Below are 114,225 nucleotides of genomic sequence, written 5' to 3' on the forward strand. Positions count from 1 at the left end.
GACTCGCTCTACGTCGTCATCAGCGGGAAGGTCAAGCTGTCGCGGACCTCGGGCGACGGTCGGGAGAACCTCCTGCAGGTCCTCGGCCCGGGTGAGATGTTCGGCGAGCTGAGCCTGTTCGACCCCGGCCCGCGGCTGTCGACCGCCTACGTGGTCTCCACCGCCGAGTTCATCTCGCTGGGCAACGACGCCCTGCGGCTGTTCCTGGCCGACCACCCCGAGGTCGCCATGCAGATGCTCGCGGGCCTGGCCCACCGGCTGCGCCGGACCAACGAGGGCATCTCCGACCTGGTCTTCACCGACGTGCCGGGCCGGGTGGCCAAGGCGCTCCTCGACCTGGCGGAGCGGTTCGGGCGCCGGACCGAGCACGGCGTCCTGGTGGCCCACGAGCTGACCCAGGAGGAGCTGGCCCAGCTGGTGGGCGCGAGCCGGGAGACGGTCAACAAGGCTCTCGCCGACTTCGCGCACCGGGGGTGGGTCAGCCTCGGCGCCAAGTCGGTCACGCTGCTCGACGTCGACCGGCTGCGTCGCCGCGCCCGCTGAGGCACGGCGACCCGCCGTCGGCTCACAGCATCCCGAGGTAGTCCAGCTGGGCCAGGACCGAGAGCCGGGCCGCCGGCCAGACCGCCCGGGGCACGTCGGCGTAGACCTCGGCCACGACCCGGTCGGCCAGGTCCCGACCGTCCGCCGGCGGCGCCTCCGGCCCACGCAGCCGCTCCACCGCCGCCCGCACCTGCTCCAGCCGTTCGCGCCGGTGCCGCACGTAGAACTCGACGGTCCCGCCCGCGTCGGGCACGACCGGGCCGTGCCCGGGCGCGATGCTGGTCGCGGCCCCGGATCCGGTGAGCCGGGAGAGCCGGTCCAGCGACTCCAGGTATGACGTGAGGTCGCCGTCGGGGTGGGCCACCACCGTGGTGCCCCGGCCCAGCACGGTGTCACCGGTGAGCAGGACCTGCTCCGCCGGCAGGAGGAAGGACAGCGAGTCCGCCGTGTGCCCGGGTGTGGGGACCACGAGCAGCTCCAGCCCACCGACGAGGAGCCGCTCCCCCGCCGCGAGGTCGTCGTGCCCACGGCCCGTGGCGCGCACCGGGGCCCCGGTCAGCTCGGCCCACCGGGGGGCGGACTCGGCGTGGTCCGCGTGCCCGTGGGTCAGCAGGGTCAGGGCCACCCGTCGACCACTCCCGGCGACGTGGTCCAGCACCGCCCGCAGATGGCCCTCGTCCGCCGGGCCCGGGTCGACGACGACCACCTCCGAGGCACCGGGTTCGCCCAGCACCCAGGTGTTGGTCCCCTCCAGCGTCATCGGCGAGGGGTTGGGGCACAGCACGCAGTGGGCCCGCCGCCCCCACGCCCCGCCCGTCCAGCCGGGGTCGGCCGGCGCCCCCGGTCTCACGGGGCCGTCCCGGCCGGTAGCCCGTGGCCGTCGGCGTCGACCGGGCACCGCATCCACAGGCGGCCGTCGCGCTCGACCGGCCAGGGCTGCACGGGCCGGACCGTGGCGGGCCGGTCGAGCCAGGCGTCCAGGTCGGTCACCTCGCGCAGGTGCTCCAGCATGACCTGGGTCGGGGGCAGCAGCAGCTCCCGCCCCTGCTCGTGGGCGCGGATCACCTCGGCCGGGCGGACCCAGGCGGCGTGCTCGGCCTCCGAGCTGTCGCCGTCGGCGTGCTGCCCCCGGGGCATCCGGGCGGCGAAGAACCGGGTGTCGTAGCGGCGCGGCTCGCACGCCGGGGTGACCCAGTGGGCGCGCAGGGCCATCAGGTCCGTGCGCAGGACCAGCCCCCGCCGGGAGAGCAGCTCGCCGAAGCTCTGGGTCCGGTCGAGCAGCGCTCGCCGTTCCGCCTGCCAGGAGGGCCCGGCCACGTCCGCCACGACCTCCGCCGCCGACCGGCCGGCCAGCAGCACCCCGCACTCCTCGAAGACCTCCCGCGCGGCCGCGGTCACCAGCTCGCGGGCCAGCGGCTCCTCGACCCCGAGCAGCTCGGCCCAGCGACGGGGCGAGGGACCGGCCCAGGGGACACCGGGGTCGGCGTCCCTCGGGTCGACGCCACCCCCGGGGAACGCGACCATCCCGGGCGCGAAGGCCATCGTCCCCACGCGCCCCAGCACGAAGACCTCCACGCCCGTCGCCGCCGGGGACTCCCGGAGCAGCATGACGGTGGCGGACGGCCGGGCGGGGGCCACCACGCGCGAGTCCGGCCCGGCCCTGAGCCAGTCGCGCGCGTGGCCCTCGACCAGGGACGGCACGGGCAGGTCGCGGTGGGGCCCCGGCCCGGCCCCGTCCGTCACGGGCAGGGGGCCCTGGTCAACGTCCGGCACCCGCGGCTCACTCGCGGACGGCGACCGTGATCTCGACCTCGACCGGGGTGTCCATGGGGAGGGTGGCCACGCCGACCGCCGACCGGGCGTGCACCCCGGCGTCGCCGAAGGCGGCACCGATGAGCTCGGAGGCCCCGTTGACGACCTTGGGCTGACCGGTGAACGAGGGGTCGCTGGCCACGAAGCCGACGACCTTGACGACGCGGACGACGCGGTCCAGGTCACCCACCACGGACTTCACCGCGGCGATGGCGTTGAGGGCGCACAGGCCTGCGAGCCGGGCGGCCTCCTGCGGGTCGACCAGGCCCTCCCCCTCGCCGACCTTGCCGGTCGTGGGCAGGGCACCGTCCACGAACGGCAGCTGGCCCGAGGTGTAGACGAGGTCCCCGTGCTGGACCGCGGGGACGTAGGCGGCGACCGGTGCGGCCACCTCAGGGACGGCGTGGCCCAGGTCGGCCAGGCGCTGCTCGACGGTGCTCATGGTGTGTCCTCTCAGCCCTTGGGGCGCTTCAGGTAGGCGACCAGGTTGGCGCCGTCCGGTCCGGGCACGACCTGGACCAGTTCCCAGCCGTCCTCGCCCCACTGGTCGAGGATCTGCTTGGTCGCGTGGATGAGGAGGGGGACGGTGGCGTACTCCCACTGCTGGATGCTCATGGCCTCGACACTACAAGCCGCACCGCCCACCGGCACCCCACCGGTCCGCGTGGTAGGACTGGCCGATGGCTCGAGCTGGGTGGCGACGGTGAGCGGGCGCGACGTGCTCCACCGGTGGGCGCCGCCGGGCCAGGAACGTCGCTACGGCCCCGCGGAGCACCAGGTCTACGAGGTCTTCGGCGGGTCGGCGGGCCGCCTGGCGCCGCCGCGGGCCCTGGTGGTGCTCCTGCACGGAGGGTTCTGGCGGGCGGCGTGGGACCGGGCGCACCTGCGGCCCCTCGCGCACGCCCTCGCCGACCGGGGGTATGCCGTCGCGCTCCCCGAGTACGTGCGCACCGGGATGCCCGGCGGCGGCTGGCCGGGGACGTTCGACGACGTCGCCGCCGGGCTCGCCGCCGTCCGGTCGGGGGCCTCCCCGGACGTGCCGGTCGTCCTCGTCGGCCACTCGGCCGGAGGGCACCTGGCCGTGTGGCTGCTCCACCAGGACGTCGCCGCGGGCACGGCGGGCGCCGTCAGCCTGGCCGGCGTGCTCGACCTGGGGCTGGCCGCCCGGCTGGAGCTGGACGGCGGGGCCGTGCAGGACCTTCTCGGCGGGGGTCCTGGCGACGTCCCCGACCGCTTCGCGGCGACCGACCCCACGAGGCTGGGGCGCACCCCATACCCTGTGGTGGTGGTGCACGGCGGGGCCGACGCCCAGGTGCCCCCCGAGCTGTCCCGGAGGTGGTGGGCCGCCGCCGGGACACCGGGGAGGGACGAGCTCGCCGAGCTGCCCGGGGTGGACCACTTCGCCCTCGTCGACCCCCGGGCCTCCACGTTCGGGGTGACGACCGAGGCGCTGGACCGGCTCGTCGGCACCGTTTCCTGAGTGCGGCTCCTCGGGGATTTCCAGGATCCTCCCGTACCGTGGTGGGATGCGCTCAGCTCTGTCCGCCGCGAAGGTGACCTCGCTGCTGGGGATCTTCCTGGCCGTGTCCGTCCTCATGGGGGTCATCGCCGCCGGTCTGGCGGCCCCCGTCGTCGGCGCGGCCGGCCTGGCGGCCCGCGAGGCGTCGGCATGTTCGACCGGCTGCCCGGCGACCTCGAGCAGAACCCCCTCGCCCAGCAGTCCCGCATCCTGGCAGCCGACGGCTCGGTGCTGGCGACGCCGGCGAAGCAGAACCGGATCATCGTCGAGAGCGACGAGATCTCCCAGCACATGAAGGACGCCCAGGTCGCCATCGAGGACGAGCGCTTCTACGACCACGGAGGCATGGACGTCGAGGCGCTGGCCCGGGCGGTCGTGTCGAACGCGACGACCGACAACACCCAGGGCGGGTCGACGCTGACCCAGCAGTACATCAAGATGGCGCTGCAGGCGGAGGCCATCAAGGAGCAGGACGCCGAGGCCCTGCAGCAGCTGAACTCCCGGTCCGGGATGGACGGGTACATCCGCAAGCTGCGCGAGCTGAAGTACGCCGTGACCCTCGAGGAGCGCCTGACCAAGGACGAGATCCTCGTCGGCTACCTCAACCTGGCCTTCTACGGCGACAACGTGTACGGCGTGGAGGCCGCGGCCCGGCACTACTTCGACGTCCAGGCCAAGGACCTGTCCATCGCCCAGGCGGCCACCCTGGCCGGCATCGTGCGCGCCCCCACGTCGACCAACCCGGTGGCCAACCCCGAGCTGGCGACGGCCCGCCGCAACACCGTCCTGGACAAGATGCTCGACCAGGAGATGATCACCGAGGAGGAGTGGGAGGCCGCGCGCGAGAGCGAGATCGAGCTCACGCTGACCGACAGCCAGCGTTCCTGCATCAACTCGCCCAACCCCTACTTCTGCGACTACGTCACCGCCTGGCTGCTGCAGCAGCCCGCGCTGGGCGCCACCCAGGACGAGCGCTTCGAGCGCCTCACGACCGGTGGGCTGACCATCACCACGACCCTGGACCGGGACCTGTCGGACAACCTTGGGGAGATCCTGCGCGAGGCCACCCCGTCGAACGACTACAACGTCGCCTCCGCCGCCAGCATCATCGAGCCGGGCACGGGGCACGTCCTCGCGTTCGACCAGTCCAGCGAGTACTCCTTCGACGAGTCCGGCGACAAGGTCACCAGCACCTCGGTGAACTGGAACGTCGACACCGAGTACGGCGGTCCCGGCGGGATGGAGATCGGGTCGGTCGCCAAGACCTACACCGTCGTGGAAGCGCTGGAGAAGGGCATCCCGGTCGAGACCACCCTGGAGATCGAGGAACCGGGCCTGGCCGATGAGAACGGCGTCTGGCTGGACAACCCGGACGACCCCCAGACCCCCGAGGGTCAGACCCACCCGGTGGGCGTCTTCGAGAAGGAGGACTTCCAGGAGGGGTGCACGATCGGCGAGGACTACTGGACCGTGCGCAACGCCCTCGACGAGAACCACGACGAGGAGATGGAGCTGCGCAAGGCGGTCGGCCTGTCGATCAACACCGCCTTCGCCACCCTCGCCTCCCAGGTCGGCACCTGCGACATCGTGGACACGATGTCCGAGCTGGGGATGCACGCGGCCACCGGCGAGGAGTGGAGCCCCTTCCCCCCGGCGATCGTGCTGGGGTCCGACTACGCCTCCCCCATGACCGTGGCCACCTCCTACGCGGCCCTGGCCGCCGGCGGCGTCTACTGCGAGCCGCTGCCCGTCACCAAGATCGTGGACACCAACGGCGAGGAGATCCCGCTGGAGACCCCGGAGTGCGAACGGGTCGTGGACGAGGAGGTCGCCCTCGGCACCGTCGAGCTGCTCAAGGAGGTCGTGCAGATGACCGGTTCCGGCTGGACCGCCATCCTCGACGGGGAACGTCCGGCTGCAGGCAAGACGGGCACGAACAACAACTCCAGCCACACCTTCTTCGCCGGGTTCACCCCGCAGCTGTCGACCGCGGTCTTCGTCGGGGTCCCCACGGGCGCGGCCCTCGGCGACGAGCGCGTCGACCTGCAGATCGGCGACCGCTTCATCGAGGGGCCGCTGTTCGGGTCCTCCTTGGCGGGCCCGACCTGGAAGCGGATCATGGACATGGCTCACGCCGACCTGCCGGTCGAGGACTGGGAGGAGCCCTCCGACGAGATCCTCAACGGCAAGCGGGTGACCATCCCGGACGTCATCGGCATGGACGAGGAGGAGGCCCGCGAGGCGCTCCGCGAGGAGGGCCTGACCGCCTCGGTCCAGGACGTGGGGTCCAGCCGGCCCGAGGGCACGGTCGTCTACACCACGCCCGGGGTGGGGTCCTCGATCCGGACCACGACCTCGGTGGTGCTGCACGTCTCGAGCGGTTTCGCCCCCCAGCCGCAGCCGCAGCCGCAGCCGGCCCAGCCGGCCCAGCCGGCCCAGCCGGCCCCCGCCCAGCAGCCGGCCGCACCGCCCCCGCCGAGCCAGCCGGCGCCGCCGGACGAGCCCGAGCCCGAGCCCGAGCCGGAGCCCACCGAGGAGGCCGAGCCCCCGCCTCCGGAGGAGGAGACCGAGCCGGCCCCGGCACCGGCGCCCGCTCCGCCGCCCGAGGACGAGGAGGAGCCGCCCGGCGAGGGTCCGGGCGGGGACGGCCCACCCGGGCAGGACGACGGCTGACGCCTGGCCGGACGGACGACGAAGGCCCCCGGATCTCCGGGGGCCTTCGTCACGCCACGGCCGGGACGGCCGGGACGGTCAGCCGGCGAGCGCTGACCTGACCGCCGCCGCCACCCGGCCCCCTCCGCCCGCCCCGCGACCCGCGGCTGGACGACCTTCATCACCTGACCCATCGCCGCCGCCCCGCTGACCCCGAGCTCGGCGACCGCCCGCTGTGCGATCTCGGCCAGCTCCGCGTCGTCGAGCTGCTCTGGGAGGTACCACTCGAGCACCGCCAGCTCGGCCTCCTCGCGGTCGGCGAGCTCGGGCCGACCGGCCTCGGCGAACGCCTGGGCCGCCTCCCGACGCTTCTTGGCCTCCTTGGCCACGACGCGCAGCAGCTCCTCCTCCGAGAGCTCGCGGTGCGAGGTCCCCGCGACCTCCTCGGTGGTCACGGCGGTCAGCACCATCCGCAGCGTGCCCGCCCGCACCTTGTCCTGGGCCCGCATCGCCTCCGTGAGGTCGTGGTGGAGGGTGGCCTTGAGTCCGCGCTCGGTCATGACGGCAGTCTCTCACCCACGCCCGTCGGCCCGCCGTCCTCCGCCGCCCCGGGACGCACCTGCGAGGATCGACCCATGGACCGACGGGTATGGGGTGCGCTGGGCACGGGTGCAGGTCTGGCCGCCGCTGGGGCCGCCTACGCGACCTGGGTGGAGCCGCGCTGGTTCGCCCTGCGCCGGGTGGAGGTGCCGTGCCTGCCGTCCAGGGCGACCTCCGTGCGCGTGCTCCACCTCTCCGACCTGCACCTCGTGCCCCGCCAGCGCATCAAGCGCGCCTGGGTGCGGCGTCTGGCCGACCTGCGGCCAGACCTGGTCGTCGACACCGGTGACAACCTGGCGGCACGGGACGCCGTGCCCGCGCTGGTCGACACCCTCGACGGGTTGCTGGACGTCCCGGGCGCCTTCGTGCTGGGCAGCAACGACTACTTCGCCCCCGGTCTGAAGAACCCGTTGCGCTACCTCGACGACAGCCACGACCGGCCGGTGCGCACCGGAGCGGCGACCCCGGGGCAGCACGGCCCCGGACCGGCGGATCCCACCGACCGGGGCCGGTTGCCCACCGAGGAGCTCCTGGAGGCGCTGACAGGCCGGGGCTGGGTCGACCTGACCAACGCCCGTGCCCGCCTGGAGGTCGCCGGGCTGAGGCTGGAGCTGGTGGGGGTCGACGACCCGCACCTGGAGTACGACGACTACGGCGTCGTGGCCGGGCCGGCCGCGGACGACGTCGACCTGACGATCGGGGTGACGCACGCCCCCTACCGACGGGTCCTCGATGCGATGAGCAGGGACGGTGCCGGGCTGCTGATCGCCGGACACACCCACGGCGGGCAGCTGCAGGTGCCCGGGTACGGGGCCCTGGTGACCAACTGCGAACTGGACACCGCACGGGCCTCGGGACTCTCGCGGTGGTGGCCGGGGGCCGGGTCCACGCCGTCCACCGAGGCACCCGACGACGCGGCGTGGCTGCACGTCTCCGCCGGGCTCGGCGGCAACCCCTACACCCCATTCCGGTTCTCCTGCCGTCCGGAGGCCACCCTCCTGACGCTCGTCCCGGCACGGTGAGAGAGCCTGGATCCCGCACCTGGGTCCGCGGGTTGGGAGCACACCCGACGGTGGGTTAGCATTGTCGACGCTGTCCGACGACCCTCGCGTCGCCGGCCACGGGGTGTGGCGCAGCTTGGTAGCGCGCTTCGTTCGGGACGAAGAGGTCGCAGGTTCAAATCCTGTCACCCCGACCATGACACAAAAGGGCCGTTGACCTGCGGAAACGCGGGGTCAACGGCCCTTCTGATTTCGCGGTCGTGCCTTGAACGTGCCTGGAGATTTGGTCCCGCCAGGCAGCTCTGGGGCCCCCGGACCCCGGTGGCGGGCCGCGCCAGAAGCACGTCGACCCTCGCCGGCCGACAGACGCTGAGGCGCATGACCGCCGGCCCACGCCGTGAGAGCCCCTCGACCCACGCAGACCCGCTGAGCGTCAGCACGCTCATCGGTAAGGACCTTGTCGATGCGGCCTGCCTGGCAGATCTGGCGAAGTCTGATGCGATGACCGTCCCGGACATCTTGCACGAGGAGCGAGCCGGGCTCAGCGCCGGGGGAACGGTCCGGCTTTCGGTGGATGAAGAAGGCGATTCCCGATACGCATCTATTGGGGATGATTTGGCCCGGTCAGATGGCGCCTCCTGCTATTTCATCCACGAACTGTCCTCCGCATCGCCCAGCCGCCGGCGAGGTCGACGCCGCCACTCTGTAAATGCCGCTGGTCGCTCGGCTGTCGAGGTTTGGGACCCGAGTCTTCGGGCGCTGGGACGTAGCCTCCTTCCGCTGCACCTTCGTTACATGTAACGTGGTTGGCATGACGGTGAAGCATCGAGTCAGCGAGTACCGGCGCAGGATGCGCGCACGCGGCCTTCGACCCGTGCAGATCTGGGTGCCGGACGTGCGTAGCGAGCGCTTTGCGCAGGAGGCCGAACGCCAGGCGGACCTGGTCGCGAGGGCGGACGAGCAGTCCGATGACCAGGAGTTCGTCGAAACCGTCACCGCCCGCTGGGACGAGGAGTGAGGCGCGGCGAGCTGTGGACCGTCGCCGGGGGTGTCTACGCCTCCAAGCCGAGACCCGCATTGATCGTGCAGGACGACCTCTTCAAGGGCACTGCCTCGGTGACCGTGGCGCCCCTGACGACGACGCTGGTCGATGCCCCTCTGCTTCGCGTACGCGTCGCCGCCGATGATCTCACCGGTCTTCAGCACGACAGCCAGGTCATGATCGACAAGGTCACCACAGTCCGCCGCGAGAACGTCGGTACGCGCGTTGGCCGCCTGGCGCCCGAAAGTCTCGTGGAGGTCGAACGCGCCCTCATGGCTTTCCTCGGCCTGGCTAGGTAGTGGATGAGCGACCACTGCGGACATCCGCATTTGCCGCTGCGGTGTCGCTCCTGTACACGGCCTGCTAACGCTGCAGCCGGGCTCAGCCGCGATTCTGCATCCCAACTGCGCCACCGTGGCCGACGCCGAGATGTGTGCAGCCGTCAGAAGCGGGCCCGGATCAGACCTCAGGGGTGGCCCGGCGTTACCGAAGCGCGGGCCGAGCCTGCGGCTGCCGTCCGGGTCAAGCCGGGGGCCTGCGGTCTGGAGCCGATACCGACCGCTGCACGAACCGGAGTGCACGCGCGATGGCGACCTTGTGCGTCTCTGTCGACAGCATCGCTAACCGCTCCTCGATGATCCTCGGCTGGACCATCGCCGCGGAGATGAGCGCACCGACGAACTCATAGTCCTTCTCCCGGCCGGCCATGAGCTTGGCGACACAGAGGTCATGGGGCTCAAGGAACAGAGGGCGAGCGGGAGCAGATGAGGCCAGGCCCCAGGTGCGCAGGCGGGCCTGCCAACCGTCGGGAAGTATCGACGTGCTCACCGAGATGCCCTCGGCATAGATCCCCTCGGCCGCGTGCATCTGCGAGAGCTCACCAATAGCACCCTCGACCATGTCGGCCTTCTTGCGGTCCGGGCCGTCGTCCAGGAAGGCGATGCCGACCTCCATGGACGCCGTGGCCTCGGGCGGAAGCTCGTCCTCGTCCCACGTGCCGAGGACTGCCTGCGAGCCCATGACCAGGACCTCCGGGTCCTTGGTGACGTCGCAGGCAGCCATGAGCAGGCGTGCCAGCTGCTGGCGGTTCATGCCGCCGGCGCGCGCTTCTCGCGGAAGGTACGCAGCGCCTGGGTCCGTTCGGTCTGGCTCAGGACGCCGGCGAACGGGGAGTTCTGGCGCAGCTCGCGCGCGGGGGCTGGTGCTGAGGATCGTGCCGACCGTCTGTTCAGGTCCCCGGGCGAGGATGCTGTCCCACTCACGGAGGTGCTCGACCGTTCGGCCGTCCGCCCGATGCATGGAGCTCCAGCGCCGGATGTTCTCTCGTGCCAGCCCCATGACTTCCTCCGGCCTGGTGAGCAGGTGGGTGAGCATCGCCTGGTGCATCCACAGCTGCTTGCGCTGCTCCTCCGTCATCGACTGGGCGTCGAGCAGGGCCTCGACGTCAGAGCGTCTGACTCTGCGGTGCGCCCCCACCCTGATGCCAGGCAGGTCGCCCCGCTCGCACAGGTCGACGACGTGCTGACGCGAGACGCCGAGCGCCTCGGCGACCGCCCCCGTCTTCATCAGCTTGTCGTTCTCCATGTCTCTACTCTAGGGCAAACACCAAAAACACAACAGACCCCGGCAGGGGCGCGTTCGGCCAGGCATTGGGGGCAAGGCGACGTTCACAGTCCGTCGCGACGCGGCGAACCCGCCTCGACCATCGCCGAGAGCGCCTCCGCGATCCTGGCGTCCCTGTCCGCCGCGGCGTGCTGGTAGCGCAGGGCCGCCTTGTGCGTCGAGTGGCCGAGCCGAGCCATGAGCTCAGCCAGCGTCGCTCCCGCCTGCGCCGCGAACACCGCTCCCGTATGTCGCAGGTCGTGCCAGCGCAGGTCCGGACGCCCGGCCGCTGCCCACGCGGGGTGCCATGCCTTGTTGAGGGTCGACACGGCCAGGTGCTGGGCCCGGGTTGCTCCTGGCGTGGAACAGCAGCGCGTCCCGTCGCTTGTCCTCCATCGCGTCCAGGTGCGCCTGATCGCGGGCATGATCGCGGACGGCAGCGTGGCGGCGCGGGTCACATGGACGACGTTGCCGGACAGGTCCTTGCGTCGCAGCTCCGCCACCTCACTCCAGCGGAGCCCCACCCCAGGCGGACAGGAGCACGGCGGCCCGCAGCTGGGGCGGCGAACGGTCGAGCTGGCCGGCGTAGAGCACCCTGGTCCGCAGCTTGAGGTCCTGCCGTTCCTCCAGCCACCCCTGCGCGTACTCGCTGAGGGCCACCGACCGGCGTCGCCTCTCCCCAGTCAGGATCCACCCGGGTCCCAGCTCCGTGCACTTGGTCCGCAGCCAGGCCTCCGCCGCGTCCCTGCTCGCGAACGTGCGCGGCGCCTTGTGCTCCAGCGCCTCCCACGTGTAGCGGGCCTGCCACTTCCCCGACGGCAGACGGCGCACCGAGCCGAACCGTCGATCGCGTGCCATGCCGCCGCCTTTCGTGCCATGAACGTGCCGTGAGATGTCACCCCGGCTGCACGATGACCGGCCCTGACTCGCCAGAACGCAGTCCCGGCCGGTCCTTGTCGGTCCGCCGGGCCGTCTGTACCGCAGGATCGCCCGGCGCGACCGACCTGCGCCGCTCACGCGAACCCTTGAGGTTAGGGCCCGGGCGCACGCTTCTTAGGGCAGCACCGTTCCGGCCAGGACGACGTCCCTGCCGGAGAGGTCCGCGCGGAACCCGTCGTCCTGGACGGTGACGTCCTGCAGCACGAGGTTCTCCGGCAGGCCCTCGATCGGGTGCTCGATGGTGACGAAGCGGCGCACCACCGCCGCCACCGTCCGGGAGAGCAGGTCGGGGCCGCCCAGGTCGATGGACGTCGGCTCCACCACCAGCAGCCCTCCGACGACGTCCACCGTGCCGGTGGCGACGACGGTCGCGTCCCGGCCCAGCACCTCCACGGTGCGCACGACCGCCGCCTGCCCGTCCTCCGCCGGGCGGACCACGGAGTCCCCGCCGAGGTCGGCCGCCACGTCCGCGAAGGGCACCGTCGCCTGCACCTCCAGGCTGTCCGCGACCAGCCCCTCCTCCCCGGAGCGGACCCCGTGGGCGACCGCCTCGACGTCGCGCAGGGTCGAGTCGGGGAGAACGACCGTCCCGGCCACGACGTCCACCCCGCCCAGCCAGATCTCGTCGTCGGCGAGGTCCGCGGGAGGGCCGTCCGTCGACGCGGCCTGACGGTCGTCGGCGCTGGTCGGTCCGGTCCGGTCGACGCTGTCGGCGGCAGGCGTCGACACGGCCCACCACAGCACGACGAGCGCCAGCACGAACAGCAGCAGCATCCCGAGGGCACCGATGGCCAGGTCCGTGGCGCGCGAGCGGTTCATGGCCCCAGTGTGCTGGAGAGCACCCGCGTGCGCCCGGTCCGCCCTCGCCGTGGGGCAGCGCAGGCCGGTCAGCAGGCAGCGGGTCCGGTCAGATCACCCGCCGTCCGGCCTGCCGGGCGCGACGGACGTCGCGGGCGAACGCGCCCACGACGACCAGCAGGACGGCCAGGACGACGACTGGCCAGATGAGCACGTAGGTGGTCAGGAGTGCAGTCATGGTGGTTCTCCTCGGGAGTCAGGAACGGGGGCCGGGCCGGTCGGAGGCGAGGACGAGGTCGTCGGGGTCCTCGTCCGGGTCCTCCTGCTCGGCGGTGGAGGTGTCGTCGAAGTTGCCGGTCACGTGCTGGATGCGCTCGAAGTCGAAGTCCTGACCGGAACGGACCGACATGAGGTAGCAGACCAGGAAGGACACCGCATACGCGACCAGAGACCCGGACAGCACCTCGTAGTCGCGCAGGAAGAAGAACGTGAACGGGGCCGACACCGCGACCGCGAGCGTGCCGGTCATCACGGCCGGTCGGAGCCCGAAGAAGCCGAACGCCATGATGCCGAGCACCACGCCGATGCCGATCGTGGCCAGCAGCTCGACGGCCAGGCCCCAGGCCCCGACGGCGGGCAGCCACCCGAACCGGACCGGCAGGAAGAACGCCAGCGCCGCCAGGACGGACACCGTGAAGGCGGCGTTGGTGACCTTGGGCCAGTAGAAGCTGGCGATGACCGGGAAGACGAGACAGCCCCACAGGGCACCCACGAAGACGAGCAGGTCGAGGATGTTGAACTGGCTGGTCGCGAAGTACAGCGCCGCCGCGGTGGCCACGATCATCGTCAGCCGCCCGATGAGCAGCATGGTGCGGGGGTCCGCCGCACTTCGACCGACGGACTGGCCGTAGATGTCGGCCATGACGATCGAGGACAGCGCGGACAGGTCGGAGTCCGCGGTCGAGGAGAGCGACCCGATGATCATGAGGAAGGCCACGGCCAGCAGCACCGGACCCAGGTAGGTGCTCACCATCTGCGGCATGAGGTTGTTGACGTCCCCGCCCATCGGGTCGATGCCGAGGTAGAGCGCCATGACGCCCAGCATCCCGATCCCGATCACGGTGGCTCCGTAGCCCACCGTGGCCGTGACGAACGTGGGACGGATGAGGTCCTCCCGGACCGCGAACAGCCGCTGGGCGATGGTCTGGTTGCCGATCGCGTAGGCCAGCACGGCGGCGATGTAGGGCGCCCCCTGGTTCATGAACGCCTCCGAGGAGAAGAAGCTCTCCTGCTGGGGCGTCACGTGGCCGGCGGCCACGCCCGCCTCGAACATCCCCGGACCGCCCGCGGCGAAGAACACGACCGGGATCACCACGACCGCTGCCCCCAGCATCGCCACCACCTGCGCGAAGTCGGTGAGCACCGAGGCCCGGAAGCCGGACCAGAGCGTGTAGAGCAGCACGCCGCCGGCGACGACGAGGATGCCTGCCCCGAAGTTGAGCGGGGAGAGCACGGCGATGAGCGCACCGCCGGCGATGAAGTTCGAGGTGAGCGAGATCAACGAGCCGAGCACGTTGGACCCGGCCAGCATGAGCTGCGACGAGCGGCCGTGACGGGCATACATCACCTCGGCCAACGTGTGCGCCCGCGGTGCCACCGTGCGGATCCGGCGGCCGAAGGGATAGATGAACAGGATCATCAACGCACCCCACAGGCCGTAGTGGATCGGCCCGGAGACGCCGTAGGTGTAGCCCGCCGTCACCGAGGCGTACATCGACGACGCCCAGATCCAGGTGGCGGTCATCGACGCGGCGGAGATGCCGAAGCCGATGTTGTTGCCCGCCGTCATGTACCTGTCGGCGTTCTCCTTCCGGCGCCGGATGCTGAGGGACATCAGCAGCGTCCCCCCGTAGAAGAGGGCCAGGAGCAGGGCGACGGCCCCGATGCCCAGCGGGGTCGCCTCGGTGTCGAGCGGCATGCGTCACGTCCTTCGGTCGGCCAGCACGGTCACGCCGCGGCGACGGACGCGCGGCGGGCGCAGCACAGGGGGCTGCACACGGAACTTCTTCCTGCGACGGCGGGGCCCCACGACGGTCCAGCACCCGGGGACGACGGTCGGCCCCGGCGCGCCCAGCCGGGCCCACACACCTCGGCCGACGTCCCGTCCCCAGGGGGACGCCCGTCGACCGGCGGACCACCATGCCACACAACTCGCAGCAGGTCACATCCGCCTCCGGCCCCCGCCGCCGACCGGCCCTCCTCGGGCGGGCGGCCGGACCCGCGGCTATAGTCGAGCAGGTCCGCTATCCGGCCAGATCAGGAGAGATTGCCGTGAGCACGTACACCCTTCCCGACCTTCCCTACGACTACGCAGCCCTCGAGCCGCACATCAGCGCCGAGATCATGGAGCTGCACCACTCCAAGCACCACAAGGCCTACGTGGACGGGGCCAACACCGCGCTCGAGAAGCTCGCCGCGGCCCGCGACTCGGGCGACTTCGGCACCGTGCCGATGCTGGAGAAGAACCTCGCGTTCAACCTGGGCGGGCACACCAACCACTCGGTCTTCTGGCAGAACATGTCCCCCGAGGGCGGCGACCGTCCCGACGGCGAGGTCGCCGCGATGATCGACCAGCACTTCGGCTCCTTCGAGGGGTTCAAGGGCCAGTTCGAGGCCGCCGGCACCACGATCCAGGGGTCCGGCTGGGCCGTGCTGTCCTGGGACTCCATCGCCCAGAAGCCGCTGGTCTTCCAGCTCTGGGACCAGCAGGGCAACGTGCCGATCGGCCAGACGCCCCTGCTCATGCTGGACATGTGGGAGCACGCCTTCTACCTGCAGTACAAGAACGTCAAGGCCGACTACGTCTCGGCCTGGTGGAACGTCGTCAACTGGAGCGACGTGAGCCAGCGCCTGGAGCGTGCCCGCAGCGCGACCTCCGGGTTGATCGTGGCCTCCTGAGCCACCCCGCCGCAGCGACCCACGGGGCGTCGGACCACCGGTCCGGCGCCCCGTCGGCGTGCCCGGGGAGGCGCTGACCCCCGCGTCCGGAGCGGCTCCCGGGAGGGAACGGGCCGATTGTTAGACTCCCCGCCATGCGTCGTCGCCGTCGAACCTGTCCGACGGTCGTCGGCAGCGCCCACGGACCGGCGTCATGAGCATGGTGTGGACCCTCGCCGTGTGCGCGCTCGCCGTGCTGGCGAGCTTCCCACTCACCCGCACCCTCGGCCGGCACGCCGGGTGGCCGCTGGCCGCGATCTACCTCGTCGCCGCCGCCGTGTTCTGGCCCGTCGCCAGCCGGGTGATGGCCGGGGAGACCGTGGCCTGGAGCACCCCCTGGGTGCCCGACCTGGGGCTGGAGCTCTCCCTGCGGGCCGACGGGATCGGCGTCGTCTTCACGGCGATCGCCCTGCTCATCGGCGCGGTCGTGCTGTCCTACTCGACCGCCTACCTCTCGCCGGGCCGCAACCTGACGTTCTACCTCTACCTCGTCGGCTTCACCTTCGCCATGGTCGGCCTGGTCCTGGCCGACGACCTCATCCTGCTGTTCCTGTGCTGGGAGCTGACCTCCCTGGCCAGCTTCCTGCTCATCGCCCGCTCCGGCTACTCCGGCGAGGCGGCCTCGATGCGCACCCTCCTCATCACCTTCATTGGGGGGCTCACGCTGCTCGCCGCGGTGGGCATCATGGTGGCAGCGACCGGCACCACCGGCCTGCAGGAGGCGCTGGCGCACCCGGTCTGGGCGCAGCGTCCGGGCCTGACGACCGGCGTGGCCGTCCTGGTGCTGCTCTCGGCGTTCACCAAGTCGGCCCAGTTCCCCTTCCACGTCTGGCTTCCCGACGCGATGGCCGCAGCCACGCCGGTCAGCGCCTACCTGCACGCCGCGGCCGTGGTCAAGGCCGGGATCTTCCTGCTCATGCGGTTCTCGCCGCTGTTCCACGACGTGCCCGTCTGGAACGCCACCCTCGTCACGGTGGGCCTGCTCACCTGCGCGCTCGGCGGCTTCTTCGCCCTGCAGAAGACCGACCTGAAGAAGCTCATGGCCTACTCCACGGTCAGCCAGCTCGGGCTGATCGTCGCCGCCATCGGGGTGGGCACCGAGTACGCCCTGGCGGCCGCCGTGCTGCACACGATCGCCCACGCCCTGTTCAAGTCCGGACTGTTCATGATGGTCGGCGTCATCGACCACTCCACCGGGACCCGTGACGTCCGCCGCCTGCCCGAGCTGCGCAGGGCGATGCCGCTGGCCTTCTGGACCACCGTGCTCGGCGCGGCCTCCATGGCCGGCATCCCGCCCATGCTGGGCTTCGTCTCCAAGGAGAAGATCTTCACCGCCCTGCTGGAGGCCCCCGGCCCCGCCTGGACGGGGTGGGCGGCACTGGTCGGCGGCGCCCTGGCCTCGGTCCTCACCTTCGCCTACAGCGCCAAGATCGTCTTCCACGGCTTCGTCGACGGCCGCGGGCAGGACCGCTGGCCCGAGGACGCACCCCTGCACGCCACCCCTCCGGCGCTGGGCATCTTCGCCGCGCTGCCGATCCTGGCCGGCCTGCCGCTGGCCCTCGTGGTCGGGGTGCTCGACACCCCGGTCGACCGGGCGGTCTCCGCCGCGCTGCCGCACGTGGAGCCCGAGACCCACCTGGCCCTGTGGCACGGCGTCAACGCCGAGCTGGTGGCGACCCTGCTCATCATCGCCGTCGGCCTCGTCGTGATCGCCCGGCGCCGGACGGTCATGCCGGCCCTGGAGAAGGAGACGTTCCGCCTCGACGGCGCCGGGGTCATCGCGACCCTCGTGGCGCCCGTGGCGCGGGCGGGTATGCAGCTCGCGCTCCTCGTGCGCGCGGACAACCCCACCCGCCACGTCTCCCCCGTGCTCGTCGCCCTCGCCCTCGTCCTGGGCGGCGGTTCCGCCGGGCTGCTCCTCACCGGCAGCCTGGCCGAGCAGCACCCCGACCTGGACCGGTGGACCGACGTCGTCGCACTGGTCGTGATCGTCCTCGGCGTGGCCGGGACCACCATCTCCCAGTCGCGGCTGGCGGCCACCGTGAGCCTCTCGGCGGTGGGCGTCGGCATCACCGTCCAGATCTTCTCCCTCGGCGGGCCCGACGTCGGCCTGACCCAGCTCCTCGTCGAGGCGCTGACCATCCTCATGATCATGCTCGTCCTGCAGAAGCTCCCCCTGCGTTTCGGGCGGTCCCCCAGGCTGGGCCAGAAGGCGGCGATGGGCCTTGCCCTCGCCACGGGTCTGGCCTTCGGCCTGGGCGCCTTCGCGCTCACCGGCCGACGTGAGCGGTCGGAGATCGCGGACTACTACCTGACCGAGGGCCCCGAGATCACCCACGGATACAACGTCGTCAACACGATCCTCGTGGAGTTCCGCGCCCTGGACACCCTCGGCGAGCTGACCGTCCTGGGAATGGCCGGCGCCGCCATGGTCGCCATCCTGTCCACGGTGCGCGACCGCTACCTCGACCCTCCCCGCGAGACGGACCGCAGCTGGGTGCCCGACCCGGACATCGCCCTGCGGCCCCGCGGGAGCGCCGCGGACCGGGCGATCCACCAGGCCTGGGGCAACGCCGTCCCCATGCAGCTGCTCGTCCGTCTGACCGCCCCCCTGCTCGTCATCATCTCGGTCATCCTCTTCTGGCGGGGCCACAACGCCCCCGGGGGCGGGTTCATCGCCGCCCTGCTCGGCTCGGCCGTCGTGGCCCTGGTCTATCTGTCCTCCGCCCGCGACCAGGCCGTCGGCCCGGCCCGGCTGCCCATGGTGCTCATCGGCGGCGGGGTGGCCCTCGCCATCCTCACGGGGCTCTGGGGGACCGTGGCCAAGGGCTCCTTCCTCGCCCCGATCAGCGGATACGTCGGGGACCTGTACCTCACCTCGGCCCTGCTCTTCGACCTGGGCGTCTACGCCGCCGTCCTGGGCCTGGTGATGGAGGCCTTCAACCTGCTCGGCGCCGCCGGCGGGCGTGAGCGGACCCGCGAGCGGGCCGACGAGTCGGTCGAGGGCGAGCTCGCCGGTCCCATGGACACCACCCGGGGCGAGACCCCCGAGGAGCTGGCCGAGCGGGAGCTCGCCGACCGGGAGAAGGCCCTGGCGGCCACCCGCGCGGCGGGCGCCCCGGACGGTCCCGACCCCAAGGGGCGGGGCCGGGTCGGGCGCCGCACCACCTACCTCACCCACGGGGTTCCCCCGCGCAACCTCGGCGACAGGAGCGAACCGTGATCATCCCGGTGTCCATCGCCGTCCTCGTCACCGGCGGGGTCTACCTCCTGCTGCAGCGCAGCATGGTCCGCATCATCTTCGGGCTGGCGCTGCTGAGCCATGCCGCCAACCTGACCCTGATGCTCGCGGGGGTGAGCGCCTGGCGGGGCGAGCCTCTTCCCGACCGCGTCGACACCGCCGCCGCCGCCGACCCGCTGCCGCACGCCTTCGTGCTCACCGCGATCGTCATCGCCTTCGCCGTCACCGTGCTCATGCTGGCCCTGGCCGTGATCGGGCACAACGACGACACCAAGCGGATGCCCCCGACCGGTGAGGAGCGTGCGACGTGAACCCCGCGGTCCTCCCGCTCCTGCTCGCCGTGCCGCTGCTGGCGGCCGGCCTGCTCCTCATCGTCCGGCACCGGGTGGTCCAGCGCGTGCTTCTCCTCGCCGTGCCCGCGGCGACCCTCGTCACGGCCGTGCTGCTGGTGCTGGAGCACCGGACCGTCCCGGTGATCGCCCACCAGGTCGGGGCGTTCGCGCCGGGCGTGGCGATCCCGTTCGTGTCCGACACCCTCTCGGCCCTCATGCTCGCGGTGACCTCCCTGGCCACCCTGGTCACCCTGTGGTTCCTCACGGCGACCGGCGAGGACCGCTACCGGTTCGTCCCGCCGCTGGCGCTCATGCTGCACGGCGGGGTCAACGGCGCCTTCCTCACCGGCGACCTGTTCAACCTCTTCGTCATGGTCGAGGTGATGCTGCTGCCGTCCTACGCCCTCATCGCGGTGACGGGCACCTGGCGACGCCTCGGGATCGGCCGCACGTTCGTGGTCGTCAACCTGCTCACCAGCGCGACCCTGCTGACCGGCGTCGGACTGGTGTATGCCGTCGCCGGCTCGGTCAACCTCGCCGTGCTGGCGGACGCGGCGTCCGGCGACCGTGCCCTGACGCTGGCCGGGGCCGTGGTGCTCCTGGCCCTGGCCGTCAAGGGTGCCGTCGTGCCCGTCCACGGCTGGCTGCCGCAGACCTACCCGGCCACCTCCGCCGGCATCATGGCGCTCTTCTCGGCCCTGCACACCAAGGTGGCGCTCTACGCGATCTACCGCGTCTACACGACGCTCTACGAGGGACCCGCCCCCTGGGCGCTCGTGCTCGTGGTGCTCGTGGCCGTCACCATCGCGGTAGGGGCCTGGAGCACCTTCGGGGAGCACATCATCCGGCGGGCGCTGGCCTGGCAGATGGTCGCCGGGGTCGGGCACATCCTCGTCGGGGTCGCCCTGTCGACGACCGCGTCGCTGGCCGCCGGGCTCTTCTACATGCTCCACCACATCGTGACGATGGGCGGCCTGCTGCTGCTCGCCGGCGCCATCGAGCAGGTCTACGGCAGCGGCCGCTACGAGCGGCTCTCCGGCCTGATCCACCGGGACCGGGCCGTGGCCATCCTCACGGCCTTCGGGCTGCTCTCCCTCGTCGGCATCCCCGCCTCGTCCGGCTTCTTCGGCAAGGTGGCCCTCATCGGGGCCGCGGCCGGGGCGGCCCGCTGGGAGGGATGGCTCCTGCTGACCACCGTCCTCGTCGCCGCCGTCGTCAGCCTCGTGGCCATGCAGCGGCTGTGGGCCGGAGTGTTCTGGGGCCAGCCGATGGAGGACTACCGGCCGGACAGCCCCGAGACCGGGCGGGCCGGACTGACCCGGCTGACCGACGACGTGGTCGTTCCGCTGCGCCTGTGGGCCCCCGGTGCCACGTTGATCGGCACCCAGCTGGCCATGTTCTTCGGGGCGGGCGTCCTGATGCCCCTGGTCACCCGGGCGGCCCAGGGCCTGACCGACACCGCCCCCTACGTCGAGGCGGTGCTGGGCCGATGATGAACCCCCTGCGCGTGCTCGGCTACGCCGTCTGGCTGACAGGTGAGATCGTCAAGGGCGCGCTCGACGTGGCCAAGGACGCGGTGCTGCCCGGCGTCGACATGCAGCCGGCGATCCTGGAGCTGCCGCTGCGCTGCTCGACCGACCTGGAGATCAGCGTGATGGCCTCCTCGATCACGATCACCCCGGGCACCATCACCGTCGGGATCGCCAGCGCGGCCGGGACCACGCCACCCACGCTCTTCGTCCACGCCATCTACGCCTCCGACCCGGAGGAGATCCGCACCGGTCTCCGCCACATGGAGGACCGGGTGCTGCGGACGACCCGGGGACCCGGCTGGGAGGGGAGGCTCTCATGATGGTCGTCGTCGTCGCCACCGTCGTCGTGCTGGTCGTCGCCGCCGTGCTGGGCCTGGTGCGGCTCTACACCGCCACGGACGACGCCTCGGTGGCCGCGGTCAGCGACCTGCTCTACTTCTGCGCCGTCGGCATCATCGTCATGGGTGCCCTGGCCGTGGGGTCCTCGATCGTCTTCGACGTGGCCGCCATCGCCTCGCTGGTCGGCATCCTGGCCACGGTGGCGCTGTCCCGGATCCTCACGAGGGGGAGGCGCTGATGCTGGTCACCGTCGTCGTCGGTCTGCTCTGCCTGACCGGGGCTGGCTTCGTCCTGGTCAGCGCCGTCGCGATGCTCAAGGCCCGGGACGGCCTGTCCCGGATCAACGTGCTGTCGGCCGCGACCGGGCTGGGTCTGCCGCTCATCGTGCTGGGCGCCTTCGTGGAGGACGTGCGGACCAACGGCTTCACCTGGCTCGACCTGCTGAAGGTCGTCATCGCCGTCCTCGGCTTCATCATCATGAGCTCGGTCGCCTCCAACAACCTGGGCCGGGCCGCCTACCGCTCCGGGGCACCCGTCGACCCGGCGACCCGCCCGAACGAGCTGGCCGAGGAGCCGCACCAGGCGCCTGACCCGTCCTCCGGGCAGCCCCGCGAGGGCACCCTGGGGGATCGTGCCTCGTGGGTGCGGGGTCAGACCTGGTGCAGGGCGGCCATCTCGGCCTCCATGACCTCTTCGTCGTCGGCGTCCAGCCGGACGTGCGCCATCAGGGTCAGCAGCACCCGCAGCGCGGCCGCGGCCCGTTCGCCCCAGGACGACAGGTAGCTGAACTGCCACCACCACATCGCCTCGGTGGGCCGGCCCGCGTCGTGGTGCTGCAACCCGTGCGAGAGGTCCGCGGCCACGCTGACCAGGTCGGCCGCCAGCGAGCCGCTCACCACCTCCACGGACACGACGGGGTCCGCCAGGTCGCAGTAGGCGTCCAACCCGCCGAGCAGCTGGTGCAGGGCGACCCGGATCCGCTCCAGGTCCTCCTCGGGTCCGCTGTCCGGCTCGAACCGCTCCACCGGCACCACGTCGACGAGGGCGCCCAGCCGGGCGCCGGTCGCGCTCAGCTGGCCGAGAGCCAGCAGCAGGACCGGGAGCGCCGACTCCGGCGTCTCCCCCGCCGCGACCCCCTCCAGCGCGGCGAAGTAGGCCCGGACCTCCTCGGCGGTCTCCGCCGCCAGGGGCGCCCAGTCGTTCCGGCCGTCGGTGCTCATGGGCCCCACCCTAGGCCCGTCGGCGTCCGTGGCGCAGGTCCGCCGGCGGCGTGCTCGTCACATCGCTCCGGCAGGGCCCACAGAACGTCCGGCCCTGGGCGTCCGGCTAGCCGGACAGCAGCCGGCGACCCTCGAACGCCCTGCCCAGGGTGACCTCGTCGGCATACTCCAGGTCTCCCCCCACCGGCAGACCGGAGGCGAGCCGGCTGACCCGGACGCCCTCGTAGGGGACGAGCAGACGGGCGAGGTACGTCGCGGTCGCCTCCCCCTCGAGGTTGGGATCGGTGGCCAGGATGACCTCCTGCACCTGCCCGTCGGCCAGCCGGGCGACCAGCTCCCGGACCCGCAGGTCGTCCGGCCCGACCCCACCGATCGGGTTGATGGCCCCTCCCAGCACGTGGTAGCGGCCCCGGAACTCCCGGGTCCGTTCGATGGCGGCGACGTCCTGCGACTGCTCCACCACGCAGATGAGCCCCGGGTCCCGGCGGGGGTCGAGGCAGATGCGGCACCGCTCCCCCTCCGCCACGTTCCCGCACTCCTGGCAGAAGCTGACCTTCTCCCGCACCTGCACCAGGCGTCGGCCAGCCGGGTCACCTCGTCCGGGTCCGCGGACAGCAGGTGGAAGGCGATCCGCTGGGCACCCTTGGGCCCGACGCCGGGCAGCCGGCCGAGCTCGTCGATCAGGTCCTGGACCACTCCTTCGTACACAAGGGTCCACTCTAGGCGGACGCACCGACACCGACCGACGCCGCGCGGACGCGTGCACCGCCGGCGGCGGTCCGGCGGTCAGGCCTCGGTGCGCCGGTCGCGCAGCAGCACGGCCCGCAACGTCGCGACGTCGTCCACGACGTGGTCGGCCTCCGCCAGGGCGGCGGCCTCGCCGGCGCCCCACGTCACGGCGATGCTGGCCATCCCCGCCGCCCGCGCGGCGTGGACGTCCACCCACGCGTCACCGACGTAGACGCACTCCTGGGGACGGGCGCCGAGCCGCCGCGCGCCCTCCAGGAGGGGCGCCGGGTGCGGCTTGTGCACCGGGGTGGACTCCATGCCCACGACGTGGTCCAGCGGGGGCAGACCGGTCACCCGCATGCCCTGGCGCACCGTCTCCTCGCGCTTGGACGAGACCACCGCGGTGGGGACCCCGGCCCGGTCCAGGTCCGCGAGGAGGCCCGCCGCCCCCGGTACGGGGCGGATGAGGGCGTCGTGGTGGGCGAGGTTGTGCTCCCGGTAGCGCCGGACGAGCTCCTCCCCGCGCCCCGGGTGACGCTCCTCGAGCACCTCGAGGAGCACCCGGCCGATCCAGCCGCGGGTCTCGTCGTCGCCGGCGGGGTCGCCGACCGAGTCGAGGGTGTGGCGGTAGGAGGCGAGGATCAGCGGGATGGTGTCGGCCAGCGTGCCGTCGAAGTCGAAGAGCACGACCGGCCACCGAGGTGCCGCTGGCCTCATGCCGGCAGCTCCGGCTGCCGCTCGTTGTACTCCCCGGCCCACTCCTGGCCCGACATGGCCAGGATCGCGGCCATCACCTCGTCCGTCAGCCGGCGCCGGGCCCGGCCCAGCGGCACGCCGTCGAACCGCCCCTCCACCGGGATCGGTGCGCCGAACTCCACCCGGACCTTGGCCCGCCGGGGGAACCTCGCCCCCACCGGCTGGATCCGGTCGGTGCCGGTGAGCGCCACCGGGACCACGGGGCAGCCTGCCTGCAGGGCCAGCCAGGCCACGCCGGTCCGGCCGCGGTAGAGCCGGCCGTCACGGCTGCGCGTGCCCTCCGGGTAGATCCCGAACGCCCCGCCCGACCGCAGGTGGGCCAGGGCCAGGTCCAACGACCGCTGGGCCGCCCGCGGGTCGTCGCGGTCGACCGGGATCGCGCCGACGCCGGTGAACCACTCACGGCTGATCCAGCCCTTGAGCCCGGACCCGGTGAAGTAGTCGGACTTGGCCAGGAAGGCGACCTGCCGGGGGGCGGTGAGCGGGATGACCACCGAGTCGGCGAAGGAGAGGTGGTTGCTGGCCAGGACGACCGGTCCGGTCGCCGGCACGTGCTCGGTACCGACCACCTCGGGTCTGAAGATCGCGGTCGCGAGGGGGGTGACCACCGGGTGCAGGACCTCGTAGATCATGGCGTCCTCCTCAGGCCACGGGGTCGTCGTTGATGGCGATGACCCTGCCGCCCAGGACGGACTCGATGACAGGCTGGCCGACGGCACCCGAACCGTCCAGGTCCTCGTCGTCGACGCTGGGGGCGTCACCACCTCCGGCGTCCGCGCCGCCCGGACGGGCGCCCTGCCCGACCGGCTCCGCCGGCGCGACGTCCTCGGGCGCAGGGGCGGTCGCCCAGGCCGGTGCGCCGCCCGGTCCCGGTGCCCCGGCCCACCCGGAGGCCCCTCCGGCGCCGGGGACGCGCCCCACCGCGCCGAGCTGCTCCGCCATCGACGGCGCGCCCGCGGGCACCGGTCCTGGTGCCGCGACCGGCCCGGACCCCGGTCCTGCCCCAGGCGCGGCCTGCTGGTGCTGACGACCCTGGGCACCGGGTCGGCCGTCCTGCCCGCCGGCCGGTGGGCGCGTCCTGATCCGTCCCCGCATCGGCGCGTCCGTCAGGCCCGGGACGCCATCGGGCGCGGCGGCCGCCGTCGGGGCCGGCTGCGGCGACCCGTCCGGCGAGTCCTGGACCGGCGGAGGCCCGCCCTGACCCGGCGGGGGTCCGCCCTGACCCGGCGGGGGTCCGCCCTGGCCCGGCGTCGGCGGCGACGACGGGCCCCCGGGCTCGGGGGCAGGTCCAGGTCCACCTCCAGGGCCTGGCCCGGGGTCAGGCCCTGGAGGCTCGCCCGCCACGGTGGCCTCGATCCGGGTGTCCAGGGCGACCGACTCGATCAGCGCCTGGCGCAGCGTCTCCTCGTGGGCGGTGCCCATGAAGTGCCGGATCCAGTTCTGGTCCGGCATCCCCAGGAGGACCCGGTCGCCGTCGTAGTCGATGAGCACGGCCTTCTGCAGGCCGCTCCACGTCCGTCGGCTGATGGTGCGGACCCGCTCCAGGACGTCGGGCCACTGCCGCCGCAGCGCCGCCGTGTCGAGCCGGGCGGTCGCCGGGGCCGCAGGTCGGCCGTCGTCCCCATCCGTCCCCGTGCGGGCCGGCCCATCCCCTGCCTGCGGACGCCCGGCCGCGGGCGCGGGGTCCGCGGTGACCGGGGGCGCGGGCTGGTCGTCGGCCGGCGTCGGGTCCGGCCGCTGCCGCTCGGGGCTGACCGGTCGCGCCTGCGGGGGCGCCGTCCTCGTCGTGCCCTCCGCCGCACCCAGCCTCCGCTCCAACCGGTCGAGGCGTTCGCCGTACCCCTCCTCCCCGGAGGCGGCAGGCAGCAGCAGGCGGGCCACCAGCAGCTCCAGGAGCAGCCGGGAGGAGACCGCCCCGCTCATCTCGGACAGACCGTGGCTGACCACGTCCGCGGCGCGGGAGAGCGCCTCGGGCCCCTGCACGGCGGCCTGGTGGCGCATCCGGTCGATCTGGTCGGCGGGCAGCCCCGGCAGCAGGCCGGCGGCCGGGGCGTCGTCGCCGACGGCGGAGAGCACGATGAGGTCCCGGTAGCGCTCGAGCAGGTCCTCGACGAAGCGGCGTGGGTCGTGCCCGGACTCCATCACCCGCCCGACCTGGGCGAAGGCCGTCGCGGCGTCCCGGGCCGCGACGGCGTCGACGATCCCGTCGAGCAGCTCCACGTCGGTGAAGCCGAGCAGGGCCGCGGTCCGCTCGTAGGTCAGCCCCTCCTCGCCGGCCCCGGACATGAGCTGGTCGAGCACCGAGAGGGAGTCCCGCACCGACCCGCCGCCGGCCCGGGTGACGAACGAGAGCACCCCCGGTTCGAGGGCGACCCCCTCCTGCCCGCACACCTGCTCCAGGTATGCCGTCAGCCGCTGCGGGGGGACCAGGTGGAAGGGGTAGTGGTGCGTCCGGGACCGGATGGTGGCCAGCACCTTCTCGGGCTCCGTCGTGGCGAAGATGAACTTCACGTGGGGCGGCGGCTCCTCGACGACCTTGAGCAGGGCGTTGAAGCCGTTGGGCGTCACCATGTGCGCCTCGTCGATGATGTAGACCTTGTAGCGCGCCTGGGCCGGCCCGAAGGCCGCGCGTTCCCGCAGGTCGCGCGCGTCGTCGACGCCCCCGTGGCTGGCGGCGTCGATCTCGATGACGTCGACCGACCCGGGACCGCCCCGGGCCAGCGCCACGCACGACTCGCACGTGCCGCAGGGCTCGGGCGTGGGTCCCTGCTCGCAGTTGAGGCACCGCGCCAGGATCCGGGCGCTCGTCGTCTTGCCGCACCCGCGGGGGCCGGAGAACAGGTAGGCGTGGTTGACCCGGCCCGACCGCAGCGCCTGCACGAGCGGCTCGGTCACGTGCTCCTGGCCGATGACGTCGGCGAAGGACTCGGGCCGGTAGCGGCGGTAGAGGGCGGTAGTCACGTCCCCGAGACTAGTCGGAGCCCCCGTCGGACCCGGCACCGTCCACAGGGCGCAGGATGCTCGTGCGGTGCGCCGCCCGGGTGAGCACGACGTAGAGGACGCGCACTCCTCCGGGCGACTCCGCCACGATCTCGTCGGGGTCCACGACGAGCGTCGCGTCGTACTCCAGACCCTTCGTCGACAGGGGGTCGACGAGCACGACCCGGTCCGCGGCGTCGAGGACCGGGGTCAGCCGGTCGCGCCACCGGTCGGGCGCGATCACCGCGACCTGGCCCTCCACCTGGGACACCAGGTCGCGCACGGCCGACGACGCCGTCGCCACGACCTCCTCCGCGGGGGCGTCCAGCTCGGCCGGGTGGTGCCCGGTCTCGCGCACCGCCCGGGGGATGTCGGCGTCGGGCACGTGCTCGCGCACCATGCGTGCGGCGTGGTCGAAGATCTCCCGGGCGTTGCGGTAGTTGGTGTCCATGTGGAAGGCGCGCCGGACGGAGGACCCGAACGCCTCCTCCCTCGCCCGGGCGGCCTCCTCGAGGTCGTCCCAGGACGCCTGGGCGAGGTCGCCCACGACGGTCCACGAGGCCCACCGGCCCCGGCGGCCGAGCATGCGCCACTGCATCGGGGAGATGTCCTGCGCCTCGTCGACGAGGACGTGGGCGTACTCCTCCACGCCTCCCAGCCGGCCGGCGGTCAGCCGGTCGACGGGGTCGCGGGAGACGCGGGCGTGGCCGTCGCCGGCGTTCCCGTCGGTGGCCCCGGGGCCGCCGGACGCGGCGCCCCCGTCCGGTCGGCCGTCGCCGTCCCGTCCCACCCGCAGCGCGGCGAGGCCGTACTGGCTGGCGTCGTCGAGCTCCTCGATCTCGTAGAAGCCCCGCTCCTCGCTCGGCAGGTCCACCACCGGCCCCAGCCGGGCGTGCAGGTCGTCGACCAGCGCGACGTCGGCCACCGACCACCGCCCGTCGTCCAGCGCCCGGCGGTAGGAGTCGGCCAGCAGCCGGGCCTCGTCCACGGATGCCCCGAGCCGTCGGGCCAGGTTCTCGTCGACGAGCCACAGGAGCAGCTCCCGCGGGTCCACCGGCCGCCACCAGGCCCGCGCGAACGTCTCGACGTCCCCGGCGTCGGTGAACCGGTCGACGAACTCGGCGCGGTCGCCCTGCTGCACCTGCTCCCAGGCCAGCCCGGCCAGGGCCTCGACCGCCGCGTCGTAGGAGGTGTTGCGGTGGTGGTGGCGCAGCACCTGCCGGCGTGCCCTCTCCAGGTCCGCCGGCCGCAGCCGGACGGGGTGCCCGGCGACGAAGACGCGCAGCTCGGTCGGGGCGTCGGGGACCGGCTCGCGGGTGAGCCGCGAGAGCAGGGTACGGATGCGCAGGGAGCCCTTGAGCGCGGCCGTGGCCGGGTCGTCGAGCACGGTCGCGGTCATCCCCCCGACCACGTCCCCCACCGAGCGCAGGGACACGGTGTCCTCCCCCAGCGAGGGCAGGACCCGCTCGATGTATGCCGTGTACGCCGCCGAGGGTCCGACCACCAGGACGCCACCCGCCTCGTACCGCCGGCGGTCGGAGTAGAGCAGGTAGGCCGCGCGGTGCAGGGCAACCACGGTCTTGCCGGTGCCCGGTCCACCCGTGATCTCGGTCACCCCGCGCGCGGGGGCGCGGATGGCCTCGTCCTGGTGCTGCTGGATCGTGGCGACGATGTCCCGCATGCGCTCGCCCCGGCTGCGCGTCAGCGCAGCCATGAGGGCCCCGTCGCCGACGACGACGAGGTCCTCGGGGGCGGCGGCGACCATGAGGTCGTCCTCCACCCCGACGACCTGCTCCCCGCGGCAGCGCAGGACCCGCCGGCGCAGCACCCCCTGGGGGTCCACGGGCGTGGCCCGGTAGAAGGGTGCCGCCGCCGCGCCCGCCAGTCCACGACGAGCGGCTCGTAGTCGTCGTCGCGCACGCCCAGCCGACCGACGTAGCGCACCTCCCGCTCGCCGGTGCCCGGCTCGCCCGCGCCGTGGTCGAGGTCGAGCCGCCCGAACACCAGGCCCTCGTGCTGGTGCTCGAGGCTGGCCCGGCGACGGTTGGCGGCGAAGACCAGCGCATCCCGTTCGAACAGCCCGGCCAGCTCCTCCTCCCGCGGGTCGCCCGTGCCGGCCCGCTCGGTCCGGCCGCGGGCCATGCCCTCGGCGTGCACGAGACCGACCCGGTCGGCGGCCTTGGCCAGCTCGTCGTAGACCCGGTCGACGTGGGCCTGCTCGGCCGCGATCTCGACGGCGACGACGTCGTTCGTCGTGGCGCTCACTCCACCCTCGCTCTCCTGACGTCCGACGGACGTGGACTCCCCTGGCAAAGGTCCAAGCCTACCGGCCGACCGGACGTGCCCCGCCCTCAGACCCGGCCCCGGCGCACGGCCTGCACCCCGGCCTGGAAGCGCGTCGCGGCCCCGAGGTGCTCCATGAGGTAACGCACCCGGCGCTCGACGGTGCGCACGGACACGCCGAGCTGGCGGGCGATGATCTTGTCGCTGGCCCCCGTGGCCAGCAGGGCCAGGACCCTGGCGTCCTTGTCCCCCAGCGGCAGCCGTCCGGGCACGACCGGGGGGCCCTCGCCGACCTGCCCGGCCGTCAGCACGGTCCCGTAGGGGGTGGCCAGGTCCCAGATCGCGACGAGCAGCTGGCTCAGCGCCTGCACCCAGGTGACGCGGTGGGCCCCGAAGGACCCGTCCCCGTCCTCGGCGTACCGGCTCAGGTCCACCAGGACGTCCTTGTCGTCGGTCATCAGCACCGAGAACGGCACCCCGTTGGCGACCCGCACCTCGTGGCCCAGCTCGCGCGCCCGGTCGGCGAAGGCCAGGGCGTACCGGTCCCCCAGGAGCGAGGAGTCGAGCACGAGACGGACCTGCACCTCCTCCCGGACCGACAGGCGGGTGGAGCCGGCGGCGAGGTCCGCGAACAGCCCGGTGGCCGCGACCGAGGCGTCGACGGCCCACCACACCCTGGTGGTGGCGGACCGGTGCAGCTCGGCGATCCGGTGGGCGATCTCGACGGTCCCCGCCAGCCCGTCCACCTGGGCCGGCCCCCTGGCCTGCCCGACGTCGCCCATCGCGCGTCGCCACAGGCTCTCCACCTCCGAGGCGGTGGCCCTGGTCAGGGCGACGCGTCGTTCGACCTGGTCCATCCGGCGGGTCAACGCCTCGCGGGGCGGGACGACGAACCAGCGGTCGGGGTCCTCGCTGCTGGACAGCATGCCGCGTTCGACGAGCTCGGCGACGGCGTCGTCGACGTCCGCGTCGCTGAGCCCCGACTGTCGCAGCGCGCTGCGCGAGGGGACGCCCAGGCGGACCGCCGCCATGTAGACCCGGGAGAGGAACTCCTCGTAGGTCTCGCCGCGGGAGTGCCGGGACGGGGTCGGCGCGCGACGGGAGGACGGTCCGGGGAGGCGATCACCCCACCATCGTGTCGGATACCCGTCACTGTCACCAACCCGACACCTCTGGGGATGACATTCGGGTCCGGTCGTGTCTAGTGTTGATCCGTCGGCTTCGGTCGGCAGCAGGGATCGTGCGAGTCACCGGGCAGCCCCCCATCAGCCCGGTAGACCCTGCCCTGCTCGTGGCCCTCCTGGGAGATACCCCCCTGCCTTCCAGGAGGGCCACACCCGTGCCCGCGCCGGCACGGATACGCTGGCTGCCCGTGAGAGTTCTCCTCCTCGGCTCCGGCGCCCGCGAGCACGCCCTGGCCCGTTCCCTCTCGGCCGACGCCGAGGTCCAGGCCCTGCTGGCTCTGCCGGGCAACCCGGGGATCGCGCAGGTGGCCCGGTGCGTGGCCGGCGACCCCACGGACCCCGCCGCCGTCGTCCGCCTGGCGCGCGAGGAGCAGGTCGACCTCGTCGTCGTGGGCCCGGAGGGTCCCCTCGTCGCCGGGGTCGCCGACGCGCTGACGGCCGCAGGTATCGCCTGCTTCGGCCCCACGGCCCCGGCCGCCCGGCTGGAGGGGAGCAAGGCCTTCGCCAAGGAGGTGATGGCCGCGGCCGGCGTCCCGACCGCGGCCGCCCACGTCTGCACGACGCTCGAGCAGGCGCGGGCCGCGCTCTCGGCCACCGGCGCCCCCTACGTCGTCAAGGAGGACGGACTCGCGGCCGGCAAGGGAGTGGTCGTCACCGGCGACCTGGACGTCGCGCTCGCGCACGCCGCGGGCTGCCTGTCACGGCCCGGCGGGCGCGTCGTCGTCGAGGACTTCCTCGACGGCCCCGAGGTGTCCCTCTTCTGCCTCGCCGACGGGAGGACCGTCGTCCCGCTCGCCCCGGCGCAGGACTTCAAGCGCGCCGGTGACGGGGACACCGGCCCCAACACCGGCGGGATGGGCGCCTACTCCCCGCTGGCCTGGATCGACGAGCAGAACCCCGGTCTCGTCGACGAGGTCGTCGCCGCGGTGGCCCTGCCGACCGTCCGGGAGATGGCCCGCCGGGGGACGCCGTTCACCGGCGTGCTCTACGTGGGCCTGGCCCTCACCGCCGCGGGTCCGCGGGTGGTGGAGTTCACGCCCGGTTCGGCGACCCGGAGACCCAGTCCGTCCTGGCCCGCCTCCGGACGCCGCTGGCCGGGGTCCTCCTGGCCGCGGCCCAGGGCCGCCTGGCCGAGCTGCCCCCGCTGGACTGGTCGCCCGACAGCAGCGTCACCGTCGTGGTGGCCGCGGACGGCTACCCCGTCGCCCCGCGCACCGGGGACGAGGTGACCGGGCTGGCCGCTGCCGAGGAGGTCGACGGGGTGCACGTCCTCCAGGCGGGGACGGCCCTGCGCGACGGGCGGCTCGTCTCGGCGGGCGGCCGGGTCCTCAGCGTGGTGTCCCTGGGGGCGGACCTGGCCGAGGCCCGGTCCCGCGCCTACGCCGCCGCCCACCGCATCCACCTGCCGGGGTCCCGGTTCAGGGGCGACATCGCCCGGGCCGCGGAGCAGGGCGACGTCCACGTCCCGACCAGGAAGGCCTGACATGGCGATGCAGATCCCCGGGCACGAGCTGATCTACTCCGGCAAGGTCCGGGAGCTCTACGCCCCGCTGGACCCCGCCACCGGGGCCCGGGACGAGGGCCGGCTGCTGCTCGTGGCCTCGGACCGCGTCAGCGCCTACGACCACATCCTGTCCACCCCGGTCCCCGACAAGGCGCGGTGCTCACCCAGCTGTCGCTGTGGTGGTTCGACCAGCTCGCCGACGTCGTCGACGCCCACCACGTCGTCTCCACCGACGTGCCCGCCGAGGTGGCCGGCCGGGCCGTCTACGTGCGGCGGCTGCGGATGCTGCCGGTGGAGTGCGTGGCCCGGGCCTTCCTGACCGGCGGTGGCCTGGCGGAGTACCGTGCCGACGGCACCGTCTCCGGCGTCCGCCTCCCGCCCGGCCTCGTCGACGGCTCGCGGCTGCCCGGCCCGGTCTTCACCCCCAGCACCAAGGCCCCCGTCGGCGAGCACGACCAGCCCCTGCCGTTCGCCGGGGTCGAGGACCTCGTCGGGACCCGCCTGGCCGCCCGCCTGCGCGACCTGACGGTGTCGATCCTGGAGCGGGGCAACGAGATCGCCGCCGACCGCGGGATCCTCATCGCCGACACGAAGGTCGAGTTCGGCCTCGACCCGGCCCAGCTCGGGCTCGGGACGGGCGACGAGATCGACTGGGCGGCAGTCGATCCGGACGCCGTCGACGTGGTCCTGGCGGACGAGGTGCTCACGCCCGACTCGTCCCGCTTCTGGCGTGCGGACGCCTGGCAGCCCGGACGGCACCAGGTCTCCTACGACAAGCAGGTCCTCCGGGACTGGCTCACCTCCCCCGCCAGCGGCTGGGACCGCGCCTCCGACGCCCCGCCCCCACCCCTGCCGGACGAGGTGGTCGAGCTCACCCGGGCCCGCTACGTCGAGGCCTACGAGGCGCTCACCGGGCGCCCCTTCACCACCCCGGCACCGCCCCTCCACGCCGGCTGAGACGGCATACCCCGCCTTTGTATGGTGGAACCTCCCTCCCGCAGCTCCCCCAGGAGACCCCGCCCATGGCCCCGTCCCAGCACGTGCTGACCACCTTCGCCGGCGGGTCCGCCCTCTCCGACTTCCGCGCCAGGGCGCTGCTGCGCCGGCTCCGGTCGGTCTGCGACCGGGTCACCGACGTCTCCGCGCGCCACGTCCACTGGGTGGCCTCGGACGAGGAGCTCGACGAGGCGACGACCGCCCGGCTGCGGGCGATCCTGACCTACGGCGAGCCGTGGACGGGGACGGACCGGCTCGGGGACGGCGCCGGCCGCCCGGTCGAGGAGGAGGTACTGGTCGTGGCCCCCCGGCTGGGCACCGTCTCGCCGTGGGCGAGCAAGGCGACCGACATCGTGCACGGCTGCGGGGTCCCCGTGCACCGGGTGGAGCGCGTGGTCGAGCACCACCTGCGGCTCGAGGGGGGCGTGGGCCTGTCCGAGCAGGAGCGGGAGGCCTGCGCCGCGCTGCTGCACGACCGGATGACCGAGAGCGTCCTGCGCACCCCGCAGGACGCGGCCGCGCTGTTCGACGCCCGGACGGCGCCGCCGATGCAGCACGTGGACGTACTGGGACGCGGCCGCGCGGCGCTGCTCGAGGCCGACCGGGCCTACGGGCTGGCGCTGGCCGAGGACGAGGTCGACTACCTCGTCGAGTCGTTCACGGCGTTGCGGCGCAACCCCACCGACGTCGAGCTGACGATGTTCGCCCAGGCCAACTCCGAGCACTGCCGGCACAAGATCTTCAACGCCGACTTCGTCCTCGACGGGCAGCCGCAGGAGCGCAGCCTCTTCCGGATGATCCGGCACACCGAGGCGGTGGCCGGGGAGGGCACGGTCGTGGCCTACAAGGACAACGCCTCGGTCATGCGCGGCGGCCGCGTCACCCGCTGGCTCCCGGAGGACCCCGGGCCCAGCCGCTACGTCGCCCGCGAGGACGAGGTGCACGTCCTCATGAAGGTCGAGACGCACAACCACCCCACCGCCATCTCCCCCTTCCCCGGTGCCGCGACGGGCGCGGGCGGGGAGATCCGGGACGAGGGGGCCACCGGGCGGGGCAGCGCCCCGAAGGCGGGGCTGACCGGCTTCGCCGTCTCCTCCCTGCACCTGCCCGGCACCGACGAGCCGTGGGAGGAGCAGGGGTATGACGCTCCCGCCCACCTGGCGAGCCCCCTCGAGATCATGCTCGACGGCCCGGTCGGGGCGGCGGCCTTCAACAACGAGTTCGGCCGACCGGGCCTCGGCGGGTTCTTCCGGGTCTACGAGCAGACCGTCGACGGGGTGCACCGCGGCTACCACAAGCCGGTCATGAGCGCGGGCGGACTGGGCTCGATCAGCGCCTCCCAGACCGAGAAGGTCCGCTTCGGCCCCGGCACGCTGCTCGTGCAGATCGGTGGGCCGGGCATGCGCATCGGGCTGGGCGGCGGGGCCGCCAGCTCGATGGCCTCCGGCGCCAACGCCGCCGAGCTCGACTTCGACTCGGTGCAGCGGGGCAACCCCGAGATGCAGCGGCGGGCCCAGGAGGTCGTCAACCACTGCTGGGCCCTCGGGGAGGACAACCCGGTGCTGGCGATCCACGACGTGGGCGCCGGCGGGCTGAGCAACGCCTTCCCCGAGCTGGTCGACGACGCCGGCCTCGGCGCGCGCTTCGACCTGACGGCGGTGCCGCTGGAGGAGTCCGGCCTCTCCCCCCGCGAGATCTGGTCCAACGAGAGCCAGGAGCGCTACGTCCTGGCGATCGACCCGAGGTCGCTGGCGGCCTTCGCCGCCCTCTGCGAGCGGGAGCGCTGCCCCTACGCGGTCGTGGGGACGGCCACCGACGACGGGCAGCTGGTCCTCACCGCCGGCGACGGCGAGGACCTCCCGGTCGACATGCCCATGGAGGTGCTCCTCGGCAAGCCCCCGCGGATGACGCGGGACGCGCCACGGGTGGACCGGTCGGCACCCGAGCTGTCGGTCGCCGGGCTCGACGCCGCCGGGGTGCGGGACACCGCCTACGCGGTGCTGCGCCACCCCACGGTGGCGTCCAAGCGGTTCCTCGTGACGATCGCGGACCGCACCGTCGGCGGCCTGACCCACCGGGACCAGATGGTCGGGCCCTGGCAGGTGCCCGTGGCCGACGTCGCCGTCACCCTCTCCGACCACGTCGGGTCCGCCGGCCAGGCGATGGCCACCGGCGAGCGGATGCCGCTGGCGGCGGTCGACTCGCCCGCCTCCGGCCGGATGGCGGTCGGGGAGGCCCTGACGAACCTCCTGGCCGCCCCGGTCACGCTGTCCGGGGTCAAGCTGTCCTGCAACTGGATGGCGGCCGCGGGCGAGCCGGGCGAGGACGCCGCCCTCTACGACACCGTCCACGCCGTGGCGATGGAGCTGTGCCCCGCGCTGGGGATCTCCGTGCCGGTCGGCAAGGACTCCCTGTCGATGCGGACCCGGTGGACCGGCGCGGACGGGCAGGCCCGGCAGGTCGTCTCCCCCGTCTCGCTCGTCGTCTCCGCGTTCGCCACCCTGCCGGACGTGCGCGGCACGCTCACCCCCCAGCTGACCGCCGGCGCACCGCTCCTGCTCGTCGACCTCGGGGCCGGGCGCGGCCGCCTGGGCGGCTCGGTGCTGGCGCAGGCGCTCGGCCAGTTCGGCGGGGCGGTCCCCGACCTCGACGACCCCGACCGGCTCGTCGCCCTGGGCCGGGCGCTCACCGAGCTGCGGGAGCTGGGGCTGGTGACCGCCTACCACGACCGGTCCGACGGTGGCCTGTGGGCCACCCTGTGCGAGATGGCCTTCGCCGGCGGGGACGGTCTGGACGTGACCCTGCCGGTCGGCGACGACGGTCTGCGCGAGCAGCTGGGCGCCCTGTTCGCCGAGGAGCTGGGCGTGGTGCTCCAGGTCGTCGACGGCGGGACGCAGCAGGCCCGCTCCGTCCTGGCCCGGCACGGCCTCGACGCCCTGACCCACGAGCTGGGCCGGGCCACGACCGGACGGCGGGTGCGCGTGCGGGCCGGCGACCTGGTGCTCGACGAGCCGGTCAGGGAGCTGGCCCAGGCCTGGGACGAGGTCTCCTGGCGGATCGCGGCGCTGCGGGACAACCCGGCGTGCGCGGACGAGGAGCACGCCCTCGTCGGCGCCGACGACGATCCGGGCCTGCACCTGTCGACGACCTTCGACCCCGGCGAGGACGTCGCGGCGCCGTACGTGTCCCGGGGCGCCCGGCCCGTCGTGGCGGTCCTGCGCGAGCAGGGCGTCAACTCCCACGTCGAGACGGCCTTCGCCTTCGACCGGGCGGGCTTCGACACCTACGACGTGCACATGACCGACCTGCAGTCGGGACGGTTCGACCTGGCCGACGCCGTGGGGCTGGTCGCCGCGGGCGGCTTCTCCTACGGGGACACCCTCGGCGCCGGCGAGGGCTGGGCCCGGTCGGTGCTCTTCGACGAGCGGCTCACCGGGTCCTTCGCGGACTTCTTCGCACGGACCGACACCTTCGGGCTCGGCATCTGCAACGGGGCCCAGATGTTCGCCGCGCTCGCCGAGCTCGTCCCCGGTGCGGAGGCCTGGCCCCGCTTCACCCGCAACCGCAGCGAGCAGTACGAGGCGCGGCTGAGCCTGGTCGAGGTGCTCGACTCCCCCTCGGTCCTCCTCACCGGGATGGCCGGGTCCCGCATCCCCATCGCCGTCGCCCACGGCGAGGGTCGGGCCGACTTCTCGGCCCGTGGCGACGAGTCAGCCGTGCTGGGGGCCCTGCGCTACGTCGACCACCACGGCCGGGCGGCGACGGCATACCCCCTCAACCCCAACGGCTCCCCCGGCGGGCTCACCGCGGTGACCACCCCCGACGGACGGTTCACCGCGATGATGCCGCACCCCGAACGGGTCCAGCGCAACCTCCAGATGTCCTGGACGCCCGGGGAGCCCACCGGGCCGAGCCCCTGGCTGCGGATGTTCCGCAACGCGCGCGTCTGGGTGGGCTGAGGATCTCCGTAGGGCGACCGGGTGCCGTCAGGACGGCGCCCGGTCCGGGTCGGTCGCGGGCCGGTCACCGTGGGCGGCGCCCACCGCAGGGGCCGGCCCGGCGCCGGTCCGTGCCTGCTCGCTGAGCAGCGCACGCTCGTCACCGGAGGGGCGGGCGGCCAGCAGGGCCCACAGGATGCAGGCCAGGTCGACGACCTCCTGCATCCAGGCACCGACGAAGGCAGGCATCCGCCCGGTGGCCCCGACGAGCATGAGGACCACCGACAGGCCCACGCCGATCGCGATCGCCTGCCAGGCCACCCGCATGGTGTGCCGACCGAGCAGGACCAGCCGCGGGACGCGGGAGAGGTCGTCGAGCATGACGACGACGTCGGCCGACTCGACCGCGGCCGCCGACCCGCGGGCCCCCATGGCCACCCCCACGTCGGCCGCCGCCAGCACCGGCGCGTCGTTGACCCCGTCCCCGACCATGAGCACCGGCCGCTCGAGGCCGGTCACCGCGGCCACCTTGTCCTCGGGCAGCAGCCCGGCCCGGACGTCGTCCAGGCCGATCTCGTGCGCGACGCGCCGCGCGGTCCCTTCGGCGTCCCCGGTGAGCATGACCGTCCGCCGCACCCCCATCCGGTGGAGCTGGTCCAGCGTCCGGGGCGTCTCGGCACGCACCACGTCGGCCAGCACCACCGTCCCGACGAGACGGCCGTCCCGCGACACGTGGACCTGGGTGTGCCCGGTCAACGTCCCGCCCGCCCCGGGAGCCGGCCGCGGCAGATCCGCGTCCGACCCGCCGTCGCCGGCGACGGCCTCGGGGGCCACGAAGTCCGCCTTGCCCACGCGGACGACCACCCCGTCCACGACGGCCTCGACGCCGTGGGCCGGCACCTCGCGAGCCTCGACGGCCGTCGGCACCCCGCCGCGCCGCCGCGCCGCGCCGACCACGGCCTGGGCCAGCGGGTGGGCCGACCAGGACTCGACCGCCGCGGCCTCCGCCAGCACGCGGTCCTCGTCCTCCCCCGCCACCGGGTGCACGGCGACGACCTCAGGACGGCCGTGGGTGAGCGTGCCGGTCTTGTCGAAGGCCACCGACCGGACCTTGGCCAGCTGCTCCAGGGTCCCCGCGTCCTTGACGATCATCCCGCCCCTCGCGCCGCGGGACATGCCGGCCATGAAGGCCACCGGGGCTGCGATGATCAGCGGGCAGGGCGTCGCCACGACGAGGACCTGGGCGAACCGCATCGGGTCCCCGGACAGTCCCCAGGCCAGGCCGGCGATGAGGAACGCGGTCGCGGTGAACGGGACCGCCACCCGGTCGGCGAGCCGGACGAAGGGGGCGCGCGACTCCTGGGCCTCCTGCACGAGGGTCACGATGCGCTGGTACTGCGAGTCCGCGGCGGTCGCCGTGGCCACCAGGCGCACGGCGCTCGCCCCGTTGAGCGCTCCGGAGAGCACCCGGTCGCCCCTCCCCCGCTCCACGGGCAGCGACTCCCCGGTCAGCGAGCTCTCGTCGAAGACGCCGTCGGCGGAGTCGAGGACGGCGTCGACCGGCACCACCTCGTGCGGCCGGACGAGCAGCCGGTCGCCGGGGCCGACCTGGGCGACGGCCACCTCCTCCAGGTCCCCGTCGTCGTCCTCCCGCCACGCGACGCTGGGCGCCCGGGCCAGCAGGCTGGTCAGCTCCCGGCCCGCACGCGCGGAGGCGTAGTCCTCGAGAGCCTCGCCCCCGGTGAGCATGAGGCCCACGACGAGCGCGGCCCAGTACTCCCCCACCGCCACCGTCGAGACGATCGCGGTCACGGCCAGCACGTCGACGCCGTAGCTGCCCGCCCGCAGCGCCTCGACCATCCCCCGCAGCTGCAGCGCCGCGACGACCAGGGCCACGGCGCCGACCACCCACCGGGCGGAGCCGGGCGGACCGGCGATCTCCAGGACGACCCCGACGACGGCCGTGAGCAGGACGACCCCCACGAGGGGGTAGTCACGGATGCCACGACGCACCTGCATACCCCCTGCCTACCCGCTGGCGGCCGTTCCCGCCAGCATGGGCAGCCTCCCCTCAGGCGGTCGGGGCCCGGCCCTCCACGGCGGCCAGCGCCGAGACCCGGGCGTCGCGGTCCGTCGGCCGGACGACCGGGATGCCCATCGTCGCCAGCATGCGCGCCATCCCGGCGCCCATGTGGTCGGCCACCACGTGGGTGACCCCCTCGTCGCGGAGGAAGCGCACGACGCGCGCGTGGTGCTGCCCCTCGCCACCCTCGTCGTGCAGGACGTCCCACCGGACCTCGTGGACCGTCCAGGACAGCTCGGTCCCCTCGCCCGTCGACACCACCGCGATGCGCTCGGCACGCCCCCAGCGGTGCCCCACCTCCCCGGCCTCGGTGACAGGGACGGCGACGGTCGGGGACTCGGTGCGGGACATGCCCCCACGATACCCCTGCGGGTATGCCGTCGGCCCCGTCGGCCTTCCCGGTCCCGTCCGGGACGGGGTCGGGTCAGTCCCGCCCGAGCAGGTCGTGGAGCACGATCGACTGGTCGCGCCCCGGACCGACGCCGACGACCGAGACGCGGGCGCCGGTGAGCTCCTCGAGCCGTCGCACGTAGGCCTGCGCGTTGGCGGGCAGCTCCTCGAAGGTGCGGCAGCCGGTGATGTCCTCCTGCCAGCCGGGCAGCTCCTCGTAGACCGGCCGGGCGTGGTGGAAGTCGGACTGGTTGACCGGCATCTCGTCGAAGCGTTCGCCCTGCACGTCGTAGGCCACGCAGACCGGGATCGTGTCCAGACCGGTCAGCACGTCCAGCTTGGTGACCACCAGGTCGGTGATGCCGTTGATCCGTCGGGCGAAGCGGCCGATGACGGCGTCGGCCCACCCGCAGCGGCGCGGCCTCCCGGTGGTGGTGCCGTACTCGTGGCCGGCGTCGCGCAGGAACTGGCCGTGCTCGTCCTCGAGCTCGGTGGGGAAGGGCCCCTCGCCCACCCGGGTGGTGTAGGCCTTGAAGATGCCCACGACCCGGTCGACCCGGGTGGGGGCCACGCCCGCGCCGGTGCAGGCGCCGCCGGCGGTGGCGTTCGAGGAGGTGACGAACGGGTACGTGCCGTGGTCGACGTCCAGCAGGGTGGCCTGGCCCGCCTCGAAGAGCACGGTCTCCCCGCGGTCGAGCGCGTCGTTGAGGACCAGGGCCGTGTCGGCCACCATGGGGCGGAGCCGCTCGGCGTGCCGCAGCAGCTCGGCCATGGTCTCCTCGACCTCGACCGCGCGCCGGTTGTAGATCTTGACCAGCAGCTGGTTCTTGGTCGCCAGCGACGCCTCGATCTTCTGGCGGAGGATCGACTCGTCGTAGAGGTCCTGGACGCGGATGCCGACGCGGTTCATCTTGTCGGCGTAGGTGGGACCGATGCCGCGGCCGGTCGTGCCGATCTTGCGGCTGCCCAGGAAGCGCTCGGTCACCCGGTCCAGGACCCGGTTGTACGGCGGGATGACGTGCGCGTTCGCCGACAGCAGCAGCTTGCCGGTGTCCACCCCCCGCTCCTCGAGCGCGTCGATCTCCTCGACGAGGACGCCCAGGTCCACGACGACGCCGTTGGCGATGACCGGGGTGCACCCCGGCGAGAGGATGCCGCTGGGCAGCAGGTGCAGGGCGTAGGTCTGGTCGCCGATGACGACCGTGTGACCGGCGTTGTTGCCGCCGTTGAACTTGACCACGTAGTCGACGCTGCCACCCAGCAGGTCGGTGGCCTTGCCCTTGCCCTCGTCGCCCCACTGGGCTCCGATCAGGACGATCGCTGGCATCGCGGACCTCTCCTCAGCTGGCGTGCGGTCGCCCCACTCTATCGGCGCCCGTCGTCGGCGGGACCGCGCCTGGCGGCGACGCTCAGGCCCAGCTGGAAACGCGTGTGGACGCCGTGCTCGTCCATGAGGGCGGCGATCCGGCGACGGACCGTGCGCAGGCCGAGGCCCAGCTGCCGGGCGACGGCCTCGTCCTTGTACCCGAGGGAGAGCAGCTCCAGCAGGCGGGCGTCCTGCGCGGCGTCCTCCGGACCGAGCGGCCGCGCCCGGCGCCAGAGTCCCTCGAAGAGCGTCACGAAGGCCTCGACGAGGGCGGCCGGACGGAGCAGCAGGTGGTCCGACTCCGGCCCGTCGCCCTCGTCGAGCAGGACGGCCGTGCGGCCGAAGACGAGGAACTCCACGGGTGCGCCGGCCGTCGGCAGGAAGCGCTGCAGCTCCCCCGCGGCGGCCCGCTCCTGGACGACGTCCCGGGTGGCGGAGGCCTCCTGCACCGAGGCGGGGTAGATCGTGCGCAGCACCCGGCCCGAGGACGCGGCCTCGGCGCGACGACGGCGGATCTCGTCGGCCCGGCCGGGCCCGGACCGCTCGGCGCCGGCGACCTGGAGCAGGGGCCCATCCGTGGTGCGCATCAGGTGCTCCACGACCGGCACCACCTCCCCCGGGGTGAGGCGTTCCCACGGCGGGACCTGGGGGCGGGTGCGCCGGACCCCGCGCCGGTAGTCGCCGACGAAGGTCTCCAGCGACCCGCGGAGCCCGGCGAGCTCGCGCCGCCGCCGGTCGAGGTCCGCCTCGGCGTCGTCGAGCAGCCGGGTCACGCTCGTCCGGGGGTCCTCGGCCCGGACCACCCCGTCGGCCCCCCGCCGGGCCAGGCGCAGCGACTCCAGCACGTCGATGGCCGCCTCGGCCCGGGCGGGGGGCCAGCCCAACGACTCGGCGTGGGCGCCCAGCCGGGCGGGTCTGGAGCGCAGCACGTGGCGGTAGAGCGTCTCGGTGTCCGAGGAGAGCGGGAGCACGTCGGGGCGGGGCTGGTCGGTCACCCTTGGCAGGTTACGGCCAGGGGCAGCATCTGGACAGGAGGAGGCGGCGAACGTCTGGTTTGATGGGTGCTGGCCGGGTGAGGGCGTCAGGGGACGCGCACCGCCCGCCACTCAGGGGGCGCGGTCGCGCCGGGTCGGTCAAGGGGTCCCGGCGCCGACCGCGGGGGGTCTACAGGCCCAGTTCGCGGGCGGCCTCCGTGGAGGAGGCGCGCAGCAGCTCGGTGCACCGCACCCGCTCCTCCTCCTCGCCGATCGCGGCCGCGGCGCGGGCCAGCGCCGCCAGGGCCCGGAGGAACCCCTGGTTGGGTCCGTGCTCCCACGGCACCGGGCCCTGGCCGCGCCACCCGGCGCGGCGCAGGGAGTCCAGCCCGCGGTGGTAGCCGGTCCGCGCGAAGGCGTAGGACGTCACCGGGTCCTCCGTGGCCAGGGCCTGCTCCGCGAGCACCGCCCAGACGAGGCTGGAGGCGGGGTATGCCGTCGCCACCGTCCGGGGGTCCTGCTCGGCCAGCGCGGCCGCGGCGGGGTCCTCGGGCAGCCGGGTGGGCGGGATGCCGAGCAGGTCGCTGCCCGGTCCCGCGCTCACCGGTGCGTCCCGGCCGAGCGCAGGTTCTCGCACGCCTCGACGACGCGGGCGGACAGGGCGGCCTCCGCCTCCTTGCCCCAGGCCCGGGGGTCGTACTGCTTCTTGTTGCCGACCTCCCCGTCGACCTTGAGCACACCCTCGTAGTTGCGCAGCATGTAGCCGGCCACCGACCGCGTGAAGGCGTACTGGGTGTCGGTGTCGATGTTCATCTTCACCACGCCGTAGTCGACGGCGTCGGAGATCTCCTGGGCGCTGGAGCCGGACCCGCCGTGGAACACCAGGTCGAAGGGCCGGGCGTCGGCGCCGAGCCCGAGCTCGGCCGCGGCGGCCTCCTGCGCCGTGCGCAGGATCTCGGGGCGCAGCTTGACGTTGCCCGGCTTGTAGACGCCGTGGACGTTGCCGAACGTCAGCGCGGTCAGGTAGCGGGCCTTGTCCGCCCCGCCGAGCGCCCGGATCGTGGCGACCGCGTCCTCGGGGGTGGTGTAGAGCTGCTCGTTTATCTCGTTGGCGACCCCGTCCTCCTCGCCGCCGACGACCCCGATCTCGACCTCGAGGATCGTCCTGGCCTGCGCGGACAGCTGCAGGAGCTCCTCGGCGATCTGCAGGTTCTCCTCCAGCGGGGTGGCCGAGCCGTCCCACATGTGCGACTGGAAGTAGGGCAGCCCGCCCTGCCCGACCCGCTCGATCGAGGCGGCCAGCAGGGGACGGACGAAGCCGTCGAGCTTGTCCTTGGGGCAGTGGTCGGTGTGCAGCGCGATGTTGACGTCGTACTTCCTGGCGACCTCGTGCGCGAAGGCGCTGAACGCCAGCGCCCCGGTCACCATGTCCTTGACCCCCTGCCCGGAGAAGTACTCCGCCCCTCCGGTGGAGACCTGGATGATGCCGTCGCTGCCGGCGTCGGCGAAGCCCTTGATGGCGGCGTTCAGCGTCTGGCTGGAGCTGACGTTGATGGCCGGGTAGGCGTAGCTGCCCGCCTTGGCCCGGTCGATCATGTCGGCGTAGACCTCTGGGGTGGCGATGGGCATGGGTCCTCCTCGTGGACGGCGTCGGCACAGGCTGGTTCCCACTCTTCCACAGGAGCGGCCGGGGACGCCCGCGGGGTGAACGTCCCCGACAGGCCTGGCACCGACCACTAGGGTGTGCCCATGCCAGGCCCCTTCACCGACTACCCGACCAGGGCCGAGGTGTTCGACGAGACGGTGGGCCCCGAGGGGTCCGTGCGTCAGACCTACGAGCAGGTCGCCGAGCAGTTCGCCGCCCTGGGCGAGGACGACGTGCGCGCCCGCGCCGACTACGTGAGCACCAGCTACCACGACCAGGGCGTCACCTTCGACTACGAGGGCGAGGAACGGCCCTTCCCGCTGGACATCGTGCCGCGGATCATCGACGCCGCCACCTGGGCGCACGTCGAGGCCGGCGTCGCGCAGCGGGTCCGGGCGCTGGAGGCCTTCCTCGCCGACGTCTACGGGGCGATGCAGATCGTCACCGACCGGGTGCTGCCCCGCCACGTGGTGACCACCAGCTCGCACTACCACCGGGTCGCCTTCGGCATCCAGCCCGGCAACGGCGTGCGGGTGCACGTCTCGGGCATCGACCTCATCCGCGACGGGGAGGGCACCTTCCGGGTGCTCGAGGACAACGTGCGCATCCCCAGCGGGGTGTCCTACGTGCTGACCAACCGGGCCGCGATGACCTCGACCCTGCCCGAGATGGTCGGGACGCACCGGATCCGCCCGGTGGCCTCATACCCCTCGCGGCTGCTGCGCGCCCTGCGGGCCGCGGCCCCCAGCGGCGTCCAGGACCCCGAGGTGGTGGTGCTCACGCCCGGGCCCTACAACTCGGCCTACTTCGAGCACACCCTCCTGGCCCGGCTCATGGGCTGCCGGCTGGTCGAGGGCCGCGACCTGGTCGTGCAGGGCGGCCGGGTGATGATGCGCGACACCCAGGGCCTGCAGCCGGTGCACGTGATCTACCGACGGGTCGACGACGACTTCCTCGACCCGGTCGCCTTCCGCAACGACTCCGTGCTCGGCTGCCCCGGGCTGCTCAACGCCTCCCGCGCCGGCAACGTGACGATCGCCAACGCCGTGGGCAACGGGGTGGCCGACGACAAGCTGATGTACAGCTACGTCCCCGAGCTCATCCGCTACTACCTCGGCGAGGAGCCGCTGCTGCCCAACGTCGACACCTGGCGCCTGGAGGAGCCCGCCCACCGCGAGGAGGTGATGGACCGCCTCGACGAGCTCGTGCTCAAGCCGGTCGACGGCTCCGGCGGCAAGGGCATCGTCATCGGCCCGCAGGCCGACCGGGCCGAGCTGGACGCCCTGCGCGCCCGGGTGTCCGCCGACCCCCGCGGCTGGATCGCCCAGCCCGTGGTCCAGCTGTCCACCGTGGCCACCACCACCCCCGACGGCATGCGCCCCCGGCACGTGGACCTGCGGCCCTTCGCCATCAACGACGGCGAGAAGGTGTGGGTCCTGCCCGGCGGGCTGACGCGGGTGGCCCTCGGGGAGGGCGAGCTCATCGTCAACTCCAGCCGGGGCGGGGGGTCCAAGGACACCTGGGTCCTCTCCGGGGACGGCCGGCGCACCCGGGTCGAGCCCCGGCAGCGGCAGCGCCAGCTGCAGGTCTCGGCCGCCCCGCAGGTCGCCCTGGCCCGCTCCGAGGCCGAGCCCGCGGAGCAGGAGCAGCAGCAGCAGCAGGCCCGCCAGGGCGAGCAGGGAGCACCTGCCGGCCTGCGGCCGCCGGAGCAGGGAGGTATGCCGTGCTGAGCCGGATCGCGGAGTCGCTCTACTGGATCGGGCGCTACCTCGAGCGCGCCGAGGACACCTCCCGGCTGCTCGACGTGCACCTGACGCTGCTGCTCGAGGACCCCGTCCTCGACGAGGAGACCACCAGCCTGGTGCTCCTGCGGGTCATGGGCATCGACGACGAGGCCAGCCCGGACCACCAGACCGTGCTGCGGATGCTCGGCTGGGACGAGACCTCCCCGACCTCGATGGTGGCCGCCTTCCAGGGGGCCCGGGAGAGCGCGCGGCGCTCCCGGGAGACCGTCTCCCTGGAGATGTGGGAGGCCATCAACACGACGTGGAACATGATGCGCGGCAACCGGCTGCAGCACCTGCCCGCCCACCGGGCCTGCCAGCTGCTGCGGGAGCGGTGCGCGGTCGTCGTGGGCCTGGCCGACTCGACGATGAGCCACGACGAGGGCTGGCACTACATGATGCTGGGCCGGTCCCTGGAACGGGTCGACATGACCTCGCGGATCATCGAGTCCGCGGCCTACAACGCCGACTCCCCCTCGGCCTGGACGCAGACGCTGCGGGCGTGCGGCGCCCACCACGCCTTCATCCGCACCTACCGCGGGGCCGCCACCGACGCCCAGGCGGCCGAGTTCCTGCTCCTGGACCGGCTCTTCCCGCGGTCGTTGCTGGCCTCCCTGGAGCAGGCGCAGGAGGCCCTCGTGGCCCTCGAGACGCTGCCGCGGCGAGGGCGACGCCCCGACCCGGGCCTGCCGTCGCAGACCGGGCTCGGCGCCGTCCAGGGCCGGGCCGGGGAGGCCCACCGGATGCTGGGGCGCGCCCGCGCCGAGCTGGAGTACGGCTCCCTGGAGGAGATGATGCAGACCCTGCCCGAGCGGATGAGCCAGCTGCAGCGCACCTGCAGCCAGGTCAACGACGCCGTGTCCACGCACAACTTCGACGGCGCCGGCCAGGCCGTGTGGCGGGCGGGGGTGCGCTGATGCTGCTGCGCGTGGTGCACCGCACCGGGTACGAGTACGCCGGGACCGCCTCCCACTCCTTCAACGAGGCCCGGATGACCCCCCGGCAGACGCTGCACCAGCAGGTGCTGCACACCAAGGTCGACATCACGCCGGTGGCGTGGACCAACACCTACACCGACTACTGGGGCACCACCGTGACCCAGTTCGAGGTGCACGAGCCGCACCCGCGGCTCATGGTCGCCGCCTCCTCGACGGTCGACGTGCAGCGCCCCACCGTGGAGGGCCACGGCCTGGGCTGGGACGACATCCGGTCGGCGGAGGTCTTCGACGACCTCAGCGAGTACCTGCTCCAGTCGCCGTCGGTGGAGCCGCCGGAGGACCTGCGCGCGCGGGTCGCCGAGATCGCCGGCCGCAGCGCGACCCCGGGCGCCTGCGCCCGGGAGGTCGTCGCGATGGTCCACGAGGAGATGAGCTACGTCTCCGGCTCCACGGGGGTGCACACCCGGGCCGCGGAGGCGTGGTCGACCCGGTCCGGCGTCTGCCAGGACATGTCCAACCTGACGATCGGCTGCCTGCGCTCGGTCGGCATCCCGGCCTGCTACGTCAGCGGCTACCTGCTGCCCGTGCGCGAGCCGGAGGTGGGCCGGCCCTACACCGGCGAGTCGCACGCGTGGGTGCGCTGGTGGGACGGGGAGTGGGTCGGGATGGACCCGACCAACGCGATCCAGCCGGGCGAGCGGCACGTGGAGATCGGCCGCGGCCGGGAGTACGGCGACGTCCCTCCGCTGCGGGGCATCTACACCGGCACCAGGAGCAGCTCGATGTTCGTCGAGGTGGAGCTGACCGCGCTGCGCTGAACGACGGTGCGCTCAGCCGACCGCGACCGTCGAGCCGTGGTCGTCGACCGGCAGGTCCTCGCCCTCGACCACGGCGGTCACGGTGAGCCCGCCGAACGTCAGCCCGCCGGTGTGCACGGTGAGGAAGGAGGTCTCCGCGGCGTCCGCCCCCGTGCTGATCCGCACCAGGGAGGCCCGGGGCGCCAGGCGGGTGGGGTCGACGACGACCCACCGTCCTCCGACCGCCGCCTCGACCACCGCGTGGAAGTCCATCGGCGACAGGCCGGGCGCGTAGCAGGCCATGAGCCGGGCCGGGATCCCGCGGGCCCGGAGCAGGGCCATGGTCAGGTGGGCGTAGTCGCGGCACACCCCGCGCCGGGCCAGGTAGGTGTCGCTGGCGCCGTCGGTCACCCGCGAGGACCCGGGCACGTAGCGCAGGTGCTCGTGGACCCAGGTGGCCACGCGCAGCACGTCCTCCTCGTCGACGACCTCGCCGACCTCGGCCCGGGCCACCGACTCCAGCCGGTCGAGGTCGACGTAGCGGCTCGGCCGCACCCCCCTGACCCGGTCCAGCGGCGCGACCTCGCCGGCCGCACCCCCGTCGGTGACGGTGGCCGCATACTCCACCGACAGGTCGCCCGGCCCCACGTCGCGCAGCACGTGCCACCGGGTCCCCGTGGTGGGGTCGAGCACCTCCTGCACGTCGACCTCGTCCCCGTCCAGCGTGACGACCAGCCGTTCCTCCTCGCGGGCCACGCCGTCGGCCACGGCGACCCCCAGGGTGGCCTCGACGGGCGCGGTGACGGTGGCGGTCAGGGTGGAACTCACACGGCGGCGCATGCGCGCCAGTGTCTCAGGCCTCCGGCCCCCCGGACGACCCGGCGGCGTGCTGCAGCGCCCAGTGGTACATGACGACCGCGGCCGCCGCGCCGGCGTTCACCGAGCGGGTGGACCCGTACTGGGTGATGGCCAGCACGTCGGTGCACGCGGCGAGCGCCTCCGGCGACAGCCCCGGCCCCTCCTGGCCCAGCAGGAGCACGCAGTCGCGCGGGAGGGCATACCCCTCCAGCGGGACCGAGCCCGGGACGTTGTCCACGCCGAGCAGGGGAAGGCCGCGCCCGGCCGCCCAGCCGACCAGGGCGCCCACGTCGGGGTGGTGGTGCTCGTGCAGGTAGCGGTCGGTGACCATCGCCCCGCGCCGGTTCCAGCGGCGGCGGCCCACGATGTGGACCGCAGCCGCGTTGAAGGCGTTCGCGGTGCGCACGACCGAGCCGATGTTGAAGTCGTGCTCCCAGTTCTCGACGGCCACGTGGAAGCCGTGGCGGTGGGCGTCGAGGTCGGCGACGATGGCCTCGTGCCGCCAGTAGCGGTAGCGGTCGACGACGTTGCGCCGGTCCCCCTCGCGCAGGAGCTCGGGATCGAGGTGCGGGGGCAGGTCGCCCGACCCGTCGGTGGGCCAGGGGCCCTCCCACGGCCCGGCCCCGACCCGTGGGGCGGACCACGGGTCCCCGGGCCGGCCCGCGGAGGTCACGAGGGCGGCCCGGCCCGCCGGCTGCGGACCCGGGAGAGGACGAACCACACGACCGCCACGGCCACGGCGGCGAGGACCACCGCCTGGAAGGCCCCGGCGTAGCCCTCGACGAGGTGCCAGTTCTCCCCCAGCTGGAAGCCGGCCACGACGAACAGGCTGTTCCACAGCAGGCTGCCGGCCGTCGTCAGGGCGCAGAAGAGCGGGAGGGGCATGCGCTCGAGGCCGGCCGGCACCGAGATGAGGCTACGGAAGATCGGGACCATCCGGCCGAAGAAGACGGCCTTGGTGCCGTGCCGGGCGAACCAGGACTCGGTCCGGTCGAGGTCGCGCAGGTCGACCAGCGGCAGCCGTGTCCACAGCGCCCGGAACCGGGACCGGCCGAAGACCGCCCCGAGCGCGTAGAGCGCCAGGGCACCCAGGACGGACCCGGCCGTGGTCCACAGGATCACGCCGCCGAGGGTGAACGTGCCCTGGCTCGCGGTGAAGCCGGCCAGGGGGAGGATCACCTCGCTGGGCAACGGGGGGAAGAGGTTCTCGAGCGCGATGAGCAGGCCCGCCCCAGGCCCTCCGAGCGCTTCCATGACGTCCACGGCCCAGGCCGCCACCCCGGTGAGCCCGGTCGGTGCGTCCACGTCTCTCTCCTTGTCGGCGGCGGCGTCCATCGTCCCATCCGGCACGGCGTGGTCGCGCCGCGACGGGCGGCCGCAGCGACGCGCCCCGGCGCCGGTCATCCCTCGCCGGACCGGCACGTTCGCACTACGGTGGACGCAGCGCCGCAACTCCTGCGGGTGCCTCGGACGCGGCCGTCCCCGGTCGCCACAAGGAGGAACGCCACATGAACGACACCACCAAGTGGATCATGATCGCCCTGCTGCTGCTGCTCATCGCGGCGGCCGTGGTCGTGCTGCTGCGCTCGCCCGGCAAGGACCGCGACGGTGGCGCCGGGACGGTCGACGGGGCCGACGACGACCGCCGGACCGTCGACGAGGGGGCCGGGGACCGGGTGGGGACGGCTCCCGAGCGCGGCGTCTACGACCAGGAGGCCGACGACCGGGCGGCGGCGGGGGCCGCCCCCGTCGTCCGGGACGAGCGACCGGTCCAGGACGGGCCGGCGGAGCCGGTCGAGCCCTCCACCTACGACCGGCCGGTGTCCGAGGACCGGTCGGCGGCGGACGAGGACCGCGCCGGCGAGGCGCACCGGCCCGAGGACGGCGTCCCGGCGGTCGACGAGGGTTCCTCCCAGGAGCCGCCCGCCGCCGCGGTGGAGCAGGACGCGCCGTCGATGGGCCAGGACGTCACCTACGCCGAGGACATCGAGGCCACGACCGGCCCCGAGGCCGTCGCCGACCGGGACACCACCGGCGACGACGACATCACCGCCGAGCCCTACCAGCCGGCCGCAGGGGCCTTCGAGGGCGGGGAGCCGGGCACCTACACCGGCGAGACCTACCGCCCTGCCGGCACCGAGGACGCGCCGCCGCAGGCCGAGGCCCAGCAGCACCCCGCCGAGGAGCTCACGGCCGGGGAGACCGAGGGGTATGGCGGTCCCGCGCAGGTCGCGGACACCACCCCGGCAGCCGACGCGCCCCCGACCGCCGCGGCCGCCCCTGAGGCCGGGCAGCCTGCAGAGGGCTCCGGGGGCGGACTCCCGGCCGGCGACGACGACACGGGCCGCATGAGCGACGCGGCCCGCATCGGGGCGATGGGTGCGGCGGGCGCCGCTGGCGCCGCGGGCGCTGCGGGCGCTGCCGGCGCGGGCGCCACGTCGGCCCGGCCGCTGAGCGACGAGGAGGTCGCCGACGGAGCACGCCAGGAGCCGCTTCCGGTCGCCGACCAGGAGGACCCCGCGGGCACGACGACCCCCGCCGAGGAGGTCGCCCCGGACCAGTCCTCCGATCCTCGGGCCGCGGGTGGGACCGAGGACCGGCCGACCACGGATGAGTCCTACGACGCCCACCCGGCGGCCGAGGAGCAGGACTGGACCGGGGACCGGGCCACGCGGGAGACGGACGGGGCGACCACCCAGGAGCCGCTGACCGCCGACGAGGTCCTCGCCGCCTCCGAGGACGACGGTGTCCGTGGCGCGGGCCGGGACGTGGAGCCCACGACCGGCGCCGGCGCCGCCGCGCCCGGGGAGCGGGGTACACCACGACCGAGGACACCGGCGACGCCGTCACGCCGGAGCGGGAGCCGGCGCCGGAGCACGGGACCGAGGTCGACCACGGCGCCGCCGCAGCAGGGGCGCCGGTCTTCGCGGAGTCGGTCTACGGACCCGGGTCGGCCGATCCGCTCGAGGACGGCACGGGACCGGCGGGCTGGGAGATCAAGGGCAACGTGGGTTCGATGCTCTTCCACACCACCGACTCGCCCAGCTACGACGCCGTGCGCGCAGAGGTCTGGTTCGAGAGCGAGCAGGCGGCCCGCGACGCCGGGTTCGCGCACTGGGACCGCCGGCGCCGCTGAGACCCGGGGGAGCGCCCCCGGCACCCGAGGCCCCGTCGACCACCACGTCGGCGGGGCCTCGTCGTGCTCGGACCTCACCCTTCCCGGGCCGCTGCGGACCCCACGACGCACGGCACGTCACACCAGCACCGTGACGTCTGCGGCTGCCGGAAACGGCTGTGACGGGCGTGAAATGACACCGCCGGAAAGTCACACCGTTGTGATATCCGCAGTGACCTGCGACGTCGTCCGCGCCATGTGACCAACATCACCTAGTTACACACTTGTAGTTCCGCATGGGATCACACTCACGCAGGTCACGGAGGGTTGACCGGGCCCGGAAACAGTTGTTCACTGCCAAGTGCTCGCCCCCTCGAGTGGTCCTGTCCCCGTCCCAGATGGATGCTCTATGTCGACGCGCACGCGCAGCCTGTCCCGCACGCTGATCGCTGTCACCGCCGCGACCGCCCCGGTCGTCGCTCTGGCACCCACCGCCCAGGCGGCACCGCGCCCCAGGTGCCCCGCACGCCCCTCCCCCCGGCGCTGCCCACCACCCCGCTGCCCACGGTTCCGCTCACCCCGTCGACGGACGACCACACCACCGTCACCCGGTGGGTCAGCGTCCCGGTGGCCACGTCCGTTCCGGGCCGAGCCTGAGCAACGGCGTGGTGACGACCAAGACCCTGGGGACCCGCGTGAGCGGCACCCTGACCTCGAACGGGTGGCTGCGCATCAGCAGCACGCAGTACATGCACCCGTCGGTCCTCACCAGCACCGACCCGGCCCCCTCGTCCAGCTCCTCGTCGGTGACCATGTACATGGCCGCCGCGATCGGCAACGTCCGTTCCGGGCCCGGCCTCGGCTACCCGGTGGTCACCACGATGCGGCAGGGCGCCGAGGTCCGCGGGACCTGGACCAACGGCTGGCTGAACCTGGGCAACGGCCGCTTCGTCAGCGGCACCATCCTGACCTCGCAGGGCCCGGCCGACGACGAGCCCGAGTCCTCGACGCAGGTGACCCGCTGGGTCACGGTGTCGGCGAACGTCCGCTCCGGCCCCTCCACCTCGTACTCGATCGTCGGGTCCCGCAGCGCGGGCGCGGAGGTCCGGGGCACCCTGACCTCCAACGGCTGGCTGCGGATCAACAGCTCGGAGTTCATGTCCCCCGGCGTGCTCACCGACCGTGAGCCCGGCGGCGGCGCCACCGCCCCGGCCGAGACCGTCACCCAGTACGTCACCGCCTCGATCGGCAACGTGCGCTCCGGTCCTGGGCTGAACTACTCGGTCGTCACCACGATGCGGCAGGGCACCGAGGTGCGCGGCAGCTGGACCAACGGCTGGCTGAACCTCGGCGGCGGCCGCTACATCAGCGGCACCATCCTGTCCTCGACCAACCCGGTCGCCGCGGCACCTGCGCCGGCGCCGGCTCCCGCCCCAGCTCCCACCACCCCGATCCGGGAGGCGCTGATGGAGACGGCCGAGAAGTACGTGGGCTCCCCCTACGTGCTCTACGGCACCCCGCCCGGCGCCTTCGACTGCTCGTCCTACACCTGGTGGGTCTACCAGCAGAACGGCATCAACATCCCCCGGACCGTCCGTGACCAGCGCACCGTGGTCACCCCGGTGACCGACCCCCAGCCGGGCGACCTGGTGTTCTACAACAACTGGTACCACGTGGGCATCTACGCCGGGAACGGCATGGTCTACGAGGCGAACAACCCCTCCACGGGCGTGATCTACCACAAGATGTGGGACTACGACGTCTGGTACGGCCGGGTCCCCGGCGTGTGAGCCTCGCTCTCCCGCGCCACGGCAGGGCCCCTGCACCCGGGGAAGGTGCAGGGGCCCTGCCGGCTGTCCCCTGACCCGTCCCTCCGTCGGACGAGTCGGCGGGGCGACGGGTCAGCCTCGGTCGACACCCCCGGCGAGCCCCAGGTCGGCCAGCCCGTAGGCGGCCCGGTAGTCCAGGCCGGCCTCCTGCAGCCGCTCACGCGCACCGCTGGCCCGGTCGACGATGACGGCGACGGCGACCACCTGTGCACCCGCCTCCCGGCAGGCCTCGACGGCCGTGAGCGGCGACCCTCCGGTCGTCGAGGTGTCCTCCACCACGAGCACCCGCCGACCCCGGACCGAGGGGCCCTCGATGCGCTGCTGGAGACCGTGGGTCTTCTCGCTCTTGCGCACGACGAAGGCGTCCAGGCGTCGCCCCCGCCCGCGCGCCGCGTGCAGCATGGCGGTCGCCACCGGGTCGGCCCCCATGGTCAGCCCACCGACCGCGTCCAGATCCAGGTCGTCCACCAGGTCCAGCATGACCTCGCCGACGAGCGGGGCCGCCTCGCCGTGCAGGGTCACCCGCCGCAGGTCGACGTAGTAGTCGGCCTCCGCGCCTGAGGAGAGGGTGACCCGGCCGTGCACCACGGCCAGGTCGGTGATCAGCTGCAGCAGACGGTCCCGGGATGTCATGGCGACGACCCTACCGACGCTCCACCGCCAGCAGCACCAGCGCCGCGGTCCAGGCCAGGGGCGCCACCGCGGCCGGCGACCCGTCGTGCAGCACCTTCTCGGGCAGGGCCTCCGTGGCGGTCCGGTGCCTGTCCAACCAGTCCAGCCACCGGTCGGCCTCCTCGTGGCGCCCGGCCTCCCGCGCGGCGAGCGCCTGGAGCGCGGTCTGCGGGGTCCAGGAGACGCGGTCCCGCCGCCAGCCCGCCCCGGGGGCCACCCCGCCGGCCGGGCGTGCCTGGGCCCGCTGCGCCCGCAGGCGGGCCGCCTCGGCACCGGGAACCGGCTCGTCCAGGAAGGGCGGGAGCAGGAAGGTGACGGCCGCGTCCGGCCGGCCCCCGGCATACCGGGGGTAGTGCGGGCCGAACTCGTCCACGACCCGGCGGCGCAGGTCGGCCGCCGCGGGAGCGCGGTCTCCCGGGTCCACGCCCGCCGACGCCCAGGCGGCGTCCGGCACCCGCCCGTCCCGCTCGAGGGCGGCGGCGGCCTCCAGGCCCATGAGGGCCGTCGCGGCCACGCCGAGGGTCAGCTCGTCCTCCGGGCGTTCCCAGTAGTCGGGCGACGGACGGGGCAGGCCGGTGGCCGGGTCGATCCGGTGCAGCAGCCGGGCCGCCGACCGGGCGACCAGGTCGCCCACCAGCACGGAGGGGTCCGGCTGACCCGGCCCGGCCGTCCACTCCTCGACGAGGACCCGGGTGGCCCACAACGCCCAGCCGGGCCCGTCCTCCTGGGCGGGCCGCCCGTCGGGCACCTCGCCGGACCCGTCGGGGAGGTAGCGCGCCTGGAAGGAGCCGTCCGGCCCCTGCAGCTCCTGCAGGTGGAGCAGCACGGACAGGGCCTCGGCGTGGTGACCGGTGCGGGCGAGGGCAGCCGCGGCGAACGAGGCGTCCCGGGGCCAGACGAACCGCCACGCCGGGGAGGCCCCCGCGAGGACGGCACCGGGGGCGGCGCCCTGCGGCCCGGTGAGGGTATGCAGGTCGCGCAGCGCCGCGCGCGCCATGTCCCCGTGCGGATGGTCGGGCGGGGGCAGCAGACCGTCGGCCAGGTGCGCCTGGTCGCCGGCCGCCCGGGCGGCCAGCAGGGTGACCTCCAGCCAGCGGTCCTCGGGCGCACCGGTCAGGGGGAGCCACTCCCCGGCCCCGGCCCCGACCGGGACCGCCACGAGGGCGCCGCGGACGTCCCGCACCACGCCCTCCTGGTGCAGCGGCAGCTGGCGGTGGGCCTCCTGCCAGGCGAGGGCTCCACCGCCTCCCAGGAGCAGGGCGAGCCCGGCGGAGACCAGCCGGCGGCGCCTCCTCACGCGGGCGGTCGGACCCCGCGCCGGCGGTCGGCCAGCGCCCCGGCGACCCGCCGGGTGAGGACGCGGGGCACCACCCGGAGCACCCCGACCACGCCCTTGTAGGTCAGCGAGGGCACCGAGACCACCCGGCCGCGGGCCACGTCGTCGAGGGCGGCGCGGACCACGTCGGGCGCCTCCAGCCACAGGGCGTCGGGCAGCCGGGACATGTTCATCTGCGCCCGCTGGTGGAACTCGGTGCGCACGAACCCCGGGCAGACCGCGGTGACCGTGACCCCGTGCGGGGCCAGCTCGGTGGCCAGCGCCTCGGACAGGACGGTGACGTAGGACTTGATGGCCGAGTAGTGGCCCATGACGGCGAACGAGGCCACCGACGAGACGTTGAGGATGGCGCCCCTCCGCCGCGCGCGCATCGCGCCACCGGCGGCGTGGGAGAGGACCATGACGGCCCGGACCATGACGTCGACGGCCCGTTCCTCCTCCGCCAGGTCGCCCCGGACGAACCCGCGGCGCGAGCCGAAGCCGGCGTTGTTGACGAGCAGGTCGACCGGCCGGTCGGGGTCGGCCAGCCGGGCGGCCACCCGGTGCAGCTGCTCCCGGTGGGCCAGGTCGGCGACGAGGACCTCCACCCCGACCCCGTGCTGCGTCCGTAGGTCCTCCGCGGCGGCCTCCAGCCGAGCCTGGTCGCGGGCCACGAGGACCACGTCGTGCCCGCGGCCGGCCAGCTGCCGGGCGAACTCCAGCCCGAGGCCGGACGAGGCCCCCGTCACCAGTGCCGTTCCCATGGTCCACCAGCGTAGGTGAGGAGGTCCGGGCGGACGCGCCCCGCCCGCCGGCCGCCCGGGCTAGGCTCGGGCCGTGCCCCGTCCCGCCTTCGAGCTCGAGCTGCTGGTCCCCGGTGCTCCCGAGGAGGTGTGGGCGCGACTGTGGGCCCTGGGACGGCATACCGAGGCGGTCCCCCTGACCGTGGTGAGGGGCCCGGCCCTGCGGGCGGGGTCCTCGTTCGTGGCCCGCACGGCCGTCGGCCCGGTCGGCTTCGACGACGTCATGGAGGTCAGGGCCTGGGACCCGCCCCACCGTGCCGTGGTCGCCAAGGTCGGGCGGGTGCTGGGCGGGTCGATCGAGGCGCGCCTGGTGGCCGACCCCGCCGGGACCCGGTTGCTCTGGCGCCAGGAGGTGGCCGCCACGGGGGTGCCCGACGTGCTGGCGAGGCTGGTCGTCCCGGCCGTCCGGGCCGGTTACCGCAGGGCCCTGCGGCAGATCACGGCACCGCGCTGAACCCGGTGCCCACCTCCGGGAGGGCGGGAGCGGGCCGTGCGGCCGGCGTCGGAACGGGATCTAGGGTGGGTCCGTGCGCATCGCGACCTGGAACTGCAACTCGATCCGCTCCCGCGTCGACCGGGCGGTGGCCTTCCTCGAGCGGCACGACGTCGACGTCCTGGCGCTGCAGGAGACCAAGTGCAAGGACGAGCAGTTCCCGCTGCTGCCCTTCGAGGCGGCCGGCTACGAGGTGGCCCACGTCGGGCACAACCAGTGGAACGGCGTGGCCGTCGTCTCCCGCGTGGGGCTGCAGGACGTGCAGGTCGGTTTCGAGGGGATGCCGACGTGGGGGGACGGGGAGGCCGCGGCCACCGAGGCCCGCGCGATCTCCGCGGTGGCCGGAGGGGTGCGGGTGTGGTCGCTGTACGTGCCCAACGGCCGCAGCCTGGACGACCCGCACCTGCTCTACAAGCTCGACTGGCTGGCCGCCCTGCGGGAGGCCGGGACGGGCTGGCTCGCCGCCGACCCGCAGGCGCAGATCGCGCTCATGGGCGACTGGAACATCGCGCCCACCGACGAGGACGTCTGGTCCGTGGAGCACTACCTGGGCCGGACGCACACCTCGGACGCCGAGCGGGCGGCCTTCTCGGCGGTCGTCGACGCCGGCTACTCGGACGTGGTCCGTCCGCACGCGCCGGGGCCGGGCACCTACACCTACTGGGACTACACCCAGTTGGCCTTCCCCAAGCGGCGGGGCATGCGGATCGACTTCTGCCTGGCCTCCCCGGCCCTGGCGGGTCGCGTCGGGGGTGCCTTCATCGACCGCGAGGAGCGCAAGGGCAAGGGTGCGAGCGACCACGCGCCGGTGGTCGTCGACCTGACAGACGCGTGAGGACACGGAGCGCAGCGCAGCGAGCACCGGCCCGGAACGCGTCGCGGAAGGTCGACAGAAGCTCGACCTGACAGACGCGTGAGGACACGGAGCGCAGCGCAGCGAGCACCGGCCCGGAACGCGTCGCGGAAGGTCGACAGAAGCTCGACCTGACAGAAGCTCGACCTGACGGACGCGTGAGGGTCAGCGCCGGCGGGTGCCCAGCAGCGCCAGGGGCAGGGTGAGCAGGCAGATGACCGCGGTCAGACCCATCCCGGTGCCGAACCCGGCACCCACCGCGACCCACCCGACGAGGAGGGCGCCGCTGGCGGTCCCGGTGTCGAAACCGGCGTTCCACACGGCGCTGGCCGCACCCACCCGTCGGGGGCCGGCCGCGGCGAAGGCCTGGAGCATGGTGAGGTTCTGCAGCGCCCCGTAGCTGACCCCGACGAGCGCGGTGGCCACCACCCAGGGCAGCACCTGGGCGACCTGGACCGGCTCGCGCACCAGCAGGGCGACACCGCCCAGGGAGACGGCCGCCAGCAGCACGAACGGCCACACCAGCCGGTCGATCGGCACGCGGTCGCTCAGGCCCCCGATCCGCCACCGGGTCAGGGACGTGGCCAGGCCCATGGCGAACAGGCCCAACGCCCCCAGCCAGGGCACCGCGACCAGCTGCGGCGCGAACGTGATGACCGCACCGCCGGCCAGGGTCACCGCCAGCAGCACGAACGTCGGGGGCAGCAGGGCCAGGTAGGTCCGCGCCCCGGCGGGGGCACCGACCACCTCGGGGTGGCGCGGGTCGTGGGTCGAGCGGACCGGCAGGTGCCGGGCCAGCACGACCGCCGCCGGCACCCCGACCAGGGGCAGCGCCCCGATCCAGAAGGCCGGCGCGAACCCGGCCGCCTGGGACACCCAGCCACCCAGGGGCATGAGCAGCACGTTCGGCACCGACAGCGAGAGCGAGTAGGCCCCCACCGCGGCACCCCGGCGCGCGCCGTCGACGAGGAGCACCGCCGCCGCACTTCCCGCGACGGTCAGCACGCCGAACCCGACGCCGCGGACGGCCGAGAGCAGCAGCGTGTAGAGCAGGTCGCCGGAGAGCAGGTGCAGCACCGAGGGCAGGCCGAGCAGGGTCAGCCCGCCGCCGACGACCCGGCCCCACCCCCACCGGCCGATCGCCGGTGGGACGGCGAACTGGGTGGCCACGGTCGAGCCGAGCAGGACGAAGTTGACCAGACCGGCCCCGGCGCTGTCCGAGCCCGACTCGACGACCCACAGGGGCGCGACGGGAAGGAGCACGGCATACCCGGAGAAGCCGGTGAACGCGACGACGGCGAGGGCGACCATCCCGGGGACCGACCAGATGGAGGCCGGGGCCGCGGGTCCGTCGGGGACGGGGACCTGGCTGGAACGGGGCCCGGTCACCCGCGCCCGGCCCGGGCGGCGGCCTTCTTCTCCTTCTTCCATGCCCGCACCTGCTCCAGCGACCCGGGGTCGGTGACGTCGGCGATGGACATGTGCACGCCGTCGCGCCCGTAGTCGCCGGCGGCCTCACGCCAGCCCTCGGCGGCCAGGCCGCGCTGCTTGCCGAGCAGGGCCAGGAAGATGCGCGCCTTCTGGTCGCCGAAGCCAGGCAGCTTCTTCAGCCGCCGCAGGATCTCGCGCCCGTCGGGGTTCCCCTCGGTCCAGATGGCGGCCGCGTCACCGCCGTGGTCCTGCACGACGGCGGTGGCCAGGTCGTGCACCCGCTGGCCCATCGACCGCGGGAAGCGGTGCACCGCAGGCGGGGTCGAGCAGAGCGCGACGAACTCCTCGGGGTCGGTGGCCGAGACCGTGGCCGGGTCGATCGAGCCCAGCCGCTCCACGATCTTGCGGGGGCCGTCGAAGGCCACCTCCATGGGGATCTGCTGGTCGAGCAGCATCCCGGTGAGCAGGGCGAAGGGGTGCTCGGTGAGGATCCGGTCGGCCTCGGGGTCGCCGACGAGGGAGAGGGTCTGACTCATGGGCCGATGGTATGCCGTCCCCGGCACCGGTCAGCCGAAACGGCCGGAGATGTAGTCCTCGGTCGCCTTCTCCCTGGGGTTGTTGAAGATCGTCTGGGTGCTGTCGTACTCGACGAGCTCCCCCGGCTGGCCGGTGGCCTTGAGGTTGAAGAAACCGGTCTTGTCCGAGACGCGGGCCGCCTGCTGCATGTTGTGCGTGACGATGACGACGGTGTAGTCGGTCTTGAGGTCGCTGATGAGGTCCTCGATGGCCAGGGTCGAGATCGGGTCCAGGGCCGAGCAGGGCTCGTCCATGAGGATGACCTCGGGCTGGATGGCGATGGCCCGGGCGATGCACAGCCGCTGCTGCTGGCCGCCCGAGAGGCCCGCACCGGGCTTGTCCAGGCGGTCCTTCACCTCGTTCCACAGGTTGGCCCCGCGCAGGGCCCGCTCGGCGAGCTCGTCGGCGGCCTTGCCGGACATCCGCTTGGAGTTCAGCCGCACCCCGGCGAGGACGTTCTCCTTGATCGACATCGTGGGGAAGGGGTTGGGACGCTGGAAGACCATGCCCACCTGCCGCCGCACGTCGACCGGGTCGACCCCCTTGGCGTAGAGGTTCTGCCCGTCGATGAGCACCTCCCCGTCCACCCGCGCCCCGGGGATGACCTCGTGCATCCGGTTGAGGGTGCGCAGGAAGGTCGACTTGCCGCAGCCGGAGGGGCCGATGAAGGCGGTCACCGAGCGGGGCTCGATGGTCATCGTGACGTCCTTCACGGCGTGGAAGTCGCCGTAGTAGATGTCGAGGTCGTTGACGTCGATTCGCTTGGACAAGGGGTGTTCTCTCTTCCGGGGTCAGCGGCCGGACTTGGGCGCGAACAGCTTCGCGATGAGTCGGGCCAGCAGGTTGAGCGCGACGACGATGAGGACGAGCAGGAGGGCGGCCGCCCAGGCCCGCTCCAGGCTGGGGTCGCGCACCGCCGGGCTCAACGGCTTGGTGAACATGAAGTAGGCGTAGACCGCGAGGGTGTTCATCGGGCCCTCGAGCGGGTTCCAGTTGAGTCCGCGGGCGTACCCGATCGCCACGAGCAGCGGGGCGGTCTCCCCGATGACGCGGGCGATGGCCAGGGTGATCCCCGAGGCGAGGCCGGAGGCCGCCGTCGGCAGGACGACCTTGGCGATCGTGCGCCACTTGGGCACCCCCAGGGCCAGCGACGCCTCGCGCAGCTCGTTGGGCACGATCCGCAGCATCTCCTCGCTGTTGCGGACCACCGTCGGGATCATCAGCACCGACAGCGCGACGGCCCCGGCCAGCCCCATCTTGGCGTCGCGGATGCCGAAGATCTGGGTGAAGAGGGCGAACGCGAACAGGCCCGCCACGATCGAGGGGATGCCCGTCATCACGTCGACGAAGAAGCGGATGCTCTTCGAGAGGCGGTTGCCCCCTCCGTACTCCACCAGGTAGATCGCGGTGAACATGCCGATCGGCACCGAGATCAGGGTGGCCATCCCGGTGATGATGAGCGTGCCCATGATGGCGTGGTAGGCGCCGCCCACGAAGTCCGCCTCGCCCGAGGCGTAGCGCTGGTCGTTCAGGCCGGTGACGCCGTTCATCGTCTGGTTGAGGAAGTCCGGGTCGAAGGCCCGACCCGCCCCCTGCGCCACGACCGTCCACAGGAGGGACACCAGCGGCAGGATGGCGAGCGCGAACGCGAAGTAGACCAGGGCCCTGACGAGGTGGTCCTTGGCCACCCGTTCCCCGCCCAGGCGCAGGTACACGACATACAGCACGACCAGGTAGCCCACGAAGGCGAGGGCCACGGCCGCGGCCACGTGGAGGTCCAGCAGCTGCCACAGCGCCAGCCCCACGAGGACGAACGCCACGGCCAGCATCCAGGCCGGCCGGGTGCTCGCCGGCCGCACGGTCGAAGCCACGATCCCCGGGACGTCGTCCAGGCGGGAGTGGTGCAGGTCGTCCGGGGTCCGCGGGTCCCGGTCGGCGGGGCGCCGGTCGGTGGGTGCGCTCATCAGTTGGCTCCGGAGAACTCGGCCCGACGGTCCACGATCCACCGGGCGAACAGGTTGACGGCCAGGGTGATGACGAAGAGGACCAGGCCGGCGGCGATCAGCTCGGACAGGCGCAGCCCGGCGGCCTCGGGGAAGTTGAGGGCGATCTCGGCCGGGATGGTGTTGTTGCCCGACCCGATGAGGTTCCAGGTGAAGATCCCCGGCGAGAGGATGATCGCCACGGCCATCGTCTCCCCCAGCGCGCGACCGAGCCCGAGCATCGTGCCGCCGATGACCCCCGGCATCCCGAAGGGCAGCACCGCGGTGCGGATCATCTCCCACTTGGTGGCCCCCAGGGCCAGGGCGGCCTCCTCGTGGAGGGAGGGGGTCTGCAGGAAGACCTCGCGGGAGACGGCCGTGATGATGGGCAGGATCATCACGGCCAGGACGATCGAGGCGGTCATCAGCGTCCGGCCCGAGGTGGAGGCGTCGGCGAACAGGGGGATGAAGCCGAGGTTCTGCTCGAGCCACTCGTAGAGAGGGACGAGCCGGGGGGCGAACACCGACATGCCCCACATGCCGAAGACCACCGAGGGGACGGCGGCCAGCAGGTCGATGACGAAGCCGATGCTCTGTCCGAGCCGGCGCGGGGCGTAGTGCGAGACGAACAGGGCGATCCCGACCGCCACCGGCGTGGCGAGCACCATGGCGACCAGGGACGCCACCACCGTGCCGACGACGAGGGGCCACACGTAGCCGGCGAAGCCGGCACCGCCGGAGACCTCGTCCGCCGGTGCGGTGAGGGCGGGCAGGGCCTCGATGAGCAGGAAGACGGCCACCCCCGCCAGCGTGAGCAGGATGATGGTGGCCGAGCCGATCGAGGCCGAGCTGAAGAACAGGTCACCGGGTCTGCGGACCGGCTTGGCGGACGACGGCTGCCGTCGCGCCGGTGTCGGAGTGGCGGTCATCTCTGCATCCTTCGACGGGGTCGATAGATCCTACGGCGTGCAAGGACCGGCGGTCGTCGTCCCCCTCGACGACCGCCGGTCCTGCCTGGAGCGGTGTGCGTCAGCCGCCCTGGATGGTGTCGATCAGCTCGAGGGCGCGCTCGCGCGTGGACTCGGAGATCGGGGCCGAGCCGGCCGCCTCGGCGGCGGTGGCCTGGCCGTCCTCGGAGACGACGTAGGCGAGGAAGTCCTTGACCAGGTTCGCCCGCTCCGCGTCGTCGTAGGCCGAGCAGGCGACGTGGTAGGAGACCAGCACGATCGGGTAGGCGCCCGACTCCGTGGTGTCCCGGGCCAGCTCCAGGGCCATGTCGCCCTCGACACCGGTGTCGGCCGGCTCGGAGGCGTCCACGACCTTGGCCGCGGCCTCGGGCGAGAAGTCCACGAACTCGTCGCCGACCCCCACCGCGGCGGCCTGGCCCGTGACGACGGAGGCGTCGGCATACCCGATGGTGCCCTCGTTGTCGTTGATCACCTGGATGACGCCGGTGTTCTGCGCGGCGGCCTCCCCCTGGACGGGCCAGGCGGCGTCGGCCTCGTGCGGCCAGGAGTCGGGAGCGGCGGCCGAGAGGTACTCCATGAAGTTCTCGGTCGTGCCCGAGTCGTCCGAGCGGTGCACCACGGTGATCTCGGTGTCCGGCAGCTCGGCGTCGGGGTTGTCCTCGGCGATGGCCGGGTCGTTCCAGACGGTGATGTCCTGGTTCATGATCTGGGCCAGGGTGTCGGGCTTGAGCTGCAGCCCGTCGACGCCGGGAAGGTTGTAGGGCACCGCCACCGGGGAGATGTAGACCGGGATGTGGTACGCGCCGCCGTCGCCACAGGTGTCGACGACCGCCGCGCGCTCCTCCTCGTCCAGGTAGGCGTCGGACCCGATGAAGTCGGAGGCGCCCGCGATGAGGTTCTCCCGGCCGGCGCCGGACCCGACCGAGTTGTACTGCACGGTCACGTCGGGCTGGACGCCTGGTAGCCCGCGATCCAGGCCGTCATGGCCGCCTCCTGCGAGGAGCGCCGGAGGCGAGGACGTCACCGGAGAGCTCGCCACCGGCGGCCTCGTCCGAGCCGCTCTCGGCGGACTCCTCCTCGGCGGCCGTGTCCTCCGACCCGCCGTCCGCGGTGGGCGAGTCGTCGCCGCACGCGGCGAGGGTCAGGGTGGTGGCCATCGCGATGGCGACGGTGGGCACGAGACGACGGATCTTCACAGGAAGGAACCTCTCCGAGCAGTGGATGGGGGTGGCACGCCCCTCCGCGGTGCGGTGACGGGCGTCCGGGCGGCGTTGCCAACAGCTGGAACGCTAAGGACGGCACGTGACTCGATGGTCGGAGTTGGGTGAACCGCTGGTGAACGGGCGGACAATCTCCGGTGGACGACGCTGGCCGGGCCGAGGCGCCGCCCGCCGGGCCGTCCCATCCCCCCGGCCCGGACACGCTCCTAGTGCCCGAGGCGGCCGGACCGTGCCCCCAGGATCTCCTGGAGGAGGTCCTCGACCCGGCCCTGGACGTCGGCCGCGATCTCGCGGACCCGTTCGATCCCGGCCCCCGCCGGATCCGTCACCGGCCAGTCCTCGTAGCGTCGTCCGGGGAAGTAGGGGCACTCGTCGCCGCATCCCATCGTGACGATGACGTCCGAGGCCTGCAGCACGTCCGTCGTGAGCGGCTTGGGGAAGGCGTCCGTGAGCTCGATACCCCGTTCCTGGAGCACCTGCCGAACGAGGGGGTTGACCTGGCCGGTCGGTCGGGACCCGGCGGACCGCACCCTGACCCGGCCGCCGGAGTGGTGGCGGGCCATCGCCGCCGCCATCTGGGACCGGCCCGCGTTGTGCACGCAGACGAAGAGCAGCTCCGGCAGTGCCTTGGCGGAGCGTCCCTCGACCACGGCCCGGGCCTCCAGCTGCTCCTTGGCGAACCGTTCCACGAAGACGGGCAGGTAGGCCGGGACCCTCGACGCCCGGCCAGGGAGGCGTGGGCCTGCCGGACGGCCGACCGCACCTCGGACTCGGTGAAGACCCCCTCGAACCTCGAGGCCATCTCGGCGACCAGCAGGCGGTACCGCTGCCCGCTCCCGGGCGTCTGGCCGGTCAGCTCCAGGGCGAGGTCCGCCACCCGGTCGCTGATGTCGTCACGCACCAGGCGCATCCGTGCCAGCCCCTCGACCCCGCGCCCGGAGGGCTCGTCGACGACCCAGGTGTCGACGGCCGCCCTCATGCCCTCGACCGGCTCGACGTGCGCCTCGGTCCCCAGGACGATCACCCGGTCGGCCCGGGCGAGCAGGGCCGGGTCGACCCCGGCGGGGACGGCACCGCCCATGTCCGCGCCGACCTCCGACACCGCCTCGGCGGAGAGGACGTTGACGCTCTCCTTGGGGTGGGTGCCGGCCGAGTGCACCTCGACGGCGTCGCCGGCGACCTGCCTCATGAGGGCCTCGGCCATCTGGGACTTGCCCGCGTTGCTCCGGCACACGAACAGGACGACTGGAACGGGCACGAGGCACCTCCACGGGGGAAACCGTGTATCGATGATTGTCGATACACGGCGAACGCTACCGGGTGCCGTCGCCGGCCGTCCACCGCCCGTGCCGATCGTGGCCGGGACGGCCCGGGTCAGCGAAGGTCCAGGCCCTCTCCGTCGGCCGCCACGTCCACGGTGACCTCCTGCCCGTCGCGGACCTCCCCCGAGAGCAGCCCGCGGGCGAGGCGGTCGCCGATCTCGGTCTGCACGAGCCGGCGCAGCGGGCGGGCGCCGTAGGCGGGGTCCCAGCCCCGCTCGGCCAGCCACTGCGCGGCCGCGTCGGTGACGTCGAGGGTGATCCGACGGTCGGCCAGGCGGCGGGTGAGCTGCTCGACCTGCAGCCCCACGATCGTGGCCAGCTCCTCCCGGCTGAGCGCGTCGAAGAGCACGACCTCGTCGAGCCGGTTGAGGAACTCCGGCTTGAACGCGGACCGGACCGTGGCCATGACCTGCTCGCGCTTGGTCTGCTCGTCGGTGGTCTGGTCGACGAGGAACTGGCTGCCGAGGTTGGAGGTCATGACGAGGATGACGTTGCGGAAGTCGACCGTGCGTCCCTGCCCGTCGGTCAGGCGGCCGTCGTCGAGCACCTGGAGCAGGATGTCGAAGGTCTCCGGGTGGGCCTTCTCCACCTCGTCGAGCAGCACCACCGAGTAGGGGCGGCGACGGACCGCCTCGGTGAGCTGGCCACCCTCCTCGTAGCCGACGTAGCCGGGCGGGGAGCCGACCAGGCGGGCGACGGCGTGACGCTCGGAGTACTCCGACATGTCGATCCGGACCATGGCCCGCTCGTCGTCGAAGAGGAAGTCGGCCAGGGCCTTGGCCAGCTCGGTCTTGCCGACACCGGTCGGGCCGAGGAACAGGAACGACCCGGTCGGCCGGTCGGGGTCGGAGATCCCGGCCCTCGCCCGGCGGACGGCGTCGGAGACGGCGCGGACGGCGGCCCGCTGGCCGATGAGCCGGCGGCCGATGACGTCCTCCATACGGAGGAGCTTCTCGGTCTCGCCCTCGAGGAGGCGGCCGGCGGGGATGCCGGTCCACATCGAGATGACGTCGGCGATGTCGTCGGCGCCCACCTCGTCCTTGACCATCGGTGCCTCGGTGGAGGTCGAGCCACGGGCCTCCTCCTCCTGGGCCGCGACCAGCTCGGCCTCTGCGGCCGGGATGTCCCCGTAGAGCAGCCGGGACGCCGCGGCGTAGTCACCCTCGCGCTGCAGGCGGTCGGCCTGGGTGCGCAGCTCGTCCAGCCGCGCCTTGAGCTCGCCGACCCGGTTGAGGCCGGACTTCTCCGCCTCCCACCGGGCGGTCAGCGCCGCCAGCTGCTCCTTCTTGTCGGCCAGGTCGGCCCGCAGCCGGCGGAGCCGTTCGGCGGACCCGTCGTCGTCGGCCTCCTCGGCGGCTTTCTTGACGTGCATTTCCTCCATCGTGAGGCGGTCCACCTGGCGCTGGAGCTCGTCGATCTCCACCGGCGAGGAGTCGATCTCCATCCGCAGCCGGCTGGCGGCCTCGTCGACCAGGTCGATCGCCTTGTCGGGCAGCTGGCGCCCGGAGATGTAGCGGTCGCTGAGGGCGGCGGCCGCGACGAGGGCGGGATCGGAGATGGCCACCTTGTGGTGGGCCTCGTAGCGCTCCTTCAGCCCGCGCAGGATCGCGATGGTGTCCTCCACGCTGGGCTCGCCGACGAAGACCTGCTGGAAGCGGCGTTCGAGGGCGGGGTCCTTCTCGATGTTCTCGCGGTACTCGTCGAGCGTGGTGGCGCCCACCATCCGCAGCTCGCCACGGGCCAGCAGCGGCTTGAGCATGTTGCCGGCGTCCATCGAGGAGTCGCCGGAGGCGCCGGCGCCGACGACGGTGTGCAGCTCGTCGATGAAGGTGACGACCCGCCCCTCGCTGGCCTTGATCTCCCCCAGGACGGCCTTGAGCCGCTCCTCGAACTCGCCGCGGTACTTCGCCCCGGCGACCATGGCGCTCAGGTCCAGGGAGATCAGCGTCTTGTCGCGCAGCGACTCGGGGACGTCGCCGGCCACGATGCGCTGGGCCAGGCCCTCCACCACGGCCGTCTTGCCGACGCCCGGCTCGCCGATGAGGACCGGGTTGTTCTTGGTGCGCCGGGACAGCACCTGGACCACCCGGCGGATCTCGGCGTCCCGGCCGATGACCGGGTCGAGCTTGCCCTCACGGGCCATGGCGGTCAGGTCGGTGCCGTACTTGCCGAGCGCGTCGAAGGTCGCCTCGGGATCCGCGGAGTCGACCTTCTTGCCGCCCCGCAGGGCCGGGATGCGCTCCTCGATGGCGGCCGCGTCGAGCACGGCGAACTGGCCGGTGCGGGCCAGCGCCAGAAGCAGGTGGTCGGTGGAGACGAAGTCGTCCCCCATCCGGCCCATGAGCTCCTGGGCCTCCTTGACGACGCCGTGCATCGCCCGGGACAGTCCGGGGTTGCCCATGGTGGACCCCGACGCGGTGGGGAGGCCGCCCAGCACACCCTCGGCCGCCTGGGCGGCCATCGCGGCGGAGGAGCCGGTGGCCTCGAGCAGGGGGCCGGTCGTGGTCTCGCCCTGCTGGGCGAGCGCGCGGAGCAGGTGTGCGGGCTCCACCTGGGCGCGGCCGGCCGCGGCGGCGTCGCGCACGGCGGTGGACAGGGCCTCCTGGGCCTTGGTGGTCAGGGACAGATCCATGGGTTGCCTACCTCACGGTCGATCGGGCAAGGGACTCTGCACAGGACAACATGCCCGAAGTTGAGCCTATTCCGCTCAAGTTCGGCGACGACGGGGGGCAGCGGCTCAGCCGACCGGTGGGGCGAGCAGCTGCAGGCTCAGCGCCATGACGACCGCCCCGAGGAAGAAGCCGACCAGCGACTGGCTGTAGTGGGTCTCGTAGCGTCGCGCGGCCGGCAGCAGCTCCATGAAGCTCACCGCGAGCATCATCCCGGCCACCAGCGCCAGCGACAGCACGAGCCACTCCTCGGGCAGCACCGCGCGCAGCAGCACGAAGCCCACGACGGCACCGACCGGCTCGGCCAGCCCGGACACCGTCGCCCAGAACAGGGCGGTGCCGCGGCTGCGGGTGGCGGCGTAGATGGGGGCCGCGACGGCCACGCCCTCGGGCACGTTGTGGATGGCGATGGCGGTGGCCAGGGCGATGCCGCCGCTGGGCCGCTCGAGGGTGGAGATGAACGTGGCCAGGCCCTCCGGCAGGTTGTGCAGCGCGACCACCGCCGCGAGCAGCACGCCGCTGCGCAGCAGCCGCCCGTCCAGCTCCCCCCTGGCCACCCGGAGGGCCTCGTCGCCGCCGGCCAGCTCGGCCGGGTTCACCTCGTGCGGGATCGCCTTGTCGATGAGCACGACCGCGACCGCACCGACGGCCATCGCCCCACCGACCCAGAGGAGGTTCCGGCCGAAGCCCACCACCTCGCGTAGCGACACCGCCGCGGCCGGGGCGATCTCGACCACCGAGATGGTGATCATCAGCCCGGCCGCGAAGGCGAGGGAGGCCGCCAGCCACGGCCGTCGGAGCACCTGCTCCCGCGTCCCCAGCCAGCCGCCCACGACGGTGGACAGGCCGGCCAGCAGGGTGACGACGAAGGCGAGCGCCACGTCATACCTCCCGCGTCGGTGGATGCCCGTCCCGGGAGCCGTCGAGGGCGCGTCGGGACCCGTGTGCCGATTGTGCCGCAGGGCTGCTGATGGCCCCCGTCAGGGGCAGGATGGGGGGATGGAGATCACGTGCGTGCAGGGTGACATCACCGCCCAACGGGTGGACGCGGTCGTCAACGCCGCCAACTCGAGCCTGCTCGGGGGCGGCGGGGTGGACGGGGCGATCCACCGCGCGGCCGGACCGTCCCTGCTGGCCCAGTGCCGGCAGGTGCGGGCGACGTGTGGCCCGACGGCCTCCCCGTCGGCGAGGCGGTGGCGACCGGGGCCGGGGACCTGCCGGCCCGCTGGGTGATCCACACCGTGGGGCCGAACCGGCACGCCGGGCAGACCGACCCGGCCCTGCTGACCTCCTGCTTCGTCCGCAGCCTCGAGGTCGCCGGCGAGGTGGGCGCCCGGACGGTGGCCTTCCCGGCGGTCAGCGCGGGGGTCTACGGGTGGGACGCGGACGAGGTCGCGGACGTCGCCGTGGCCGCGGTCCGGAAGCACGGTCCGGCCGTCCCCGGGCTGGAGGAGGTGCGGTTCGTCCTGCTGGGCGAGCCCCTGCTCGGCGAGTTCCGTCGGGCCCTCGGCGACTGAGCACGGTCACGGACCCAACCCCAGAGCGCGGCCCAGCGCGGCATCCGCCCGGGCCACCAGGCCCGGCACCCGCGCGAGGTCGTCACCGGTCACCACCCCCAGGCTGAAGCCGGGGACCCCCGTTCGCTCCGCCGTCCCCGCCAGCTCGAGCAGCCGGGCCCGGGCGACCACGACGTCCTGCAGCTCGCCCAGGACCTCGGTGACCTCCTCCCACCGGCGGGCGGACTCCTCGGCGTCGGGACCCAGGGCAGGGGCCAGCGCCTCCCACGCGTAACGGACCGCCTTGGCCCGTCTGCGGGTCACGTGCCGCTCGTGGAGGGCCTCCGGACCGGCGGGGTCGTCGTGCGCACGGGTGCGGCGGACGGAACGTGCGACCCGGCCCGCTGCCTTCTCGACGAGGGCGGGCAGCACCTCGTCGGCACGACGTCCGGCCCGCCCCCTCCACGGCGGGTCGGCCAGCAGGTCCAGCAGGCTGTCGGTCAGCGCGAGGTAGCGCTCGCCGCCCATCCCCTCGACGAGGGCCTCGTGGGCGCGGGCGTGCTCCTCCGTCAGGCGGGCGCGGGCGAGGCCGACCACGTCGCCCACGACGAGCTCCGGCGGCAGGCCCTCCAGCCTGCCCAGCACGCGGTCCCGCACCACCTCGGCGTTGCGCGGCGCACCGAGGAGCCCGGCCAGCCAGGCCACCTCGTCCCGGAGCGGGTCGGTCACCTCCCGGTCGAGCAGCCGGTCGAAGGTCCGCAGGGCGCTGCGCAGCCGTCGGGTGGCGACCCGGGCCTTGTGGACGGCGTCCGGCGCGTCGGCCCTCAGGTCCTCCTCCCGCCCGACGATCCCGGCGACCTGGGTGGAGAGGTAGGAGTGGAGGACGGCCGCGGCGGGGTCCCGCGACCGCAGGCTCTCGCCCCGGGCCGCCCGGTCCGGCCGCTTGCCCAGGGCGCGGCCCAGCTTGGACGGGGAGTCGGACGGCAGGACACCCTGGGCCGCGAACCTCTCGCTCACCTCGTCCAGCAACGCGTCGTCGACGGCGGCGGGGACCAGCTCCACCTCGAGCTCGCGCCACCGGCGGTCCTCGGGGAGCGCGACGACACGGTCGTCGCACAGGGTCGCCACGACGCTGCCCCCGTCGTCGAGCAGGTCGGTCTGCGTGCGCTCGGTCAGGAGGGTGGCCACCGGCAGCAGCGTCGCCTCCACGCCCGTGGGCCAGGCCGGGCCGAGGGCGGCGGCGACCGCGCGCAGGTGACCGGCAGGCACCCGCGTCCGTCCCGGCCCCTGGGTCATCGCTGCGTGCAGCTCGAGGCGCGACCCGTCAGGACGGGGCAGCTTGGCGTGCCAGCCCTCGTCCGGGCCACCCTCCCGCCGGCGCAGCGTGACCCGGTGCCGGATCAGCAGCAGGTCGGCGGTGTCGAGGTAGACGGCGCGCATCCGGTGGACCTGCGACCTGCCCGTGCGGAGCAGCCCGTCGAGGTCGGGCAGCTGCTGCCCGTCGGACAGCGCGAACGTCCGTTCCCGCTCGACCTGCTGGGAGCTCACGGCCCCGCCCGGCCCGCAGCGCGCGGGCTCACCGCTCGTCCGGGTCCGGGATCGGGGGGCGGTGGTCGCCGGGCTCGTCGTACCAGCCTCGTGCTCGCGGGCGACCTCGATGAACCGCTCGCGCAGCCCCTCGTACGCCCCGCCCCCGGAGGCGTCCGGCAGGCGGGTGTCCAGGACGTAGACCGCCCACTCGTGGTCCTCGTCGTCCTCCTCGGTCCGGGCCGCCTCGCGCAGCACCCGGACCTGCGCGAACCCCTCCTCGCGCAGCTCCGCTGCCAGCTCCTCGGCGACGTCGCGGTCCGGCAGGATGATGAGGTGCTCGCTGCCTGCGTGCGGTGTGCTCACGGACCCAGGGTATGGGGTCCGCCGCGCCGGTCGGGCGGGTGTGTCGGTGGCCTTGCCTACGTTCGTCCTATGGGGCAGACGTGGGGAGGGGAGGTTCTGCGGACGACCGCGGGGGCGGTGGTCCGGCAGGGGGCGCTGCCGCCGTCGCGGCTGCCGGGGGAGCGGGTGCTCGGGAGCCTGCGGGAGGCCGGGCGGGAGGCGGTGCTGGCCGACCTGGCGGCCGGGGACGTGGCCCTGGTCCAGGACGCCGACCTGGACGCGGCCCTGGGAGCGACGTCGACGGTGGCCGCGGCGGTGGAGCGGGCCCGGGTGCGGCTGGCGGTGGAGGCGACCGGGCGGGGGTTGCCCACCGCGGCCGGGATGGGACTGGCCGACTGGTTGGGCCTGCGCTGCCCGGAGCTGTCCCGGGGCGTGCTGCAGGACCTGGTCCGCCTGGCCCAGGCCGGGCAGGAGGCCGTGCACGCGCCCCTGGTGCAGGGGGTCCTGACCGGGGGGATGCCGCTGGCCCGGGCAGCGCGGCTGCACCGGGCGCTGACCCGCATCCGCGGCGCCCTGGCCCCCGGGGACTACGACCAGGCGGTGGGCCTGCTGGCCGAGACCGGGTGCAACCCGGTGTTCGAGGAGGCCGACATCACCCGGGTGACCAACCGGCTGCTGGCGGCCTGCCTGCCCGAGCGCGACCACGAGGACCGGCGCACCGCCCAGCAGCAGCTGCGCGACGTGCACGAGTCGTCCCTGGCCGACGGGTCCGTGAAACGGATCATCCTGACCTTCGGGCAGGACGGCGACTACCAGGCCGTCCGCGCCATCCTGCGCTCACCGTTGGCGGCACCGGCCACCGCCGAGGAGACCGCGGCCACCGGGCAGCAGGACACCCGCACGCCCGGGCAGCGCCGCTACGACGCGTTGATGACCGTGCTGCGCCGTGGGGTGGCCGGCACGAAGGGTGAGCCGACCACGCCCAAGGCCACGCTGCTGGTCACCATGGACCTGGACACCCTGCGACGCGACCTGGCGGCCACCGGCGGGCGGGTGCCCGGGTGCGGGACCACCCTGGAGGGGGACCTGGTCGCCGCGGAGTCGGTCCGCCGGCTGGCGTGCGAGGCCGACCTGATCCCCCTGGTCCTGGGCGGGGACGGTGAAGTCCTCGACCAGGGCCGCCGCAAGCGCCTGGTCACCCCCGGACAACGGGTCCGGCTGGCCGTGCGCGACCAGGCTGCACCATCCCCGGGTGCACCGTGCCCGCCACCTGGTGCGACGCCCACCACGTCCTCCCCTGGGCCAACGGCGGCCGCTCCGACCTGTCCAACTACGCCCTGCTCTGCCCACGCCACCACACCTGGGTCCACGAGCACGGCCTCACCGCCACCATCACCGCCCACGGCGTCATCTGGCACCTCAGATGACCCCGCCCCGCACCCGGCCCACCACCGGCCGGGCCACACCCATGCCCGCAGGGACGTCAGCTCGCCCCCACCTGGGAGCTGTCGTGGTCCTGGCCCTGGTGCAGGGTGAGAGGCTCCGGTGTCCGCAGCCACGGCACGGCGCCGAGGACGCAGATCACCCCGGTGACGGCGAACGCCACCGTGAAGCCCCACGTGTCGGCGACCAGGCCGATGAGGATCGGGCCCACGATGGCACCTCCGTCCTGGGCCATCTGGAAGACCGAGAGCACCTTGCCCGCGTTGCGCTCCTGCCCGACGACGTCGGCCACGGCGGCCTGCTGGCCCGGGTTCACCATGCCTGCCCCCACCCCCGAGACGACGGCGAGGGCGAGCAGGACGGCCAGGCCGACGGTGCTGGAGGCCGGCACGGTGGCCAGCCCCATCAGCCCCATCCCCGCACCCATGACGAGCAGGCCCACCATCACCAGCGGCCGGCGCCCCACCCGGTCGGCGGCGCGGCCGGAGAACTGCAGCGTGACGGCCGTGCCCACCGCGCTGACGGCGAGCACGACGCCGGCCGCCCAGGGCTGGTCGAGTACGGCGATCGCCAGCAGCGGCAGGACCGCCATCCGGACCCCGAAGTTGGTCCAGCCGTTGGCCACGCCGGAGGCCAGGGCCGCCCGGTAGACCGGGGAGGCCCAGGCCTGCGCGAGGGTCATCGTGGGCCGCTCCGCCGACCCGGCCGGCGGCGCCGGCAGGCGCTCCCCACCCAGGCCCACGGCGACCACGACGGCCGCGACGACCAGCACCACGGCATACACGACGAAGGGGGCACGCAGGCCGAACCCGGCGAGCAGGCCGCCCAGCAGGGGACCGGCCATCCCGCCGATGAGGAAGGCGGAGGCGTAGGCCGAGGAGACCCGGCCCCGCAGCCGCGGCGGCGCCAGCCGCACGAGCAGCGCCATGGCCGAGATGGTGAACATCGTCGAACCGATGCCGCCGAGGCCCCGGAACAGCAGGAGCTGGCCGTAGGACTGGGCGAACGCGGTGGCCAACGAGGAGACGGCGACGACGAGCAGGCCGGCGAGGTAGACCGGCCGCTCCCCCAGCCGGGAGACCAGGGCACCGCCGGCGGGGGCGAAGACGAGCCGGAAGAAGGCGAACGCGGACACCACCACCGAGGCCGCGGCCACGCCGACGTCGAACGAGCGCGCGTAGGCCGGCAGCACCGGCGAGACGATGCCGAAGCCGAGCGCGATGACGAAGGCGGCGCCGACGAGGATCCAGATGGGACGGGGGATCCGGTTCGCGTCGGCGCGGCCGGTCGGCCGGTCAGCGGGGCTGGGCACGCAGGTACTCCCTCAGGTAGGGCAGGGTGACGTCGACGTAGCCGTGGCCGGTGGCGCGGATGAGCTCGCGTCCGATGAGGCGGGCGCGGTAGACGTTCTGCTGCTGCATCGGTACCCCCGTCCGCTCGGCGATCTCGCGGGTGGAGGACGGCCCGTCGTCCACGGCCATGGCGCGCAGGTAGGAACGTTGACCCTCGGGCAGGGGCGCGACCGCCGGCGCGTGCACCAGCCGCCCCATGCGCTCGACGACCAGGGGCCTGGTGCGGTGCACGTCCCGGGCGGTGATCTCCTCCGGGGCGGGATCCATCCGCCAGGCGTGGTAGCCGACGAGCTGCAGCAGGTAGGGGTAGCCGTGGGCGACGTCGACGAACGCACCGGCCGCCTCCGGGCCGAGCGTGCGGCCGGCCTCGCCCACGGTGGCCCGGGCCGCCTCGGCGACCTCCTCGTCGGTGAGCAGGTCCAGGTGCACGCGTTCGGCCCGCCGGAGGAAGGTGGTGCCGCCCTGGCGCAGGAGCTGGTCGACGCCCACGGGCAGGCCGGCCGCGGCGAAGGCCACCTCGCGCTCGTCCCGCACCAGGTGCTGGTAGACGGTCGCGAACCTGCCGACGACGTCGGGGTCGGCGTCCTGGACCTCGTCGAGGGTGAACATCATGCCGGTCTCGTGCACCGCCAGGACCTCGCTGAGCCGCCCCAGCATCCGGGTCAGCGACTGCCGGACCGGGTAGCGGTCCTCCACGTCGGTGGACACCGACCCCAGCCCGCTGATCCCTCCCCCGGTGAGCCGGCGTCGCACCGCCATGGTGTCGTGCTCCGCGAGCAGGGCGGGCACCGTCGAGCCCTCCAGCTCCTCGAGCATGTCCGTCCCCTCGGGCAGGCGCAGCACCAACCATCCCCGCGTGCGGGCGATCTCCTCCAGCTCGTTGAGGACGACCGTCTTGCCCATCCCCCGGGGACCGCTGACGAGCAGGGACCGCAGCGGGGACCCGGGCCCCTCGTCGAGGGCCACGTCGAAGTCCTGCAGCAGGTCCTGCCGGCCGGCGAGCACCCGGGGCGAGACGCCGAAGCTGGGCCGGAACGGGTTGTTCGCGGGCATACGGGTCACCTCCTCGGCAAGCGCGGTCGGGGACGTCGCGCCGGTGGGCGGGCCGGGCGCTGTGTCATCTGTTACATCTTCGGGACGTTGTTACATCTGTTGCATCTTTGATGGAGAAGGTCAGCCTACCGGGGCCGACCGACACCCCCGTCCCCCTCAGACCTGCAGCCCGCCGGTCAGTAGGCCGACGGCCGCCCAGCCGGCCGCCACGACGATCCCCGCGGCGAGCGCCACCTCCCAGCCCCGCAGCACCGGCCGGCCCTGCTCGCGCCGGGTCCAGGCGTGCGCGACCAGGCCCACGGCGTAGAACACCGAGGACATCAGCAGGTAGGACAGCCCGCCGGCGTAGAGCAGCCACAGCGCGTAGACCGTGCTCACCCCCGTGAAGACCACGGCGGTCCCGCCCCCACCACCTCCGCGGGCGGCCAGGCGGAGCGCGTAGAGGGAGGAGACGAGGTAGGGCACCAGCATCATGGAGCCGGACATGAGGATGACGTCGTAGTAGGCCGCCCCCCGGAAGTGCGCCCAGACCAGCGCCACCTGCAGCACCGCCGTTGTCAGCAGGATCGCCCGACGCGGCACGCCCGGGCGCGGCTCCTCCCCCAGCATCCTGGGCAGCCCGCCGGCCCGCGCCGTCGAGGCCAGGATCTCGGCGCAGAGCAGCTGCCAGGCCAGGAAGGCCCCGCCCACGGACACGAGCAGCCCCACCGAGATGAGCACCGCCCCCCAGCGCCCGACGACCGCCTCGAGCACGCCGGCCAGGGACGGGTCCTGCAGGTCGGTCAGCTCGGGCCGGGTGAGGATGCCCGCGGCGAGGAGGTTGACCGCCACGAGCAGGGTGAGCACGAGCGCGAAGCCCATGACGGTGGCCCGTCCGACGTCCCCGTCGCGCCGGGCCCGGCGGGCGAAGACGGTCGCGCCCTCGATGCCGAGGAAGGCCCACACGGTGACGAGCATCATCGCGCGCACCTGGTCGAAGACCGGGCCGAGGTCCTCCTGCCGGCCCCACAGGTCGACCGTGAACACGGCCGGGTCGAACGCCATGACGCCGACGACGAGGAAGACGAGGATCGGCACGAGCTTGGCGACCGTCACCACGACGTTGACCGCGCTGGCCTCGCGCACCCCCCGCAGCAGGAGCGCCGCATACCCCCAGAGGACGACGGTGCCGCCGAGGGTGCTCACCCAGGTGGTCCCGTCGCCGAAGACCTCCCAGAACAGCCCCAGGGTGGAGAAGATGAGCACGAGGTAGGCCAGGTCGCCCAGCCAGGCGCTGATCCAGTAGCCCCAGGCCACGAGGGTGGCCGGCATCGGGCCGAACCCGTCCCGCGCGTAGCCGTACAGGCCACCGTGCGTGTCGGCGGCCCGCCGGCCCAGGAACTGGAAGGTCAGCGCCAGGGCCAGCATCCCGACGCCGGTGACCGCCCAGCCCACGAGCAGCGCACCCGGGGCGGCCGGGCCGGCGGCCATGTTCTGCGGGATGGAGAAGATCCCGGCACCGACCATCGAGCCGACGACGACCCCGGTGAGGGCCACCACGCCGAGGCGGGTCCCGTCGGTGCGCCCGGTGCGGTCCGCGGGTCGCGTGTCCGTGCTCACCGGGTCAGGGTATGCCGCCGCCCAGCTCCTCCAGCAGCGCGGGCAGGGCGGTGGCCGCGGTGGCGCGCCAGACCTCGTCCGCGGCCTCGCTCACCGCGGTCGGGGCGGGGTTCACCTCGACCACCGGGACCCCGCGGGCCCCGGCCAGGTGCGGGATCGTCGCGGCCGGGTGGACCAGGCCGGAGGTGCCGACGACGAGGACGAGGTCCGCCTCCTGGACCGCGTCGACCGCGGCGAGGAAGTCCGCCTCCGGCAGCGCCTCGTCGAACCAGACGACCCCTGGCCGGACCGTCCCACCGCAGTCGGTGCAGGTCGGCGGGTCCAGCCGGCCCACCGGTTCCGCCAGCTCCGGGTATGCCGCGTCGCTGGGCCGGTCGCACACGCTGCACCGGAGCGCGAAGAGGCTGCCGTGCACGTGGGCCAGGACCTGCGCACCGGCCCGCTCGTGCAGGTCGTCGACGTTCTGCGTGGCCACGTCCAGCCGCACCCCCGGACGGCCTGCCAGCCGGCGAGCGCCCGGTGCCCGGCGTTGGGCAGGGAGCGGCGCACGAGGGTGGCGCGCCAGGCGTACCAGGCCCACACCTGGGCAGGGTCGGCGGCCCAGGCGTGCGGGGTCGCCAGCTCCGTCGGGTCGAAGCGTTCCCACAGCCCCACCTGGGCGTCCCGGAAGGTCGGGATCCCCGACTCGGCCGACATCCCGGCCCCGGTGAGCACGCACACCCGCTCCGCACCGGCGGCCAGGTCGAGGACCCGCGGCGGGACGCGGCCGACGCCGGTCACGAGCCCTGGAGCGGGACGAAGCGGTACCACCCCGGCGCCGGCTCGACGCGTGGCTCGCCGTCGACCCGCGTGACCGTCACCAGCCGCCCCTCCAGCGGCAGCACCATCAGCCCGTCGTCGGCCAGCTGGTCGACGAGCGGCCGCGGCAGCTCCCGGGCCATCGCCGAGACGAGGATCCGGTCGAACGGCGCGGCCTCGGGCGCCCCCAGCTCCCCCTCCCCCGCGACGCGGACGGCGGCGTGGTCGAGCCCGTCGCGCCGCAGCCGGGCGGCGGCGTCCTCGACCAGCTCGGGCACGACGTCGACCCCGACGACCGAGCCCTCGGGACCGACCAGCCGGGCCAGGATGGCCGTCGTCCAGCCGGACCCGCTGCCGACGTCGAGCACCCGCTGGCCGGGCCGGACGTCGAGCAGCTCGAGCATGGTCCGCACGGTCGTGGGCTGGGAGCAGGTCGCCTCGTGCCCGATCGCCACCGGCGCGTCGATCCCTGCCCGGTCGCGGGCCTCCTCGGGCAGGTAGTCGGCCCGGGGCGTGCCCTCCATGGCCTGGCGGACCGCGGCGCCGCGTCGTCGTCCGAACACCCCTCCACGGTATGCCGTCGCGCGCCCGTGCGCCGCCCTAGTCTGTCCGGGTGGCTCCCAGCACCCGCGCGTCGGACCCGGGCATCCCCGGACCGGCCGCCCAGATCCAGGTCCGCGGTGCCCGGCTGCACAACCTGCGCGACGTCGACGTCGACCTGCCCCGGGACGCCCTCGTCGCGGTGACCGGCGTGTCCGGGTCCGGCAAGTCCAGCCTCGCGTTCGGCACCGTCCACGGGGAGGCGCAGCGCCGCTACCTCGACTCGGTGGCCCCCTTCGCCCGCCGGCTCATCCACGCCGCGGTCGACCCGCAGGTGCGGGACGTGCGCGGGCTGCCGCCGACGGTGGCGCTGGAGCAGGGCCGGGGCGGGGGGATGTCGTCGCGCTCCACGGTCGGTACCGTCACCACCGCGGGTAGCACCCTGCGGATGCTGTGGTCGCGGTGCGGGACCTATCCGGACGGCGTGGACCCGATGGACTCCGACCACTTCTCCACCAACACCGCCGTCGGTGCCTGCCCGGGGTGCGGCGGGCTGGGCGTGCGCCACGTGCCCACCGAGGCCTCGATGGTGCCCGACCCCTCGCTCTCGATCGCCGAGGGGGCGGTCGCGGCGTGGCCGGGGGCGTGGCTGGGCAAGAACTACCGCGACATCGTGGCCACGCTGGGGCACGACGTCGACCTCCCGTGGCGCGACCTGCCGCGGGAGACCCGGGACTGGATCCTGTTCACCGACGAGCAGCCCGTCGTCACCGTGGTGCCGACGCGCGACCCGGAGCGCATCCAGCGGCCCTACCAGGGCACCTTCTCCTCCGCGTCCCGCTACGTGCTGCGCACCCTGGCCGAGACGCGGTCGGCGACCCAGCGGCACCGGGCCCTCCGGTCCGTGGAGACCCGGCCGTGCGAGGTCTGCGGAGGTCGTCGGCTCCGGCCGGACGCCCTGGCGGTCACCTGGGCCGGCCTGGCGTTCGACGAGGCGTCGGCCACGGCCGTCTCGGACCTGCTGGCGCTGATGCGGTCCCGGCTCGGGCAGCTGCCCGACGGGGGAGGGACGGCCTCGACGGAGGCCGAGCGGGTGCTCCTGGAGGACCTCGTGGGCCGCCTCGGCCTCATGGCCGACCTCGGCCTGGGCCACCTCGCCCTCGGCCGCCCGGTGTCGACGGTCAGCTCGGGCGAGCTCCAGCGGCTGCGGCTCGCGACCGCGCTGCGGTCGGGGCTGTTCGGGGTGGTGTACGTCCTCGACGAGCCCTCGGCGGGGCTGCACCCCCAGGACACCGAACGGCTCCTGGCCCTGCTCCGCGAGCTGGTGTCCGCCGGCAACACCGTGCTGGTCGTCGAGCACGACATGGCCGTGGTGCAGCGGTGCGACTGGGTCGTCGACGTCGGCCCGGGCGCCGGGGCCGGGGGCGGCCGGGTCCTGTGGTCCGGGCCGCTGCCGGGCCTGCGGACCGTCGCCGGGTCGGTCACCGCGGACTACCTGGACCGGCCGGTGCACGTCGAGGAGGTCCGGTCCGCGGGCGATCCGCGTCCCGGGTCGGGCCGGCTGTCCCTCACCGGCCTGACCCGGCACACCGTCCGGGGCGTCGACCTCGACCTGCCCCTGGGGGCCCTCACCGTCGTCACCGGCATCTCCGGCTCCGGCAAGACGAGCCTGCTCGACGCCGTGCACGACGTGGTGGGGGCCGAGCTGGCCCGGGTCGAGGACGAGGCCGCGCCCGAGGGGGACGACGAGGAGGAGGCACCCGAGGGGGCCGCCACCGGACGCGTCGAGGGCAGCGGGGACGGCATCCCCACCCGGGTCGTGCGGATCACCCAGCGCCCGATCGGCCGCTCCCCCCGCTCGACGCTGGCGACCTACACCGGCCTGTGGGACCACGTGCGCCGGCTCTACGCCGCCACCGACGAGGCCCGCGAGCGCGGCTTCGGAGCGGGCCGGTTCAGCTTCAACACCGCCGCCGGACGCTGCCCGACCTGCCAGGGCGAGGGGTCGGTGTCGGTCGAGCTGCTCTTCCTGCCCGGGACCTGGTCCACCTGCCCGGACTGCGGGGGCGACCGGTTCGGGCCGCAGACCCTCCAGGTGCGGTGGCCGGCGCCGGACGGGCGGCTCCTCACGGTGGCGGACCTGCTGCGGCTCACCGTGTCCGAGGCCCTGGTCGTGCTCGCGGACCTCCCCCCGGCCCGACGCGCGCTGGCCGCGCTGGAGGCGCTCGGCCTGGGCTACCTCGCGCTGGGCCAGCCGGCCACCGAGCTCTCCGGCGGCGAGGCGCAGCGGATCAAGCTGGCGACCGAGCTGCAGAAGGAGCGGCGGGCCCCGACGCTCTACGTCATGGACGAGCCCACGTCCGGGCTGCACCCGGCCGACGTGCACCGCCTGCTGGCCCAGCTCCACGCGCTCGTGGACGCGGGCCACACGGTCGTGCTGGCCGAGCACGACCCGGCCGCGGTGGCCACCGCCGACCACGTCGTCGAGCTCGGACCGGGGGCCGGGGACGAGGGGGGACGCGTGATCGGGGCGGGAGAACCCGCCCGGTCCTGACGACGGAGGACCGGTGCACCCCGGGGCCACCGCGAGACCCGGCCCGGCCGTCCTCGATCACACCGTCCTCGACAGAGTCGAGGTCGGCATGGCAGGGCTCAGTGCTCGGCGTCGTGGACGAGAAGGGCGATCTGCACCCGGTTGGCCATGCCCAGCTTGGCGAGGATGCTCGACACGTGCGCCTTGACGGTGGGGACGCCCATGTACAGCTCACGCGAGACGTCCGCGTTGGAGCCGCCCCGGGCGACCGCCCTGGCGACCTCCAGCTCCCGCTCGGTGAGCCGGCCCAGCTCGGCGCGCGCAGTGGCCCCCCGGTCCCGCGACGCGCTCCCGGCATCCCCGGCCCCCGCCACCTGACGGACGAGCAGCGCCGCCACCGAGGGCGAGAGGGCATGGTCACCGCCGGCGACCTCGTGGACCGCGGCCACCAGACGGGCCGGCGGGGTGTCCTTGAGGACGAACCCCCTGGCTCCGGCGCGCAGCGCCTCCAGCACATGGTCGTCGGCGTCGAAGGTCGTCAGGACCAGCACCTTGGCCTCCGGCCACGACCGCAGCACCTCGCGGGTGGCGGTCAGCCCGTCCGTGCGCTCCATCCGGATGTCCATGAGGACCACGTCCGGGCGGTGGCGCCCGACCAGCTCGACGGCCCGGTCGCCGTCGTCCCCCTCGGCGACGACGTCCACGCCGTCGGGCCCGCCGAGCATCATCCGCAGGCCGGCGCGCACCAACGGGTCATCGTCGACCAGGACCACCCGTGGCCGGGCGCCGCTCGTCATGCCGGTTCCACCTGCTCCGGCCACGGCAACCACGCCCGCACGACGAACCGCTCACCCTCCTGCCCCGCCCCGAACCGACCACCGGCGAGCTGGACCCGTTCCTTCATCCCTGCCAGTCCGCGGCCGTCCCCGGAGGCGAACACCCGCCCGGGGACCGGGTTGCTCACCTGGATGCTCAACCCTCCTCCGGGGCGGCCGTCCAGCTCGACCGTCGTCGCCGCTAGCGCCGCGTGGCGACGGGCGTTGGTCAGCGCCTCCTGCACGAGCCGGTAGGCGTGCCGCCCGGTGCTCCCCGGCAGCGACACCGAGCGGAGCCACAGGGAAGGGTCGGCCCGCAGGTGCACCTCCTGCCCGCTGCTGGTCACCTCGGCGACCAGGGAGGGTATACCGCTCAGGCCCGGCTGGGGCGAGAGAGACACCTCGTCCCGGTCGTCGGCACGCAGCACGCCCAGCACCTCCCGCAGCTCGTCGAGGGCCAGGTGCGCCCCCGCCCGGACGACCTCGGCAGCCTCCTTCCTCTCGTCCTCGGACAGGTCGGGGCGGTGCGCCAGCGCACCGGCGTGCATCGCCACGAGCGATAGGCGGTGGGCCAGGACGTCGTGCATCTCGCGGGCGATCCGGGCCCGCTCAGCCAGCTGCGCCTGCGCCACCCGGGCGGCCTGCTCCCGGTTGGCGGTGCTGGCCTCGGCCCGCCAGCTGCGGACGAGCTCGCGCCGGGATCCGATGTTCCACCCCACGAGTACACAGATCGCGTAGACGAGCACCGCGAAGCCGAGGTTGGTCAGGACCGCGTCGTCGGACAGGCCCAGGACCGGTGAGACCACCAGCTCGTAGAAGGTGTCGACCAGCAGGTTCACCACGTGACGAGCACCAGCGCTGGCCAGCGTCGTCGTGTGGCCAGCGAGACCAGGGCCAGCAGGGAGACCGGTGCCGCCATCGCGGAGAACAGGCACAGCAGCCCGGTCACCAGGGCCACCCCGACCGGCCATCGGCGCCGGAACGCCACGACGAACAGAGCCAGGTGACCCACGGCCAGGTCGAGGAGGAGCAGCCCCTCCACCGCACCCGGACCGTCGACGTCCGACCGCCACCCGTCGGTGGCCACCGTCCCGACGAACAACCACACCCCCAGACCGAGCACCCAGACCAGCACCAGGCGCCACCCGTGCTGCCACGGCGAGAGCCGGTCGGCCGCCCCCCTCGACGGGAGGTCCGGCGGTCCGCCGTCGGAGACCGTCCGGGTGTCCGCCACCACCCAGGTCGGGGCCGACGGTGCAGGAGCGTGGGGCATGGGGCCGACTCTAGATCTCCTGGGACGGGTCCGTCCTCCGTCCACCGGCGGTACTACCCCCTCCCAAAGTCTGGGTCGCCCGACCCCGCCCGGAGCCGATGGTCGGCTCCGGTCCCGACGAACGACCGATGCAGGTGCCCCCTGCCGCGACCGAGGCTGGAGCCATGATCACGATCGAGAACCTGACCAAGCGCTACGGCTCCTTCACCGCCGTCGACGACATCACCTTCACCGCCCGGCCAGGGCGGGTCACCGGCTTCCTCGGCCCCAACGGCGCCGGCAAGTCCACCGCTATGCGGATGATGGTCGGCCTGACCACCCCGACGGCCGGGACGGCCCTGGTCCTCGGCCGTGACTACCGCTCGCTGCCCACCCCCACCCGCCACGTCGGTGTCATGCTCGACGCCACCGCCCAGCACGCCGGCCGTACCGGTCGGGAGACCCTGACCCTGGCCGCGACGATGGCCGGGATGCCGCGAAGCTCGGTGGGCGCCGCGCTCGAGCGGGTCGGCCTGACCCCACGCGAGGCCGGACGTCAGGTCGGCAACTACTCCCTCGGCATGCGGCAACGCCTGGGTCTCGCCGGTGCCCTCATCGCCGACCCCCAGGTCCTCATCCTCGACGAACCTGCCAATGGGCTGGATCCCGCCGGCATCCGCTGGATGCGGGGCCTGCTGCGCGAGTACGCCGCCGACGGCGGCACCGTTCTCCTCAGCTCCCACCTCCTGCACGAGGTCGAGCAGATCGCCCAGGACCTGGTGATGATCGGCCGCGGCCGCATCGTCGCACAGGGGACCAGGGAGGAGCTGCTGCGCGACAACGGCACGGTCGTGGCTCCCCCGACCGCACACAGCTGGCCGAGGCCCTGCGCAGGGCCGGCTTCGAGGCCACGCCACGGGCGACCGAGCTGGTCACCACCGCCACCGCCGAGCAGGTCGCCCAGGTGGCCCTGGCCGAGCACCTGCTCGTCACCGAGCTGCACCGCAGCGGGACCGGGCTGGAGGACATGTTCATCCAGCTCACCGCCGACGACGCCCGGGAGGCCGTCACCGAGGGGGCAGCGTGAGCAGCCCCGCCCCGACATCCCTGACGCCCCGGACGGACCTGACCGGAGAGGGGACCACCGACCCACCCCACCGCACCTTCTCAGCCACCCAGGAGGACCTGATGACGACCACGACCGACCGACCCCGGGCCACGCGCCCCCGCCCGACCGCGGAGAAGACGGCATTCCCCGACATCGACGACGCCCGAGGCGTCTCCTTTCGTCGCCTGCTGGGGACCGAGCTGCGCAAGCTCGTCGACACCCGTTCCGGGCGTTGGATGCTGATCGCCATCCTCGCCCTCACCGGGGTCGCCATGGCCGTCCCCCTCTGGATCGGCCGGGACACGGGCAGCGGCATCCTCGGCCTGCTCGTCGCCGCGAGCATCCCCCAGGCCGTCCTCATCCCGGTCCTGGGCATCATGACCGCCGCCAACGAGTGGAGCCAGCGGACCGCGCTCATCACGTTCACCCAGGAACCGAGGCGACTCCGGGTGATGGCGGCCAAGACGGCAGCAGCTGTCCTGCTCGGCATGGCGGTGCTCGCCCTGTCGATCCTGGCCGCCATCCTCGCCCACGTCGCCTCGATGGCGTCGGTCGACGGGCAGGTCGACCTGTCGATCGGCTGGACCCTGCTCGGGCACCTCGTGGTGATCCAGCTGCTGGGCGTCCTGACGGGAGTCGCCTTCGGCGCCCTCCTCCTCAGCGTCCCCCTGGGCATCGTCGCCTATGTGCTCGTGCCCGCCCTGTCGCCGTTGGTGTTCATGGCCACCTCGTGGTTGCGGGAGAACGCAGCCTGGTTGGACATGACGTCCGCGCAGGCTCCGCTCCTGGGAGACGAGGTGCTCACCGGCGAGCAGTGGGCCCAGGTGGGGACCACCAGCGCCCTGTGGATCCTGCTTCCCCTGGTCCTGGGCTTCCGGCGGGTGGCCCGCAAGCAGGTCGCCTAGGAACACGGTCGGTCGAGGTGCGCCGCACCGACCGCTGGCCCCGCACACCCGGACAGGGTGTGCGGGGCCGGCTACGCCTCAGTCCTCGAAGGGCCAGCCCTGCGGGCGCCACAGCGTCAGCGAGGTCCCCGGCGAGGTCTGCCGCGGGCGGGTGCCGGCCCGCAGGGCCACCACCTCGCCGTGCCGCCCGGCGGCGAAGACGCGGGGCAGCTGGCCGACCGCCTCGCGCAGGGCATGGTTCTCGGCGGTGAGCCGGGCCACCCGCGAGCGCAGGTCCTCGACCTCGTTCTCCAGGTCCAGGACCCGGCGGATGCCGGCCAGTCCCACGCCCTCGGCCGAGAGCCGCTGCACCTCCCGGAGCCGGTCGACGTCGCGCGCGGAGTAGCGGCGGCCGCCGCCGCGGGTGCGGGAGGGGACGACCAGGCCGAGCCGGTCGTACTGGCGCAGGGTCTGGGCGTGCATCCCGGCGAGCTCGGCGGCCACCGAGATCACGTAGACGGGAGTGTCACGATCCACGACCATCACCCCTGGGCGCGCCTCATCAGGTCGGCGCGCGGGTCGGTGCCGGATCCTCGGCCCGGAGGGTCTCCACGGCCTCGCGGGCCTCGTCGGAGAGCCGCTGGGGCACGACGACCTGGACCTTGGCCCTGAGGTCGCCGGTGCCGCCCTTGGCCTTGATGCCGCGGCCCTTGACGCGCAGCACCCGGCCGGAGGGGGTGCCCGGGGCGATCCGGACCTTGACCGGGCCGCCCTCCAGGGTCGGCACCTCGACGGTGGCGCCCAGGGCCGCCTCGGCGAAGGTCACCGGCAGGTCGACGGTCAGGTCGTTGCCGTCCCGGCCGAAGACGGGGTGCGGCTGCACGGTGACGTGCAGGATGAGGTCGCCGGGCTCGCCGCCCTGCACGGGCGCGGGCATCCCCTTGCCGCGCAGCCGGATCCGCTGGCCGTCCTTGCGCCGGCGGGGATGCGGGTGGTGATGCGGCCGCCGTCGGGCTTGCTGAGCGAGATCGTGTCGCCGGTCGTCGCCGCCCGGAAGTCGATCGTCGTGCGGGCCTCGACGTCCTGGCCGCGGACCGTGCGGCCGCCGCCGGGGTAGCCCCCGCCCGGGAAGCCGCCGCCACCGGCTCGGCCGTGGCCGCCGCCGGGGAAGCCCTGGCCGCCGAACCCGCCGGCGCCGCCGAAGGCGCCGAGGAGGTCCTCGAGGTCGATGCCGCCCGCGCCGGGGCCGCCGGAGGTGCTGAAGCGCACGTTCTGGGCGCCGCCGCCACCGCCGCCGAACATCTGGGCGAAGACGTCCTCGAAGCCACCGGCGCCACCGGCACCGCCGGGACCGCCAGCGGTGAAGCGGGCGCCTCCGCCCATGGCGCGGATCGCGTCGTACTGCTTGCGCTGCTCGGGGTCGGAGAGGACTGCGTAGGCCTCGCCGATGTCCTTGAAGCGCTGCTCCGCCGCCGCGTCACCGGGCTTGGCGTCCGGATGCCACTCGCGGGCGAGCTTGCGGTAGGTCTTCTTGAGGGTCTTCTCGTCGACGTCCTTGGGCACGCCGAGGATCGCGTAGAAGTCCTTGTCCATCCAGTCCTGGCTCACCACCGGTCCTCACCTCCTCCTTCGTCGTCCCGGCTGCTGCTGTCGTCGTGCTGGTCCCCCGGCCCCGGCCGGTCCGGGGGACCGGCCGGGAGGAGGTATGGCGTGGGTCGGGTCAGCCCGCGTCCGCCACGGCCACCCGGGCCGCGCGGACGACGAGCTCGTTGACCCTGAACCCGGGCTGGACGACCTGGACGATCGTCATGCCGCTGGCTCCCTCGGGCAGGTCCGCCTGCTCGGCGGGCAGGTGCATGAGGGCCTCGTGGACGGTCGGGTCGAACTCCTCGCCGACCTCCCCGACCCGCTCCACGCCGAAGCGGGCCAGCGTGCTCTCCAGCTTCTCCGCGATCGCGGCGAACGGGCCCTCGACGAGGTCGCCGTGCTCGCGCGCGGAGTGGATGTCGTCCATGACGGGCAGCATGGCCTCCACCACCGCGGCGACGGCCCGGTCGCGGTCGCCCTCCCGCTCCCGCTGGGTGCGGTTGCGGAAGTTGACGAACTCGGCCTGCATCCGGCGCATCTCCTCGAGCCGCTCGGCGGCCAGGGCGGTGTCCGGGTGGTCCGCCTGCCCGGCGTCGGCCGACGGACCGTCGGCGGGCGCGTCAGCCGCAGCCTCCGCGTCCTCCTCGGCGGCCCCCGCCCCGGCCGGGGAGGACTGGGCGCCCTCCCCGGCCGTGGCGCGCGGCATACCCGTCTCGGGGTCGATCCGGCGCTTGTCCCGGATCACCGGACCGCGACCGTCCTGGACCTCCTCCTCGGGAGGGGTGTCCGGGGTGTCGGGGTGGTCGGTCACTTGGTCTCCTCGTCGTCCACGACCTCGGCGTCGACGACGTCGCCGTCGTCGCCGGAGCCGCTGCGGCTGCTGTCCACGTCGGCCGCGCCGGTGGCGTCGGCGAACCCGGCCCCCGCGCCGCCGCCCTCGGCACCGGGCTGCTGGGCGTACATCGCCGACCCCATCTTCTGGGACTCGGTGGACAGGGTGTCCATCTTGGCCTTGATGTCCTCGATCGAGGCGCCGGACTCGGGCTTGAGGGCGTCCTTGAGGTCCGTCAGGGCGCTGTCGACCGGGCCGCGCGCGTCGGCCGGGACCTGCTCGCCGGAGTCCGCGAGGAACTTCTCGGTCGAGTAGACCAGCTGCTCGGCGGTGTTGCGGGTCTCGGTCTCCTCGCGCCGCTTCTTGTCCTCCTCGGCGTGCGCCTCGGCGTCCTTGACCATCCGCTCGATCTCCTCCTTGGGCAGCGCGCTGCCGCCGGAGATCGTCATCGACTGCTCCTTGCCCGTGCCGCGGTCCTTGGCGGACACGTGCACGATGCCGTTGGCGTCGATGTCGAAGGTGACCTCGATCTGGGGCACGCCGCGGGGGGGCCGGGGCGATGCCGGTCAGCTCGAAGTTGCCGAGCAGCTTGTTGTGCTGCGCGATCTCCCGCTCGCCCTGGTAGACCTGGATCCCCACCGACGGCTGGTTGTCGCTGGCCGTGGTGAAGACCTCGCTGCGCTTGGTCGGGATCGCCGTGTTGCGCTCGATGAGGCGGGTCATGATGCCGCCCTGGGTCTCGATGCCCAGGCTCAGCGGGGTGACGTCGATGAGCAGCACGTCCTTGCGCTCACCCTTGAGGACGCCGGCCTGCAGGGCCGCGCCGACGGCGACGACCTCGTCCGGGTTGACGCCCTTGTTGGGCTCCTTGCCGCCGGTCATCTTGGTGACCAGCTCGGCCACGGCCGGCATCCGGGTGGAGCCGCCGACGAGGACGACGTGGTCGATCTCGCTGACGGAGATACCGGCGTCCTTGATGACCTGCTCGAAGGGAGCCTTGGTGCGCTCCAGCAGGTCGGAGGTCATCTGCTCGAACTGGGCGCGGGTGAGGGTCTCGTCCAGGTGGATCGGACCGTTCTCGCCCATCGACAGGTACTGCAGGTTCAGCGTGGTGCTGGTCGAGGACGACAGCTCCTTCTTGGCCTGCTCGGCGGCGTCCTTGAGCCGCTGGAGGGCGATCTTGTCCTTGGACAGGTCCACGCCGGACTGGTTCTTCACCGTGGTGACCAGGTGGTCGATGATCCGCTGGTCCCAGTCGTCACCACCGAGCTTGTTGTCACCGTGGGTGGCCTTGACCTGGATGGTCGCGAAGCCGTCCTCGGCGTCCTTGCCCACCTCGAGCAGGGACACGTCGAAGGTGCCGCCACCGAGGTCGAAGACGAGGATGAGCTCGTCCTCCTTGCCCTTGTCCAGCCCGTAGGCCAGGGCGGCGGCGGTCGGCTCGTTGACGATGCGCAGGACGTTGAGGCCGGCGACCTCACCGGCGTCCTTGGTGGCCTGCCGCTCGGCGTCGTCGAAGTAGGCCGGGACGGTCACGACCGCGTCGGTGACCTCCTCGCCCAGGTAGGACTCGGCGTCCCGCTTGAGCTTCATGAGGATGCGGGCACTGATCTCCTGGGCGGTGTACTTCTTGTCGTCCACCGTGGTGCTCCAGTCGGTGCCCATGTGGCGCTTGACGGAGCGGATGGTGCGGTCCACGTTGGTCACGGCCTGCCGCTTGGCGACCTCACCCACGAGGACTTCGCCGTTCTTGGCGAAGCTGACCACGGACGGGGTCGTGCGACCGCCCTCCGCGTTGGCGATGATCTCCGGCTCCCCACCGGTGAGGACGGCGACCGCCGAGTTGGTGGTGCCGAGGTCGATGCCGACTGCACGTCCCATGCGTTGCTCTCCTTGGTATGTCGTGCCGCCGCGCCCGGGCGGGCGCCGCGACGTGGCTTGACACGTCTGCACTCAACCTTGGGGAACCGGTCGTGGTGTTGTCAAACCGGCACTCATCGAAGTTGAGTTCACCTGGCTCAACCACGGTGGTCGAGGTTTCATTCCCCGCTCCGGCGCCGCCCGTCCTGGTTTCCTTGTAGGTTCCTGGCCAACTTGTCGGATTCCTGTTTTCTTGTCGGTCGCGTGTCGAATTCCTGGCATCTTGTCGGACGCGTCAGGCTGAACTCGTGGAGCAACGTGAGCTCCGATCGACGGAGCTGAGGTACTGCAGCGTGGACTGCACCAAGGTCGTCACGAGCCTGGCGGACGTCGAGGCGGGGGAGATCGCGGGCGGGGCGCCGGTGCATGAGCTCTCGTGGCAACCGAGGCAGGGCAACTATCCGGGTGGCTGTGGACGGCTACGACGGGGACCCTGGTGGGTTACGAGAGCCTGCTGGAGCGCGGACCGGGTCCTGCTGGCTGACTTCGACCCGGCCGTGGCCGGAGTCGCTTGTGTGGCCGATCACACCACACTTCTACATAGGTTGTCATTCTACCTAGGTACGTGCTTGACTTCAGTCATGCCACGGCGATCCTGGCCAGCGGAGTGGCAACGCGGCCTTCTCCCAGCAGTCGTCCTGGGGATGCTCAATCAGCGCCCCCAGCATGGCTACGCCATCGCTCAGGAACTTGAACGGTGTGGCTGGGGGACCATTCGGGGAGGGACCTTGTATCCAACCTTTCGGAACCTCGAGGCACAGCAACTGATCGCTGGCACCTGGGAAGCACAGGACCGGGGTCCCGCCCGCAAGTACTACCACCTCACCACGGACGGAGTCCGAGCCGCCGCCGAGCATCGGATCGCCTGGGACAGGCTCTCCCAGTCGATGTCAGGTCTGCTCGGCAGAGAGGAGTCTCACGATGCCTAAGGGAACTCATCAGTACAACGCCAAACTTGCTCGCCTCCTGCGACTGCGCGGGATCGACGAGGCACAGATTCGAGATGCGACATGGTCGGTGGAGTCGCACGTGACAGACAGTGGCAGCACAGCGGAAGAGGCCTTTGGCAGTCCGCGCCGCTATGCCCGCACCTTCACCCAGGCCACGGACACCCCGTCCCGGGGACGGGGCTGGTACGTCCTGGCCTGGCTCATCGCCAGCCTCGCGGCCGCACTGCTCCTGATCTCCTGGAGCGCTCGGGATGACGACGAGGTGCTGGGCCTGTTCTCTCCAGAGGTCGGCATCGTCCTTGGAGCCGCGGTCCTGCTGATCTGGGCGCTCGTCCTGGGCCTGCGGCTGACCCGCCGTCCGGGCCGCCAGCCCGTTTAGCGAAAGGTTGCACATGAGCGGACAGCCAGGATCGGCGCCGGCTCTGGAGCTGAAAGGCCTCACCAAGACCTTCGGGGGACGCGCGCTCTGACAGACCCGTCGCGGCACTCGGCACGACGTCCTACTTCCTTGACCGCCACACGGAGATTGAGGCACAGACCCTAGCGCGGGGCTCGCCCTGGGGGTGCTCTGCAGAGTCACAGGTGCACGCCGCCTACGAGCTTGCTCGGCCCGGATCCGCGAGGCCAGCCTGAGGACTCCGACAAGTTGGTGACACGGCCCTGGTCTCACCGAACCTGTCACCCCGCAGGTCAGCGAGCCATCCCCCGACAGATCATGCGAGAACCTACATTCCTTTTTCCGCCAGCGGCCGCGGTGGTGAGAGGGTGGTGCGGATGAACGAGGTGCACGGGGATGTCTGAGCAGGGCCAGGGGCAGGGGTCCGGGGGTCCGGCGACGCCGGCCCCGGACCGGCTGGCCCCCGGGGAGCCCGAGCAGCTGGCCTACACGCTGGAGACCCGCTTCGCGGCCTCCCGGGACGCCGCCTCGGCCGCGGTCCGGGATGCCGAGCGCGAGCTGGCCGAGGCCACGCAGCGGCGGGAACGCGCCGAGCTGGAGGCGGCCGAGGAGGAGTACACCTCCGACCCGCTGGTGTTCATGCGGCAGTCCGTCTCCGAGGAGGTCGACGCCCTGCGCCGCAAGACGACCGGCAAGAAGGTCAGGGTCTCCTACCGGTTCCTGCTGGACCGGTCGGTGGAGCTGGCCGCCGCCGAGGTGGACCGCTTCCACTCCGACCGGGACGCGGCCCTGCGGGAGGCCCAGGAGGGCCTCGACGCGCTCCGGGAGGCCGAGCAGCGGGCCGCCGCCGCGGTCGAGGCCGCGCACCTGGCGCAGGAGCGGGTCCGGGCCGCCGAGCAGGCCGCCCGTGAAGGCTGGGCACCCTCCTGGACAAGCTCGGGGGGACCGGCGCCTGAACCGGGAGGGGCGGGCGAGGCCCGGGTGAGAGACTCCGCCCATGGTGGACGTGCTGGCCTCGACGCCGCTGCTGACGATGATGCTGGTCGTCGCCCTGGGCACGCTCGTCGGGGCGATTCCGTTCGGCCCGTTGCGCTTCGGCCCGGCCGGCGCCCTGTTCGTGGGCCTGGGCGTGGGTGCCCTCGACCCCCGGCTCGGGGAGGGGCTCGGGCTGCTCCAGACCCTGGGCCTGGCGCTGTTCGTCTACACCGTCGGCCTCACCGCCGGCAACACCTTCTTCCGCGACCTGCGACGTCAGCTGCCCCTCATGGGCGGCGCGGGCCTGGTGCTCGCCGCCATGACGGGGGTCGCCATGCTCCTGGGCGGTGCCCTCGGGCTGCCCCCCGCACTGACGGCGGGCACCTACGCGGGGGCGCTCACCTCGACGCCCGCCCTGGCGACCGCCATCGACCGCACCGGCGGCCAGGAGCCGGCCGTCGGGTACTCCCTGGCCTACCCCGTGGGCGTTTTCGTCACCATCCTGCTGGTGGCCACCCTCCTGGCCCGGCCCTGGACGGCCCGGCGCGACCCCGACCCGGTCGCCGGGCAGGGTCTGGTCGACATCTCCGTGGAGGTGGAGCGGCCCTCGCTGCTGGCCGACGTCCCGGGGCTGCGGGAGGGCGAGCTGCGGCTGTCCTACCTCGCCCGTGAGGGCGCCACCCGGGTCGTCCAGCCCGGCGAGCGCCTCGAGGTCGGTGACCGGGTCGTCATGGTGGGACCGGAGCGGGCGGTCGACCGCGCCCGGGACCACCTGGGACGGCGGGTCGACGAGCACCTGGCCCACGACCGCCGGGACGTGGACCACCGCCGCTTCGTCGTCTCCGACCGCCGGGTCGCCGGACGCACCGTCGGCGAGCTGGACGTCCCGGGCCGGTTCGACGGGGTCGTCACCCGGGTCCGACGGGGGGACCTGGACCTGCTGGCCTCCGAGGACTTCGTCCTCGAGCTCGGCGACCGGGTGCGCGTCATCGTCCCGCGGGGGCGGCTGGGGGAGGTCTCCGGCCTGTTCGGCGACTCCGAGCGCAAGGTGAGCGAGGTCGACGCCCTCACCCTGGGCATCGGCCTGGCCGCCGGGCTCGCCCTGGGACTGGTGACCCTCCCCCTGCCCGGCGGGCTGGACTTCGCGCTCGGCTCGGCCGCCGGGCCGCTCGTCGTCGGCATCGTGCTGGGCCGCCTCGAGCGCACCGGTCCCCTCGTCTGGGGCGTGCCGCTGGCCGCCAACCTCACGATCCGCCAGCTGGGGCTCCTGCTCTTCCTCGGGGCCACCGGCCTCGTCTCCGGCCAGGCGTTCGCCGCCCAGGCCCTCACCTGGACCGGGCTGCAGGTGGTCGCGGCGGCGACCGTCATCACCCTCGTGGCCGGCGTGCTCTTCGTCGGCGTCGCCCGGCTCGCCGGCGTCAGCACCGAGCGCGCCGCGGGCGGCTCGCCGGGTTCGTCGGGCAGCCGGCCATCCTGGCCTACGCCAAGGGCCGGGTCACCGACGAACGTGTGGAGGCCGGCTACGCCGCCCTGTTCGCGCTGGGGCTGATCCTCAAGATCCTGCTCGTGCAGGTGATCGTGGCCTGAGCCCGGGCCGGGCCGGTGGGCGTCGGCGGCACACGGCCAGGGACCTCAGAGCTTGGCGAGCTTGGAGTAGGGACTGAGGATCCGCATGGTGCAGGTCCCGAAGTCGACGCGGACGGCGTCGGTCTCCACCCCCACCACGCGTCCCATGCCGTAGGAGTCGTGCGTGACCCGGTCGTCCCGGTCGAACACGGGGACGGCCGGCGCGGGCTCCCGCCGGAACGGGCTGGTGGCGGGGTGGCGTCGACGTGCGGGCGTGGTTGACATCTCCTCCAGTATGCACCCGCGGACGCGGGCGACCGTCGCGGTGAGGCATGACGGACCACGCGACGGCGTTCTGGGGGCACGGGCGGCACCCGGCTGCATACGACCTGGGGTAGTAGACTGCAGGGGTGGTCGAACCGATGGTGGCCCGCACCGTCGACGCCCTCCCCTCCCGGGCGGGGGCGCGATGACCACGCACGCGCCGACCGCCCCTCCCGGGACCGACCGCGGACTCCTGCTCCGCCTCGGCCTCGGCGCCCTCGCCTGGGCCGGCCTCTACGCGCTCAACGAGTGGTTCTGGGACGCGGCGGTCGGCTGGCTGGGCCTGGACCTGGGCGCGCGGCTCGTCTCCTCGGTCCACTTCTTCCTCTACGACACGGTCAAGATCTTCCTGCTCCTGCTGGGTCTGATGTTCGTCGTCGGTCTGCTGCGCGCCTCCCTCGACCTGGACCGGGCCCGGGCCTACCTGGAGGGCCGCGGCCTGGGGCTCGGTCTGTTCCTCGCCGTCGTCCTGGGGGTGGTGACCCCGTTCTGCTCGTGCAGCTCGATCCCGCTCTTCATCGGGTTCGTCGCGGCCGGGATCCCCCTGTCGATCACCCTCACCTTCCTCGTCGCCTCCCCGCTCGTCAGCGAGATCGCCGCGATCATGATCGGCGACCAGTTCGGCTGGGACGTCGCCGTCGCCTACGTCCTGGCCGGCGGCACCCTGGCGATGGCGATCGGGTGGGTCTTCTCCCGGTTCCGCCTTGACCGGTGGGTCGAGGACGTGGTCCGCACCAGCCGGGTCGCCGCCCTGCGGGCCGGCGGCCACCGGCCGACCCTGGCCGAGCGGGTCGAGGCCGCCCTGGGCGAGAGCCGCGACATCTTCCGCGACGTGTGGGTCTGGGTCCTCGTCGGCGTGGGCGTCGGCGCGGCCATCCACGGCTGGGTCCCCACCGACTTCTTCGCCCGCTGGGCCGGCCCGCAGAACCCGCTGGCGGTTGCCGTGGCCACGCTGGCGGGCGTCCCCCTCTACGTCAACGGCGCGGGCGTCGTCCCCGTGGGCGAGGCCCTGTGGGCCAAGGGGATGGGCCTGGGCACCGTCATGGCCTTCATGATGAGCTCGATCGCGCTGTCGATCCCGATGGCCATCATGCTGCGCCGCGTCATGCGGCCCCCGCTGCTGGCCCTCTACTTCGGCTCCGTGGCCCTGGGCATCATGGCCCTCGGCCTCGTCTTCAACCTCGCCGGCTGACCCGGCCGGCACCGACGCGCGAGGAGGCGCAGATGATCGTCAAGGTGCTGGGGCCCGGGTGCCGCAACTGCCACCGGCTGGAGGAGCGCACCCGCGAGGCGCTGTCCCGGCTGGGGCTGGAGGCGGAGGTGGAGAAGGTCACCGACTACGGCCAGATCGCCGCCTACGGCGTGCTGCGCACCCCCGGTCTCGTCGTCGACGACGAGGTGGTCCACAGCGGCAGCGTGCCGACGACCGACCACCTCGTCGAGCTGCTCTCGGCCCGACCGGCCTGAACCGGGGAGGCCGGCCGATCCCCATACCCTGGGGGTATGGAGCAGCTCTCCTCCACCGTGACCGGCACCGCCCTCGTCTTCGAGGGCGGTGGCATGCGGGCGTCCTACACCTCCGGCCTGCTCGTGGCGCTGCTCGAGGCCGGGCTGCACCTGGACTGGGTGGGCGGCGTCTCGGCCGGGGCGAGCAACACCGCCAACTACGTCTCCCGCGACCCCTGGCGGGCCCGGCACAGCTTCACCGACTTCGTCACCGACCCCCGCTTCGGTGACTGGCGCACGTTCGTCCGCGGCCAGGGGCTGTTCAACGCGCGGTACATCTACGAGGAGACCGGGCTGCCCGGGCAGGCGCTGCCCTTCGACTGGGACACGTTCAGCGCGAACCCGGCGCGGGTCCGCGTCAGCGGGTTCAACGCCACCCGCGGCGAGGTCGTCCACTGGGGGCGGGCGGACCTGGCCACGATCGGCGACCTCATGGTCCGCGTGCGGGCCTCCTCGACGATGCCGGTCGTCATGCCGCCCGTGACGATCGACGGGGAGGTCTTCGTCGACGGCGCTCTCGGCCCCTCCGGCGGCATCCCGCTCGACGCCGCCCGGGCCGACGGCCACGAGCGGTTCCTCGTCGTGCTCACCCAGCAGCGCGACTACGTCAAGCCGCCGCCGGCCCGGGCCGGACTGCGCTACCTGCGCCGGCACTTCCGCCGGTTCCCCGCCGTCGGCGAGGCGCTCGCCCGCCGGCACGAGGTGTACAACGCCGTGCGGGAGGAGCTGTGGGAGCTGGAGCGGGCCGGCACGGCATACCTGTTCGTGCCCGAGGCCATGCCGGTGGGCAACGGGACCCGCGACGTGGCCCGCCTGCGGGCCAGCCACGAGGCCGGGCTGGCGCAGGCCCGGCGCGAGCTGCCCGCGATCCGGGAGTTCCTGGGCGTCGGCTGACGGCCGCGCCCCCGCGCCGGGGACGAGCCGGCTCCTGGCATGCTCGGGGTATGCCGTCGCGCACCGCCCCCGAGCACCTGGCCTGCACCGTCGAGGACGGGGTCGCCGCCGTCCGGCTCGCCCGGCCCGACAAGCTCAACGCCCTGACCCTGCCGATGCTGGACGGCCTGGTCGCCACCGCGCACCGGCTGCGCCGCGACCCCTCGGTGCGCGCGGTGGTCCTCTCCGGGGAGGGCGAGGCCTTCTGCGCCGGTCTCGACCTGGGCGGGGCCCTGCGGGACCCGGTCGGCATCGCCGGGCGGTTCCTCCCGCGGCCGTGGCGGGGCACCAACATCTTCCAGGAGGCCTGCTGGGCGTGGCGCCGGCTGCCCGTGCCCGTCGTCGCGGTCGTCCACGGGCACTGCCTGGGCGCGGGGCTGCAGCTGGCGCTGGGGGCCGACCTGCGGGTGAGCACGCCGGACGCCCGGTGGTCGGTGCGCGAGGCCCGGTGGGGGCTGGTGCCGGACATGAGCGGCGTGCGCTCCCTGACCGAGCTGGTGGGGCTGGACGTGGCCAAGGAGCTGACCCTCACCGCCCGGTCCGTCACCGGTGCCGAGGCTGCCGACCTGGGCCTGGTCACGAGGGTCGCCGAGGACCCGCACGCGGTGGCGGTCGAGCTGGTCGGGCAGATGATCGCCCACGACCGGCGGGCGCTGGCCCGCGCCAAGCGACTCCTCGACGGGTCAGTGGGCACCCCGGCCCGCACGATGTTCGCCCGCGAGCGCCGGGCGCAGCTGGGCCTGCTCGCCCGGATGGACCGTTCCGCCGTGCCCGGCTCTACGGCTGGTCGAGGAACTCCCGCAGCAGCTGCTCCAACTCCGCCGGCACCTCCTCGTTGAGCGCCGGGCCGGCGCCCTCGACGATCCGCAGCCGCGCCCCGGGGATCCCGTCGGCGAGCGCCCGCGCGCCCGGCTGACCGGCCCGGTCGCGGGCGCCCACGAGGACCAGGGTCGGGGCCTGGACCCGGGGCAGCGCGTCGGTGAGGTCGGCCCGGCGCGCGACGTCCAGCGCCGCGGTCAGCCGGTCCTTGGACACCCCCGCGTCGGCCAGGCGGGAGGCGGGCATGAGCCGCAGGAGTCCGGCCTGCACACCGCTGAGCAGCCTCGGGGTGCGGACCTGACCGCCGACGAGCACCAGCCTGCGCACGAGGTCAGGGCGGTCCGCGGCGAGCCGCGTGGCCACCATCGCCCCCCAGTTCTGGGCGCACAGGTCCAGCCGCGTCAGGCCCTCCAGCTCCAGCTCCTGCGCCAGCCGGGCGGCGGCCTCCTCGACCGGCACCGGCCGGGTCTCGGTGGGTCGCAGGCCCGGCACCCAGGGGGTGAGCAGCCGCCGCGACCCGTAGAGTCGCACGACCACGTCCTCCCAGGCCATCGGTGCCTGCCCCACCCCGTGGAGCAGGACGAGAGGGGTCGCCGGGTCGGTCGGCTGCTCGGGCTGGGACTGGCTCACCGCGCCAGGGTATGCCGTGCCCGCCTACCCTGGCCCTCATGCCAGGCCCGCCCCGCCGCTCCCCCGGTCTTCCGGCCGACCTGCGCGTCCTGGCGGTCGTCCAGGCCGGGGGTGCGGGGAGCCGGATGGACCTCCTGACCCGCGAGCGGGCCAAGCCGGCCCTGCCGTTCGCCGGCACCCACGCCCTCGTCGACTTCCCCCTGTCGTCGTTGCGCGCCAGCGGCATCGCCGACGTCTGGGTCAGCGTGCAGTACCAGTCCGGCTCGCTGGACGTGCACCTGGCCGGCGGGCGGCCGTGGGACCTGGACCGCACCCACGGGGGGTTCCGCCGCATCACGCCCGAGCAGGGCAGCGGAGCCGCCCACGACGACGGGTTCAGCCACGGCAACGCCGACGGGCTCTTCCGGCTCCGGGACGACGTGCGGGTGCACGACCCGGACGTGCTCGTCGTGCTCTCGGCCGACCACGTCTTCTCCGCCGACCTGCGGCCGGCCCTGGCCCACCACCTGGACGTGGGGGCGGAGTGCACGCTGCTGACCGCCGAGGTGGGGGTGCAGGAGGCGGCCGAGAAGATGGTCGTGCACACCGACGACAGGGGCCGGGTGACGGGGGTGGAGTACAAGCCGGAGTCGACCGACGCGACCACCGTCGCGACCGAGATCTTCCTCTACGACCCCCGGGTCCTGCTGACCGAGCTGGAGCGGCTGCACCGGGAGTCCGCCGCGGGAGGCGACCCCGACGACACCGGGCTGGGCGACTTCGGCGAGCTGCTGCTGCCGGCCCTCGTGGAGCGCGGCCGGGTCCACGCCCTGCCGCTGGAGGGTTACTGGCGCGACGTCGGACGGCCGGCGGCCTACCTGCAGGCGCACCGGGACCTGCTGGCCGGTCGGGTGGACGTCTTCGACCACGTCGACCGGCCGGTGCTCTCCCCCACCCCGGCCGGGGCGCCGGCGTGGGTGGGCGACGGCGGGGAGCTGGACGGGTCGATGGTCTCCCCCGGGTGCCGCGTGCGGGGCCGGGTCGTCCGGTCCGTGCTGGGACCGGACGTCGTCGTCGAGGCCGGGGCCGTGGTGGAGGACAGCGTGCTGATGCGACGGGCCGTCGTGGAGGCCGGCGCCCGGGTCAGCGCCTGCGTCGTGGACGAGTGGGCCCGGGTCGGCCGCGACGCGGTCGTCGGTCGGCCGCTGCCGGGCACGCGGGTGACCGACGGGGCGATCACCCTGGTGGGCCGGCACGCGGTCGTGGCGCCGGGGGACGACGTGCCCGCCGGCGCCGGCTGGAGCCGGGGACCACCACGTGAGGCCCCGGCCCGCCCTCTGCGCGAGGATGGGTCCGTGAGCGACGACGACGCATCGCCGGCCCCCCGCGGGTCCCGGACCAGGGACACCGACCGCGAGGACCTCGGCTCGCTGCCGCAGACCCGGTCGATCAGCCGCTGGGACCGCGTCTGGCGGCCGTTCTGGGTGCTGCCCACCGTCATCATCGTCGTGGCCACCCTGGGCGGGGTGTTCATGCCGGTGCTGGACCGCACGCTGGACGACCAGCTGCCCTACTTCTTCCCCGGGGGCCCCAGCGGTGCCCGCGACATGCTCGGCAACATCGCCGGGGCGATGATCTCGGTGACCGGCCTGGTGTTCTCCATCACGATGGTCGTCATCCAGCTGGCCAGCAGCCAGTACAGCCCCCGCGTGCTCGGCGACTTCCTCTCCAGCCGGATCACCCAGGTGACCCTGGGCATCTTCGCCGCGAGCTTCACCTACGCCCTCACGGTGCTGCGGTCCGTCCAGGGCGAGTCGGGCGAGAGCGCCCAGTTCGTCCCGCAGGTCTCGGTCACCCTCGGCTTCTTCCTCGTGCTGGCCAGCGTCGGGATGTTCCTGGCCTTCATCCACCACATCACCAACTCGATCCAGGTCTCCTCGATCGTCTCCCACCTGGGCGAGGACACCGTCGACGTCGTCGACCGCTACTTCCCCGAGCCGGACGCCCCGGGGTCGCGGCTGGGCCTGAACACCTGGGACCCCGGCCCGGGCAGGACCGCCCAGACCCTGCCCGCGCTCGAGCACGGCTCGGTCGTGGAGGTCGACCACCGGCGCCTGGTGGCGTGGGCCGAGGAGCACGACGTCGTCGTCGAGGTGCTGCCGCAGGTCGGCGACTTCGTGCCCGAGGGGATCCCCGCGGTGAAGGTGTGGCGCGAGGTCCGGGCCGGACAGCTGGACGAGGACGACCTGGAGACTCTCCGGCCGATGGTCGTCGTGGAGAAGGACCGCTTCTTCCACCAGGACCCCGCCTTCGGGATCCGCAAGCTCGTCGACATCGCCGAGCGCGCGCTCTCCCCGGGCATCAACGACCCCACGACCGCCGTCCAGGTGGTCGACGAGCTGCACCGCATCCTGCGGCTCCTGGTCCTGCGCGCCGAGCTGCCGGCCCTGGTGACCCGGGACGGCCAGGTGCGCCTCGTGCACCGGCCGCAGCGGATCGGCCAGCTCGTCGACCTGGCCCTGGCGGAGCCGCTGCACTACGGGCAGGACTCGCTGCAGGTGCCCCGGCGGGTCGTCGTCGTGCTCGAGGACCTGCTCACCGTCGCCCTGCCCGAGCACCGGCCGCTGCTGGAGCGGTGGCTGCGGACCGCGCGCGACCTGGTCGGGGACGTGGCCGAGGGGAGCGGGACGTGAACGAGGCGCTGGAGGGGCTGGAGCTGCCGCCGGTCACCCCGGTGGGGGTGGCCCTCGGGCTGGCGGTCCTCGTCGTCGGCGTGGCGCTGGGCCAGCTCGTCCGGCTGCTCGTGACGCGCGCGCTGGCCTGGCGCGGCCGCAGCGAGAGCTCGTCCCGGGTCTTCGGCCGCCTCGTCTCCTGGCTGGTCACCCTGCTCGCGGTCGGCGCCGCCGTCACCATCACCTTCCCCAGCATCCGCCCGGTCAACCTGCTCGGGGGCATCGGCGTCGTCTCGATCGCGGCCGGCATCGCCTTCCAGACCGTGCTGGGCAACATGTTCGCCGGCATCGTCATCCTCACCCGGGACCGGTTCCGCGTCGGCGACCAGATCTCGGTGGGCGAGCACCGCGGCACCGTGGTGCAGATGGGCCTGACCAGCACGTCGGTGCGCACCTTCGACGGCCGCCTGGTGCTGGTGCCCAACGGCACGCTGCACTCGGAGGTGGTCACCGTGCAGACCGGCTTCGAGCGCGTGCGCAGCTCGGTGCTGGTCGACGTCGCCGACAGCGCCGACCTCGACCGGGCCGCCCGGGTCGCCGTCGAGGCGATGCGGGCGGTGCCCCAGGTGCTGGACGAGCCGGACCCTGAGGCCTTCCTCACCTCGATCGGCACCGCCACGGTGCAGCTGGAGCTGCGCTTCTGGTCCGGTGCCCGGCAGCTGGAGACCAAGGAGGCCACCCACGCCGTGGTCAGCGCGGTGCTGGCGGCCTTCGCCGAGCACGAGGTGGAGGCCGGGTCGGACGTCTACACCGTGGACGCCGGGCCCCGCCTGGCCCGGCTGCTGCGCGGCGACCAGGACCGTGCGACGGGTGCGGCCGAGGGGTCGCTGCGGCAGACTGATGACCCATGAGCAGCCCGCACGACACGAGGACCGAGATCGAGCAGGCCCGCGAGGAGAGCGGCCCGGGGCCTGACGGCGAGGAGGTCGCGGGTGAGGTCGAGGCCGAGGAGGCCACGGACGAGGCCGACGGTGACGAGGGCCACGAGGACGGACCCCGCACCGAGGGCCACCGCCTCACGGCGCTGACCGTCACCATGGTCACGGTCGACTGCGAGGACCCCCACGAGCTGGCCGGCTTCTGGCAACGGGCCATGGGCGCCGAGACGGCCCACGAGAGCGAGGACTTCGTGGTGCTGACCGGGGAGCCCCGCCTGGCCTTCCAGCGGGTGGAGCAGCCCAGCGCGGGCAAGAACCGGCTCCACCTGGACCTGGCGGGCACCGACCGGACCACCGAGGTCGCCCGGCTCGTGGAGCTGGGCGCCGAGGTCGTGCGCAACCACGACGTCGACGGGTTCGCCTGGACGGTGATGCGCGACCCCGCCGGCAACGAGTTCTGCGTCGCGGACGCGGAGGACTGAGCCGCCCGGTGCGGATCGCCCTCCTGGCGGCGGGCAGCCGCGGCGACTACCAGCCGGTCCTCGCGGTGGGCCGGGAGCTGGCGGACCGCGGGCACGAGGTCGGGGTGACCGCCACCCGCGAGTTCGTCGGTCTGGTGCAGTCGGCGGGTCTGCGGCCCGAGCCGGTGGACGTCGACGCCATGGCCTACTACCGCGACCAGCTGGGGGCCCACGGCATGCCGACCGACCTCGCCGGCCAGCTCCGCATGCTGCGCGGCCTGGCCGAGCTGCTGGCGCCCTCGGTCCGGCGACGGCTGGAGGAGATGCGGCCCCGCTACGACGGCGTGGTCCTCACCGCGATGACGGCCGGATGGTCGGCCCTGGCCGGGTGGCCCCGGGCCCCCCGGGTGCTCATGATGTTCGTCCCGGCGCTGCCGACCACCTGGGGCGACACCAGCATGTTCTCCGTCGTGCCGGGCCGGTCGTGGCGCAACCTCGCGGCCGCCCTGACGGTCCTGCCCACCGCCGTCCGCCTGGTCGCCCCGGACCCCCGCGCCGCGCTGAGCATGGGCACGGCGCCGGCGTTCGTGGCGCACAGCCCCCGGCTGGTCACCCCGCGCAGGGTGGCCGGCCGACAGGTCCGTGCGGTCGGCTACCCGTTCCGTCCGCTCCCGGCGGACACCGCGCTCGAGCCCGACCTGGCCGCCTGGCTCGACGACGGCCCCGCCCCGGTCTTCGTCGGCCTGGGGTCGCACACCCTGCCCGCCGTGCGCACGGTGCTGGCGCACGCCGTGGAGGCCGCCGCCGACCTGGGGCTGCGCGTGGTGCTCCAGGGCGGCTCCGGCCTGGAGGACGGGCTCGGGCCCGACGTCCGGGTCGTCGACGACGTCCCCCACGAGCTGCTGTTCCCCCGCACCGCCGCGGTCGTGCACCACGGGGGCGCCGGGACCACCGCGCAGGCGTTGCGCTCCGGCCGTCCCCAGGTCGTGGTGCCCTTCACCATGGACCAGCCCTTCTTCGCGCGCCGGGTGCACGAGATCGGCGTCGGGTCCGCCCCGGTCCCCGCCGCGTCCGCCACCCGGACGGCGTTCCGTCAGGCGTTGGCGGCCGCCCGGGAGCCCGGCGTCGCGCGGCGGGCGGAGGACGAGGCCGCGGCCGTCGCCCTCGAGGACGGCGTCCGGGGTGCGGCCGCCGAGATCGAGGCCGCACTCGCCGCCCGCACCTCCCGGTAGCGTGGGGGTCGTGCGACCCGTCCGCGCGACCGCCGTCCTGGTCCTCCTCGGCGCCCTGGGGGTGACCGGCTGCTCGTCGACGGGCACGCCGGACCCCGGCACCGGGACGACCCCCGACCCGTCCGCGTCGCCGGGCCCTGCCGAGGACGCGACCGCGGGCGACGGGCGCGGCACGGACACGGACACGGACGACGCGGGCACGGCCGGCGGTGGCGCGACGGAGGACGCCCCGACCACCGGCGGGACCACCGTGGACCCGGCCGTCCCGCCCGAGCTCGACGTCGAGGTCGTCCTCGACGGGCTCGCCATCCCCTGGGACGTGGCACCCCGCCCCGACGGCACGGTCCTGGTCACCGAGCGTGGCGGGCGGCTGCTGGCCCACCGGGACGGCCTGACCCAGGAGGTGGCCACCGACCTGGACCACCTGTTCGCCTCCGGGGAGGCCGGCCTCATGGGCCTGGCGGTCGAGGAGGACACCGTCTACCTGTGCCACGCCTGGGCCCCGCCCGACGGGCCGGGGGACGTCCGGGTCACCGCCCACACGCTCACCGAGGACCTGACCTCCGCCGCCCTGCAGGACGTGGTCGTCGACGGCATACCCCTGACCTCCGGGCGGCACAGCGGCTGCCGGCTGCTCCTGCAGGACGACGGCACCCTCCTCGTCGGGACCGGCGACGCGGCCGACGAGGCCAACCCGCAGGACCTCGACTCCCTGGGCGGCAAGGTGCTGCACGTGCGGACCGACGGCGGAGCGGCCGACCCCGCCTCGGCACCGCCCGGCGCCGACCCGCGCATCCTCACCTACGGCCACCGCAACGTCCAGGGCCTGGCCGAGCAGCCCGGCACCGGGGAGATCTTCTCGGTCGAGCACGGGCCGGCCGTGGACGACGAGGTCAACGTGCTGGAGCCGGGGGCCAACTACGGGTGGGCGCCGGCCCGGGCTACGACGAGGGTGTGCCGATGACCGACCTCGAGCGGTTCCCGGACGCCGTGGAGGCGGTGTGGTCCAGCGGGGACCCGACCCACGCCACGAGCGGTGCCGCCTTCCTCGAGGGCGAGGCCTGGGGCGCCTGGGAGGGCGCGCTCGCGGTCGCCGAGCTCAAGGGGTCGGGGATGACGGTGCTGTCCCTCGACGGGCGGGAGGTCGTCGACGAGGCACGGGTGCCGGAGCTCGAGGGCACCTACGGCCGCCTGCGGTCCGTCGTGCTGGGCGACGACGGCGCGCTGTGGGTGACGACCTCCAACGGCAGCGACGACGTCGTCCTGCGGGTCACGCCGCGCGGCTGAGGGACCCGCTCACCAGCTCCCGTCGCACCGGTCGACCACCTGGGCCAGCCGGTCCACCTGCCGACGGACCTGGCGCTCGTAGACCTCGGCCCGCGGGTGGCCCCGCATCCGGTCCCGGCGCTCGGGGTAGCGGCCGACCAGCTGGGCGTGCGCCAGCACCAGCTCCTCGGCGCCGCTGAGTCGGCCGTCCTGCCGGGGCACGCCCAGGACCTCGGCCACGACGTCCAGCAGGGCGGCCGGATCGCCGCAGAAGAGGTGCAGCTTGGCGGCGTCGTGCATGACCGGCGCCTCCTGGGAGTGCTCCCAGTCGAGCAGCGTGAGCCCGTCCGGGCCGGCGAGGACGTTGGAGGGCACCATGTCCCCGTGCGACCAGGAGACCCGGAGGGTGTCCGCGTCCCGGCCCAGGAGCTCGGCGACGCGTCCGGCGACCCCGTCCGGGACGATGCCGGTGCCGACCGTGGCCGCCCACCGCCGCGCCAGCCCGTCGCCCCACCGCTGCCGCACGGTCGTGCGCCGCGTCCCGTGCCCGGCGTGCAGACCGGCGAGGGCGGCCAGCAGCTCGGCCGCCCGGGCGTCCAGCGCGCGCGCCGACCCCAACGGCCGGCCCTCGACGAGCTCCTCCACGAGGTAGCGCACTCCGGACCCGGTCCGCCCGTGGGAGACCATCCGGGGCGCCAGGCCGGGGGCGTGCCGGGCCACGACCTCGTGCGCGCGCACCGACCGGGTGATCCCACACTCCCCCTTCGGCCCGGCCGGCTGGGCCGCCAGGACCAGCCCGGCCTCGGGGTATGCCGCGCGCAGCTTGACGCGGTCGGCCAGGTCGAGCTTGCCGAGGACGACCACGTCGGCCGCGACGGGCGCGGTCACCGACCGGACCGCGGGGTCCTCCTCGGACCAGGCTCCCCGCAGGCGGAGGCACCATCGGCTCGACGCGGGGGTCGAGCGACCCACCCGGGCCACCCGGTCACGGACGAGCAGCTCGCGTCCGGTCGTCCGACGTGGAAGGGCGGCGTCCGTCTCCTCGATCTCGGCGACGAGATCCAGGGCCCCGACGAGCCGGTCGTGCAGGTCCTGCGGCGCGCCCCCGCCCGTCCCGGTGGCTCCCCCGCCCGTCCCGGGAGATCGCAGCCGGTGACCACGGTCCGCCAGCGCCTCGCCGAGCAGCGGCAGCCGCCACCCGTCGGCCGCCCAGGCCTGCTGCTCCCCCGGCGTGCGGGCGACCCAGACCGGGGCGCGGCCGGTGAGCGTGCGGACGACCTCCCCCGCCTGCTCGAGGTCGCGCACGGGCTCGTCCGCGGACGGCGGCACGGCCGCGACCAACGCCTCCCCGGCACGCAGCTCAGGGAGCGGCAGGGCGGGTGGGCCGAGAAGCGCGGGGTCGAGGACCAGCAGCGTGCCGGCGACCACCTCGTCGGCGTCGGTGAGCAGCTCGACGTGGCCGGCGGCCGCCTCGGCGAGGAGCTCCTCGTCGTACGGCTCCGGCTCGGCCCCGGCCCGGGTGAGGTCCTCGCGGACGAGCACGGCCGGGAGTCCGCCGTCGGCGGCGGCGAGGGCCGCCAGACCATCGCCGAGCGCGGACGGGACGGGTCGGGCCGCGTCGGCCAGCAGGACGAGGGGGGCCGCGGAGGGGGCGCCGCCCGTCGCCCCCGTCCTCGACGGCCCGTCCACGGGGTCGCCCACGGGCACCGTCTCCTGGTCGCGGTCGACCCGGAACCGGCGGGGGACGGCATACGGACGGGGACCCTTCCGCTCGAGGGGAAGTGCGGCCTCTCCCGCCCGGACCCTGCGGTGCCAGTCGCGGAAGGCGTTGCGGAAGAGCACGCGGTCGGGGTGATGCCAGCCCCAGGCGAAGTCGGCCCGCGAGAGCGAGCCCGCCGCCAGCCGGGTGATCGCCAACGGGGCGACGACGTCCTGCACGGGGCCGACCAGCCGCAGCCGCTCGGCGAACTCCGAGTCCGCTCCCTTGCGCAGGGTGTCGAACGGTCCCACCCGGTCGAAGACCTCGCGGCGCACGAGGAGGGAGCTGGCGTTCATCCGCTCCGGGCGGTAGCCGAACCACTGCCGGGTCAGGTCCGGCCGGGCACGGACGGCGGCCGACCGGCTGGCGACGGCCTCCGGATGGTCGGTCAGGGCCGCGACCTGCCGGGCCAGCCGCTCAGGGTGCGACCAGTCGTCGGCGTCCTGGGTGGTCACCAGCTCTCCCCGGGCCTCGGCCAGGGCACGGTTGCGAGCCACGTACGCCCCGCCGTTGCGGTCCTGCCGCAGGAGCCGGACGCGGTCGTCGAGGGCGGCGACGGCCTCGAACACCGCGGCGAAGCCGGGTCCGGAGGCGTCGTCGACGACCACCACCTCGAGCTGGCCGTAGGACTGGGCCAGCACAGAGCGCACCGAGGTGAGCAGCCCGGCGTCGGGGCGGAAGGCGGGCACGACGACGGTGACGAGCGGGCCGTCCACCGAACGGGCCGGCCCCAGGTGCAGGCCGTCGAAGAGGCACGCCCCCGAGGGGTCCACCTGCGGCCCGAGGAGGTCGCGCGCCCGGAACCGGGAGCCGAGCGCCGCCACCCAGGCCTGGTGGTCCGCGGCGTCGACCAGGCCCTCGCCGGCGGCCGCCCCGTCGGCGTCTCCCGCGCGCCGCACGTAGGGGTTGAGCAGGTCGGCCCGCAGCCCCTCGGCCACGTCCGCCGTCAGGCCGCCGAGGGTGGCCAGACCCTCGTGCACGAGGTCCGTCCGCCCGGCGAGGTAGGCGGCCTGCAGGTAGTGCCGCTGCTCGACGGGGCGCAGCCCACCCGGCCCGTGCCGCCCGACGACCTGCCGGTAGACCTCCACGGCGGCGACCAGACCTCCCGTCTCCCCCGTGGCCGCCCACGCGGTGGCCAGCGCCACCGTGAAGGGCAGGGTCTCCCCCGGCACCGTGGTCGCCGCGGGCAGGGGCTCGCCGTCGAGCAGGGCGGCGGCCACGGCGGCGGACGGCCGCCGGAAGCCGGCGGTGAGCGCCAGCGCCTCCAGGCCCGCGGGGTGCCGGCCGCGCAGCGCCACGGCCAGCAGCCTGGCGGCCCGGTCCCGGGCCGGGGCCCCGCCGTCGCCACCGTCCAGGAGCAGGCGCGCGGACAGCACGCTCGTCGCCTCCACCCGTGCCCACCTCCTCGCGTCCCGACGTCGCCGGTCAGCCTAGTGCCGCATACCCTGGGTCCCGTGAGCACGCACATCGCAGCCCAGCCCGGTCAGATCGCCCCCCGCATCCTCCTGCCCGGGGACCCCCTGCGCGCCCGGTGGATCGCCGAGACCTTCCTCGACGACGCCGAGTGCTACTCCGAGGTCCGGGGGATGCTCGGGTTCACCGGCACGTTCCGCGGCGAACGGGTCTCGGTCCAGGGCACGGGTATGGGGCAGCCGTCCGCCTCCATCTACGTCAACGAGCTGATCGACGAGTACGGCGTCCAGCAGCTGGTGCGGGTCGGGTCCTGCGGGGCGCTCACCGATCGCCTGCAGGTGCGCGACGTGGTCCTGGCGATGGCCGCCGCGACCGACAGCTCGATGAACACGCTGCGCTTCCAGGGCTACCACTACCCCGCGACGGCCGACTTCGCGCTGCTGCGGGCGGCGGCCGACGCGGCGCAGGCGCACGGGGCGCGCCACCACGTCGGCACCGTCTTCAGCTCGGACAGCTTCTACCACTCTCGCCCGGAGCTGACCGCCAAGGTCGTGGAGTACGGCGTCGCGGCCGTGGAGATGGAGGCGGCCGAGATCTACACGCTGGCGGCCAAGGCCCGGCGGCAGGCGCTGACGGTGTGCACCGTCTCCGACCACATCGTCACGGGCGAGGAGACGAGCGCCTCGGAGCGGGAGCAGACCTTCGGCGACATGGTGACGATCGCCCTCGAGGCGATGCTGGCCACCCCGCTGCCGTCGGCCTGAGCCCCCGGCCCCCGACCCGAGGGGCGGGTGGACCAGGCCTCGCTCAGCTGCGGAGGAAGGCGCGCACGTCCGCGGCGAACCGGGCGGGACGCTCCAGGTGCGGGGCGTGGCCGCACCCCTCGTAGACGACCTCGGTGAAGCGGCCGGCGGACTCGAGCACCGCCCGCACCTGCGCCACCATCGGCTGCGGCGGGCAGACGTCCTCGCCGGGCCAGCCGGGCACGGCTCCGAGCCGGCCGAGCTGGGCGAGGTCGAACATCGAGGTGTCCGAGACGATCTGGTCCAGCTCGCCCCGGACCCACAGCACCGGTGGGACGGGGTCGAGGTCGGCGAAACCGCTCTGGTCCAGGTACTTCGGCGACAGCGCGTTGTTCATCCCGGTGGTCCCGGGGGCCACGCCCGGCCAGTTCGAGGACGTCGTCAGGTCGCCGGGGTAGACGTCGTCGCCGACGGAGGTCTTCAGCATCCCGTCCAGGTAGCGCTGCTCGGCCTCGGGGTCGACGGTGAACCCGGGGGCGACGTAGAACTGACGCAACGTGGTCAGCGGGCTGGTCGGCTCCTCGCCCCGGTCTCCGGCGGCCAGCGCCCGGCAGAACGCCGGGTTGGCCGTGCCCCCGCCCGACCCGGCGAAGTCCTCGGCGACGGGACGTCCGTCCGGCCCGGTGGAGCCTCCGAACCCGTAGGGGCTGCCGGTCGCCTCCAGGACCAGCCGGCGCACGCGGTGCGGGTGGTCGATCGCCAGCTGCAGGACGGCGTTGCCGCCGGCCGACCACCCCAGGGCGTCGACCGGGCCCTCGACGCCCAGCGCGTCGAGCAGGGCGGCCAGGTCGTCGGACAGGTCGCGCACCCCGCGCGTGGCGTCGATCGGGAGCCGTTCGGAGTCGCCGTAGCCACGGAGGTCGGGCGCGAGGACGTGGACGTCGGCGGACAGGTCCGCGATCAGCTCCTCGAAGAACACCGACGAGCTGACGTTGCCGTGGACGAGGAGCAGGGTCGGGTCCGACGGGTCGCCGGCCTCCCGCACGAAGGTGTTTAGCCGGTCGGTCCGGACGTGCCTGGCGTGGACGGTCATGCCGGGCATCCTGCCAGCGTCCCGCCGTCCCTGTCAGGGATCGGCGTGGTCAGGGGTCCGCGTGCTCCGGCGGCCACACCACGGCGAACCTCTCGAGCACGATCTCCTGGTCCTCCGACCAGGACTCGCCGCGCGCCGCGCAGGTGCGCGGGCCCGGCGTGGTGCGGTGCTGCTCGGCCACGGCAGACCCGGCGCGTCAGGCCGCGCGGCGCGCGACGATGTCGACAAAGACCTGGGGCAGCTCGCGGGGGTCGGTGATGACCAGCGACTCGCCGCCGGCCGCCGTGGCCAGCCGCTCCAGCGCGTCGGCGTCCACGTCGGGCCCCACGCCGATGAGGACGACGGTCACCTGCCGGTCGCCCTCCTCCCGGGCCTGCTCCAGCCGTTCGACGACCTCGTCCTCGGACAGTCCGCCCGTCGAGTCGTCGTTGATGCCGTCGGTGAGCATGAGCACCGAGCTGATCGCGTCGTCGACGTCCTCCTCCTGCATCGCGCTGTACGCGGCCCAGAGGGAGTCGTGCAGGCCGGTGTCGCCCTGCAGGGTGTCGACGCCGAGCTCCTCGGTGACCCCCAGGAGGACCTCCTTGTGCGTGACGTCCCCCACCTCCTCCTCGAGCGGTCGCAGCGGGGCGGCCTCGACGTGGTCACGCTCGCCGTCGAGGGAGGTGGCGAAGTACCACACGCCCACCGCCGTCCGCTCCGGGATGACCGACAGCGCCGTCTGCGCCGCCTCGCGGGTGAGGTCGATGCGGGTCGCGTCGTCGTCGACCGGTGCCTCCATCGACCCGGAGATGTCGATGAGGGCCAGGATGCGCGACTGGGGGGCGATGACCGACCAGGTCTCGGCGACCGTGGCGGTCAGCTGCTCGTCGGGGGCCTCGCCCGTCGTGCGCACCCGCTCGGGGACGCCCGGGACCCCGGGCGCGGCGCCCTCGTCCCCGGGGCGCAGGAACGACTCCGCCAGGTCGCCGTCGGCGGCGCCGGAGGTCAGCTCCTCCTGGAGGGCCGCGACGGCCTCTTCAGACCCCTCCTGGCCGACGCGCACGAACGGCAGCTGGACGGTGCCGAGGTCGCCGCCGAGCTGCACCCCCTGCAGCTCCTGGCCGTCGGCCACAGCGGTGCCGATCTGCTGCTCCGTGGCCGGGACCAGCATGTCCGCGTCGGACCGCAGCACCGACAGCGGGTCACCCTGGGCGGCCGTCTGGGCGAGCACGACGAGCAGGCTGCGGCCGGGGCCGCCCGGCTCGTCCAGCGACCCCAGCTCCTCGGAGGTGGCGGCGAGCAGGGCCATGGTGGCCGGGTCGTTGCGGGGGTCCCCCAGGCGCATCGTCAGCTGCGCGTCCCCGGTGGCCGCCTGCTCCTGGTAGACCTGCGCCAGCTCGGCGAAGCTGCTGTCCGGGGTCAGGCCCAGGTCACCCATCCCGGCGACCGTGCCGGGCGCACCGGTGAGCAGGACCGGGCTGCTGGCGACCGTGGGGCCGACCTGGAGGTCCACCCCGTCCCGGGCGGCCAGCTGGGCCCAGGCCACCGAGCTGGGGAGCCAGACGTCGGGGGCGTCCTCACCGCGGACCTCCGCCTGGGAGGTGGCGGTCTCCCGCTCCTGGACGTCGTAGGTGAAGCAGTCGTCGGCCGCCCGGTCCGCGGCGGCGGTGACGGCGGGCAGCAGCTCCGGTGCCGACCACACGGTCACCGGGTCGCAGCTCTCGGGGGCGGCGGCCAGCGGGGGGTCGCTGGTGACGGCGGCGTCGTCGGACGGGGCCGGCTCGGCGGTCGTCGGGGCGGGGTCGGCCGCGTCGGCGGCCGGGTCGTCGTCGTCCCCGCCGAGGAACCAGAACGCACCGGCCACCAGCACGACGCCGAGCAGGGCGAGCAGGGCCCACAGGATCCCCCTGCGGTCGTTGTCCTCCGGCGGACGGCTGTGCTTGGCCACGAGCGAAAGGTAGCAGCCCGTCCGTGGACGCCGTCAGCACGGACCGGAGGCGGGCGGCTCAGCCCGGTGCGGTCCGGCGGGGGAGCCCGTCCTCGAGGAAGAGGGGGCCCGCGCCGCCCGCCGTCCCCCCGACCTCGGCCTCGGCCTGAGCCTCGGCCAGGGAGGTCAGCAGCCGGGCGACGTAGGGGGCGACGTGGTCGGCCGCCTCGGCGAGGGTGCACCAGTGGACGGAGCGCAGCTCGGTGCGCTGCAGCACCGCCCGGTCCAGCAGGTCGGGGTGGACCCCCAGGTCGAAGACGAGCAGGAGGGCGTCGGCCCACTGCTTGTAGGGCGGGAGCCAGTCGACCGCGAGCAGGTCGCCGACCGGCAGGTCGACGCCCAGCTCCTCGCAGACCTCCCGCTCGAGGCTGGCCACCGGTGTCTCGGCCGGCTCGGCCACGCCGCCGACGAGGTCCCAGTCGCGCTTGTAGGTCAGCTCGCACAGCAGCACCCGGCCCTGGTCGTCCCGGACGAGCCCCTGCACGATGAGCCGCTTGGTGGGCAGGGTGGCGTTCAGCATCCCCAGGAACCCGGCGGGGGTCCCGGGGGACGGGTCGTCCCGCAGCCGGCCGAGCCGGAGGACGTCGCCGGGTGGTCCGTCGGCGGCCGCGGCCCGGCCGCGGGCGACGCCCTCGGGCCGCAGCCCGGCCCGCTGGAGGACGCGCCGGGTCCCGTGGTCGTCCACGTCCACCTGGGCCTCGACGCGGTGGTGCCCGTCGCCGAACGACCGCTCCACCAGCCCGACGACGAGGTCGACGGCGTCCGTCGGGTCGGCCGGCAGGTGGGACAGACCGACCAGCTCGACCATGCCGGGGGCGACGGTCCGGCGGCGGACGTTCCCGGGCAGGACGGGCTCGTCGTGGCCGTCGCGCCCGGCGCCCGGGCCTCGCCGGGGAGCGGCGGCATACCCGGCCCGTGGTCCGTGCTCAGACGTGCCGCCGGCTGGTGATGACCCGGAACCGGTTGGCCACGAACGCCGTGTCCGCGTAGGCGGCGTTGGCGGCCGGGTTGGCCCCGGTGCCGTGCAGGTCGCTGAACGCGGCCGTCTGGTTGACGAAGATCTGCCCGGTGAGGTTCTCCGAGAGCGCGACCCCGGCCTCGACCGCCGCCTCCCGGGCGTCCTCGAGCACCTGCTCGTCGGTGGAGTAGACGGAGGCGGTCATCCCCCCGTGCTCGCGCACGGTCTCGGCGAAGCGGCGCAGCGACTCGGTCGTGTCGGCGGTCCGCACGAGGAAGGCGACCGGTCCGAAGCACTCCTGGGTGTAGGCGGCCTCGTTGCCCGCGTCGGTGGCCACGAGGGCGGGGGTGCGCACGACGGCGTCCGGGTAGGTCGGGTGGGTCACGGCCCGGGAGTCGAGGAGCACCTCGCCGCCGAGCCGCTCGGCCAGGGCCGGCACGTCGGTCGCCCGGCCGCGGACGTCGTCGTTGACGGTGGCGCCGAGGATCTCCACCGCACGGGCGTCGTCGGCGGTGAACCGCGAGAGAGCCTCCGCCAGGTGCTGGCCGAACTCGTCGGCGCCCAGGTGGCCCTGGTCGGTGTCGACCCCGGTGGCGGGCACGTAGACGTTCTGCGGGGCGGTGCACATCTGGCCGGAGTAGAGCGAGAACGAGAACGCCAGGTTGCCCAGCAGACCCTTGAGGTCGTCGGTGGAGTCGACGACGACGGAGTTGAGGCCGGCCTTCTCGGTGTAGACCAGCTTGCCCGCCTTGCCGGCCTCGGCCTCCAGCCACGCGCCGAACCCGGGCCCGCCGGTGTAGTCGATGATCTTCACCGCCGGGTGCAGGGCCAGGTCCTTGGCCAGGGTGCCGCCGTCGTCCTCGGCGGCCAGCTGGACCAGGGCCGGGTCGAAGCCGGCCTCGAGCAGCACCTCGCGGGCGGTGGCGACGGTGAGCGCCAGCGGGAGGACGGCACGGGGGTGGGGCTTGACGACGACCGGGTTGCCGGTGGCCAGGCTGGCGAAGATGCCCGGGTAGGCGTTCCAGGTGGGGAAGGTGTTGCAGCCGATGACCAGCGCCGCCCCGCGCGGCACGACCCGGTAGTCCTTCTGCATCCGGATCGGCTCGCCCTTGGCCGGCTTCTCCCAGACCACGGAGGCAGGGATGCGGCGCTGCTCCTCCAGGGCGGCCACGACGGCCTCGAGCGCCCGGTCCTGGGCGTGCGGACCGCCGGCCTGGAAGCTCATGACGAACGGCTGGCCGCTGGTGTGCATGACGGCGTGGGCCATCTGGTGGGACCGGGCGTTGATCCGGTCGACGATCTCGGTGCAGACGGCGGCGCGGACCTCGGCGCCCGCGTCGCGCCAGGCGGGCATCGCGGTGAGCGCGGCGTCCATGGCGGCGTCGACGTCGAGCTCGGGGTAGCGCACGCCCAGCGTCGGGCCGTAGGGGCTGACCTCGCTGCCGACCTCACGACCGGTGGAGGGCTGGTCGGCCAGGGCCGAGTAGCTGGCGTTGAGGCTGCGCTCGTGGGCGTCCTGGCCGTCCTGCGGCGCCGTCTCGCCGTAGACCCGGGGGCTGGGGGACTCGGGGTAGCGGCTGTAGTAGCTGCGCTCCCGGAGGGCCCGGGCAGCCTCCTCGAGGGTGTCCCGGTGCTGCTCCAGGAGCGGGTGCGTGGTGGCGGTCTCAGACATGGCCGTCAGCCTAACGACCGACGCCGGGTGCCGGCCCGGTCAGCCCGCCGCGCCCGGCGGGCGGCCCGCCACCCGCTCCCCGCGGCGCACCTCCCACGCGGAGGCCCCGCCCACGAGGACGCCGCCGACGAGGTTGGCGAGCAGGTCCCTGGCCGTGTTGTCGTAGCCCCCGACCCGGGTGGTCTCCAGCGTCAGGGTGAGCACCCACTCGACGACCTCGTTCAGCGCCCCGAACGCGCCGGCGCCGAGCACCACGACCCACCAGGCCACCGCCGCCCGGGCGCCGGGGGGCGGGGCCAGACGTCGTCCCAGCGCCTCCCACGTGGCCCGGCCGACCACGCCGAACCCGACCGCGTGCTGCAGGTTGTCGTAGCGGACCACGTCCTGGACCAGCCACCACTGGTAGAGCGTTCCGGTCCCGACCGGCACCATCCCCCCGGCCAGGTGGCCGAGGCCGAAGAGGAGCAGGCCCCAGACCGTGGGTGCGCTCAGCCCGGCGCGGCGGTGCAGGAGCGCGACCGCGCCGGCGCCCAGGACGAGGACGGCCAGGTAGACCTGCCAGTTGGGCTGGCCGTCGCGATGCCCAGCGCGAGCAGCGCGACCGTCCCGGCCAGGCCGACGACGAAGGGGACCACGAGGTCGGCGACCCGTCCGCCGGGACGTGGCGGGACGGGGCCGGCGGGAGGGTCGCCCGGCCGGGTGGTCACGGCGACCCGGTGCCGGGCCGGGCGGCCGCGGGGTCGAGCACGACGGAGAAGAGGGCCCGCGGGTCCTGCAGCGTGGCCGGCCGTCGGGCGGCGGACCGGGGGACGACGTGGCCCCAGCGCACCGGGCGGCGGTGGGGCAGGGGCCCGTGGGGGATGAAGACGTAGTCCCCGGCGACCTCCCCCAGGAGCAGCCCGGCGCCGGCCTCCACGGGCAGGCCCACGAGATCCCCAGGCCGGACCTCGTCGAGGAGCGTGGACAGCTGGCGCAGGTCCTTGGCGGGCCGCCGGCCCGTGCGCTCCCGGGAGAGCGCCCGCAGCACCTCCGGACCCAGGCCGGCGGCGGGCACGTCGACCCCGGACCGGGTGCCCAGGCCCATGACGCCGGCCGCCAGGCATACCCCGACCTCCGTCTCCGTGGGCGGCCGCACGACCCAGACCCGCGTCCCCGCCGGTCCGGGCGGCACCGGGACGTCGTCGGGCCCGGGCCAGACGTAGGGCAGGTCGTCCGGCTCCGGGCCGTAGCGCGCGGTCAGCAGCGGCCGGTAGCGGTCGGGGTCCTTGGCCAGCAGGTTGGACCGGTGCGAGCGGTGCAGCTCCGCGTCGCCCAGCCAGGACGGCAGGAGGCCCGCGGCGGCCAGCTCCTGCTGGGGGACGTCGACGACCCCGGGGGCGAACTCCGCGATCGCCGGGGCCGTCCCGTCGGCGTGCCCGCGCTCGCGCCACTGCCGCACCATCGCCAGGCCGTAGGCGACCAGGGCCGGGGTGCGTCCTCGCCACATCCGCACGGCGGGGTGGTTGACCCAGCCGTAGTCCGGCAGCTCCAGGGCGCGCAGGACCTGCAGGGTCTCCACCCGCTGCTTGCCCAGCCGGGCGTCGTCGAGCAGCCGGGCGCTCTCCTCGAAGCCGGGGTCGGGCAGGAAGGTCTGCACCGGACCATCCTGCTGGACGGGGCCACCGGTCGTCACCCGGGCGGCGGCCCGGGGGCGGGCGGGACCCGTCAGCGGCCGGCCATCACCCGGCTGCGCCCCCGGAACTCCGCCAGCACCGCACCGTCGGACTCCCGGACCACCGTGACGTCGGTGATCCCGCTGCGGCCGTAGGTGACCCGTTCGCGCGCCTCCGCGACGAGGACGTCCTCGAGACGCCCTGCGGCCACGTAGGTGATGTCGCAGCCGGCCGCGACCGTGGGCCTGCCGGTCGCGTTGCAGGCGAGGGCGAAGGTCGAGTCGGCCAGGGCGAAGACGTAGCCTCCGTGGGCGATGTCGTGCCCGTTGACCATGGTGTCCCTGATCCGCATCCGGGCCCGGGCACGGCCCAGGGGTATGCCGTCGCGCACCTCCACCCCGACGTCCAGCAGCTCGATGCCCAGGTGCGCCGAGGCCCGGTCCTGGGCCCACATCCGCCGGACGTGGGCCAGGTCGGGCGGGGCCGAGGGGTCGGTGCCGGGGGTCTCCCCGGGTGCGCCGGTGCTCACAGGGCCTCGCTCGGCCGGTAGCGGCCGCCCGGGTAGACCAGGTCGAGCTCGGCGAGGGTCTCCCGGACCGGGTCCGCGCCCAGC

At 74.0% G+C, this 114,225-nt stretch carries 98 protein-coding genes, 1 tRNA gene and 12 pseudogenes (2 of these 111 running past the window's edge); 42 read left to right on the plus strand and 69 right to left on the minus strand.

The genetic code is table 11. The annotated features are described in order from the left end of the window. Positions 1–543, plus strand: partial view of a Crp/Fnr family transcriptional regulator gene (locus BJF81_RS09190; protein ID WP_075958087.1) — the 3' portion only. It extends 135 nt beyond the left edge of the window; only the last 543 of its 678 coding nucleotides appear in the window; the start codon falls outside the window, past its left edge; the stop codon is at positions 541–543. Between the two features lie 22 nt (positions 544–565). On the opposite strand, the gene BJF81_RS09195 is transcribed toward BJF81_RS09190, so the two are convergent. The 4 genes from BJF81_RS09195 to BJF81_RS17485 are packed head-to-tail and all read right to left on the minus strand — an operon-like array spanning position 566 to position 2,970. Next, on the minus strand, positions 566–1,393 hold the full coding sequence (locus BJF81_RS09195; protein ID WP_075958190.1) for an MBL fold metallo-hydrolase: 828 nt from the start codon (positions 1,391–1,393) through the stop codon (positions 566–568). Further along, positions 1,390–2,316: an NUDIX hydrolase gene (locus tag BJF81_RS09200; RefSeq protein ID WP_202817463.1), complete on the minus strand. Its 927-nt coding sequence runs from the start codon at positions 2,314–2,316 to the stop codon at positions 1,390–1,392. Before BJF81_RS09200 ends, BJF81_RS09195 begins: the two co-directional genes overlap by 4 nt. Before the next feature lie 7 nt (positions 2,317–2,323). Further along, the gene (locus BJF81_RS09205) at positions 2,324–2,797 is read right to left on the minus strand and encodes a RidA family protein (protein ID WP_075958088.1); all 474 of its coding nucleotides are present in this window, start codon (positions 2,795–2,797) and stop codon (positions 2,324–2,326) included. Positions 2,798–2,808: 11 nt separating this feature from the next. Further along, positions 2,809–2,970, minus strand: coding sequence for a DUF4177 domain-containing protein (locus BJF81_RS17485; protein WP_202817464.1), 162 nt, complete (start codon positions 2,968–2,970; stop codon positions 2,809–2,811). 88 nt (positions 2,971–3,058) lie between these two features. Between BJF81_RS17485 and BJF81_RS09215 the strand changes: the two genes are divergently transcribed. Together BJF81_RS09215 and BJF81_RS09220 are read left to right on the plus strand one after the other, a co-directional pair. Beyond that, a complete protein-coding gene (locus BJF81_RS09215) occupies positions 3,059–3,835 on the plus strand; it encodes an alpha/beta hydrolase family protein (protein WP_075958193.1) in 777 nt (258 codons plus the stop codon). Between the two features lie 189 nt (positions 3,836–4,024). Beyond that, positions 4,025–6,547, plus strand: a complete 2,523-nt coding sequence (locus tag BJF81_RS09220; protein ID WP_075958089.1) for a transglycosylase domain-containing protein — start codon at positions 4,025–4,027, stop codon at positions 6,545–6,547. A gap of 176 nt (positions 6,548–6,723) precedes the next feature. Here the strand turns inward: BJF81_RS09220 and BJF81_RS19545 are convergent. Continuing rightward, positions 6,724–7,086: pseudogene (locus BJF81_RS19545) on the minus strand (GatB/YqeY domain-containing protein); the annotation flags it as partial. Between the two features lie 75 nt (positions 7,087–7,161). Between BJF81_RS19545 and BJF81_RS09230 the strand changes: the two are divergent. The 4 genes from BJF81_RS09230 (at position 7,162) to BJF81_RS09245 (ending at position 9,468) form a co-directional block, all read left to right on the plus strand. Then, on the plus strand, positions 7,162–8,148 hold the full coding sequence (locus tag BJF81_RS09230; RefSeq protein WP_075958090.1) for a metallophosphoesterase: 987 nt from the start codon (positions 7,162–7,164) through the stop codon (positions 8,146–8,148). Positions 8,149–8,247: 99 nt separating this feature from the next. Further along, positions 8,248–8,324 (plus strand) — tRNA-Pro (locus tag BJF81_RS09235). 614 nt (positions 8,325–8,938) lie between these two features. Beyond that, on the plus strand, positions 8,939–9,145 hold the full coding sequence (locus BJF81_RS09240; RefSeq protein ID WP_075958194.1) for an antitoxin MazE-like protein: 207 nt from the start codon (positions 8,939–8,941) through the stop codon (positions 9,143–9,145). Then, positions 9,142–9,468: a type II toxin-antitoxin system PemK/MazF family toxin gene (locus tag BJF81_RS09245; RefSeq protein WP_075958091.1), complete on the plus strand. Its 327-nt coding sequence runs from the start codon at positions 9,142–9,144 to the stop codon at positions 9,466–9,468. Before BJF81_RS09240 ends, BJF81_RS09245 begins: the two co-directional genes overlap by 4 nt. Before the next feature lie 223 nt (positions 9,469–9,691). On the opposite strand, the gene BJF81_RS16825 is transcribed toward BJF81_RS09245, so the two are convergent. The 6 genes from BJF81_RS16825 to BJF81_RS09275 all read right to left on the minus strand — a co-directional run bounded on the left by BJF81_RS16825 (position 9,692) and on the right by BJF81_RS09275 (position 14,486). Continuing rightward, complete coding sequence (locus BJF81_RS16825) at positions 9,692–10,753, minus strand: helix-turn-helix domain-containing protein (protein ID WP_083664115.1); 1,062 nt, start codon at positions 10,751–10,753, stop codon at positions 9,692–9,694. A gap of 83 nt (positions 10,754–10,836) precedes the next feature. Next, the gene (locus tag BJF81_RS09260) at positions 10,837–11,274 is read right to left on the minus strand and encodes a site-specific integrase (RefSeq protein WP_075958092.1); all 438 of its coding nucleotides are present in this window, start codon (positions 11,272–11,274) and stop codon (positions 10,837–10,839) included. Between the two features lies 1 nt (position 11,275). Beyond that, a complete protein-coding gene (locus BJF81_RS17490; RefSeq protein WP_075958093.1) occupies positions 11,276–11,629 on the minus strand; it encodes a hypothetical protein in 354 nt (117 codons plus the stop codon). Positions 11,630–11,824: 195 nt separating this feature from the next. Continuing rightward, positions 11,825–12,529 (minus strand): LmeA family phospholipid-binding protein, encoded by a 705-nt coding sequence (locus BJF81_RS09270; RefSeq protein WP_075958094.1) that lies wholly within the window; start codon positions 12,527–12,529, stop codon positions 11,825–11,827. Positions 12,530–12,617: 88 nt separating this feature from the next. After that, positions 12,618–12,746, minus strand: a complete 129-nt coding sequence (locus tag BJF81_RS19550) for a putative transporter small subunit (protein ID WP_237770150.1) — start codon at positions 12,744–12,746, stop codon at positions 12,618–12,620. Between the two features lie 18 nt (positions 12,747–12,764). After that, the gene (locus tag BJF81_RS09275; RefSeq protein ID WP_075958095.1) at positions 12,765–14,486 is read right to left on the minus strand and encodes a sodium:solute symporter family protein; all 1,722 of its coding nucleotides are present in this window, start codon (positions 14,484–14,486) and stop codon (positions 12,765–12,767) included. 353 nt (positions 14,487–14,839) lie between these two features. Here BJF81_RS09275 and BJF81_RS09280 point away from each other — a divergent pair, with 353 nt between their 5' ends. From BJF81_RS09280 to BJF81_RS16830, 7 genes and pseudogenes are all read left to right on the plus strand, one after another. Then, positions 14,840–15,466, plus strand: a complete 627-nt coding sequence (locus BJF81_RS09280; protein ID WP_075958096.1) for a superoxide dismutase — start codon at positions 14,840–14,842, stop codon at positions 15,464–15,466. A 193-nt stretch (positions 15,467–15,659) separates the two neighbouring features. Continuing rightward, positions 15,660–18,728: a DUF4040 family protein gene (locus tag BJF81_RS09285; RefSeq protein ID WP_075958097.1), complete on the plus strand. Its 3,069-nt coding sequence runs from the start codon at positions 15,660–15,662 to the stop codon at positions 18,726–18,728. Then, entirely contained in the window at positions 18,725–19,057 is a 333-nt protein-coding gene (locus tag BJF81_RS09290) for a sodium:proton antiporter (RefSeq protein ID WP_075958098.1), read from the plus strand. The genes BJF81_RS09285 and BJF81_RS09290 overlap by 4 nt, the downstream gene beginning before the upstream one ends. Further along, positions 19,054–20,571: a proton-conducting transporter transmembrane domain-containing protein gene (locus tag BJF81_RS09295; protein ID WP_075958099.1), complete on the plus strand. Its 1,518-nt coding sequence runs from the start codon at positions 19,054–19,056 to the stop codon at positions 20,569–20,571. The genes BJF81_RS09290 and BJF81_RS09295 overlap by 4 nt, the downstream gene beginning before the upstream one ends. Next, positions 20,568–20,930, plus strand: coding sequence for a Na+/H+ antiporter subunit E (locus tag BJF81_RS09300; RefSeq protein ID WP_237770151.1), 363 nt, complete (start codon positions 20,568–20,570; stop codon positions 20,928–20,930). The genes BJF81_RS09295 and BJF81_RS09300 overlap by 4 nt, the downstream gene beginning before the upstream one ends. Then, positions 20,927–21,187: a monovalent cation/H+ antiporter complex subunit F gene (locus tag BJF81_RS09305; RefSeq protein WP_075958101.1), complete on the plus strand. Its 261-nt coding sequence runs from the start codon at positions 20,927–20,929 to the stop codon at positions 21,185–21,187. The genes BJF81_RS09300 and BJF81_RS09305 overlap by 4 nt, the downstream gene beginning before the upstream one ends. Further along, a pseudogene (locus BJF81_RS16830) lies at positions 21,187–21,456 on the plus strand (monovalent cation/H(+) antiporter subunit G); the annotation flags it as partial. The gene BJF81_RS09305 and the pseudogene BJF81_RS16830, both read left to right, overlap by 1 nt. A gap of 143 nt (positions 21,457–21,599) precedes the next feature. Here BJF81_RS16830 and BJF81_RS09315 read toward each other — a convergent pair. From BJF81_RS09315 to BJF81_RS09345, 7 genes and pseudogenes are all read right to left on the minus strand, one after another. Continuing rightward, positions 21,600–22,169: a DUF5063 domain-containing protein gene (locus BJF81_RS09315; protein ID WP_075958103.1), complete on the minus strand. Its 570-nt coding sequence runs from the start codon at positions 22,167–22,169 to the stop codon at positions 21,600–21,602. A 106-nt stretch (positions 22,170–22,275) separates the two neighbouring features. Further along, positions 22,276–22,877 (minus strand): annotated as a pseudogene (gene recR / locus BJF81_RS09320) (recombination mediator RecR). 78 nt (positions 22,878–22,955) lie between these two features. Beyond that, positions 22,956–23,615, minus strand: coding sequence for an HAD family hydrolase (locus tag BJF81_RS09325; RefSeq protein ID WP_075958104.1), 660 nt, complete (start codon positions 23,613–23,615; stop codon positions 22,956–22,958). Continuing rightward, on the minus strand, positions 23,612–24,286 hold the full coding sequence (locus BJF81_RS09330) for a lysophospholipid acyltransferase family protein (RefSeq protein ID WP_075958105.1): 675 nt from the start codon (positions 24,284–24,286) through the stop codon (positions 23,612–23,614). Before BJF81_RS09330 ends, BJF81_RS09325 begins: the two co-directional genes overlap by 4 nt. A 10-nt stretch (positions 24,287–24,296) precedes the next feature. Then, on the minus strand, positions 24,297–26,615 hold the full coding sequence (locus tag BJF81_RS09335) for a DNA polymerase III subunit gamma and tau (RefSeq protein WP_075958106.1): 2,319 nt from the start codon (positions 26,613–26,615) through the stop codon (positions 24,297–24,299). A gap of 10 nt (positions 26,616–26,625) precedes the next feature. After that, positions 26,626–28,461 (minus strand): HelD family protein, encoded by a 1,836-nt coding sequence (locus BJF81_RS09340; RefSeq protein ID WP_446740551.1) that lies wholly within the window; start codon positions 28,459–28,461, stop codon positions 26,626–26,628. 523 nt (positions 28,462–28,984) lie between these two features. After that, entirely contained in the window at positions 28,985–29,947 is a 963-nt protein-coding gene (locus BJF81_RS09345; RefSeq protein ID WP_075958107.1) for a helix-turn-helix transcriptional regulator, read from the minus strand. A gap of 341 nt (positions 29,948–30,288) precedes the next feature. On the opposite strand from BJF81_RS09345, the pseudogene purD reads away from it, so the two are divergent. From purD to purL, 3 genes and pseudogenes are all read left to right on the plus strand, one after another. Continuing rightward, a pseudogene (purD, locus tag BJF81_RS09350) lies at positions 30,289–31,583 on the plus strand (phosphoribosylamine--glycine ligase). A gap of 1 nt (position 31,584) precedes the next feature. Beyond that, positions 31,585–32,561, plus strand: a pseudogene (locus tag BJF81_RS09355) (phosphoribosylaminoimidazolesuccinocarboxamide synthase). 65 nt (positions 32,562–32,626) lie between these two features. Then, positions 32,627–36,559, plus strand: a complete 3,933-nt coding sequence (purL, locus tag BJF81_RS09360) for a phosphoribosylformylglycinamidine synthase (protein ID WP_075958108.1) — start codon at positions 32,627–32,629, stop codon at positions 36,557–36,559. 27 nt (positions 36,560–36,586) lie between these two features. Here the strand turns inward: purL and BJF81_RS09365 are convergent, their stop codons facing one another. The 6 genes from BJF81_RS09365 to fbaA all read right to left on the minus strand — a co-directional run bounded on the left by BJF81_RS09365 (position 36,587) and on the right by fbaA (position 42,980). Continuing rightward, on the minus strand, positions 36,587–38,557 hold the full coding sequence (locus BJF81_RS09365; RefSeq protein WP_075958109.1) for a heavy metal translocating P-type ATPase: 1,971 nt from the start codon (positions 38,555–38,557) through the stop codon (positions 36,587–36,589). Between the two features lie 52 nt (positions 38,558–38,609). Beyond that, a complete protein-coding gene (locus BJF81_RS09370) occupies positions 38,610–38,972 on the minus strand; it encodes a NifB/NifX family molybdenum-iron cluster-binding protein (protein ID WP_083664118.1) in 363 nt (120 codons plus the stop codon). 73 nt (positions 38,973–39,045) lie between these two features. Then, positions 39,046–40,338, minus strand: a complete 1,293-nt coding sequence (locus BJF81_RS09375) for an adenylosuccinate synthase (protein ID WP_075958110.1) — start codon at positions 40,336–40,338, stop codon at positions 39,046–39,048. A 38-nt stretch (positions 40,339–40,376) separates the two neighbouring features. Beyond that, positions 40,377–41,372 carry a hypothetical protein gene (locus BJF81_RS09380; protein WP_075958111.1) on the minus strand — a complete coding sequence of 332 codons (996 nt, stop codon included), beginning with the start codon at positions 41,370–41,372 and terminating at the stop codon, positions 40,377–40,379. A 169-nt stretch (positions 41,373–41,541) separates the two neighbouring features. Beyond that, a complete protein-coding gene (locus BJF81_RS09385; protein ID WP_075958197.1) occupies positions 41,542–41,955 on the minus strand; it encodes a DUF3151 domain-containing protein in 414 nt (137 codons plus the stop codon). Next, positions 41,952–42,980 (minus strand): class II fructose-bisphosphate aldolase, encoded by a 1,029-nt coding sequence (fbaA, locus tag BJF81_RS09390; RefSeq protein WP_075958112.1) that lies wholly within the window; start codon positions 42,978–42,980, stop codon positions 41,952–41,954. Before fbaA ends, BJF81_RS09385 begins: the two co-directional genes overlap by 4 nt. A 120-nt stretch (positions 42,981–43,100) precedes the next feature. Here fbaA and BJF81_RS09395 point away from each other — a divergent pair, with 120 nt between their 5' ends. The 3 genes from BJF81_RS09395 to BJF81_RS09405 are packed head-to-tail and all read left to right on the plus strand — an operon-like array spanning position 43,101 to position 46,536. Further along, on the plus strand, positions 43,101–44,726 hold the full coding sequence (locus BJF81_RS09395; protein WP_075958198.1) for a circularly permuted type 2 ATP-grasp protein: 1,626 nt from the start codon (positions 43,101–43,103) through the stop codon (positions 44,724–44,726). Then, complete coding sequence (locus BJF81_RS09400) at positions 44,720–45,697, plus strand: alpha-E domain-containing protein (RefSeq protein ID WP_075958113.1); 978 nt, start codon at positions 44,720–44,722, stop codon at positions 45,695–45,697. Before BJF81_RS09395 ends, BJF81_RS09400 begins: the two co-directional genes overlap by 7 nt. Further along, entirely contained in the window at positions 45,697–46,536 is an 840-nt protein-coding gene (locus BJF81_RS09405) for a transglutaminase family protein (RefSeq protein WP_075958199.1), read from the plus strand. Before BJF81_RS09400 ends, BJF81_RS09405 begins: the two co-directional genes overlap by 1 nt. Before the next feature lie 12 nt (positions 46,537–46,548). Here BJF81_RS09405 and BJF81_RS09410 read toward each other — a convergent pair whose 3' ends face one another. Genes BJF81_RS09410 through BJF81_RS09420 form a run of 3 tightly spaced genes read right to left on the minus strand, consistent with a single transcriptional unit; the run spans position 46,549 to position 48,708 of the window. Beyond that, positions 46,549–47,355, minus strand: coding sequence for a transglutaminase-like domain-containing protein (locus tag BJF81_RS09410; RefSeq protein WP_075958114.1), 807 nt, complete (start codon positions 47,353–47,355; stop codon positions 46,549–46,551). A gap of 13 nt (positions 47,356–47,368) precedes the next feature. Further along, entirely contained in the window at positions 47,369–48,046 is a 678-nt protein-coding gene (locus tag BJF81_RS09415) for a TrmH family RNA methyltransferase (RefSeq protein ID WP_075958200.1), read from the minus strand. Beyond that, positions 48,043–48,708 (minus strand): DedA family protein, encoded by a 666-nt coding sequence (locus BJF81_RS09420; protein WP_075958201.1) that lies wholly within the window; start codon positions 48,706–48,708, stop codon positions 48,043–48,045. The genes BJF81_RS09415 and BJF81_RS09420 overlap by 4 nt, the downstream gene beginning before the upstream one ends. 1,681 nt (positions 48,709–50,389) lie before the next feature. Here BJF81_RS09420 and BJF81_RS21500 point away from each other — a divergent pair. Together BJF81_RS21500 and BJF81_RS09430 are read left to right on the plus strand one after the other, a co-directional pair. Continuing rightward, positions 50,390–50,509, plus strand: coding sequence for a sunset domain-containing protein (locus BJF81_RS21500; protein ID WP_446740552.1), 120 nt, complete (start codon positions 50,390–50,392; stop codon positions 50,507–50,509). Positions 50,510–51,099: 590 nt separating this feature from the next. After that, positions 51,100–52,278 (plus strand): C40 family peptidase, encoded by a 1,179-nt coding sequence (locus BJF81_RS09430; protein ID WP_075958116.1) that lies wholly within the window; start codon positions 51,100–51,102, stop codon positions 52,276–52,278. A gap of 111 nt (positions 52,279–52,389) precedes the next feature. Here BJF81_RS09430 and pyrE read toward each other — a convergent pair whose 3' ends face one another. From pyrE to BJF81_RS09445, 3 genes are read right to left on the minus strand one after another with little or no spacing between them, the layout of a single operon-like run. Then, positions 52,390–52,950: an orotate phosphoribosyltransferase gene (gene pyrE / locus BJF81_RS09435; protein ID WP_075958117.1), complete on the minus strand. Its 561-nt coding sequence runs from the start codon at positions 52,948–52,950 to the stop codon at positions 52,390–52,392. Positions 52,951–52,960: 10 nt separating this feature from the next. Next, positions 52,961–54,286 (minus strand): hypothetical protein, encoded by a 1,326-nt coding sequence (locus BJF81_RS09440; protein ID WP_075958118.1) that lies wholly within the window; start codon positions 54,284–54,286, stop codon positions 52,961–52,963. Then, the gene (locus BJF81_RS09445; RefSeq protein ID WP_075958119.1) at positions 54,283–55,068 is read right to left on the minus strand and encodes an SDR family NAD(P)-dependent oxidoreductase; all 786 of its coding nucleotides are present in this window, start codon (positions 55,066–55,068) and stop codon (positions 54,283–54,285) included. The genes BJF81_RS09440 and BJF81_RS09445 overlap by 4 nt, the downstream gene beginning before the upstream one ends. Positions 55,069–55,141: 73 nt before the next feature. Between BJF81_RS09445 and BJF81_RS09450 the strand changes: the two genes are divergently transcribed. Next, on the plus strand, positions 55,142–55,561 hold the full coding sequence (locus BJF81_RS09450) for a hypothetical protein (protein ID WP_075958120.1): 420 nt from the start codon (positions 55,142–55,144) through the stop codon (positions 55,559–55,561). 73 nt (positions 55,562–55,634) lie between these two features. Further along, the gene (locus BJF81_RS09455; protein ID WP_075958121.1) at positions 55,635–56,435 is read left to right on the plus strand and encodes an exodeoxyribonuclease III; all 801 of its coding nucleotides are present in this window, start codon (positions 55,635–55,637) and stop codon (positions 56,433–56,435) included. Between the two features lie 183 nt (positions 56,436–56,618). On the opposite strand, the gene BJF81_RS09460 is transcribed toward BJF81_RS09455, so the two are convergent. The 11 genes and pseudogenes from BJF81_RS09460 to zupT form a co-directional block, all read right to left on the minus strand. Further along, positions 56,619–57,884: an MFS transporter gene (locus BJF81_RS09460; protein WP_237770152.1), complete on the minus strand. Its 1,266-nt coding sequence runs from the start codon at positions 57,882–57,884 to the stop codon at positions 56,619–56,621. Beyond that, positions 57,839–58,420: an HhH-GPD-type base excision DNA repair protein gene (locus tag BJF81_RS09465; protein ID WP_075958122.1), complete on the minus strand. Its 582-nt coding sequence runs from the start codon at positions 58,418–58,420 to the stop codon at positions 57,839–57,841. The genes BJF81_RS09460 and BJF81_RS09465 overlap by 46 nt, the downstream gene beginning before the upstream one ends. Positions 58,421–58,450: 30 nt before the next feature. Continuing rightward, a complete protein-coding gene (gene pstB / locus BJF81_RS09470) occupies positions 58,451–59,230 on the minus strand; it encodes a phosphate ABC transporter ATP-binding protein PstB (RefSeq protein ID WP_075958123.1) in 780 nt (259 codons plus the stop codon). 21 nt (positions 59,231–59,251) lie between these two features. Beyond that, the gene (gene pstA, locus BJF81_RS09475; protein ID WP_075958124.1) at positions 59,252–60,424 is read right to left on the minus strand and encodes a phosphate ABC transporter permease PstA; all 1,173 of its coding nucleotides are present in this window, start codon (positions 60,422–60,424) and stop codon (positions 59,252–59,254) included. Continuing rightward, positions 60,424–61,371, minus strand: a complete 948-nt coding sequence (pstC, locus tag BJF81_RS09480; RefSeq protein ID WP_075958125.1) for a phosphate ABC transporter permease subunit PstC — start codon at positions 61,369–61,371, stop codon at positions 60,424–60,426. The genes pstA and pstC overlap by 1 nt, the downstream gene beginning before the upstream one ends. A 100-nt stretch (positions 61,372–61,471) precedes the next feature. Continuing rightward, positions 61,472–62,353 (minus strand): phosphate ABC transporter substrate-binding protein PstS, encoded by an 882-nt coding sequence (locus BJF81_RS09485; RefSeq protein ID WP_237770153.1) that lies wholly within the window; start codon positions 62,351–62,353, stop codon positions 61,472–61,474. Positions 62,354–62,390: 37 nt separating this feature from the next. Beyond that, complete coding sequence (locus BJF81_RS19555) at positions 62,391–62,606, minus strand: hypothetical protein (protein WP_237770154.1); 216 nt, start codon at positions 62,604–62,606, stop codon at positions 62,391–62,393. A gap of 230 nt (positions 62,607–62,836) precedes the next feature. After that, entirely contained in the window at positions 62,837–63,319 is a 483-nt protein-coding gene (locus BJF81_RS17495; protein WP_237770155.1) for an arsenate reductase ArsC, read from the minus strand. 158 nt (positions 63,320–63,477) lie between these two features. Further along, positions 63,478–63,834: pseudogene (locus BJF81_RS17500) on the minus strand (arsenate-mycothiol transferase ArsC); the annotation flags it as partial. A gap of 170 nt (positions 63,835–64,004) precedes the next feature. Further along, positions 64,005–66,584 (minus strand): ATP-dependent chaperone ClpB, encoded by a 2,580-nt coding sequence (gene clpB / locus BJF81_RS09500; protein ID WP_075958126.1) that lies wholly within the window; start codon positions 66,582–66,584, stop codon positions 64,005–64,007. A 105-nt stretch (positions 66,585–66,689) separates the two neighbouring features. Further along, positions 66,690–67,502, minus strand: a complete 813-nt coding sequence (zupT, locus tag BJF81_RS09505; RefSeq protein WP_075958127.1) for a zinc transporter ZupT — start codon at positions 67,500–67,502, stop codon at positions 66,690–66,692. Positions 67,503–67,620: 118 nt separating this feature from the next. Here zupT and BJF81_RS09510 point away from each other — a divergent pair. Further along, positions 67,621–68,138 (plus strand): annotated as a pseudogene (locus BJF81_RS09510) (O-acetyl-ADP-ribose deacetylase). 6 nt (positions 68,139–68,144) lie between these two features. Here BJF81_RS09510 and BJF81_RS09515 read toward each other — a convergent pair. Next, complete coding sequence (locus BJF81_RS09515; protein WP_075958128.1) at positions 68,145–70,010, minus strand: CYTH and CHAD domain-containing protein; 1,866 nt, start codon at positions 70,008–70,010, stop codon at positions 68,145–68,147. Positions 70,011–70,079: 69 nt separating this feature from the next. Between BJF81_RS09515 and BJF81_RS09520 the strand changes: the two genes are divergently transcribed. After that, positions 70,080–71,525 carry a DUF222 domain-containing protein gene (locus tag BJF81_RS09520; protein WP_083664121.1) on the plus strand — a complete coding sequence of 482 codons (1,446 nt, stop codon included), beginning with the start codon at positions 70,080–70,082 and terminating at the stop codon, positions 71,523–71,525. Here the strand turns inward: BJF81_RS09520 and BJF81_RS09525 are convergent. From BJF81_RS09525 to BJF81_RS09545, 6 genes and pseudogenes are all read right to left on the minus strand, one after another. Continuing rightward, a complete protein-coding gene (locus BJF81_RS09525) occupies positions 71,473–72,744 on the minus strand; it encodes an MFS transporter (protein ID WP_075958130.1) in 1,272 nt (423 codons plus the stop codon). The two genes, BJF81_RS09520 and BJF81_RS09525, sit on opposite strands and share 53 nt — an antisense overlap. Beyond that, entirely contained in the window at positions 72,728–73,837 is a 1,110-nt protein-coding gene (locus tag BJF81_RS09530; RefSeq protein ID WP_083664122.1) for an ATP-binding protein, read from the minus strand. Before BJF81_RS09530 ends, BJF81_RS09525 begins: the two co-directional genes overlap by 17 nt. Before the next feature lie 156 nt (positions 73,838–73,993). Further along, positions 73,994–75,436: a basic amino acid/polyamine antiporter gene (locus BJF81_RS09535; RefSeq protein WP_075958132.1), complete on the minus strand. Its 1,443-nt coding sequence runs from the start codon at positions 75,434–75,436 to the stop codon at positions 73,994–73,996. A gap of 4 nt (positions 75,437–75,440) precedes the next feature. Further along, positions 75,441–75,911 (minus strand): SIR2 family NAD-dependent protein deacylase, encoded by a 471-nt coding sequence (locus tag BJF81_RS09540; RefSeq protein WP_274703401.1) that lies wholly within the window; start codon positions 75,909–75,911, stop codon positions 75,441–75,443. Between the two features lie 80 nt (positions 75,912–75,991). After that, a pseudogene (locus BJF81_RS20555) lies at positions 75,992–76,132 on the minus strand (Sir2 family NAD-dependent protein deacetylase); the annotation flags it as partial. An 80-nt stretch (positions 76,133–76,212) separates the two neighbouring features. Continuing rightward, positions 76,213–76,797 (minus strand): protein-L-isoaspartate O-methyltransferase family protein, encoded by a 585-nt coding sequence (locus tag BJF81_RS09545; protein WP_237770156.1) that lies wholly within the window; start codon positions 76,795–76,797, stop codon positions 76,213–76,215. A gap of 50 nt (positions 76,798–76,847) precedes the next feature. Between BJF81_RS09545 and BJF81_RS09550 the strand changes: the two genes are divergently transcribed. After that, positions 76,848–79,328 carry an excinuclease ABC subunit A gene (locus tag BJF81_RS09550; protein WP_158068650.1) on the plus strand — a complete coding sequence of 827 codons (2,481 nt, stop codon included), beginning with the start codon at positions 76,848–76,850 and terminating at the stop codon, positions 79,326–79,328. 98 nt (positions 79,329–79,426) lie between these two features. Here the strand turns inward: BJF81_RS09550 and BJF81_RS09555 are convergent, their stop codons facing one another. From BJF81_RS09555 to BJF81_RS18000, 3 genes are read right to left on the minus strand one after another with little or no spacing between them, the layout of a single operon-like run. Next, entirely contained in the window at positions 79,427–80,104 is a 678-nt protein-coding gene (locus BJF81_RS09555; RefSeq protein WP_075958133.1) for a response regulator transcription factor, read from the minus strand. Further along, a complete protein-coding gene (locus BJF81_RS09560; protein WP_237770157.1) occupies positions 80,101–80,964 on the minus strand; it encodes a sensor histidine kinase in 864 nt (287 codons plus the stop codon). Before BJF81_RS09560 ends, BJF81_RS09555 begins: the two co-directional genes overlap by 4 nt. Then, a complete protein-coding gene (locus BJF81_RS18000; RefSeq protein ID WP_158068652.1) occupies positions 80,958–81,395 on the minus strand; it encodes a hypothetical protein in 438 nt (145 codons plus the stop codon). Before BJF81_RS18000 ends, BJF81_RS09560 begins: the two co-directional genes overlap by 7 nt. A 164-nt stretch (positions 81,396–81,559) precedes the next feature. Here BJF81_RS18000 and BJF81_RS09565 point away from each other — a divergent pair. Together BJF81_RS09565 and BJF81_RS09570 are read left to right on the plus strand one after the other, a co-directional pair. Next, positions 81,560–82,461 (plus strand): annotated as a pseudogene (locus BJF81_RS09565) (ABC transporter ATP-binding protein). A gap of 101 nt (positions 82,462–82,562) precedes the next feature. Next, positions 82,563–83,387: an ABC transporter permease gene (locus BJF81_RS09570; RefSeq protein ID WP_141337062.1), complete on the plus strand. Its 825-nt coding sequence runs from the start codon at positions 82,563–82,565 to the stop codon at positions 83,385–83,387. A gap of 78 nt (positions 83,388–83,465) precedes the next feature. On the opposite strand, the gene BJF81_RS09575 is transcribed toward BJF81_RS09570, so the two are convergent. The 4 genes and pseudogenes from BJF81_RS09575 to dnaK all read right to left on the minus strand — a co-directional run bounded on the left by BJF81_RS09575 (position 83,466) and on the right by dnaK (position 87,666). Continuing rightward, a complete protein-coding gene (locus BJF81_RS09575; protein ID WP_075958134.1) occupies positions 83,466–83,909 on the minus strand; it encodes a heat shock protein transcriptional repressor HspR in 444 nt (147 codons plus the stop codon). Further along, positions 83,909–84,977, minus strand: a pseudogene (locus BJF81_RS09580) (DnaJ C-terminal domain-containing protein). Before BJF81_RS09580 ends, BJF81_RS09575 begins: the two are co-directional and overlap by 1 nt. Positions 84,978–85,086: 109 nt before the next feature. Beyond that, positions 85,087–85,764, minus strand: coding sequence for a nucleotide exchange factor GrpE (locus BJF81_RS09585; protein WP_075958135.1), 678 nt, complete (start codon positions 85,762–85,764; stop codon positions 85,087–85,089). After that, positions 85,761–87,666, minus strand: a pseudogene (dnaK, locus tag BJF81_RS09590) (molecular chaperone DnaK). Before dnaK ends, BJF81_RS09585 begins: the two are co-directional and overlap by 4 nt. A gap of 683 nt (positions 87,667–88,349) precedes the next feature. Here dnaK and BJF81_RS18005 point away from each other — a divergent pair. Together BJF81_RS18005 and BJF81_RS09600 are read left to right on the plus strand one after the other, a co-directional pair. Continuing rightward, on the plus strand, positions 88,350–88,634 hold the full coding sequence (locus BJF81_RS18005; RefSeq protein WP_158068653.1) for a PadR family transcriptional regulator: 285 nt from the start codon (positions 88,350–88,352) through the stop codon (positions 88,632–88,634). Continuing rightward, positions 88,627–89,034 carry a hypothetical protein gene (locus BJF81_RS09600; protein ID WP_143780767.1) on the plus strand — a complete coding sequence of 136 codons (408 nt, stop codon included), beginning with the start codon at positions 88,627–88,629 and terminating at the stop codon, positions 89,032–89,034. Before BJF81_RS18005 ends, BJF81_RS09600 begins: the two co-directional genes overlap by 8 nt. Positions 89,035–89,537: 503 nt before the next feature. Here BJF81_RS09600 and BJF81_RS18010 read toward each other — a convergent pair. Then, on the minus strand, positions 89,538–89,693 hold the full coding sequence (locus tag BJF81_RS18010; protein WP_158068654.1) for a hypothetical protein: 156 nt from the start codon (positions 89,691–89,693) through the stop codon (positions 89,538–89,540). A 356-nt stretch (positions 89,694–90,049) separates the two neighbouring features. Between BJF81_RS18010 and BJF81_RS20335 the strand changes: the two genes are divergently transcribed. Further along, positions 90,050–91,576: an aspartate:alanine exchanger family transporter gene (locus BJF81_RS20335; protein WP_269087325.1), complete on the plus strand. Its 1,527-nt coding sequence runs from the start codon at positions 90,050–90,052 to the stop codon at positions 91,574–91,576. Between the two features lie 83 nt (positions 91,577–91,659). Here the strand turns inward: BJF81_RS20335 and BJF81_RS09610 are convergent, their stop codons facing one another. After that, positions 91,660–91,878 carry a hypothetical protein gene (locus BJF81_RS09610; protein WP_075958138.1) on the minus strand — a complete coding sequence of 73 codons (219 nt, stop codon included), beginning with the start codon at positions 91,876–91,878 and terminating at the stop codon, positions 91,660–91,662. Between the two features lie 184 nt (positions 91,879–92,062). Here BJF81_RS09610 and BJF81_RS09615 point away from each other — a divergent pair, with 184 nt between their 5' ends. Genes BJF81_RS09615 through BJF81_RS09630 form a run of 4 tightly spaced genes read left to right on the plus strand, consistent with a single transcriptional unit; the run spans position 92,063 to position 95,195 of the window. Continuing rightward, positions 92,063–93,109, plus strand: a complete 1,047-nt coding sequence (locus BJF81_RS09615; protein WP_075958139.1) for a permease — start codon at positions 92,063–92,065, stop codon at positions 93,107–93,109. A gap of 32 nt (positions 93,110–93,141) precedes the next feature. After that, entirely contained in the window at positions 93,142–93,384 is a 243-nt protein-coding gene (locus tag BJF81_RS09620; RefSeq protein ID WP_075958140.1) for a thioredoxin family protein, read from the plus strand. 36 nt (positions 93,385–93,420) lie between these two features. Continuing rightward, positions 93,421–94,317 (plus strand): patatin-like phospholipase family protein, encoded by an 897-nt coding sequence (locus tag BJF81_RS09625; RefSeq protein ID WP_075958141.1) that lies wholly within the window; start codon positions 93,421–93,423, stop codon positions 94,315–94,317. A gap of 50 nt (positions 94,318–94,367) precedes the next feature. Next, positions 94,368–95,195 carry a crotonase/enoyl-CoA hydratase family protein gene (locus tag BJF81_RS09630; RefSeq protein ID WP_075958142.1) on the plus strand — a complete coding sequence of 276 codons (828 nt, stop codon included), beginning with the start codon at positions 94,368–94,370 and terminating at the stop codon, positions 95,193–95,195. Here the strand turns inward: BJF81_RS09630 and BJF81_RS09635 are convergent. Then, a complete protein-coding gene (locus BJF81_RS09635) occupies positions 95,134–95,805 on the minus strand; it encodes an alpha/beta fold hydrolase (protein ID WP_083664124.1) in 672 nt (223 codons plus the stop codon). The two genes, BJF81_RS09630 and BJF81_RS09635, sit on opposite strands and share 62 nt — an antisense overlap. Before the next feature lie 38 nt (positions 95,806–95,843). Between BJF81_RS09635 and BJF81_RS18015 the strand changes: the two genes are divergently transcribed. The 5 genes and pseudogenes from BJF81_RS18015 to BJF81_RS21505 all read left to right on the plus strand — a co-directional run bounded on the left by BJF81_RS18015 (position 95,844) and on the right by BJF81_RS21505 (position 102,374). Further along, positions 95,844–98,477 (plus strand): DUF2254 family protein, encoded by a 2,634-nt coding sequence (locus tag BJF81_RS18015; RefSeq protein ID WP_158068655.1) that lies wholly within the window; start codon positions 95,844–95,846, stop codon positions 98,475–98,477. Then, positions 98,474–99,367: a mechanosensitive ion channel family protein gene (locus BJF81_RS09650; RefSeq protein WP_237770158.1), complete on the plus strand. Its 894-nt coding sequence runs from the start codon at positions 98,474–98,476 to the stop codon at positions 99,365–99,367. Before BJF81_RS18015 ends, BJF81_RS09650 begins: the two co-directional genes overlap by 4 nt. Then, complete coding sequence (locus BJF81_RS19570; protein WP_237770159.1) at positions 99,364–99,876, plus strand: VOC family protein; 513 nt, start codon at positions 99,364–99,366, stop codon at positions 99,874–99,876. The genes BJF81_RS09650 and BJF81_RS19570 overlap by 4 nt, the downstream gene beginning before the upstream one ends. Before the next feature lie 8 nt (positions 99,877–99,884). Further along, entirely contained in the window at positions 99,885–101,087 is a 1,203-nt protein-coding gene (locus BJF81_RS09660; RefSeq protein WP_075958143.1) for a glycosyltransferase, read from the plus strand. A 319-nt stretch (positions 101,088–101,406) separates the two neighbouring features. After that, positions 101,407–102,374, plus strand: a pseudogene (locus BJF81_RS21505) (PQQ-dependent sugar dehydrogenase). Between the two features lie 9 nt (positions 102,375–102,383). On the opposite strand, the gene BJF81_RS09670 reads toward BJF81_RS21505, so the two are convergent. Next, entirely contained in the window at positions 102,384–105,503 is a 3,120-nt protein-coding gene (locus tag BJF81_RS09670) for a glycosyltransferase family A protein (RefSeq protein ID WP_075958144.1), read from the minus strand. Positions 105,504–105,566: 63 nt separating this feature from the next. On the opposite strand from BJF81_RS09670, the gene deoD reads away from it, so the two are divergent. Next, positions 105,567–106,289 carry a purine-nucleoside phosphorylase gene (gene deoD, locus BJF81_RS09675; RefSeq protein ID WP_075958209.1) on the plus strand — a complete coding sequence of 241 codons (723 nt, stop codon included), beginning with the start codon at positions 105,567–105,569 and terminating at the stop codon, positions 106,287–106,289. A 43-nt stretch (positions 106,290–106,332) separates the two neighbouring features. Here deoD and BJF81_RS09680 read toward each other — a convergent pair whose 3' ends face one another. The 10 genes from BJF81_RS09680 to BJF81_RS09725 form a co-directional block, all read right to left on the minus strand. Beyond that, entirely contained in the window at positions 106,333–107,361 is a 1,029-nt protein-coding gene (locus BJF81_RS09680) for an alpha/beta fold hydrolase (RefSeq protein ID WP_075958145.1), read from the minus strand. A gap of 49 nt (positions 107,362–107,410) precedes the next feature. Then, positions 107,411–107,542 carry a hypothetical protein gene (locus tag BJF81_RS09685; protein WP_446740553.1) on the minus strand — a complete coding sequence of 44 codons (132 nt, stop codon included), beginning with the start codon at positions 107,540–107,542 and terminating at the stop codon, positions 107,411–107,413. 15 nt (positions 107,543–107,557) lie between these two features. Next, a complete protein-coding gene (locus tag BJF81_RS09690) occupies positions 107,558–109,291 on the minus strand; it encodes a VWA domain-containing protein (protein ID WP_075958146.1) in 1,734 nt (577 codons plus the stop codon). Positions 109,292–109,349: 58 nt separating this feature from the next. Continuing rightward, positions 109,350–110,138 carry an NUDIX hydrolase gene (locus tag BJF81_RS19575; protein ID WP_075958147.1) on the minus strand — a complete coding sequence of 263 codons (789 nt, stop codon included), beginning with the start codon at positions 110,136–110,138 and terminating at the stop codon, positions 109,350–109,352. 118 nt (positions 110,139–110,256) lie between these two features. Beyond that, complete coding sequence (gene paaN, locus BJF81_RS09700; protein ID WP_075958148.1) at positions 110,257–111,960, minus strand: phenylacetic acid degradation protein PaaN; 1,704 nt, start codon at positions 111,958–111,960, stop codon at positions 110,257–110,259. 39 nt (positions 111,961–111,999) lie between these two features. After that, positions 112,000–112,389 (minus strand): hypothetical protein, encoded by a 390-nt coding sequence (locus tag BJF81_RS09705; RefSeq protein WP_143780768.1) that lies wholly within the window; start codon positions 112,387–112,389, stop codon positions 112,000–112,002. Between the two features lie 59 nt (positions 112,390–112,448). Beyond that, positions 112,449–112,667: a hypothetical protein gene (locus tag BJF81_RS09710; RefSeq protein WP_075958150.1), complete on the minus strand. Its 219-nt coding sequence runs from the start codon at positions 112,665–112,667 to the stop codon at positions 112,449–112,451. Beyond that, a complete protein-coding gene (locus BJF81_RS09715) occupies positions 112,664–113,596 on the minus strand; it encodes an MSMEG_6728 family protein (protein ID WP_075958151.1) in 933 nt (310 codons plus the stop codon). The genes BJF81_RS09710 and BJF81_RS09715 overlap by 4 nt, the downstream gene beginning before the upstream one ends. A 68-nt stretch (positions 113,597–113,664) precedes the next feature. Further along, positions 113,665–114,141, minus strand: a complete 477-nt coding sequence (gene paaI, locus BJF81_RS09720; protein ID WP_237770160.1) for a hydroxyphenylacetyl-CoA thioesterase PaaI — start codon at positions 114,139–114,141, stop codon at positions 113,665–113,667. After that, positions 114,138–114,225: the end of a 3-hydroxyacyl-CoA dehydrogenase NAD-binding domain-containing protein gene (locus BJF81_RS09725; RefSeq protein WP_075958152.1), read on the minus strand. The gene runs 1,160 nt beyond the window's last position; 88 of the gene's 1,248 nt are visible here — the last part of the coding sequence; its start codon lies beyond the right edge, outside the window — the gene reads right to left on this strand; it ends in the stop codon at positions 114,138–114,140. Before BJF81_RS09725 ends, paaI begins: the two co-directional genes overlap by 4 nt.

It is taken from the genome of Ornithinimicrobium sp. CNJ-824, from assembly GCF_001942405.1.
GTDB lineage: Bacteria > Actinomycetota > Actinomycetes > Actinomycetales > Dermatophilaceae > Ornithinicoccus > Ornithinicoccus kibberensis.

Excerpts from the sequence above, each read along its gene's own strand:
- BJF81_RS09205 (WP_075958088.1), bottom strand. The coding sequence starts at position 2,797 with ATGAGCACCGTCGAGCAGCGCCTGGCCGACCTGGGCCACGCCGTCCCT.
- BJF81_RS17485 (WP_202817464.1), bottom strand. The coding sequence starts at position 2,970 with ATGAGCATCCAGCAGTGGGAGTACGCCACCGTCCCCCTCCTCATCCAC.
- BJF81_RS09220 (WP_075958089.1), top strand. The coding sequence starts at position 4,025 with ATGTTCGACCGGCTGCCCGGCGACCTCGAGCAGAACCCCCTCGCCCAG.
- BJF81_RS09230 (WP_075958090.1), top strand. The coding sequence starts at position 7,162 with ATGGACCGACGGGTATGGGGTGCGCTGGGCACGGGTGCAGGTCTGGCC.
- BJF81_RS09240 (WP_075958194.1), top strand. The coding sequence starts at position 8,939 with ATGACGGTGAAGCATCGAGTCAGCGAGTACCGGCGCAGGATGCGCGCA.
- BJF81_RS16825 (WP_083664115.1), bottom strand. The coding sequence starts at position 10,753 with ATGGAGAACGACAAGCTGATGAAGACGGGGGCGGTCGCCGAGGCGCTC.
- BJF81_RS17490 (WP_075958093.1), bottom strand. The coding sequence starts at position 11,629 with ATGGCACGCGATCGACGGTTCGGCTCGGTGCGCCGTCTGCCGTCGGGG.
- BJF81_RS09270 (WP_075958094.1), bottom strand. The coding sequence starts at position 12,529 with ATGAACCGCTCGCGCGCCACGGACCTGGCCATCGGTGCCCTCGGGATG.
- BJF81_RS19550 (WP_237770150.1), bottom strand. The coding sequence starts at position 12,746 with ATGACTGCACTCCTGACCACCTACGTGCTCATCTGGCCAGTCGTCGTC.
- BJF81_RS09275 (WP_075958095.1), bottom strand. The coding sequence starts at position 14,486 with ATGCCGCTCGACACCGAGGCGACCCCGCTGGGCATCGGGGCCGTCGCC.
- BJF81_RS09285 (WP_075958097.1), top strand. The coding sequence starts at position 15,660 with ATGAGCATGGTGTGGACCCTCGCCGTGTGCGCGCTCGCCGTGCTGGCG.
- BJF81_RS09300 (WP_237770151.1), top strand. The coding sequence starts at position 20,568 with ATGATGAACCCCCTGCGCGTGCTCGGCTACGCCGTCTGGCTGACAGGT.
- BJF81_RS09305 (WP_075958101.1), top strand. The coding sequence starts at position 20,927 with ATGATGGTCGTCGTCGTCGCCACCGTCGTCGTGCTGGTCGTCGCCGCC.
- BJF81_RS09315 (WP_075958103.1), bottom strand. The coding sequence starts at position 22,169 with ATGAGCACCGACGGCCGGAACGACTGGGCGCCCCTGGCGGCGGAGACC.
- BJF81_RS09325 (WP_075958104.1), bottom strand. The coding sequence starts at position 23,615 with ATGAGGCCAGCGGCACCTCGGTGGCCGGTCGTGCTCTTCGACTTCGAC.
- BJF81_RS09330 (WP_075958105.1), bottom strand. The coding sequence starts at position 24,286 with ATGATCTACGAGGTCCTGCACCCGGTGGTCACCCCCCTCGCGACCGCG.
- BJF81_RS09345 (WP_075958107.1), bottom strand. The coding sequence starts at position 29,947 with ATGGCGGCGGTCCGCCTGGGCGTCCCCTCGCGCAGCGCGCTGCGACAG.
- purL (WP_075958108.1), top strand. The coding sequence starts at position 32,627 with ATGGCCCCGTCCCAGCACGTGCTGACCACCTTCGCCGGCGGGTCCGCC.
- BJF81_RS09365 (WP_075958109.1), bottom strand. The coding sequence starts at position 38,557 with ATGCAGGTGCGTCGTGGCATCCGTGACTACCCCCTCGTGGGGGTCGTC.
- BJF81_RS09370 (WP_083664118.1), bottom strand. The coding sequence starts at position 38,972 with ATGTCCCGCACCGAGTCCCCGACCGTCGCCGTCCCTGTCACCGAGGCC.
- BJF81_RS09375 (WP_075958110.1), bottom strand. The coding sequence starts at position 40,338 with ATGCCAGCGATCGTCCTGATCGGAGCCCAGTGGGGCGACGAGGGCAAG.
- fbaA (WP_075958112.1), bottom strand. The coding sequence starts at position 42,980 with ATGCCCATCGCCACCCCAGAGGTCTACGCCGACATGATCGACCGGGCC.
- BJF81_RS09395 (WP_075958198.1), top strand. The coding sequence starts at position 43,101 with ATGCCAGGCCCCTTCACCGACTACCCGACCAGGGCCGAGGTGTTCGAC.
- BJF81_RS09405 (WP_075958199.1), top strand. The coding sequence starts at position 45,697 with ATGCTGCTGCGCGTGGTGCACCGCACCGGGTACGAGTACGCCGGGACC.
- BJF81_RS09410 (WP_075958114.1), bottom strand. The coding sequence starts at position 47,355 with ATGCGCCGCCGTGTGAGTTCCACCCTGACCGCCACCGTCACCGCGCCC.
- BJF81_RS09420 (WP_075958201.1), bottom strand. The coding sequence starts at position 48,708 with ATGGACGCCGCCGCCGACAAGGAGAGAGACGTGGACGCACCGACCGGG.
- BJF81_RS21500 (WP_446740552.1), top strand. The coding sequence starts at position 50,390 with ATGCTCTTCCACACCACCGACTCGCCCAGCTACGACGCCGTGCGCGCA.
- pyrE (WP_075958117.1), bottom strand. The coding sequence starts at position 52,950 with ATGACATCCCGGGACCGTCTGCTGCAGCTGATCACCGACCTGGCCGTG.
- BJF81_RS09445 (WP_075958119.1), bottom strand. The coding sequence starts at position 55,068 with ATGGGAACGGCACTGGTGACGGGGGCCTCGTCCGGCCTCGGGCTGGAG.
- BJF81_RS09460 (WP_237770152.1), bottom strand. The coding sequence starts at position 57,884 with ATGGAAGAAGGAGAAGAAGGCCGCCGCCCGGGCCGGGCGCGGGTGACC.
- BJF81_RS09465 (WP_075958122.1), bottom strand. The coding sequence starts at position 58,420 with ATGAGTCAGACCCTCTCCCTCGTCGGCGACCCCGAGGCCGACCGGATC.
- pstA (WP_075958124.1), bottom strand. The coding sequence starts at position 60,424 with ATGAGCGCACCCACCGACCGGCGCCCCGCCGACCGGGACCCGCGGACC.
- pstC (WP_075958125.1), bottom strand. The coding sequence starts at position 61,371 with ATGACCGCCACTCCGACACCGGCGCGACGGCAGCCGTCGTCCGCCAAG.
- clpB (WP_075958126.1), bottom strand. The coding sequence starts at position 66,584 with ATGGATCTGTCCCTGACCACCAAGGCCCAGGAGGCCCTGTCCACCGCC.
- BJF81_RS09520 (WP_083664121.1), top strand. The coding sequence starts at position 70,080 with ATGGGGCAGACGTGGGGAGGGGAGGTTCTGCGGACGACCGCGGGGGCG.
- BJF81_RS09530 (WP_083664122.1), bottom strand. The coding sequence starts at position 73,837 with ATGCCCGCGAACAACCCGTTCCGGCCCAGCTTCGGCGTCTCGCCCCGG.
- BJF81_RS09555 (WP_075958133.1), bottom strand. The coding sequence starts at position 80,104 with ATGACGAGCGGCGCCCGGCCACGGGTGGTCCTGGTCGACGATGACCCG.
- BJF81_RS18000 (WP_158068652.1), bottom strand. The coding sequence starts at position 81,395 with ATGCCCCACGCTCCTGCACCGTCGGCCCCGACCTGGGTGGTGGCGGAC.
- BJF81_RS09570 (WP_141337062.1), top strand. The coding sequence starts at position 82,563 with ATGACGACCACGACCGACCGACCCCGGGCCACGCGCCCCCGCCCGACC.
- BJF81_RS09575 (WP_075958134.1), bottom strand. The coding sequence starts at position 83,909 with ATGGTCGTGGATCGTGACACTCCCGTCTACGTGATCTCGGTGGCCGCC.
- BJF81_RS18005 (WP_158068653.1), top strand. The coding sequence starts at position 88,350 with ATGCTCAATCAGCGCCCCCAGCATGGCTACGCCATCGCTCAGGAACTT.
- BJF81_RS09600 (WP_143780767.1), top strand. The coding sequence starts at position 88,627 with ATGCCTAAGGGAACTCATCAGTACAACGCCAAACTTGCTCGCCTCCTG.
- BJF81_RS18010 (WP_158068654.1), bottom strand. The coding sequence starts at position 89,693 with ATGAACACCAGCGGGTCGGAGGTGTACTCCTCCTCGGCCGCCTCCAGC.
- BJF81_RS20335 (WP_269087325.1), top strand. The coding sequence starts at position 90,050 with ATGGTGGACGTGCTGGCCTCGACGCCGCTGCTGACGATGATGCTGGTC.
- BJF81_RS09610 (WP_075958138.1), bottom strand. The coding sequence starts at position 91,878 with ATGTCAACCACGCCCGCACGTCGACGCCACCCCGCCACCAGCCCGTTC.
- BJF81_RS09615 (WP_075958139.1), top strand. The coding sequence starts at position 92,063 with ATGACCACGCACGCGCCGACCGCCCCTCCCGGGACCGACCGCGGACTC.
- BJF81_RS09620 (WP_075958140.1), top strand. The coding sequence starts at position 93,142 with ATGATCGTCAAGGTGCTGGGGCCCGGGTGCCGCAACTGCCACCGGCTG.
- BJF81_RS09625 (WP_075958141.1), top strand. The coding sequence starts at position 93,421 with ATGGAGCAGCTCTCCTCCACCGTGACCGGCACCGCCCTCGTCTTCGAG.
- BJF81_RS09630 (WP_075958142.1), top strand. The coding sequence starts at position 94,368 with ATGCCGTCGCGCACCGCCCCCGAGCACCTGGCCTGCACCGTCGAGGAC.
- BJF81_RS18015 (WP_158068655.1), top strand. The coding sequence starts at position 95,844 with ATGCCAGGCCCGCCCCGCCGCTCCCCCGGTCTTCCGGCCGACCTGCGC.
- BJF81_RS19570 (WP_237770159.1), top strand. The coding sequence starts at position 99,364 with ATGAGCAGCCCGCACGACACGAGGACCGAGATCGAGCAGGCCCGCGAG.
- BJF81_RS09680 (WP_075958145.1), bottom strand. The coding sequence starts at position 107,361 with ATGACCGTCCACGCCAGGCACGTCCGGACCGACCGGCTAAACACCTTC.
- BJF81_RS19575 (WP_075958147.1), bottom strand. The coding sequence starts at position 110,138 with ATGGTCGAGCTGGTCGGTCTGTCCCACCTGCCGGCCGACCCGACGGAC.
- paaN (WP_075958148.1), bottom strand. The coding sequence starts at position 111,960 with ATGTCTGAGACCGCCACCACGCACCCGCTCCTGGAGCAGCACCGGGAC.